This window comes from Cesiribacter sp. SM1 (assembly GCF_020178975.1).
Lineage (GTDB): Bacteria > Bacteroidota > Bacteroidia > Cytophagales > Cyclobacteriaceae > Cesiribacter.
The window spans coordinates 1-115,343 of record NZ_JAHXBU010000089.1; the positions used below are offsets into that span (position 1 = coordinate 1).

Sequence of the window (115,343 nt, forward strand, 5' to 3'; positions counted from 1 at the left end):
GAAACTTGCCGCTCGACTTGCATGTATTAGGCCCGCCGCTAGCGTTCATCCTGAGCCAGGATCAAACTCTCCATTGTATATGTGCTTTACATCAGTTAAACTGATGTGCATTCTGTACCCGATATCAACAAGACCAATTAAAGCCTAAACTTTAACTGTTATCTCTACACCAGGTTATAGAACACAATGTGTCATTTGCATCCCGAAACTCTCAAAGTGTCTTAACGAAGTTTGTTCCTACTGCTGATTCTCATCAGTAAATAAGACCAAAGTCTTCACTAAGCGGTTTGCTGTCAAAACATCTATTCAAAGAACTTTTTAGATTCCCTCTCTTGAGTCTTCTCAACTCAATAGGCTTCCTCTCCTGTAGTTACTATCTATTATAGTAGCTATGTTTCTATCTCTTTCTATCGCCTCGGCTCGTTTGCCTGGGCTGCTCTTTTTCCAAAAGCGAGTGCAAAGTTAAGTAAGTTTCACCTCCTATGTCAAGCTTTTTCCAGAGAAAATTTTCAGAAATTTTTAACCTCTTCCCTCTCCTTTCGTTTAGCTTAACTGCTCGTGATCTTCATCCTTATGCTAAGGTAAACATCCCTTGCTCCTTGTTCGCTTTCAGTCTTTCAATACCTGGTCCTGCGACCGCTTTCTTTTTATTTCCCCCAGCCTGCTGCCGTAAGGGGAGTGCAAAGGTAGGAGCTTTTTTGCTCTTTGCAAGTGGCGAAGCTGAAAATATTTGAAGTTTTTTCTACTCCTTTTTTCAAGCTCTTCTGCTTGCGCTTTCAGCACTTTTACATAAGGCGCCTGGCTAAGGCGGCAAGAGTGTTAACCTCTGCTCCCTATGCTAAAGTTCCGGCTTTGGCTAAACTTTTTCGGATCTTCCTTAAATTTATCAAAGACTAATATCTCTGCTGCTTCTAAGCTGAATCTGCCAAAGCGCTCCTGCCGGTGCGGCTCTTTGCTTCACTCTTTCAATGCTTCAATCTTTTGCCCTTAGCTCTTTTGCCCGGGGCGCTTATCCATAACTGATCCAAGGCTTCTGATAGTTCCTTAGAATTAGACATTTTCTTGTCTTTTCCTAAGGCCTTACACTGCTTCAGACTTCTTTTAGCCTGGTGTAGTATAACTTTCTGAAGATGCTGTGAGTTCCCGGAGGTGAGAATTTATTCTTGCTCTCCCGGCTCCCTACCCTCTCCTTTTAAGAGGAACGCAAGAGTCTTAACCGTGGCCGATAACTCTTTAGTTCCCCTCCTGCCTAAGCTTTTTTAGTGCAGCGGGAAGACAAAGGTAACGGAGGCGCCAGATCATTTTCAAGCAGGTTGAAAGAAAAATCTTTACCGCTACCCGAATAATTTTAGCTATTCAACCATTCTTTCACCCAGACCTGCCGTCTTAGTGGGGTGCAAATATAAAGGGGTTGATCTGGATAAATCAACCCCTTTTGGAAATATGTTTTTAAAATAAATTCTGCTGCCGTGGCTTCTTGTAAAGGGGAACCGTACTGCATGGCTCTCCATACATAATGCTGGACACAAAAGGGCGTAGCTTTCGGGTAAGTTCCACATAGGCAGATATCGGCACCGGCTTATTACTACAGCCTTTTACCACTACTTTTGCATCACGAAAATCTTCAGGATTTATATGCCCGAGCGCCTGCTGATAGAGAATGTCTTCCAGCTCCTGCGCATTTCCAAATATAAAGAATTTTGCATAAGGCTCCAGAACTGTTGCAATCAGCATATAGGCCCACACGGGTACAACAGCATCTGCAGAACAGGTAACTGCCACATACTTCCCCTCGTACTGCTGCCAGTCCTGTTCTTTTACCCACTGCCTGAAATCCTTCTCACGCAAAATTAGGCCCTGAAACAATACATCCCTGATATCGAGCAACACACGCTCACCTTCGGGATAATACTGCTCCAGGTCTATGGATACCAGGGAGCTTTGAGCAACCCTGTTTATGATCGGTTCTTGTGTCTGATTCATCACACCAATGTTTTAGGTTTAGTACCCTGAAACTCTTTTAAGTAAACCGGCTCAAAATATGCCAGGTCTTCAAATTGCTGCTGTTCCCACCGCTGGTGTGCAAGCGCACCAACAGGTACCGCAGACGGAACTACACCCGACACAAAATGCGCATTGGGCTGGTACCCCAGCACCTCCTTACATTTCGCTGCGCCATCTCCGAAAAAATAAATTATCTGCTGCTGTAGCTCTTCTTCGAATGAGTGCGCATCGATTACTTTGGGTGTTTGTGGTTCTATAATCTCACCCTGCTTATTCTGCAACATACAATAGACTTCCATACGGCGGGCATCAATCATAGGGCAAAGTAATGCATTTGCCGGTGCATATGTTGCTACCTCATGTGCCATCGCCTCCAGCGTATTTACAGCAATGAGTGGTACTTCCAGAGCATAGCATAAGCCTTTAGCCGTAGAGGTACCAATGCGCAGTCCGGTATAAGAACCTGGTCCTGCCGATACTGCAACTGCAGCAATATCTGACATGGCAATGCCCGCATACTGCAGACTGTTATGTATCAACACTGTTAATAAACCACTGTGGGATTTGTCTATGTGCAAATGCTGGCTAACCACCAATACACCATCCTGGTGGAGGGCCACAGAACATACCTTAGTGGCTGTTTCGATGCTTAGAATATATGCCATGATGTGGTTACTGCCAGAGGAACAAAAATCAGCCCTCTTTACAATACTATTAAGATCCAAAAATACACCTGACTACACAGCTAAGTACAAGAACACGTACAATCAATACCGGTCTGAAAAGAGAACAATCCTTTCGCCCCTAATGCCATTGTATTCCGGTAGCGCAACTGCCAGTACAGAAAAGCTATTGTCTCCGCCCGTTAGCTGCCATTGAGCCTACAAAATACTTTGCTGGTTTTATGGCTGATACGAACAGAGACAACAACATTAATTTCTACCCAGGAGCTTGCCGTACTGCTGTGGTGTTTGTAACACCTCCTGGGCCTTCAGCATATCCTGGTCGGTATTGAAGGATGCCTGAAGTGCACCATTGAACAGGTAGTAGCGGCTTACAATTTCACGCTTCAGCAGTTCCTTGATCTCGTCTTTAAACTCCTGGAGATCTTTGGTTTTGTCATGTGCAAACTGCTGCCGCAGTGCATCAAGCTTTGGCTTGATAGAATTGTAAGACTTTTCGTCTTTGGCTACTGCCTCCAGTTCCTCAATTGTTTCCTCTACCTTGGTTGTGTAATCGTACTTTTTCGTTGACAGCCACTTTACAAATTTTTCGTAATCACCATCTGTTATGGTGAACTGTGCTGCAGACGGAATCTTTTCAGTGCGGCCATGGTATTCGGTGGCGTAATCAAATATTAAGCCGTTAGACAACAAGGCTACAGATATTGGCGCCAGGGATTCCGGGCTAACCTTCAGGTCTGGCTCAATGCCATTGCCGTCATACACAGGGCGGCCATTTTTAGTCAGGAATTTAATTCTTAATGAATCCGGTACTTTATCTGCAGAGCCATCGAGGTTGCGGTGACTATAATCGATAGCCTGAATGCAGCGGCCACTTGGAATGTAATATTTGGCTGTAGTAACTTTTAACTGGCTGTTGTAGGATAACGGACGGGTAGTTTGTACCAAGCCCTTGCCAAAGGTTTTATTACCTACTACAACGGCTCTGTCGTAATCCTGCAGTACACCGGCTACAATTTCTGCAGCAGAGGCGCTGCGGCTACTTACCAGCACGGCCATTGGTGTAGTTAGGTCAAGGGGCTGATCAAGCGCATGGTAAGTCTGGTTAGACTCACGCATTTTGCCTTTGGTACTTACTACTTCCGCGCCTTTAGGTATAAAAAGGTTAGCAATATTCACTGCCTCAATCAACAAGCCCCCTGGATTATCACGTAAATCAAGCACAAGTTTGGTAGCACCTTCTTTTTTAAGGCTCTCTACGGCCTGGCGCACCTCACGTGCAGCTCCTGTGGTAAAATCAGAAAGCTTGATATAGCCAACATCTTTACCCACCATACCAAAGTAGGGTACGTTATTAACAGTAATATGCTCCCGCACCAGGGTTACCTGCATAGGTTCTTTGGCACCGAAACGTTTTATGGTAAGATCAACTTTTGTATTTGCCTGCCCCTTTAATAAACGACTGATTTCGTCTGTGTCTTTACCTGTTACATCAATGTTGTCTATTTTCAGAATCACATCACCAATGCGCAGGCCCTGCTTGTGGGCAGGATAGCCCTCGTAGGGCATCAACACTGTATTAAGACCGTTCCGCACCCCAACTGAAGCACCAATACCCCCATATTCGCCGGTTGTCATGGTACGAAAATCTTCAATCTGATCTTCTGGTATATAATTGGTATAAGGATCTAATGATGCAAGCATGGCATCGATGCCTACCTTCATTAACTCATTAGGATTTACCTCATCTACATAGTAAGTATTGACCTCTTTGAAGAGGGTAGCAAAAATGTCGAGGTTTTTAACGATGGCGAAATAACGCTCACCTGGATCTGAATAGGAAAAAAGACCAAAAGCTGTACCAAGCAGAAAAACAATGATGGCAGCGCGGGAAACTATTTTTTTCATAAAGCCGGCTATTAGAAAAGGGGTTGTTGTACCTCTTGTAAACGCTGAAGACAAAAAATTAGTTTGGCTTCAAGTTGCCGGAAAGGCACTTCTTCTCGTCCAATGTACACAAAGCCGATCAAAAAATAAACCTGGCTATCGTTGAGCAGGCTTTTATTCAGGCGGTAAACTTCCCGCAGGCAACGTTTTATCCTGTTTCTGTCTACTGCTCTTTTAAAATTTCGCTTGGGAACAGTAAAAAGCACCTGGGCCCGTGGCGGGTGCTGCAGCCCTGTTGCTTCAGAAGGTTTTACAGCCTGCATGGCTTCTGCTTCAGAAAGCGGCAGGTATATCATTTTTAAAGGGTAGGCCTTATGGGACATGCCTTTTTCAAAGAGCATGCGTATGGCTATGCGGCGGCAAAGGCGCTCATGTTTGGGTAAACTCTGGTTCACAACCCCCTAAAAAGAAAATAAGCGCCCGAGAGCGCTGTAATTCCAAAAACCCTAGAAAGGAAAATGCAACTGTTACGCTGCTATGCTTTTAGCGTTTATGTCTTTTCTCATCAGAAACTGTAAGTTTCTTCCGGCCTTTTGATCTTCTGCTAGCGAGCACTGCTCTACCCGATGCCGATGCCATTCTGGCGCGGAAACCATGCTTGTTTCTTCTTTTGCGCTGTGATGGTTGGAATGTTCTTTTCATGATGCGGTTCGGTTACTAATGGGCTGCAAAACTAATAATTTTTTTTAATACTTACAAAAACAATCCTTTTTTCTCTTAAGCATTCTTAACCTTACTTCTATGCTTTGTGCAAAAGTGAAAGGGCCTATATTTGTACAAAAGCAACTTTTATTGCATTCTAAGGTTCAGACTAGGGAATTCCTGCCATATGAAATATTATATCTCTTATCAATATCCGCAGCATCACTTTATTCATATCACGCTTTACCTTCGGGATATAAACAAAGATATTACCTACCTGCAGCTACCCAGCTGGCGCCCCGGCCGCTACGAGCTTGGCAATTTTGCCAAAAATATTCAAAGATTTAACATACAGGATATGCAGGGAGGCATGGTGCCACACAAAAAAGTATCTAAAGACCGCTGGGAAGTAGTAACCAAAGGAATAGGCGAGCTACAGGTAAAATATACTTACTACGGCAACCAGATGGACGCCGGGGGTACCTACCTGGACGAAGAACAGCTTTACATCAATTTTATTAATTGCATGTTGTATGCCGAAGGGCGCCTGAACCAGCCTTGTGAGGTGCATCTGCAACTGCCCCATGATTACAGAATAGCCTGCAGCCTGAAGCAGGTAGCGCAGCACACGCTGGAGGCCAGTGACTACTACGAGCTGGTAGACAGCCCCATGATTGCCAGCAACCGGCTGCAGCAGCACTCTTACCTGGCAGGAGATACTATCTTTCACCTCTGGGCCATGGGCGATAGTGGCTCCCTTAACTGGCCCCTTACCCAGGAGGCGTTTCGCCGTTTTAGCGAAGTACAAATAAAAACCATGCAGGGCTTCCCTGCTCCTGAATATCACTTCCTGTTCCAGTTTCTGCCCTACAAAGCTTATCATGGTGTAGAGCATGGCGCCAGTACTGTTGTTACCCTGGGCCCCTCTAACGAGCTTCACCTCCCCGACCTGTACAAAAACCTGCTGGGCATCAGCTCGCATGAACTTTACCACGTCTGGAATATTATTCGCATACGCCCGGCCGAGATGATGCCTTATGACTTTACCAAGGAAAATTACTTTACGACCGGCTTTGTGGCCGAGGGTGTTACTACCTACTATGGCGACCTGTTTTTAGCAAGAGGCGGAGTATTTGACCTGGATGAATACCTGGTAGAACTGAACCGCAGCCTGCAGCGGCATGTGAGCAACGGCGGCCGTTTTAATCATTCGCTTATCGATAGCGGGTTTGATTTATGGCTGGACGGCTACAGCCCCGGCATACCCAACCGCAAGGTATCTATTTATGTAAAAGGCTCCCTGGTAGCCCTGCTGCTGGACCTGCAGCTGCGCAAGCTCACCAACAACGAGCGCTCGCTCGATAATGTAATGCAGCTGCTGATGCAGGAATTTGCCCTGAAGCAAAAAGGATATACCTACGAAGATTATAAGAAGATTGTGGAACGGGTAGCCGGCCAGCCTATGGATGAGTATTTCCGCTTATATGTGGAGGGCCTGGAGCCGCTGGAAAATCACTTACCCGAGTTGCTGGAGTGGGTAGGACTAAGCCTGCGCCAGCAGCCAGCCCGCAGCAGTACACAAAGGCTCTATGGATTTAAAGTAGGCGAAAAAGAAGGAAACGTGATCTCCATACAGGATGTAGCCCCAGGCAGCCCGGCCGAAAAACACCTCAGCCGCGGCGACGAGCTGGTGGCCATTAACGGCAGGCGCATTCAGCTTAATAACCTGGAAGAACTGCTGGCCGGGCAGGATAAGGTGGTCATAAGCTTTTTTCGCAACCACACCCTGCGCACGGTAGAGCTGGCCGCTGGTGAAAGTTCTTATAAAACAGAATTGAAGATACTGCCCCTGCCTAACCCCAGCCCCGAACAACTGCAAAGCAGACAGGCCTGGCTATGGCAGTAAAGTGGCTTTAGCAATAAAAAAGAAGCAGCTGTTCCGCTAAGCGGGCAGGTGCTTCTTTCAATATTAGACTACAAAATTTCGTTCCCTGCTCTATTGCGCAAAGGCAGTATCCTTCAGGCCGGGGTTCAGCTCTATGCTTACTACCTCTCCCTCCAGGGTTCCCTGCGGCGTGATCAGAGAAATTTGCTTCGGAAATTTGATTCCGTCTTTTTCTTCGTACGATTTGTAGATGATGGTACCTGTAGGGCTTTCCGTTTTAAGCTTCAGGCCGCTGTCTTTTGCAAAATATTCTGTAGTAGCTGGTCCGCTGCCATTGCTCACTACCACTTTATATGCTTCTTTGCCTTCTACAGTCTCCAGCCCTTTCACCTCTGCACTAATGCCTTCCTGCGTGTACATAAGCTCCGGGAAAGGATGTGCCGATGCCTTCAGGGCAGCTGCCTGCTGCTCGGGCAGGTCCTGGCGCTGTCCTCCCATCACCATAAAAGCTTTGCCGCCATCGTAAACTATTTTAGATAGCACCTGTCCGTTCATGGTTGTTTCATTCAGGTAGCTGCCGGGTAGCTTCTTCAGCTGGGTGTTGGTAATTTCCATGCCGTTGATGCTTAGCTTCATCACCATGCGCATGTCGTTAACAGCATTTAAACGTTCTTCTCCACCAATGGCCTGAATGTACTTGCCAATGATCTCCCGGGCGTTTGCTTCTCCGGCGGCAAGTTCTTTGGCGGGCTCTCCCTCGGCAGTGTAGTGTTTTACTTCACCAAATTGTGCCAGTCCTTCTGCTACCTCATCGGCATTGCCTACTACCAAAATATAAGCATTATCGGGCTGCACGTAAGTTTGCGCAACACGCTGCAGGTCTGCCGGGGTTACGGCAGCTACTTTTTTGAGGTAATCACGATAGTAGTTCTTATCCAGGTTATATCGGGCGGTGTTGAGGGCAAAGCTGGCTATGGTCTGCGGGCTCTCCAGCGAGCGGGCAAAGCTGCCGGTTAAAAAGTTTTTAGCCTTTTCCAGCTCATCCTGCGGTACGGCTTCGGTACGAATGCGCTTAAGCTCATTCATGAATTCATATACGGCACTATCTGTTACAGCATTGCGAACATTGGCGTAAGCCACAAACTTACCGATGAGTTCATCAGAGTCCAGCGAAGAATAGGCACCGTAGGTATAACCTTTGGCCTCTCTTAAATTATTAAAGAGGCGGGCATCGCCACCACCCAGGATGTCGTTCATCAGGCGGGCTGGGATCACATCTGCATCGCCGGGTTTGAGCGCAACCGGGTGTGCAATTTGCACCACCGACTGTACCGAATTGGAACGGTCAACCACAGCTACCACAGGCTTCTGCAGCGGCTGCGGAGCTGGATAAGTATGCGTTGGCACCTGGCCCTTCTGCCAGTTGCTGAAGTATTTTTTTACAAGCTGCTGTGCTTCTTTTTTGGTAATATCACCAACGATGGCCAGGTAAGCAGTATTTGGCTTAAAGTAGGTGTTGTAGTACTGCTGTACGTCCTGGAGCTTTACATTATCCAGGGTTGCTTCTGACATCAGCTCTCCATAAGGATGATCGGCACCATACAGTAATTTAGCCTGTACGCTGCTGGCAATGTACTGCGGATCATCTTTTTGGGCAGCCAGGCCGGATTTATTTTGTTTTACCAGTTTATCGAACTCCTCCTGCGGAAAAGCCGGGTTCAGCACCACATCGGCCATCAGGGCCATCAGCTTGTCTTTGTGGCGGCTTAGCGCAGAACCATAAACCCCGGTAGAGCTGGTAGAAAGGCCAGCACCAATAAAGTCAACCTCCTCATCGAGCTGGTCTTTGGTACGGTTGGTAGTACCACTGCGCAGCAGGTCGCCGGCAATAGAAACGTAACCTGCCTTATCGCCTTCTACAATAGGGTCGCGGTCAATCAGCAGGCTGTAGCTTACCTGAGGCAATTTGGTATTCCGCACCACAAATACCTTCAGGCCGTTTTTAAGCTCAAAAGATTCGTAGGTTCCCAGTTTAATTTCGGGTGCAGGACCAGGCTTTGGCAGCTGGCTGCGATCTACCTGTGCTGTGGCCCCAAGTGCAAACAGCATACAGGCAAAAAGTGCTATATGTTTTATTGATCTCATCTGGATAATGGGCTTAGTTTGATGATTGGTTTTCTGCTGCAGGGGCTGCAGATTTTGGCAGGTAATGAAGCACTACCCTCTTGTTGGGGTCCAGGTACTTTTGTGCCACCCGGCGAATGTCTTCTTTGGTAACCCTGCGGAAGCGCTCAATTTCAGTATTGATGAGGTTTGCATCGCCAAAGTACATATGATAGTCTGCCAGACTTTCTGCAATACCGGCTACTTTAGAGTTGCTGGTCACAAAATTGCTTTCTATCTGGTTGAGCACCTTCTGGTACTCCTGGTCTGTAATCAGCTCCTGCTGAACTTTCTCAATTTCCCGGTTCATGGCTTTTTCCAGCTCCGACAGCTCTACGCCCATGTTCACCAGGCCCAGGGTAATGAACAGGCCGTGGTCTTCCAGTGCATAAGGAAAGGCCACCACCTGCAGTGCTTTTTGTTCTTTATCTACCAGCTGTTTTTGCATACGGGCGCTTGGTCCGCCACTTAACAAAGTGGTAAGCATGTTCAGGGCATAATAATCATCGGTACCCTGGCCAGGCATGCGGTATGCCTGAAAAACAGCAGGCAGCTGAATGTTATCATAGATGGTATCGCGCACCTCAGCCGTAAGCGCGGGCTCTTCTATATTTGGGCGGTAAGGCGTACCTCCCTTAGGTATTTCACTGAAGTACTTATTGATGAGCTCGCGGGTTTGCGCCACATCAATATCGCCGGCAATGGATAGCACTGCATTATTTGGCACATAGTGCTCTTTGTAAAACTGCATAAACTCTTCGAGCTTGGCAGCGTTCAGGTCTTCCATTGAGCCAATTGGAGTCCAGCGGTAAGGGTGCTTCTGAAAGGCACGCTTAAAGATGTTTTCCTGGAACGACATATAAGGTACGTTGTCGATGCGCTGGCGCTTCTCTTCCTTTACCACTTCGCGCTGTGTTTCTACCCCGGCAGAATCTATTTTGGCATGCAGCATGCGCTCCGACTCCAGGTAAAGCCCCAGCTCCAGCTGGTTAGAGGGCAGTATCTGGTAATAGAAGGTACGGTCCTGAGTTGTGTTGGCGTTAAGTGCGCCGCCGGCAGCCTTTACAATGCCCATAAATTCACCTCTGTCTACATTTTCTGTTCCCTCAAACAGGAGGTGTTCAAAAAAGTGGGCAAAGCCGCTACGTCCCTCCTCCTCATTCTTGGAGCCTACATGGTACATAACAGTTACAGCAACAATGGGAGTGGAATGATCCTCGTGCAGAATAACATGAAGGCCATTGGGCATATCATATTCTACAAACTCAATCTTTTTATTTTGCGCATGCACCATACTGGCTACCAGCAGGCACAACAGCAAAAAGGAGCTTTTCTTCATAAGATTAGTGTGATGTTCAAACGCGGATTACATAAAATTTTAACTATCAAATATACCTGAACCGCTCATCCGGCTCAAAAGGCACAAGCTGAGATTAAACAAAAACTACACAAGTGGCGATTTTGAGCCATGAACGGAGCAAGGCATTGGTTAGCTTCATAAATCAAAAAAGCTGCCCGGGGGCAGCTTTACTCATCAGGTACTCATACGTATGTACAAACCTTATGCGCTCATGCACAAGCAGTGTGCACCCATGTATAAGTATTATGCACATGTATAAGTATTATACACCTTATGCGTAAGAAATTTCGAACTGAACCAGGTCTACAAATTCCTGCACCCGCTCATCAATATCAGATTGCTTAAGGTTTACCAGACGCTCCACGCCAAACTTTTCTACACAGTAAGAAGCCATGGCAGAGCCGTAGATGATTGCCCGCTTCATGTTATCAAAGCTTACATCATTGGTAGAAGAAAGGTAGCCAATAAAGCCTCCGGCAAAGGTATCACCGGCACCGGTAGGGTCAAACACATCTTCCAGCGGCAGCGCAGGTGCAAAAAAGATCTGGTCCTGGTCAAACAGCAGGGCACCATGCTCGCCTTTTTTAATGATGAGCTTTTTGGGGCCCATGGCCAGTATTTTCTTGGCGGCTTTCACCAGCGAATACTCCTTGCTTAGCTGCCGGGCTTCTCCATCGTTGATAGAAAGCACATCCACCATACTGATGGTATCCATCAGGTCATCCCATGCCACATCCATCCAGAAGTTCATGGTGTCCATCATAATGAGCTTGGGGCGTTTTTTCATGCGCTCAATCACGGTGCGCTGTACCGCCGGTGCCAGATTGCCCAGCATCAGGTACTGGCAGTTCTGGTAGCTGTCGGGGATCAAAGGATCAAAGCTGCCCAACACATTAAGCTCTGTTACCAGGGTATCGCGGCTGTTCATATCGCTATGGTATCGCCCACTCCAGAAAAAGCTCTTTTCGTTTTCTTTTATCTGAAGACCTTCGGTATTGATCCCATGCTGCTGCATCATTTCAATATCGGTTTTACGGAAATCGCCGCCTACAACAGCCACCAGGTTGGTTTTTTTGGTGAAGTAAGACGCTGCCATGGATATATAGGTACCAGAGCCCCCAATGATTTTGTCGGTTTTACCGAATGGAGTCTCCAGGGCATCAAAAGCCACCGACCCAACAACTAATAAGCTCATATTGTAAATCTAGATTTAGTTTAATGTATAATCGGACAACGGTTGAATGGTTTACTACGGTCGAACAGGTAGCGGTAGGTGTGGTGCACCTTGTAAACTTTACCACCTACTTCTTCAGCAATACGCATCATTTTAGGGTTAAAATCACCAATCCAGTTCATTTCAAAATCAAGATAGGGCGATTTGCTGCTCCATACATAGCGGCTGGTTGCAATGGCCATAGCCGACTCAATTCCTTTTCCCTGGTGGGCCGGCACCACCCCAAACACAAGGCCCAGCATTTTTTTACAGGTTCCGCGCCATTTATGGTAAACAAAAAGAAGTTTGCCCCACCAGTTTAAATTGCCATTCACATGCTTAAAAATCTGGTTCAGCTCCGGCAGGTTCAGGAAGAATGCTATTGGCTCGCCCTCATAATACCCAAACATCATGATTTTTGGATCCATTACAGGCTTTAGCTTTTTAAATATACCATCAACCTGTGCTTTGCTCATTTCACCTACACCTTTGTGCTTTACCCAGGCTTTGTTGTAAATGGTTCTGAAATCCTCGGCATACTTGTCCATGTTTTTCATCTCTGCATGCCTGAATTCATATTTTGGTTCTGCAAGCAGCCGCTCTGCCCGGGCCTGTATTTTCTCGCTCACACCCCCCTCCTTTACCCTGCGGCCGTAGGTAAACTGCTTAAAGTAGAGCTGGAAACCATAATTCTCGAAAAGCGCTGTATAATAAGGAAAGTTATAGTGCATGCAGTAGTTAGGTTCCAGGTCGAAACCCTCGGCCAGTATGCCCCACCAGCGGTCGCGGTCGCCAAAATTAATAGAGCCATCCATGGCTTCCATACCCCGCTCCTGCAGCCAGCTTTTGCAGGCATCCAGTAGTAAGTTTGCAGCATTCTGATCGTTGGTACAATCAAAAAAACCCAGTCCACCCGTGGGTTGGTCTTCTTTCCGGGATGTTTTCTGATTGATGAAAGCGGCCACTCTGCCTATGGTAGTACCACTACTATCTTTTAAAATCCAGCGAACAGCCTCTCCATGGCGGAAAAGCTTATTCTTCTTCGGATCAAAAACACTTTCTATATCCTGATCCAGGGGTCTGATCCAATTTTTCTCGTTCTTATAAAGCCTTACAGGCAATTCTAAGAATTCTCTGCGGGTTTTCTCATCACCCACCTCCAGTAACTGCATATCCTGATATTAACTGCTGCTAAAATAAGGTTTTCTGTTAAGAATAGACAAACCAGAGCAAAGCATTACCTCTGTGACAAAAGTTTTAGTTTTCGTTTTGCTAATAAAATTATTAATACTAATTTTATCAGCAACATAAACTAAATATAATAGCAATGGCCACCGCATCTACCCTAACTTCTGCCAGTGCTGCTTTAAGCAGTGCCATAAAACTGAAGCTTACCAGCCACCGCTTAAGTGAGCGTCGTTGCCAGGTTAAATTTTTAGCTCAGCACAAAGACAGCAACAAGCCTACCCGCGGTCATATGCTGGTAGATCCGAGCCTTAGTTTACGGGAGGTGGCACAAATCATCAGGCAGCGCATGCTACTCATGCAGCAGCATGGCGCTATGCACCTTAGCAGCTTTTACTGCATCTCTGACCGGGAAAATGGCAGTGGCTTTATTTTCTTCGAAAGCTAACAGCATACTAATAAAATTAGTCACTAATAACCCATCACAATATTTTTAGCATTTTGCTAATTTTTCTTATCTTGCAGTCGTTATAGGGATCAGAGGGGTAGCATACTAAAAATACTAGTCCTCCATCATAAAACCCTGCAAGCATGAGCATAGTAAGCACAAACATACGTACCCTGCGCAAGCAAATGGGCTTTACACAAGAGCAATTTGCGGAGCGTATTGGCATTAAGCGCTCCCTGCTGGGCGCATACGAAGAGGGACGGGCAGATCCGCGCCTTAACAACCTTCAGAATATTGCTACCGAGTTTGGTGTAACGGTAGACATGCTCCTTACCCGCGACCTTACCCGCATGAGCCGCGAGGATATTCAGAAGCTCATGAAAAAAGAGACCGGCAATGGTAAGGAAAAACTAAAGATCCTATCGATAACGGTAGATCAGCAAAACCGGGAAAATATAGAACTGGTGCCACAAAAGGCGGCTGCCGGTTATCTCAATGGCTTTGCCGATCCTGAATACCTGGAGGAGTTGCCACGCTTTCAGCTACCTTTACTACCGCAAACCGGCACCTACCGCGCATTTGAGATCAGTGGCGACAGCATGCTGCCACTCCCTTCAGGCACTATCATCATTGGCCAGTATGTAGAGAGCGCCAGGGATATACGCGAGGGCAAAACTTACATCTTTGTAACTGCCAAAGAAGGGGTTGTTTATAAAAGAGCCTACAAAAATGGTAAGGACAACAGCCTGCTGATGGTATCAGACAACACAGCCTACGCTCCTTTTGAGGTAGAGCTGGCAGACATACTGGAGATCTGGGAAGCAAAAGCCTTCATTAGCATGCAATTCCCTGAGCCCGCCACAGCTGCAATACAAAGCACAGCACCGGGCACAGGCAACCTAAAATCATCTACTAAGCCGGATATGTCGCTGGAGAAGCTGGCAGGCCTGGTACTGGAGCTTCAAAACGAGGTGATTAAGCTCAAGGAGAAATAGAATTTTATTTGATTGTTTGATTACTATATTCAATAATACAGCCGCTCTGCATTTTGTGAGCGGCTGTTTATTTTTTATAGGAATGACGACAGAATCTGTGCCGACGTACTTATTTCTGGTCTGTAAAAATTTCTTTGAGCGCTGCTTCCAGCCTGTCCAGGCTGTTTGTGTTAGCACCAGGCTCCAACAAGCTTTCTCCAAAAGTAAACCATACCCCTTCTCCGGTACTGACATGCCTGCCAGGTTCCGTTGGCGGAAAGTCCGAGGCATTATCATAATCATAATCGGGCATGTACACAGTCTTGAGCAATTTTTTCAGGGCTGGCCAGCTCAACTCCCGGGTGCTCTCCGAGCCAGGTCCTTCCATCCCTACCTGACGTGCACTGGCTTTTCTTTCGGCAAAGCTTGCATTCAGCCAAATCTCAATGTTACTATCATCAATCTCCAGGTAGTGCAAAGCAAAAGGAGCTTCCTTTTGTGCCACCTCATAAATAGCCTGCATGATTTCCTGCAAAAAATACTCCCAGCTGGGTACATCGGCGGGTCTGCCGGCAAACAGCACTTCTCCGGGCTGGCTAAGCAACTGAATTTCCAGCACAGCCTCTCCCTCTCTGGCCTCCTTAGGCTTGTTGGGCCAAATACTCTTTGTCATTTGCTCCTGCAGGGCCTCCAGCCAAAGTTGGGGCAAGCTGCCACTCCAGCTCCAGTCATCCTGAAGGGTAAATCCTTCTTCCAGAATCTCCTCTTCAGTAAGCTCTTCGCGGTTCAGGTAACGCAGGTCAAAATTAGCATCCAAACCTGAGGGTTTAAGCGTTAACTCAAGATGGTAGGCATAATGATAGGGAGGCGGCACATTTTCGCCTGCATCGTAAAAAATATCCAGTTTATGGACTGATTCTAAAGCTACACTCATATAGGCTGCAAGTTACACATTTCTACTTTCAGAGAAACCCGAACGGCGCTTCTATAGTATCATTATATATGAACAGATTGTTTTATACACTTATTTTTTTAGTTCTGGTAGCTTTTACAACAGCGAGTTGCCAGGAAAAAGACATGCAGGAACAAATATTAAATAACCTGGAAATTAAATATAAAGAGCTGAACAGAAACGCAGATTTCGTTACTGCCAATGGCGTACCTGTTGCCCAGGAGCTACATTTTGTAGAGCCGAACAAGAACCTGCTGCCTGAAAATGCGCAGGTCAGGCAAATAGCACTGATCCGCCATGGAGAACCAGACCTTACCAAAACAGGGCAGTTCACCTACGAAGAAGCCAAAAGTTTTATCAGGAATTACGATAGCGTGGGCATTATTATTCCCGACAGGCCCTTCTTTAAGCTGAATGAAGCTGAAGAGGTTGCACTTTTTACAAGCACCATCCCCAGAGCACAGGCAACAGCCAAATACTTATTTGGTGCAGAAAGGGAAATTGTTATTACAGAAGATTTCAGGGAGTTTGAGCGTATTATTGGCAAACGCAGGGTAAAAATGCGCCTGCCACTCAAGTACTGGACCACCACCGCGCGCATTAAATGGATGCTGGGCCTGGACCGTGAGGGCATAGAAAGCTTTAGCGAAGCAAAAGAAAGGGCTCGTAAAGGAGCCATGCTACTTGACGAGAGCAGCGAGGAAATTCCTAAAGTTGTACTGGTAGCCCATGGCTTTCTGAACCGCTACATCAGAAAAAACCTGGAAGAGCTGGGCTGGCGCGTAGTGCGTGATGGCGGCGACAATTACTTTGCCACCACCATTCTTGCCAAAATAGATACAGAGGAGGATAGAAACGATACTAACTTAGTAACGGAGTCTGACAATTAATTCCTGCCTTGCTGACTTCAGATCGAATGCAGCCTCATCAAAATTTGGTGCCCTAAAGGTTGGCAGGTTGTTATTAGATGCCCCATAGCCTTCTTTTGGATAGCCAACAACGTTTGTATCCAGGTTTCCGTTTTCATTCTCATCGTGCAGCAGCGAAATGGCATAACGCCCGGCAGGCAGGCCTTCTACTACCATCTGAACAGCACCCTCACTGGCAGGAACCGTTATATTCCTGATTGCTTTTTTTCCATCGGTCGGGAAACCCTCCCCTTTATTGAACAAGGCCAGCCTGATCACTCCTTTATTGTTTCGGGCTCCTTCTACCTTTACAATGATGCTGTGTGTTGCCTCGTTTTTCTGCCATGCAGCAGCAGTGCTAAGCACTAAAATTCCTGCCAGCACAACCAGCCAGCCCCTAAAGCCTGGCCCAGGTTTCTTTTCTCTTGATTTTTCCATTGTCGCTTTCAACGAAGTTTGATACATATAAGATCTCTTTTGGCGCCCAGTATTTTGGCAGCGAGGCAGTGAGGCACTGCAGTAACACAGCAACAGACTCCGCCATCAGTGGCTCTCCTTCCAGCAGGAGTACTACCTTTTGCCCCAGCTTTTCGTCGGGAAGCCCACCTGCCAGCACCCGCCGGCCATGTCCCTGCTCCCTAAGACAGACCATTGCCACTGCCTCAAGCTGTTCTGCCTGCACTTTAACACCACCGGTGTTAACAATGTTATCAATGCGCCCCAACCAGCGAAAGCTGTTTTCATCAAGCAGCTCCACTATATCGTTGGTTACCACCTCCTCTTCAACAACCGGGCCATTAATAACCAGGCAGCCACGCCCATCGGTACTAATCTGTATACCAGGCAAAACAGTAAAATAATCTTTGCGGCCGGGGCCATTGATCTGGCGCAGGGCTATGTGCGACACTGTCTCAGTCATGCCATAGGTACTGTACAGAGGTGCATGCACCAGCTGCGTCTTTTCTTCCAGTGCCGGAGATACTGCAGCTCCGCCAATAATGGCTGACTTCATCTGGTTTAAAATCTTTAAGCTGGGCATATCCTGCAGAATTGCCTCCAGCTGCAGAGGCACCAGGGCGGTAAAAAGAGGCTGTTCAGCAACTGGCAGCTGCTTTAAAGGGTTAGCCTCCGGCGAAAGCAAACGAATAGGCAAACCACCCTCCATTGCACGCACCAGCATCATTTTACCTCCGATGTAAGCCGGATTAATACAAAGAAGTGCAGGCGTTCCGGCAGTAAGCTGGAGCGCCTGCAGCGTAAGCCGGGCACTTGCCTGCATTCTGCTGCGGGACACGGCTATAGGCTTGGGCTTGCCTGTAGAACCCGAAGTATGTACAGTAAATGCCTGCTGGTTGTTTAGCCATTGCTGCACAAAGGTTAATGCTGCATGCTGATAGGGCTGCCACATTTCTTGTTCTGCTACATGCTGTTGCTGCAGCTGTGCAGGAGTAAAGGATTCGTTGCCGATTATTAAGTTAAAAGCCATGGCATAAAAAAAGGTGTTGGTCCTCAAACCAACACCTAAAGAAGCAAAATCCAAAATGCTCAAAAAAATTAATGGAGCACAGCCGCTAGGCGGCCAAAAAATAAAAAAGTCAAGTTAAATCTTATCAGCTAACACTAACTGAGTTTACATTCATCGCTGATTCAACAACGTCGAACCGGCGCTTAATATCGCGGAAACTAATTGGCTGGCGCATGGGCGAAGACTTCTTCACACCTACCAGCGATTGGTAAAGCTGCTCCACTTCCTGCTCACTCATGGTGTCGATGTGGCGGAACATTGCTAATTTTTTTTCGGCCAATGTCATATAGGTCGATGTAATATTATACACAAATATAACACCTTATACGCTACCGATTGCAGGAAGGTTCTTGAAATTATCATTAATAAATTACTCTGCTTGCATAACATACCGTTTTCGTATCGGGAAAGGCCGTTTTTGCGATATAAACCCATGTAATTTTTTAGAGCAACATAAAAAAAAGCGACACAAAGGTCGCTTTAGGTAGATAAAATTTTTTTAAAGTTTTTTACGCATCTACCCTTTCACAGGGACTATTTGTGCTGATATTGACGTAAGGTTCTGCAACAAACGTAATATTTTTTACAACTGTTTTAGTACGCTAATAGCCTAAAAGTTCAAGGAATCAAGACTAAACCAGTCTAAACCTATTGCATGGCCTCACTCTATGTGTCAGAAACGGGGCATCAGAAAAATTGTTTACGGAATCCACTTAATGTCCTTGAAATCCGGCTTCCGTTTCTCCAGAAATGCATTTCTTCCTTCCTTGGCTTCATCAGTCATATACGTCAGGCGGGTAGCTTCGCCGGCAAATATCTGCTGGCCTACCATGCCATCGTCGGTGAGATTAAATGCAAACTTCAGCATCTTTATGGAAGTAGGCGATTTCTCCAGAATTTCCTGTGCCCATTCGTAGGCTGTATCTTCCAGTTCCTCATGCGGAATCACAGCATTCACCATGCCCATCTCATAAGCATCCTGCGCTGAATAGTTTCTGCCCAGGAAAAATATTTCACGTGCACGCTTTTGCCCCACCATTTTTGCTAGGTAAGCCGAGCCGTAGCCGCCATCGAAGCTGGTTACATCGGCATCGGTTTGCTTAAAAACAGCATGCTCCTTGCTGGCAAGGGTAAGGTCGCATACCACGTGCAGGCTATGCCCGCCACCTACTGCCCAGCCAGGCACCACGGCAATAACTACCTTTGGCATAAACCGTATCAGGCGCTGCACCTCCAGTATATTCAGGCGGGGCATGCCTGCCTCATCTACATAGCCCTGGTGACCGCGCGCATTCTGATCTCCGCCACTGCAGAACGAATAAACACCATCCTTAGTAGAAGGCCCTTCGGCAGAAAGCAGCACTACCCCAATGGATGTATCTTCACGGGCATCCAGAAATGCCTCAAACAGTTCTCCTACAGTTTTAGGACGAAATGCGTTACGTACGTTTGGCCGGTTAAAAGCAATACGGGCAACACCGTTTGATTTTTTATAGGTGATGTCCTCATATTCTTTTACAGTTACCCAATTTGCCTTGCTCATATTTCTTTATTTATATTATAATGATTGATAGCGTTAAAAACATCCTGCTGCAGCATACCTGTTTCTTTGGTGAAGCTACGGCAGCACAACTCTGCGCCCCACTGTACTGGCTGCTGTAGTGCTTTACAATAAAGCATTTGGAGCCCTGCCTGGCTACAGCCAAGCCTGGCAGCCTTATCTGGCGTTCCGCTCCTGCATGGCCTGCTTGTACCTGTTAAAAATATCTGTGTTGGCGGCACTATTGCTGAAAACCTCCAGCACCATTGCCCCACCCTCTTCAGATAAAAAGGCCGGCAGCGCCTCCTTAAACTCTTTGATACTCTGGCAGTTGCTGTAACGAAAGCCTGCCTCCTGTGCCGTTGGCTGGGCGTTAAAGGGTTGCTTTGTTACGAAATATTCTTCCAGCTCAGGCTGTCTGCGGGGCCCTTCAATCATCCGGAAAATACCACCACCAGCATTATTAAGCACTAAAATACGCAGATTTGAAGGCAGAAAGCTGTGCCAGAAAGCATTGCGATCGTACAGAAAAGCCATATCTCCTGTTATTAGTACAGTAAGCTTGCCCTCAGCAATGGCACCCCCTAAGGCAGTACTGTTGCAGCCATCAATACCACTGGTGCCCCTGTTTGCCCACACCTGTATATTTTTCTGCTCCTGCGCCAGCCCTATAAAATTAGCATAGCGAACTGACATGCTGTTGGCCAGATGCAGGTGAGTCTCTTGCGGTAACTGCTGCAGGCACTGCTTAACTGCCCAAAACTCTCCCCACACTTCCTCATTGAAGAAGCCGGCAGCTGCTTTTTCTGTTGTTTCCTCCTGCTCTTGCCAGCTTCTGTTGTAGGTTTTTTGAAGAGGCAGCTGCTCTTCGGCACGTATGCCCCGGTTGTTAAGCTCTGCAAAAAAATAAGCAGGCTCAACAGGTATTATTCTGGTAAGTGACTTAAAGGTATCTGCTACCGGACCATGTGCCTGTATATGCCAGTGCGCCTTTGGTTTATACTTGCGCAGAAACAACTTAAGATTTTTACTGATCACAGAAGCACCGAAAGTTATCAGCAGCTCTGGCTGAAGTGCTTCACCCTGTGCTTGCCCCTGTTGCTGGAGTGACAGACCAAGAAAGCTATCCTGCTTGCTGATCCGCCCCTTTAGGCCATGCAGGTTGCTGATGATATCGGCTACCACCGGAATTCGCTGCTGGCGGCTGGTTTGCTCCAGTGCCGTCTGCAGCTTTTCATTCCATAGGCCCTGCCCTGCTACTATAAGCTTTTGATTATACTGCTGCCACTCCCCTGCCAGCTGCTCCCATACCAATTGTGGCAAACGTGGCTCTGCCTCCAGCCGCTCAGTTATTTTGAGATCCTGCGTATACTGCCAGGGCTCTTCTGCCCTGGGATAAAAGGGCTCCCGCAGCGGCACATTTATGTGTACAGGACCTTTCGCTCCGGTTTGGCTAAGATTGATTGCTTCATTCACCTGGCGATGCAGATGCCATACCAGGTCGGGATGCGCATAAGTGTCGGGCAAGTGGTAGCTACCTTTTACGTGGGAGCCGTAAAGGTTTTGCTGATGAAGCGTTTGCCCGTCCTGCTGGTCGATCCACTCCGGGGGCCGGTCTGCCGTAAGTACCAACAGGGGCACATGCTGATAGAAAGCTTCTGCCACCGCCGGCGCATAATTATAAGCAGCAGTACCAGAGGTACAAATAAGGCCTACCGTTTCGCCCAGGGCCTGTGCCATACCAAGTGCAATATAGGCAGCGGCACGTTCATCGGGCACCACACGGGTCTGGATTTGCGGGTGCCGGGCTACAGCCAGGGTAAGCGGGGCACAACGCGATCCGGGAGAAAGTACAAAATGCCTGATGCCCAGGCGGGCACACTGTTCGGCTATATCGGCAATTGGCTGCAGCACTATGTATACTTAAGGTTGCGGTGATAAATTAACACTCTTAACACTGTTTCTAAACCTGGGCCTGCTGCAGTACCTCCAGAAGGGTAAAGCATTTATGTTCGGTTTCCTGCCACTCCCGTTCCGGTACCGAATCTGCGGTAATACCAGCACCGGCATACAGCAGGGCTTTTTCTTCCAGCAACTGCATGCAACGCAGGTTTACAAAAAGATGCGTTTCGCCCTGCAGGTTCACCGGCCCCAGGAAGCCTGCAAAAAAGCGCCTGTCGAGTCTCTCATGCTCCTCCAGAAAGGCAGCGGCTGGCTCTTTGGGCAGGCCGCATACAGCAGAGGTAGGATGCAGCAACTGCAGCATAACGGTTGGCAGGTTGGGGTAGTTTACCTCCCGCAGGTCTATGATGTAATCGGTGCGCAGGTGCAGCAGGTTGGCAGCAGCAATGGTCCTGGGACCAATTTCATCAAACTCACGCACTCTTATTTTTTTCAGGCAATTGATAATGTAGCGGCTTACCAGAGCCTGCTCTTCGATTTCCTTTTGCCGCCATACTGCATCAACCGGGCTCATGCCTGGCTGCTTAGGCTGCGTTCCTGCCAGTGCCACCGTTTTAAAACGCTGTTGCTTATCAACAGAAATAAGTATTTCGGGCGTAGCACCCACCCAGGTGCCAATTTGTGGTGCTGCCACAACAGAAACAAAAGCATTGGGATAGCCGGAGGATAGTGCCTTGAAGAATTTCTCCAGGCGAAACGCCTCCGGCAAATCAACAAGCTTTGTACGGGCACATACATTTTTCTGAAACTCGCCCCTTTTGATGGCTGCAACAGAATCCTGAACCAGACTCAGATACTGTTCCATACTGGTTTCGGTAAGCTGCACCTCTGCCGTTGGGTAAGCCGGCTGGCTGGCCTGCAACTGCTCCGGGGCTTTTTCCAGTATCAGTGTAGCATTTTGTTTCTGCTTTTCCGATAGGCTATCTGCCAGGCTAAAGCTTTCTTCTGCCCCGTTCCAGTACAGGTCGGCTTTTAGGAAATGGCACTGAGGATTTTCTTCCGCATCTGCAGCAGCTAAATCTGTTTTGTATGGAGCTGCCAGAAAACCTGCAGGCAGCTGCTCTAAATCAGGATTAACCAGCCTGGTGGTGCCGCTTAGGTCAATCAGCAGGCTGGGATACTGCTCGCCCGGCAGGCGCCAGGCAGCTACGGGGTAGCCTTCCGCCAGAGCGGTTTTAAGCAAAGCCTCAAACTGCTCCTGTATGCTTAGCTCCTGTAAGGGAGCAACCAGTTCTGTATGTAAGAGAGTTGCTTTCATGCACGATCCAACACAGCCATGGTAATGCGGCTAATGCACACCAGGGCTCCTTCTTCAGTGGTAATACGAATTTCCCACACATGCGTTTTTCCGCCAATGTGCAGGGGCTTTGTGGTACCATATACCCAGCCACTGCGCACGGCACGTATGTGATTGGCATTTATATCCAGTCCTACGGCATACTGCTTTTCCCCATCGAGGCATAAATAGGCTGCCACACTCCCAAGGGTTTCGGCCAGTACTACGGAGGCTCCACCATGCAACAAGCCAAAAGGCTGGTGGGTGCGGTGGTCTACCGGCATACGGGCAGTTATAAAATCTGCACCTGCTTCGGTATATTCTATACCCAGGTGCTCCATCATGGTATTACGGCTCATGCGGCTTAGCGCTTCCAGTGTTGGGGGTGTTTTGAAAACAGAAGTTGACATGCAGCAGGTATATAACGTACCTTGCAAAAGTATGCAGCAGTTTTTGAATTGCCTGCTTTGCAACTGTATCTTTACTAATATTCCTTCTATTTATGCTGACAGGCGTAGCTGCTCAGCCAAATCATTCAAATTTTGAAACAGAAAAAGATATACCTTATCCGCCACGGGCAAACCGATTACAATAAAAACGGCATGGTACAGGGAAGTGGTATTGACGCTCCCCTTAATGAAGAGGGCCACCGCCAGGCCGAGCTTTTCTGGCAGGCCTATAAAGATTATCCGTTTGATGTAGTATACACCTCTGCCCTGCAGCGAACCCATCAGAGTGTACAGAAATTTTTGGATGCCGGTTTTCCGCATGTGGTGTTTGAGGGCCTAAATGAAATTAACTGGGGGCATAAGGAGGGTAAACCTTTTACCCACGAAGAGCACGACCACTACCTGCAGGTAGTAAAAGCCTGGCAACAGGGCGAACTGCATGTGCTGATAGAAGGTGGCGAAAGCCCCATGGACGTACAGCGCCGGCAGCAGGTGGTACTGAAGTACTTACTGGAGGAAGAAGAGGGTGAAACTATCCTGATTTGCATGCACGGACGGGCCATGCGTATTCTGCTGTGCTACATGCTCAATTACCCTCTTCAGAACATGGATTATTTTGAACACGACAACCTGGGCCTTTACGAGCTTACCTGGACAGGCAGCATGTTTGTTGTAGACCGTTTTAACGACCGCAGACATCTGTTACAGGACTAAAACATTTAAGCCTGCAGGCAGGTTGAAAAGAAGGAACAGAGGTGATCAGCAGATCAGCTTCCATTCCACTAATTCCTGATGGAATTATCTATAAAACCTAAAAAACCTGTGTATGGAATTCAGTAAACGTCAGGTACTCATATTTTATAAACCTGAACATAAAAAAGATAAAAACACCTACGATCTGGCTATTCAGTTGTCGGAGCACATCAGGGGCGTAGACGTACTCAAAGATAAAGTAACCGAAACCCAGCTTATTGAAATTTTAAATAAGTTAAAGCGGAGCCCGGTTGATATTGTCGATAAAAGCTCTGACACCTACATGGAAAAGTATGAGGGTGTGGACCTCACAGATGATGACTGGCTTAAGGCGTTGATTGCTAATCCGGAGATGCTTTTAACACCCATTGTATTTTATGGAGACAGGGGAATGATTGTGGACACCCCCAGCCGTGTGCTGGACCTGGATCCTACCCATGGATTTAATGATCTGAAGACTTAAGCTGCACTACAGCTTGCTTTTCATGAATGACTCTTTTACCTGGCAGGTAAACGCGATAAACAAGAAAGCCCCGCCTGTTAAACAGACGGGGCTTTTAAATGACAAAGGCTGTGCCAATGATTAAGCCATAGTGCGGCGAACCCTGGTACGGTTCAGTTTTGCTTCTTCGGTTTCATCCTCCACATCGGCAAGGATACGGCCGCAGTGTTCGCACACAATAATTTTTTTACGCTCACGGATATCGGAGCGGCGCTGGGGTGGTACAATGTTAAAACAACCGCCACAGGCATCACGCTTAACAGTTACAACTGCCAGTCCGTTACGGGCGTTGTTGCGTACACGGTCATATCCACGCAGAAGACGCTCTTCAATCTGCTGAGCAGCGGCATCGCGCTCCTTCAGTAATTTCTTTTCATCTTCCTCGCTTTCGCCGGTAATTTGCTGAAGCTCTTTTTTCTTGCTCTCCAGGTCCTTACGGCGCTCTTCAACGCGTGCTTTCACGCCATCTATTTCTTCCTGCTTACGATCAATACGGGTATACGCTTCACGCACACGCTTTTCGCCCACCTGTATCTCAAGATTCTGCAGCTCAATTTCTTTGGTGATGGCATCGTACTCACGGTTGTTGCGTACGTTCATCTGCTGCTCTTCGTACTTCTTGATGAGCTTTTCCGCTTCTTTCATAGCAGCGCGGTTTTGCTCAATGCTCTCTTCAATTTCTTTCAGCTCGCCTTCGAATTTAGATATACGCGTTTCATACTGCGCAATCTCATCTTCCAGGTCGCTTACTTCTTCGGGCAGCGCTCCGCGAATTTTTTTGATATCGTCCAGAGCTGAATCGATGGCCTGCAGTTCCAGCAGGGCCGTTAGTTTTTGTGCCGTGGTATTTTCCATGTAGTCTCCTTACAGGTAGCTTATCGGATTTGTGCGGATAGCACTCTGATAAAGCGCAAAATTAGAAAATTTTTGCGTTAATCTTTCAAGAATTAATTCTTTTGTGAAGCTTTCGCTTTCATAGTGACCTATATCCGCTATTATAATACGTTCTTCGGCGTCAAAAAATTCATGGTACTTGAAATCTGCACTCACAAATACATCTGCGCCGGCGGCAATTGCCTTGTGTAAAAGAAAACTTCCGGCCCCGCCGCAGAGGGCAATCCGCTGCACTGGCTTATCCGGCAGTGCTGTATAACGTACACAACCTGCTTCCATTTTTTCCTTTACCAGCTTTATAAACTCCATGGGCGGCACCGGCTCCGGCAAATGGCCCAGCATGCCCGATCCATATTCCTGGTGCGTGTTTTCCAGGCGATGCATAAAGTAGGCTACCTCTTCGTAAGGGTGGGCCTGCCGCATGGCCTGCAGCACCTTTTGCGCCAGGTATGCCGGGAAGATCACCTCTACCCGGTTCTCCCCCACCTCTTCATCTTCGCCCTGCTTGCCAATGGTTGGGTTGGCCTCTTCGTTTGGACGAAAAGTGCCTGTGCCCTCGGAGCGAAAACTGCAGTGATCGTAGTTACCCACCTGCCCGGCCCCGGCATTGTACAGGGCATTCAGCACCTCCTGTGTATTTTCCTTTGGCACAAAAAAGGTTAACGACTGCAGCACCTCCCGCCTGGGATCCAGGATGCTTAAATCCTGCAGCCCGAGCCGGTCGGCTATCTTTTTATTTACCCCTGTAATTACGTTATCGAGATTGGTGTGAATGGCATAAATAGCAACCCCCAGGCGAATGGCCTTGATGATAGTTCGCTCTACATAGTTGCGCCCGGTGAGGCGCTTAAGGCCCTTGAAAACAATAGGATGGTGCGCCACCACCAGGTTACAGCCACGCTCAATAGCCTCGTCAATAACGGCTTCAGTACAGTCTAGGGTAATTAGCACACCACTGCAGGCAGTCTGCCCGCTACCGGTGAGCAATCCGGAGTTATCATAGCTTTCCTGCAGGGAGGGGTGTGCCCACTTTTCCAATTCCTGGGTGATATCGTTGATGGTAATCATGCCTGAAACTTAATAATCCTGTTTTACTTAACCTATTACAAAAGCATTAAAGCAATTAAGCCTGTTGCTGTTTTCGGTACTATAAAAAAGCAGCACCAATTCCCTGAAAGAGTTTCTGTATATTTGCGCAGTTTTATGATTGCACCGCTCTATCCCTTTTCAATTCTGTACGATGGCATTACACGCAGCCGTAACCAGCTCTACGACAGGGGCTGGTTAAGCGCTGTTGGTTCTGACCGCATGCTTATCAGTGTAGGAAATTTATCGGTAGGGGGCACAGGTAAAACGCCTATGGTAGAGTACCTGCTGCGGCTACTGTTGCCACATTACTCCCTTGCTACCCTAAGCCGCGGCTATGGCCGCTCCACTAAAGGGTTCAGGCTTGCCGGCCCAAATGACAGCGCCCTTAGCCTGGGCGACGAGCCCTATCAGTATTACCGCAAGTGGGAAGGAACCCTGCCTGTTGCTGTTGGCGAAAACAGGGTGCTGGCCATAGAATACCTGTTAAAGGAGCGGCCAAAACTTGAAGTAATTGTGCTTGATGATGCTTTTCAGCACCGCAGGCTACGCCCGGATTTTAACATACTGCTTACTACATACCAGCAGCCTTTCTGGCGCGATTACCTGCTGCCGGCCGGCCGGCTGCGGGAAAGCAGAAAGGGTGCAAAACGTGCACAGGCGCTGGTAATAACCAAGTGCCCGGAAATTTTACCAGGTGCAGAACAGCAACTGCTGGCACAGGAGGCAAGAAAATACCTGGATAAAGATGTGCCCGTGTTCTTTAGTACCATTGCCTACGAACCTGCCCTGCCCCTCTCGCTGCTGGCTACCAAAGAACCGCCAAAAGCGGGGGCTCCTGCCCTGCTGCTTACAGGCTTGGCCAAACCCAAACCCCTTGAGGACTGGGTGAGCAGCCACTACAAACTTGTGGGGCATCAGCAGTATGGCGATCATCACCAGTTTACCAAAGCCAACCTGGAAAAGCTGCAGCAGGTGTACTACAGCCATGCCGGCACGGGCGCCATCATCATCACCAGCGAAAAAGATGCTGCCAGGCTGGTACAGCCACATTTAAACCCGCTGCTCCAGGAGCTGCCCCTGTACTATATTCCTATACGCCAGCGTTTCCTGGAGAAGGATTCAGAAGTTTTTGATCTGATGATTTTAAAAAGCGTGGCTGAAAAATTACGCCGTGACAGTTGATTTGCTAATTTTGAACGTGCAATACCGCAACCTACTCTTTCTTAGCCTGCTGCTGATGGGCATACCCCTTGGCCTGCAGGCCCAGATACTGGACGATTCCACCAAATTAGTCTATGGCCCGGAAACCACCTCTTTCATCAGGGAGGCAAATCTGTACTATCAGACTAAACAGGAGTACCACCCCGACACTTTAATAAAGAATTTTTACCGCATACTGCCCGCAGAGCAGAGCGGCTACCGGATTCAGACCCTGGAAAACCTGGGTACTGCGCAAAGCTCTATCTTTTATACCTTCCCGGATCAGATAGGGGAACGCTCCGGCTTTTATGTGTATGACTACTGGTTCAACGAACCTGCTGAAATCCGCTACTACAATACCAGATCTCCGTTTACCAGCCTGTTTTTCTCACAGGGGGGTAACGGGCGCTCATGGGTAGATGTAACCCACTCCCGCAACATAAACCCACGCTGGAATGCAGGTGTAGATTTTCGGCGCATTACGGCAGAGCAACAAATTGCTCCATCCTCACAAAGCAACCAGAGAAATCAGATTGTTTCAACTGCCTATGATGCATTTACCAGGTACCAGGGCAAAAACGAGCGCTACCAGCTGCTGGCCAGCTTCAGCAGGTTAAGGCACAGTGTACGCGAATCGGGTGGTATCAGCATAGCAGAGCTACCTGAAGAACTCCCGGAGATGATCAGGTACGAAACTTCCCTGAAACGGCTGGCCAATGCCAGAACTACAGAACTTCGGGTAAACACACACCTTTACCAGCAGTATAAGCTGGTGAACGCCCTGCAGCTTTACCATATCCTGGATCGCGAAACACGCACCCACACCTTTGAAGATCTGGCTCCCAGTGAAGAATACTATGGCAAAGTATTTGACGAAAGCCTTACTTCTATTACGGAAGAGTTTGAGTCCAGGGAATTCTCGAACCAGCTGGGTGTAAAAGGGGAGTATAAAGCCGGCCAGTGGAATGCCTATGCCAAGCACCGCTCAGTACGTTTTTTACCAAACCCCGACCTGGTGTATGAGGAAAACGAAGTTGCCGTGGGCGGTTACCTGGCCCTTCAGCCAGATACCATCCGCACCCTTAGGGTGGAAGCCGAGCTAAGATCAGAAGGCCAGTACCGCTTCGAGGCCCTTGCCCAAAACAGCTGGCTACAGCTGCGCTATCTGCGTAGCCAGTACAAACCTGCTTTTATTTATAGGTACCGCAACACATTGCTGGATACCTGGGAGAATGATTTTCGTGATCCGGTTGCCGACAGGCTGGAGGGATCACTGCTGCTTAAGTTAGGCCCCTTAAGCATACAACCAGGCCTGCAGCTCTCTGTGGTACAACACCCGCTCTACTTCAGGGCCGACAGCCTTACAGGCACCACCCGCCCCCAAGGGATAAGCCCTGAACAGGGAGCTGCATTTCAAAGCATCTCCCCAAGGCTGCGCACCTCCTTAGTGTTTGCGCAATATGTTCACTGGGATATAGACGCAATGTATAACAAGGTATCGGGCAACTCGGCAGAGGCGCTGCAGGTGCCTGACTGGATGGTTAATTCTTCTATCTATTTTGAAGGCCCCCTCTTTGGCGATAAAATGCTCGCTCAGCTGGGCGTAGATGTGCACGTAAAGGCCCCTTACTATGCCAATGCCTACGATCCTGTAACACGGCAGTTTGTAGTGCAGCAGAATTTCCTGGTGCCCACCTACCCTATTGCCAACCTTTTCTTTGGCTTTAAAATTAAAAATACCAGGGTATTTGCCCGCTTAAGCCATCTTACCCAGGGGCTTACCGACCGGGGGTATTTTCTTACTCCTTATTACAATGGGATTCAACGCACGTTTGATATTGGTATAGACTGGTTATTCTTTGACTGATGGAAGATTATACAAAGCATGTACTGGGCCTGCAGTTACCTACCGACCCCCGCTGGGTAAACATTGCCGAGAAAAACCTGGAAGATATTCTGGTAGATCATGCCTACTGTGAGCAAAAAGCTGCCTCCTCCTGCATATCACTCATTGTGCGCTACCCCGAAAAAGAAGCGCTCGTAGACATGCTTACGCCCGTGGTGGCCGAAGAATGGAGCCATTTTGAGCGGGTGGTGGAGCAGTTGCGCAAACGGGGCCTTGGCCTGGGACCACAGCGAAAAGATGAGTATGTAATAGCCCTCAGCAAAACTGCCCGCAGCGGTGGCAGCCGTGAGCGCCAGCTCATGGACCAGCTACTCATTAATGCGCTGATAGAAGCCCGCAGCTGTGAGCGCTTTAAGCTGCTCTGGAAAAACCTCGATGATCCCGAACTGCAGAAGTTCTACTATGAGCTGATGGTATCAGAAGCAGGCCACTATAAGAACTTTATCCGCCTGGCAAAGGAATACATGCCTGCCGAAGAGGTAGACGCCCGCTGGAAAGAACTACTGCTGCAGGAGGCCGATATTATCCGCACACTGGAGGTAAGACCCGACCGGATTCACTGATGGGTGCACTGACCTTAACCCAGGGTAGAGCAAAGCAATGAAAATTTATTTTATAGAGCGGGCATAGGTTAGTAACCATGCCCACTTCTGTTTATAACGTTTGCACAACAGTACCTGAGCAAAATTTTCGCAAGACAAAGGCTCAAGTTTCGGGGCAAATACGAAATTTTATGCCGCCGTTTTGCTCTTTTAACGATTTATCCTTTACTTTGTAGCTACCAATTACTGCAAGGTAGTTGATTTATACAGAAGAGGTGAGAGGACAGGCTCGAAGACCCTCTGGCAACCTACAGCTCTGCAAGGTGCCAATTCCTGCCCAAAAGAAGGGACATATAAATTAACAGGAGCAATGAGCACAATTTACAACCTATATCTACCGGCACCAGCCACCCTTACCACCAGCAGCCTTTCTTATAAGGCTACAGCACCCTGCTGTTGCTGTTGTTGGTGTTGTTAATGCCCATTCTCCACCCAAGCCCGTGCCGGGCAGCCAGTCTTCATATTTTTACAGATTAACGAAGCAGCTAGAGGCACATCATCCCTTCGGGAACCCCAATCAAATTTTCATTATCAAACCAAGCGAATAGTCCATACAATGGCACTATATATTACCGACGAATGCATTAACTGTGGAGCCTGCGAGCCAGAATGCCCAAACACCGCCATTTACGAAGGTGGCCGCGAGTGGGCCTGGGGCGAAGGCACCTCCCTTCAGTCTGTTGAACTGGAAGATGGTTCAGCAGTTGGCGCCACCGATCCGCAGGCGCCTCTTTCAGATGAATTTTACTATATCGTATCAGGCAAATGCACCGAATGTATTGGCTTTCATGAAGAGCCGCAGTGTGCAGCTGTTTGCCCGGTAGACTGCTGCGTGCCAGACCCCGATTATGCCGAGGCAGAAGAAGAACTGCTGGCTAAAAAAGAATGGTTGCACGAGGCTTAATTATTAGACGTACCCCATGAGTAGCTATAAACATTTCGAAACACAGGCCATCCGCACCCGGGCAGAAAAGAGCCAGAACAGGGAACATACCACGCCCGTTTACATGACCTCCAGCTTTACGTTTGAGGATGCAGAACAGGCGCGTGCTCTTTTTGGCGACGAAATAGCCGGCAACATTTACACCCGCTTTTCAAACCCCAACAACAATGAACTTATTGATAAGCTCTGCCTGCTGGAGGGTACCGAAGATGGCGTAGCTACTGCCTCCGGCATGGCTGCCATGTTTACGAGCATGGCGGGGCTGCTCAAAAGCGGCGATCATATACTGGCTTCGCGCTCACTTTTTGGCTCTACCCACCAGATCCTCACCGGCATATTTCCTAAGTGGGGCATTGAGCATACCTATGCCGATATTGAGAAACCCGAAACCTGGGAAGGCCTAATCCGCAAAAACACCAAAATGATTTTTGTGGAGACACCCTCTAACCCAGGCCTCGACCTGGTAGACCTTGAATGGCTGGGCAAGCTGGCCGCTGCCCATAACCTGATCCTGAACGTAGACAACTGCTTTGCCACGCCTTACCTGCAGCAACCTGCAAAATGGGGAGCACACCTGGTAACGCACTCTGCCACCAAGTTTATCGATGGCCAGGGCCGTGCCATTGGCGGCGTGGTGCTGGGGCCAAAAGACCTGATCAAGGATGTACGCTACTTTAGCCGCCACAGCGGGCCAGCCCTCTCTCCTTTTAACGGCTGGCTGCTTTCCAAAAGCCTGGAAACCCTGCATGTGCGCATGGACCGCCACTGCGAAAATGCCATGAAAATAGCAGAGTACCTGGAGGATCATAAAGACCTTGAATTTGTAAAGTATCCGTTCCTGAAATCGCACCCGCAGTACGAGCTTGCCAGAAAGCAAATGAAGCTCGGCGGCGGCCTCATTACCTTTAATGTAAAAGGTGGGCTGGAGCGCGGCCGCAGGTTCCTGGACGGACTGAAGATGATCTCTTTCACCGCTAACCTGGGTGATACCCGCACCAGCGCTACACACCCGGCCTCTACCACCCACTCCAAGCTATCTGATGAAGAAAGAGCTGCTGTTGGGATTTATCCGGGCCTTGTACGTGTTAGTGTAGGGCTAGAAAATGTAAACGATATACTGGAAGACATAGAAAACGCACTTAGAATATCGAGAGGTATCACCCAGGTTGCGTACAACATATAGGACAGTAGAAATAATATGTTACTTTTTGATCAATATAGCCCTCTTTTCAGCACACTAAGCCAGTGCTGTAATGCCTGTTGTAACGAGCACTGCTGTTGCATGTGTTGTAGACAGACATTATCCCTGGGGGCTATCCGGAAAAAAGAGTAATCTGTATTCCAGAAAATAGAAAAGCCTCTGCGGATAAGCCGCCGAGGCTTTTTACTACCTAAAACAAAGCAAATCAACTCCCATGTCACAAGATAAATTACACCTTTCCGACAAGATATCAGCGCCTGCCAAGGCCGATATCCTAGACCTGCAGCAAAAAATCAATGCCTTCAAAAGCGGGCAGATCCTCGAGGAGCGTTTTAAATCTTTTCGACTTACCCGCGGTGTGTATGGTCAGCGCCAGCTTGGGGTGCAGATGTTCCGCATCAAAATACCTTATGGCAAGCTAACCACACCACAACTGGTACGCATTGCCGAAATATCAGAAGAATATACCAACGGCAACCTGCACACCACCACCCGCCAGAATATTCAGCTGCACTATGTGCACCTGGAAGATACGCCTGCCATGTGGGCAAAGCTGGAAGAGGTAGGTGTAACTACCAAAGAAGCCTGCGGTAATACCGTACGTAACGTTACTGCATCAGACATTGCCGGTATAGATCCCGACGAGCTTTTTGATGTAGCTCCATATGCTGAGGCAACCTTCCGTTACTTCCTGCGCAACCCAATTTGCCAGGATATGGGACGTAAGATCAAAATAGCTTTCTCCTCCAGCGACAAAGACTCAGCCTACACCTACTTCCACGATTTTGGTTTTATTCCGCGTGTAAAGATTGAGAATGGCGAAGAGGTAAGAGGCTTCAAAGTAGTAGTTGGCGGTGGCCTGGGTGCACAGCCTTTCATTGCCGAAACTGCTTTTGAGTTCCTGCACGAAGACAAGATCATTCCTTTTATGAATGCTGCCCTGCGTATTTTTGACCGCCTGGGCGAGCGCGAAAAACGGATGAAGGCCCGCCTGAAGTTCCTGCTGGATCCTAAGCGCGGCATCACACTGGATCAGTACAAAGAACTGATTGAGCAGGAGTACACCGCCATTCCGGATAAAACATTTAAAGTAGACCGCTCTCTGGTAGAGCAGCCCGAAATTCCTGCAGCTGTTGATTTTCCGCAGGTAGAAATTAAGGATGTGGCCAGGTTTGAGCAGTGGAAGCGCCTGAACCTTTTTGAGCAAAAGCAAAAGGGCTTCTATGCCGTAAACATCAAGCTGCAGCTGGGTAACATCTCTTCTGCCACAGCCAAAGCACTGGCTGCCCTGGTAGAAGAAGGCGTGGCTGCCAACGACATCAGGGTTACCATTAACCAGGGCCTGATGCTGAAATATGTACGTCCCGAAGCACTGCCGTACCTGTATACCCGTCTTGACGAGCTGGGACTGGCCGAGCCAGGCTTTGGCACCATTGCCGACGTAACTGCCTGCCCCGGCACCGATACCTGTAACCTGGGTGTAACCAACAGCACCGGCGTTGCACAGGTACTGGAGGAGCTCATCAAAGAAGAGTATCCTGAACTGATCGGCAACAGCCGCATCGACATCAAGATCAGCGGCTGTATGAACTCCTGCGGCCAGCACATGGCAGCCAGCATTGGCCTGCATGGCAGCTCCATTAAGCATGGCGAGCTGGTAGTGCCTGCCATGCAAATAGTGCTGGGTGGTGGCGTAGACCCATCTGGCAAAGGTTATGTGGCTGAAAAGATCATTAAGCTACCTACCAAAAAGATCAAGGAAGCATTTCGCCTGATCCTGGATGATTATGATGCCAATGCCACCGAAGGCGAATACTTTAACGATTACGTTGCACGCAAAGGCAAAATGCACTTCTACGGCATCCTAAAGCCGCTGGCCGACCTAAGCAAACTGGCACCAGCCGACTATGTTGACTGGGGACACGACGAAAACTTCATTCCTGAAATTGGCATGGGTGAGTGCGCCGGCGTAAGCTACGATGTGGTAGGCACCATTATTACAGATGCCCAGGAGCGATTCCTGTTCTCCAGGAGAGCATTTGAAGCACAGAAATATGCCGATGCCATCTACCACGCTTACAGCACCTTTATTATTGGTGCCAAGGCGCTGCTCCTAAGCAAAGATGTGCATTGCAACACACACCAGGGCATCATGAACGACTTCAACACACATTATTACCAAAGCGGAGATTTTGCCCTGCTGAAGCCTTTTGATGAGCTGGTGCTGCAAATCAACAAAAATGAGCCGAGTGCCGAATTTGCGCAGGCTTATATGCAGCAGGCCGATGAGTTTCTGGCTAATGTAATTGCAAAGCGCCAGGAGCAGGTAGCACTTGCCAACGAGGCCAAAGATAAAGTAGTAATTGATACCTACTACAAAGCATAGAAAAGCGCGTTTAGCACAATTTGTAAGGCCGTAGCGGGCTAATGCCTGCTACGGCACTTACCAAAACTAAAAAAGCTTATGAGCACTCAAACTGGTTCACGGGAAGGAAATCTGCTGTTCCCTATCTTTTTAAAGATAGACCAGCTGCAGCTGCTGATTGTAGGGGGAGGAAATGTAGGACTGGAAAAACTGGAAGCCCTGCTCAAGAACAACCCCGATGCTAAAGTTACCCTGGTGGGCACCACCATTAAACCAGAGATAGTGGCTGTAGCAGAAAAGCATTCTGGCATAAAGCTTGTGAACAGAAGCTTTGAGCCTCAGGACCTGGAGGGAGTAGATGTGCTACTGCTGGCTACTGATAGTCGCGAAACGCACATTCAGATACGTGCGCTGGCCAAGGAAAGGGGTATCCTTACCAATGTAGCCGATACGCCCGATCTCTGTGACTTTTACCTGGGCTCAACAGTAAAGAAAGGCGACCTTAAAATTGGTATATCCACCAATGGAAAATCGCCCACCTTTGCCAAGCGTTTCCGGGAGTTGCTTGAAGAAGCCGTACCTGAAGATGTAGACCAGCTGCTGCACAACCTCCAGCAGCTAAGAAATACGCTAAAGGGCGATTTTCAGGAAAAAGTAAGGGTGCTAAACGAACATACTGCCAGCCTGGTGGAAAAAACGAACAGTTAATTAAGACATAAGATGATAGCTGAAATAGATCTGTTGAACGAACGCTTCGATAAGCTTACTCCGGAGGAGCGACTTAAAGATTTGTTCAACGTGCAGGATGAGAAGAAAATACTGTTTACTTCTTCTTTTGGCAGCACGGCTGTTGTACTCCTGCACATGCTTAGCCGGGTAAAACCAGGCATGCCTGTGTATTTTTTAGATACTGGTTATCATTTCAAGCAAACCCTGGACTATAAAAACCAGGTAGCAGCACAACTAAACCTTAATATTATTGACGTTAAGGCCGAGGAACGTAAATTTAAATTTACCTCCGAGAACGAGACCTGGCGCTACAACCAGGACCTGTGCTGCTACATCAACAAAGTGCGTCCGGTAGAAGAACTGCAAAAGAACTACGACGTGTGGGTTTCCGGGCTGCTCCGCTTCCAGAATGCCAACCGGGTAAACATGAAGGTGTGGGAGCGCAAGCAGGACATCCTGAAGTTCCACCCCATCATAGATATGACCCAGGAAGAGGTAATGCTTTACATGCAGATATGGGACCTGCCCATGCACCCGCTGGTAGAAGAAGGCTACGATTCTATCGGCTGCCTCCATTGCACCGCCAAGGGCAGTGGCCGCAGTGGCCGCTGGAAAGACTCTGCCAAAACAGAATGCGGATTGCATATTTGATACGTTTACAACATCAATTTATAGCTGTGTGTGCAAAATGAATGTTACAGATGCTATAGCTGATAGGGCTAACATGCTCACTGCATTATGTTCGCACTCTTTCAGAACAACCTAAAACATAGAGACCAAATTCTATTATAAATAGCAAAGCCCGCTGGTAATACCGGAGGGCTTTCTTATTTAGCAGAAACACTTTATAGAATTAAAGCGTAAAACCCAAGCCCAGGTAACCTGAATAGAATAAACCCTTCTCTATTTTCAGGCCACCTCCAGCAGATGGATTAAACTGTAGCACTGGCTTGATTCCAACTGAAAGGAACAGACCTTGCCGGGGCACCTGATAACGATAACCTGCTCCAACTCCAGCCAGCACAATTTTATCCATGTTTTGCCGTTCGCCGAAGATGTTAAAAGGATTTTTTACAAGCGGCGCTACGCCTACAGAAAATTCAGCATGGTGCCTGCTGTTAGGAGCGGTTATCAGGCTAAGTCCTAAAGGAACAGAAACAAGGGTGGGCAGCACAGAAAAGCCAAGACGGTAGCTGTACATTACCTTTTTTCTCTTGTTGAACTTGCCATATATTTTTCTCCTGTTGATCAGATGATCCAGATTAAGAGAGTAATAAGGTCCTAAGCCACCCAGCTCTACAAACAAAGTATTCTTATGCTGCCATCTTTGTAACACTTTTCTTTGGGCGCATGCTGACAAAGGCAGGATCAGCTGCAAAATGAGCACCATTGGCAGAATTAGTACGCGCATGTTCATACTGAGCAAGAGATATTTGTATCATGAAACCCAAGCGTAAAAACATTACAATACTTCCTCTTACCAAAGAGTGCCTGCCAATCAGGTTTTTTGCTTTTTCTTTTTGGCTGCCGGGAACAGAATATTATTCAGGATCAGGCGATAGCCTGGTGAGTTTGGATGCAGGTTAAGGTCGGTAGGCTCCTCTCCTACTATGTGCTGGTAATCTTCGGGGTCGTGCCCACCGTAAAAAGTCCAGAAGCCTTTACCAAACACCCCATGGATGTACTTTGCTTCATTGGCAGCCTTGCTCTCGCCCATAACCAATACATCGGGCTTTACCAGGCCATTGCGGAACGAGGTAGTCTGGCCCAGAAAGCCTTTAATGGTATTCTGATGATTTTGCGTAAGCATGGTAGGCACGGGGTCCCACTTTGCCGAAAACTCGAACAGCTGGAAAAAATCGTTTTGCTCACTTAGCCCCCGCTCCCTGGGCTGCATATCAATATTGCTGTATTCATAAGTAAGCGGGTTGCGCTCCAGCAGGAAGTTCTGAAATGCAAAGGTGTTGGTAAAATCAAGCTTCTGCTGTGCTGCAGGGTCGGCAGGGTCGCCATCGTACATTTCAGCCACAATATCTACGCCATCGGCAGCCAGGGCAATGTCGTAGGTATCGGTAGCGGAGCACATGGCAAACAGAAAGCCTCCGCCAGATACAAACTCCTGTATCCTTTTCACCACGCCCAGCTTCATGAGCGATACTTTGCTGTAACCATGGCGGCGGGCTACATCTTCGTACTCCTGCTGCTGCTGCCTGTACCAGGGTTCGTTGCGGTAAATAGCAAAAAACTTACCATACTGCCCGGTAAAGTCTTCGTGGTGCAGGTGCAGCCAGTCGTACTTGGGCAGGTCGCCATTGAGCAGCTCATCATCAAATATAATATCATAGGGTATCTCTGCATAGGTAAGCACCAGGGTTACGGCATCGTCCCAGGGCTGCTTGCTCTTGGGGGAGTAAACAGCAATCTTTGGCGCCTTTTCCAGCTTCATCACATCCTGGTTGGTGGCAGGGCTGGCAATCTCTGCCTGTATCTGGCTGCCATTGGCATTGGAGATCACCTCATAGCTCACTCCTCGTATCACCAGCTCGTTTTCTGTTTTCTGGTTCCAGCTGCACATAAAACTACCCCCCCGGTAATTCAGCAGCCATTCAACCTCCTGTCCGTTTTCCAGGGCCCAGTAGGCAATGCCGTAGGCTTTGAGGTGGTTGGTCTGTTTGCCATCCATGGGAATAAGAATATAATTGGCATAGCTTACCAGGGAGATCAGCAGCAACGTAAGCGTAAGGAGAAGTTTATGCATATTGAAGACCGGTTATACCCTTATTAACGGCGTTTATGTAAAAGTTATACAAAGTTAAGCCTCAAGTTGTTAATTTAAAGTTCGGAAAATAAGTTGAATAAAAGAACCCTGCCTGCCCGGGCAGCGGTGCTGTGTACAAGCAAACAGTTAGGATTTGAATTTAAAAGAAAATATCCTGGAAGGGCTGCGCTCTGTGAAAGGCAATATGCTCAGGAGCATACTTACAGCCTCTATCGTAGCCATTGGCATTACCGCCCTGGTTGGTATCCTCACCGCCATTGACGGGCTGCAGGCCTCCATCAGCAATAACTTTGCCGACCTGGGTGCCAATGCTTTTACCATAGAAAGAACCGAAATGGGCCGGCAGCGCAGGTCCGAAGGCCGCCAGGAAAAGAGTTATCCCGAGATCAGCTTTTTTGAAGCCAACAGGTTTAAGGATTACTATACGGTGCCTGCCAAAATGTCCATCAATACCTTTGTTACCTCTGGTGCAGAGGTTAAATATGGTTCTAAAAAAACCAACCCAAACATGGTGGTGCTAGGCGTTGATGAAAATTACCTTGACCTCTCGGGCTATGCCCTAAGCGATGGCAGAAATTTCACCATGAATGAAATTCAGAATGCTACCAATGCTGTGATCATAGGCCCTACCATCAAGGATGCTCTCTTTGAGCGTAACCAGAATCCTATCGGTGCAGAGATCTCGCTGCTTAACACCCGCTTTCGTGTTATTGGGGTAATGGAAGATAAAGGATCTATGGGCGGCGACAGCGGCTCCGGCAGGGCCCTGCTTATTCCGGTAACAGGCGCAGGCCGCTTTGCTACCGACCAGGTGCTTTCTTATACTGTAGAGGTTGAGATTGATAATCCTGCACAGATCGAAGATGCCATGGGCGAAGCTACTGGCCTGATGCGCGCAATCCGGCAGGACCCTTTGAACCAGCCGGATTCATTTCAGCTAAAACGGAATATTTCTGCTGCCGAAGAGCTGGCAGAGACCACTAACATCATGCGGATTGGCGGCTTTATCATTGGTATTATAACACTCCTGGGCGCCTCCATAGGCCTGATGAATATTATGATGGTATCGGTAACTGAGCGCACCCGCGAGATAGGGGTACGTAAGGCACTGGGCGCCACACCGCAAAAAATACGGCAGCAGTTTCTTATAGAGGCAATCGTAATTTGCCTACTGGGCGGCTTTACCGGCATCACGCTCGGTATTCTGATAGGCAATTTTGTTTCTACACTGGTAGGCGAAGGTGTATTTCTGATTCCCTGGCTCTGGATCATCACGGGTGTAACTATCTGCATTATAGTAGGTTTAAGCTCTGGCTATTACCCTGCACGTAAAGCTGCTAATTTAGATCCGGTAGAATCCTTGCGTTTTGAATAAATCTGTAGCAAATTAGATGTGGTCTTTTCATTACATCTTTTATAATTTCAGCAGATTCTGGATCTTGCAGCATGATTCGCCGGCTCTACATACTGGTTTGCCTGTTAATGGCTAGTGGCCTCGGGGTTGCTGCACAGCAAAACGAGCTTGTGCTCACGGGCGTATACAATGGGAAAAACCTGTATGTACAGAACCCTATATCTACAAACCTGAAAGATTACTGCACCCAGGAAGTATATGTAAACGGCGAATTGGTATTTCAAAACCCCCGTTCCAGCGCCTTTACAATAAATCTTACCCATCTATCCACGAAAGCACCTGTAGAAATCCGTATCCTCTACACCGAGGGCTGTATGCCCAAAATCATCAATCCACAGGTAGTACGAGCCATGGCAGGCTTTAAATACCTAGCTGTGCATGTAGATAGTGCTGCCGTTAGCTGGACCACCAACAACCAGCAAAAGGGTGGTAAGTTCTTTATTGAACAGTGGTACGACGAGCGCTGGATGCCTGTAGCTACCGTTACGGCAGAACCGGATCAGGCGCGGTATATGGCAGCCGTGAGCCATACCTCCGGCAGCAACCGCTACCGCATTAAGTTTCTGCAGGACGATGGCGAAATGTATTACAGCAATGTAGAGGAGTATTCGTCTGCTAAAGCGCCTATTACCTTTACACCAACCCGGGTTTCCGATAAGATCTTTCTTAGCCGCGATACCGACTATGAAGTAACCGACAAAGGCGGCAAACAGCTGCTCAAAGGCAAAGGCAACGAAATTTATGTTGGCAATTTAAGTACCGGGGTTTACTACCTGAAGATCGATAACCGCGTAGAGAAGTTCTTCAAAAAATAGTGAGGCTGGCCCTCCGCAAAAATCCCGCTCCCTTTCATAATAATTCAGCTACCCTCTTTTAAGCTGCCTCCACCACTGTTTTTTAGTGGGTTGTTTTCTCTTCTCCTTTGCTTAAGCCACTGCTGCTTTGTGAGTACAAAGCGGATTTCTCCATTGGCTTCTGCGCCCGCTGCCTGCCATCCTGCTCTTCTGTAAAAGGCCTCTGCACGGGTACCGGGGTCGGTGCTAAGCCGGAGACCTGGTAGCCTGGCTTTTTCAAAGCACCACTCAAGCATGGTATGGTGCAGCAACTTACCAACGCCCCTGCCTTCGGAGTCCGGCAGCACAAAAAGTGCCCAGATACTGGCCGTCTGCAGATCTGCTATGGCAAAGCCAGCTATCCTACCATCATCCTCACATACCCAACCTTTCCCCTGCCCCTCCAGCATGCTGGCATAATCCTTAAAAGTTACTTTAGAGGGGTCGGATAACTTGTTTTCACGCACGGCCATACGCACCCCGTGTAAGGCATCATAATCTGCTATTGTGGCCTGGTGTATCATCAACCCCATACTGTATCGTGCTTTTTATGCTTTTCCAAAGTCTTGTAGCGGCCTGTTAGTGATGCTGCTTGTATCAGACCTGCATGTAGCGCTTAGCATTGTAAACTTGTGTGCAATATATTTATATCTTTATTTAATATGCCTCCACGATATGAGTGTATTTGAACAGCTTGGTTCTCTTGCCCTGGCAACACGTTTAAAACTCCTTAGCGAAACCCTGGCCAAAGATGTTGCCAGTGTGTATAAGCAACTGGATATTGAATTTGAGCCAAGGTGGTTCACCCTTTTCTGGACCCTCAAAGACAAACAGACACTCACCATTACAGAGCTGGCAAATGAGCTACGCCAAACACATACGGCCGTAGTGCAGGTAACAAACCTGCTGGAGAAAAAAGGCCTGATACTAAGCAGCAAGGATAAGAATGATGAAAGAAGGCGACAGGTAAGCCTAAGTCCCAAAGGTCTGCGCCTGTTTGAACAGGTAGAACCTGTGCTCAATGCCATTGAGCAGGCTAATGATGAGCTGTTGAACCAGCATGCACCGGACCTGCTGTACAACCTCAATGCCATTGAAGAGTACCTGGATCAAAAATCCATGCACGACCGCATCCTGGACCACCTGGCCCTGATCCACCAGGGTGTTGTGATCAAAAACTATACACCGGCTTACAAAGAATACTTTTTTAACCTGAACCGGGAGTGGATTGAGGAGCACTTTGGTGCCCTGGACAATGAAGATCTACAGGCCCTGCAGCACCCGGAGGAGGAAATACTGGATCCCGGGGGCATGATCTTTTTTGCGCAGTACAACAAGCAGATTGTTGGTACTGCTGCCATACAGGCAGAGGGTAAAAATAGCTTCCGGCTTAGCATGTTTGCGGTATCAAAAGAATTACGCAGCAAGGGTATTGGTAAAGCGCTTTACGAGCACGCCATCCAGTTTGCCCGGGCTAAAGGAGCTGCTACCCTTGCAATATTCACAAGCCCTTTGCTTACCGACAGCCTTAACTTTTACATCAGGAATGGATTTTATGCTGTTAATATGAGTAAAGCCGAACAGGAAAATTTCAGGCGCCCTACCATAAAAATGCAGTTAAAGCTAAACTAAGCGGGGCTTTAACTACAATCATGCAAACTGGAAGGCACTATATTAACTGGCTTAGCACAGTTGTACAAGCAGGCCTGGCAAAGGGTGCTGATTTCAGATAATGTCCGCCCAGGCTCTCCTTTCTGTCTATGCAGGCCTGTATCACCAGTTTTGCCAGGGTTAACAGGTTCTTTAGCTCAAGTACTTCCGGAAGGCACGTACTAAAATTCTCAGCCTGCCGGTAAAGATCTTCCACCTGTTGCTGGCAATGTATTAACCCCTCGCCGCTACGTACTATCCCTACCCATTGCCACATGAGCTTTTGAAGTTGCTGTTTTACTGCAAGGGCCGTAGCCGCTACTTCTCCCTCTTGCAGTGCCAGTGCTACCTCTGCTGATGCAGGAAATAAGTTATTCACTAACGGTTGCCTCCACATAGCGGCATGTTCTGCCGCTCTACGGCCCATTACCCAACCTTCCGGCAAGGAACTACTGGCAAGCCTGTTTGCGCCATGCAGCCCGGTGCAGGCACATTCGCCACAGGCATATAATCCGGCAAGTGTGCTTTGTCCCCACAGATCGGTTTTAACACCACCACACATATAATGGGCTGCGGGTACTACAGGTACAAGGTCGCTGCGTACATCAATTCCGCGCTCCTGCAGTTTTTGAGCAATGGTCGGGAATTTTTCTGCAAACTGCGCCTGGGGCAGATGCCGAAGATCCAGGAACAGACAGGGCAGCTGCAGGTGCTGCATTTCGTGGTGCATGGCCTGTGCCACTACATCACGGGGAGCCAGCGAGCCCCTCCTGTGGTACTGGTGCATAAAAGGAGTACCACCTGGCAATACCAGTTCGGCACCAAAGCCTCTTACCGCCTCGCTGATCAAAAAGGCAGCTTTGCCGGGATCGTATAAAGTAGTAGGATGAAACTGTATAAACTCAAGATCAGCCAATTCGGCACCTGCATGATATGCAAGCGCTATGCCATCGCCGGTAGCCACTGCAGGATTGGTTGTGTGCTGATAAAGCTGCCCGGCACCGCCACTTGCCAGGATTACCGCGCCTGACCCCATGGTTTTGAGCCTGTTGTTTACAAGATCCAGCACCTTTGCACCCACACACCTTGACTTTTCTTCTCTCCTTTCCAGCAAAAGCTCAACAGCCATGTGGTACTCCAGCAGTTCTATATTGGGCGATTGCTTTACTGCCTCCAGTAACTTTTGCTGGATATGGAAACCAGTCTGGTCCCGGGCATGCACAATACGGCTGTGGCTGTGCCCACCCTCCAGGCCAAGTGCCAGTCTGCCCTGCTCATCTGTATCGAAAGGAACCCCCAGCCGAAGCAGGGCCTGAATGCAATGCGGAGCCTCCTGCGCCAGCAGTTTTACCACCGCCTGATTGTTATGCCAGCTACCGGCAGCCAGGGTATCGGCTGCATGCCTGGCCGGGCTGTCTTCAGGCGAAAGAACTGCCGCCAGCCCACCCTGTGCCAGGTTGGTATTGGTACAGGCAGCTTCGGCTTTGCACAATACGGCAACTTTACCCCAACTGGCAGCCTGCAGGGCAGCACTTAGGCCTGCTACCCCACTGCCTATTATCAGACAATCATATCTGGCCATGGCTCTGTTCAGGCAAATTCCAGCATCCGCTTAATGGGCAGGTAAGCCCCCTGTATTACTGTTTCGTTCAGGTCTATGCGGAAAAGATCTTCACGTTCAGTTCCCAAGGCACGCAGAGCATCACGGGTTCTATATATATCTATCTGCTTCATGTGCGGACAGCGAATGCAGGGCACAATAAACTCTTTATGCGGGTACATGCCACGCAGGGTAGCTCCCAGGTCACATTCAGATCCCAGGATAAACTGCTCTGCCTTGCTTTCTGCCACATAGTTGATAATGTCGGTGGTGCTGCCCAAAATGCCCCCGCTGCGGCTTAGGGTACGGGCAACAGTATCATCAGGCACCTCCCAGTGTACCAGCAGCTCTGCTTCGGGGTACATCATCTGCAGGCCCAGGATCTGGTTTGGCGAGAACTGCTCGTGCACTTCGCAGCTGCCTTCCCACAGGATCATTTCTTTACCCGTTTCGGCTTTTACCCGCTGCTGCAGGTTTTTTCCCATAAACTGGTCAGGCACAAAAATAAGCTTATCTCCGGGCAGTGCTTTAGCAATAGCAAGTGCATTGCGGGAGGTACAGCAAATATCGGCTTCGGCCTTGGTTTCGGCATAAGTATTAATGTAAGCCACCACCGGTATGCCTGGATGTTTTTTCTTCAGAAAGCGCACATCTTCTGCCGTAATACTTTCTGCCAGGGAGCAGCCTGCCAGGCTACTGGGGAGCAGCACCTTACGGGAGGGGTTGAGTACTTTGGCCGTTTCGGCCATGAATTTAACGCCACAGAAAACAACAGCATCGGCTTCTACTTTTGTAGCAGCAACGCTTAGCCCCAGGGAATCCCCTACAAAGTCGGCCACGCCCCCATTGGCATGGGTTACCTGCAGCTCTGCAGACATATAATAATGCGATAGAATAACAGCACGCTTTTGCTGTTTCAGCTCCCTGATTTCTTCTACAGCTTTTAACAAATCTGTATTTTCTGCAACAGAACGACTAATGCCCATTTCCTGCAGCTTTTGGGCATAGGCTGAGTAAGTAATGACTGACATAAGTGGGTGAGAATTGATTGTACCAGCTTAAATAAGCAGGAGCAGCGCTAGGAAACTTCCACCAGGTTTTTGATGAAAGCATGGCCCGTTCCTACTTCCTGCACCAGGTCATGGATGGTCTTTTGATTAAACACACGGGCTAAGCCATCCCTAAAAACCTTAAAGTCTTCGTGTAGCGGGCAAGGGTGCGTATCGGAACATTTATTCATGCCCAGGCCGCAACGTTTAAAAGCTTCCCCTCCGTCTACCACCTTTATCACATCCATGATGGTGATAGTGCTGGCAGGATGGTTCAGGAAAAAGCCGCCATTAGGGCCCTTTAGCGAAGCCACCAGCCCTTTACGCACCAGGTCCTGCAGAATTTTACCGGTAAAGTGCATGGGCAGGTCCAGCTCCTGCGAGATTTCCTTTATACCCACCTTATGCTCCTTTGTAGCCTGCAGGGCAAGATACATCAGGGACCTTAAGGCATATTCCGAAGTTTTAGATAACATCATTGAGAGTACTTTTTTATAATGAACATGCTCCTACTTAAACTTTTACTCCGTAGTGCAAACTACGTTGCTCCTGATAATTTCAGGATGAGTAAAATCAGTATAAAACATGACTTTTACACATAAAGCATATAAATATCCTTTAATCCATATACAGAACCAGGCTTTCTCCTCTGCATTTGTTGTTTTTTTCAGACAAGAGCCGATCTAAAAGCCTGCTCCGGCCATAGCAGCACCTTACTCCCGGTTTGCTCCGTGTATGTTGTGTCTCTTATTAATTCTTTAGCAAGCTTAATAACAAGCCACAGGCTGTACCTCCACTGTGGAAGGTACAGCCTGTGGCAAAAATCAGGTACTTAGCCCAGCAACTGCGCTTCCAGCTCCTTGGCTTTGGGGAAAAGAATGTTGTTTTCCAGGTGAATGTGCTGATGCAGGTCTGCCTCAAACTCCTGCAGGGCCTGGAAGGCCAGGCGGTAAGTAGTGCAGGCATCGGCAGGCAGGCTGTAGTTGCCGGTAATGGCGCGGATATTTTCCAGCCCCTCTCCTGCAGACTCATGCTCCATCTCCATCATGCGGATGGGGTTTTCAACACTGCCGAAGGGAGATTCCTGCAGAGCTTCTTTTCCCTGCTTTACCTTGCATAGGGTGCGAATGTAGGGAAAGAGTATTTTTTCTTCCTTGCGCATATGATCTTCCAGCTCCGCAGCAATGCCTGCAAAGGTAGTGGCTACCTCCAGCAACTCCGGATGGCGGCCGCCATGCACACGAGCTATTTTAGTGGTGTACTCGTAAATGGCCGGCAGCGACTGGCGCACAAAGCTGTGGTGGGTATTCTCAATAAAGTCTGCCAGAAAATCAGGCCCCCAGCTGTTATAGTTCAGTGCTCTGCCTGCTGCTGTATCGGGAAGTGCATTAAGCTCCTGCTCCAGTTTGTGCTGGTCTATGCCTTTTTTAGTGCATACTTCTGCAAGGGTTTTCTTGCCACCGCAGCAAAAGTCAATACCCCACTTTTTAAAAACCTGTGCCCTGCGATAATCTTTGGCTACCAGCTCACCTACTGTTGGCGAAGCTTCACCACCTTTTTTAGTGATCCGCACTTCCCACACCTCCGGGCCCTCCTCCAGGTACACCCAGTCAAAAACAGGCCCGCGCTCTCCCAGTAGCTGGTAGTACAGTGGCTTTGGGTCGTGGTCGTTATGAATTACGAAAGCCTGTCCACCCTGCAGGCTGTCAAACTTTTTGAAAATGGTAGGATGCTTTAAACGAGGTTCGATTTTGGTTACATCCAGGAAATCGAGGGTATCTGCAGTTGCCATAAGGTTATACTGTTAAAGGTTTGATCTTTTTGTTTAGAAATTTTGCCACTGCCCCAGGGAAATAATACGCCGTCTGGCTGATGGCAGAACAAATGTAAAATATAAAAAGATATTTAACTCTTTTAATCCTGATTAATTTTATACTTATCTACATTTGCAGCAAACCTGACTTAAGTCATGGTTCAGGAGCTCTTACTACCCGATCTTCCGGCCTTGCCATTATTACTTTCAACCATTTTTAGCATGAAAAAACCTACAGAACCTATCAAAAAAGGCCTGTCCATTGGGCGCCATTTCACCAGAAACAAGCATAATCCCTACGAGCATTTCAGCTATACCAGGCGTAGTTCTACCATCAGAAACCCAAACGGCGATGCTGTTTTTGAGATGCAGGAGGTAGAGGTGCCCGAAGCCTGGTCGCAGATAGCTACCGATATACTGGCACAGAAATATTTCAGAAAAGCAGGCGTTCCACAGGCCGATGGTACAACCGGAGGCGAAAATTCTGTAAAGCAGGTGGTACACCGCCTGGCAGCCTGCTGGCATCACTGGGGGGAGCAGGGCGGCTATTTTGCCAGCCCGCAAGATGCACAGGCATTTTATGACGAACTGGTTTACATGTTACTGGGGCAGTATGCTGCACCTAATTCCCCGCAATGGTTCAACACCGGCTTGTATCACAGCTACGGTATAGATAGTGCTGCCGAGGGACATTACTATGTAGATCCGGAAACCGAAGAACTACAGGAGAGCAAATCTGCCTACCAGCGCCCCCAGCCCCATGCCTGCTTTATCCTATCAGTAAAAGACAAACTCGTAGGCGATGGCGGCATTATGGACCTGCTGATGCGGGAAGCCAGGGTGTTCAAATATGGCTCCGGGGCCGGCACCAACTATTCCGATATCCGCAGTGTAAACGAAAAGCTAAGCGGAGGCGGGTACTCTTCGGGGCTTATGTCGTTCCTGAAGGTGGGCGATCGTGCTGCCGGTGCCATTAAAAGCGGGGGTACCACGCGCAGGGCTGCCAAAATGGTAGTGGTAGACCTGGATCATCCAGAAATTGAAGCATTCATCAGCTGGAAAGTTGAAGAAGAGAAAAAGGTTGCAGCGCTGATAGCAGCAGGCTATTCTGCCGATTATGAAGGTGAGGCCTACCGCACTGTATCTGGCCAGAATGCCAATAACTCGGTGCGCATTCCCAATGAATTTTTCAGGGCCCTGGAGCAGGGCACTAACTGGAAGCTTACCTCCCGGACCGATGGCAGTACTGTAAGGGAAGTGCCCGCACAAAAGCTTTGGGATCAGCTCAATGGGGCTGCCTGGCAATGTGCCGATCCCGGCGTGCAGTTCAGCAGCACCATCAATGAGTGGCACACCTGCCCCGCCGGAGGCTCCATCCGTGCCTCAAACCCTTGTTCGGAATACCTCTTCCTGGATAATACCGCCTGCAACCTTGCATCGCTCAACCTCAGGAAATTCTATGATGAAGAAACAGGCCTGTTTGATGTAGAAGCCTTTCGCCATGCCAGTCGGCTGTGGACCATTGTGTTGGAGATTTCAGTACTGATGGCTCAGTTTCCTTCTCCCGAAGTAGCCCGGCGCTCTTACGACTACCGCACAATTGGCCTTGGTTATGCAAACCTTGGGGCTTTACTGATGGTTGCAGGCCTGCCCTACGACAGCCCCAAGGCCAGGGGCATGGCTGGTGCCATTACCGCTGTTTTAACCGGCACTGCCTACAGCACCTCTGCCGAGCTGGCTGCAGCCCTGGGCACCTTCAGCAAGTACAGTGAGAACAAAAGCAGCATGCTGCAGGTAATCCGCCACCACCGGGCAGCAGCCTGGGGCAATGCTGCAGCGCTGGAAAGCCTGCAGGTAAAGCCACAGCTGCTGGAGGCTTCTCACTGCCCGGATTACCTCTTAACTGCAGCCCGCCAGGCCTGGGATACCGCACTGGAGAAGGGCGAAAAATGGGGTTACCGAAATGCACAGGCCACTGCCCTGGCTCCTACCGGTACCATTGGCTTGCTGATGGATTGTGATACTACTGGTGTTGAACCTGATTTTGCCCTGGTAAAATTCAAGAAGCTCTCAGGTGGTGGCTATTTTAAAATTATCAATGGAGCCATTCCTGCTGCCCTCAAAAAGCTCGGTTACACCCCTAAAGAAAGTGAAGCTATTATCCGCTACGTACTGGGCAGCGGCAGCCTGGTTGGAGCCCCGCAGCTGAACAAGGCTTTTTTGATTGGCAAGGGGCTAAATGATGCCGAGATCGACAAGCTGGAAACTGCCCTGGCAGGTGCTTTCGATATTCGCTATGTGCTTACCGCTTACCAGCTTGGGGAGGGCTGCCTGCAGCGGTTAGGCATACCAAAAACACAATATGAGGCCCCTGGCTTCGATCTGCTCAAACACTGGGGCTTAACAGATCAGCAGATCAGGGAAGCCAATACTTATATAGCTGGTACCGGCACTGTAGAAGGCGCTCCCTGCCTGAAACCACAGCACCTACCCGTGTTTGACTGCGCTAACCCCTGCGGCAACGGCAAACGCTACATCAAAGCCTCTGGTCACCTGCACATGATGGCGGCGGTGCAGCCCTTTATTTCCGGTGCTATCTCCAAAACCATAAACCTGCCCCACCAAACAGCAGTAGCCGAGGTAGCAGCATGTTTTCAGCAGGCCTGGCAGCTGGGTTTAAAAGCCTGTACCATTTATCGCGATGGCAGCAAGCTCTCTCAGCCCTTAAGCCAGAAAAAAGAGGAACAGGATAAAGAAGAAGAGGATAAAACCCTGCCGCTGGAGGCAGCGGCACCCGATTCGCCACGCATGCTCACCGAAGAGGAAGTGCTGGAAGCAGCACAGGCCATCATCAGCCAATCGGTTGACACCCGCTTTAAGCGCGCTCTCTCCGATATTGTGCAGCGCAAACGCCTGCCCGACAAACGCAACGGCTTTACCCAAAAGGCTAAAATTGACGGCCACACCCTTTACCTGCGCACCGGCGAATACACCGATGGCACCCTGGGAGAGATCTTTATCGATATGTATAAGGAGGGTGCCTCTTTCCGCTCCCTGCTCAATTGCTTTGCCATATCGGTATCGCTTGGCCTGCAGTATGGTGTGCCGCTGGAGGAGTACGTGAACCGCTTTACCTTTACCCGCTTTGAACCGGCCGGCATGGTAGACCATCCCAACATTAAAAATGCAACCTCTATCTTCGATTTTATCTTCAGGCTGCTTGCTTTTGAGTACCTGCAGCGCACCGACCTGGTGCATGTACAAACAAAGCCCCTGCCAGAAGAACAGCCACAGCCAACGGCAGACAAACCCAGGCTGTTTACACCCCTGCCAGCAGGCAAAGCAGGAACCGGTGTAAGCACACAGGCAACACAGGCCAAGAGCGATAGTATGCTATACGAGCAAACCCAGCAGGTGCTGGCCTCCTTTATGGGCGATGCACCAGCCTGCCCCGGCTGCGGCCACCTCACCATCCGCTCTGGCACCTGCTACAAATGCCTGAACTGCGGCAACAGTTTGGGTTGTAGTTAATCAACACAGCAGGGGAGCTTATTGCCTCGCCAGGGATTGTAGCCCCGGGTCTTCACCAGACCCGGGGCTATTTTGTTGACACATATCATCTTTTGAATTGACCCCTATCATTCCCTAACTATAGACAAAAGCCTTGTTTTGTATAAGCTGAAGTGATTCAGGGAATCCTTGTCTGATTCGGCTTAAAACACTAAACATCAACGCTATGCAAGTCTTTACCTATAACCCCACAAGGCCGGACTTCCAGGATCTGGCAGGCGCTTTTGCTCATAAAACCGATCGTGAACTAAGGCAGGCTTACCTGCTCTACAGGCTTATACAGAACCCGCTTCTGATGAAAACCCTGACTACTGCCGGTCAGCTGGCCGTACACCTGCACCTGCCGGTAAAAAACCTCATCAAACATACCGTATACAAACAATTCTGTGGTGGGGAGTCGCTTACAGAAGTTATGGAGGTAGTAGACAAGCTGGATGATGAGCATGTATACACCGTGCTGGATTATGCAGCCGAAGCCGAAGAAACAGAAGAAGGTTTTGAACAGGCCCTCAACCATATCCTCAACAATATTGCCATAGCAAGGCATAGCCATGGCATTGGTGCTATCAGCATAAAAATGAGTGCCCTGGGCCATCGCAGCATTATGGAAAAACTGGTTATTGACCGTAATGCGCTTAGCCAGGAGGAAGAGATTTCTTATGACCTGACATGCAGAAGGCTGGACACCATTTGTGAGTATGCTGCTGACGCAAACGTATCCATATACATAGACGCAGAAGAGAGCTGGATTCAGGAACCTATCGATGCCCTTACCGAGCAAATGATGGAACGCTACAACCGCAGGCAGTGCATTGTTTTTAACACCCTGCAGATGTACCGTGCCGACCGGCTTAACTACCTGGAAGAACTGCTGGAACGGGCAAGGGAGAAAGGATTTATCTCCGGTATTAAGCTGGTGCGGGGTGCCTATTGGGAAAAGGAAAGAGACCGGGCCCATGCTATGCGCTATGCTTCGCCTGTATATCCTACCAAAGAGAAAACCGACGAAAGCTTTAATAAAGCAGTGGTGATGTGCCTGGAAAGGCTACCCCATCTGCACCTTTGCCTGGCAACCCATAACCAGGAGAGTATTCAGCTGGTGGTTCGTGAAGTTAGCAGGCGCAAGCTGGAGAAACTAAGAACGCATCTGCATTTCTCCCAACTCTATGGCATGAGCGACAACCTTACTTTTGCCCTGGCCAAAGCTGGTTTCAACACCTCTAAATACCTGCCTTACGGCGAAGTAGACAAAGCGCTGCCCTACCTGATACGCAGGGCAGAAGAGAACACCGCCATTGCCGGCCAAATGAGCCGTGAGCTGCAGCTTTTACAGGAAGAACTAAAGAGACGGAAGCTTGTATCGTAGCAGAATGCTCTTACTAAAGTAAGAGAAGACTTACCAGGGCAAGAGAGCACTTACTAAGCTTTTTAAAAATGCCTGAGAGATGAGTAGTGAATCATGGTATGAACCGGAAGTGTTTTTCAGCAATTTTCACTGGCTCATCTCTGAAATCTAACTTCTAAACCTTAATAAAAATGAATACTATAAGAATAAGCAGGGTTTTCAGGTTTGATGCATCGCATGCCCTGCAAACGAGCAACGGTAGCTGCAAACCTATCCACGGCCACTCTTACGTACTAACCGTAACACTGCTGGGAGAGCCAAAAGAGCTGGCCGACGATCATAGCAAGGGCATGGTCATTAACTTCAGCGACCTTAGCAGCCTGGTAGAGGCCTTTGTGATCAAACCCTGGGAACATGCCCTGCTGCTACACCAGAATGCCCCGGCAGGGCTTATAGAAAGCTGGAAAAAGATAGATAAAAAACTCGTACTCCTGCCCTACCAGCCTACCTGCGAAAACCTGCTGCTGGACATACGCGATATTCTGCAGGAACACCTGCCCCAGGGAAACACTTTACACAGCCTGAAGCTGGCAGAATCGGAAAATGCTTTTGTGGAGTGGCATGTAAACGACAACAACCCTATAAGCTACCAGGATCCGGAAAGTAAACATGAAATAAACGGCTTTGTCCGGGACTGCTTACAGAAGGCTAATGCTGCCGATTGGTAAAGACTCTAAAATTCTCTTCATATATGGTAACATCATTAAGCCCCGGGTAGTAATCCGGGGTTTTTTATTGTCTGCTAACAGCTAAAACTGCCCAGGGCAAAATATAAAGCCCGGAATCCTTACTCCTAAGGGCAAAATAACATGCTTGTGAACAGGGGTATCAGTTTTGCCCCATCTCTGAAACGGCCACTCTTAACTATCCACAGGCACTCCTAATAATGATTTTCTTTAAGCGATGGATCCCTTAACAGGTAACGTAAAGAGAAGTTACCAATGTAGCTATCGCGACCTGAAGAACTCCTTCTATTGATACCATGAAAATATCCATTATCATTTGTTAACATAAATCGCAGGCGCTCTGTCTGTAACCCAACATGAATACCTGCATTATTCACTCCCCATATAAACTGTTTGTACCTAAAGTTCAAATTATATGCTTCCACGTATCTGCTAAACAGAGATTCCTCAGAATATCTGAAACGATCAGTAAGCAGGATGACTACCTGTGGTGTAATAGAAAAATCAGATTCGCTACTCCTCTGAAAAGTATAGCCTGCCTGAAGGCGGGAAGTAAAATAATAGGGAAGATTAGCGTTGGTTACAAGTATTGTGTCTCCATGAGACAATATTTCGCCTTTAGAATTGGTGTAACCAAAACCATTGAACGAATAGCCAATATAGTATTTAGGAGTATTCCATAAAAGGCCAAATTGGCTGGCAACACCTTTGACACGAAGAGTGGCTGCCGCGGTTTGAGGCTCCTCACTTACTAAATTTCGCTCAAAGTATTGTACACTGATAGAAGGAGAAAGAGTATATTTCCCCTTTATGGATATTTTGGGTGCCACCGCAAGAGTAACATGATATGATTGTACCACTTCCTCTTGATTGCTAGGCTGCTGAAAAGTCCTGAAAAATTTATGCCCCCCCACAGTAAGGCCAACTCCACTTCGTATGCCCGGTATAAACTGATCATATGACAAATCCGATGTATAGAGGCTCGATTCTCTATATGATATAACTCTTTCCCAAAAGTAAGAACTGTTTAAGCTTAGCCGTGGTACACCAGCCTCACCGGCAAAAGAGCCATTAAACTGCATGGGCAATGCTCCCAATGGAGGATGAACCTGTGCATTGCAGACTAGAGACAATAGAATTCCACACCAGATAAATCCGGCCTTGATGACGTTTCGCATATCGTGAATTGATTTTAAAAATTCTGCGTATCAAGGGGCACCACATAAGGGCGGTTCCCCTTAATAAATTCATTCGCTTTCTTTTGTTGCAGCGCCTTTTCTTTCATTCTTCTGATCTGACGCTCCTTTTTCCGGCTGTACTCTTTTGTAGGATGTAGCCGGGCGGGACTTTCCCTGCTTTCCATCACAGCTGGTACAGCCGTTTTAAGGAAAGAATCCTTTGTTTCTGGCATACCACCTAATGTGTGTGGCAGCGCTGCCAGTCTATCTGAAACAGCTACCGGTGGTGCAACCACAACTATTTGCTGCTCTGCTGGCCGCTGAAGAGCCAGATTAGACGGAATGGCAGGCGCGCCAGCGTTTACCTCTGCCTCCAATGCTTTTTCGTCAGCAGGTGCTGCCTCTGTTAACGGGGATTCCGGTAATGGCCTCTTAATGAAATAGGTAACATGCTCATCCTCCCCTGCAGGAATAAAGCTTAACAAAGAAGCTACGAGGAGGAGTAGAAAACCGGCTGCCGGACCTGTAACGGGAAATGGCTTTTTCACTTTTCGAAGCAGCTTATCTTCCAGAACATCTGTGGCATAGAATTCCTGCACCACGAAGCTATCCTTCCATAGTTCAAGCTCGGCCTGCAGTTGATGATCAGTAGAAAGAGCTTTTTTGAGCATGGCGGCCCTTTCTTCTGTAAGATTACCCTCCAGGTAATCAAACAGGAGAAGATCTCTACTTTCTTCGTTCATTTCGTAAGTAGTTGGCTCTTTCATACCTTTTCCAGTTTCAGGAATGTTTCTTTTACACGCTGCCTGGCCCTGAACAGGTATACCTTAACTTGCGATTCGTTCAATTCCAGTATCTCTCCAATTTCTTTATACTCATAGCCCTCCAGGTCCCGTAGCAGTAAAACCGACTTCTGAACGGGGGGCAGCTCATTGAGGATCTTTTCCAGCATCTCCCGGGTATCAAAAGCATGCTGCTGATATACAGCAGGCACCTTCTGCCCTTCCCGGAGTTCTACCTTTCTGGAAGTTAGCTTCAGGTAGTTGATCATGGCATGATGAGCCACAGAAAATAACCAGGCTTTTATTTTTAATGGATTTACCGAATCCCGGTTTTGCCAAAGCTTCAAATAACAATCCTGCACCAGGTCATTCACGGCCTCTTCGTCTCTTAAAGATTTATAGAGGAAGCGAAATATATTTTTGGTATACTCCTTTACTGCCTGGTTGTATTGCTGTACTGAAATCATTCCCTGATTAGGCCCCTGCTGCTGATCTGGCCGTATGACAATCCTGAAGCCTGAAAGTTACAGGTAAATAAAAATATATTTTTGTTAAACATCTTCTGTTCATCTACAGCATGCTACAGCTCATCCCCTTGTGTTTAGCCGCCTGCAGGTAGCTGAAAAAAACTAAACCCGCCGGCTACCACACCGGCGGGTTCTCCCTTAAACTACCACTTGCTTATAGCTTCTAAGCCAAACTATAAGTCTTTCCGGATAAAGATCCGTTTAGCTAACATCAGGGGCAGTACAGCCCAGGCCAGCATGAGCAGGCAGGCATACAGCACACCGGTGAAGTTGCTAAAAAGGTTTTTATACAAAGCGCCGGTATACCCCATAAGCGCAGATACATCTATTTGCAGCAGTACCAGCACCCGCCCCAGGTCTATGGGATTGAGCGAAAGCATGGCCAGTGAGAATTTATCGAGCGGATAGTCGCTGAAGTAAAACAGCACCATCATCACCAGCCCATCGTACAGCAGGCTGAAGTAGAACCAGAGCAGCAGTGCCAGGCCTATGCCCTTGGCTTTATCGCTGGTGAGTACCGAAGCCAGAAATGCCAGGGCCACAAAGATAAAAGTGAGGAAAAGGCCGGCGGTGATCAGGTAAATTCCTGCAGCACCACTCCTGATGGCACCGCCACCGAACAACAGCAGGGGCACTCCTACGCCTGTCAAAAAGGCTGTAGCCAGTGAAATTGCCACGCCAAGGTACTCGCTGTAAAAGATCTTTTGCCGGTTAATTGGCTGCGCTACCAGCAGCTCAATAAACTCCTGTGAATTGTAAAAGTGTATGGTGGCAAATATAATACTGATAAGCGGCACCACCAGCAGCACTACGTTCAGCAGGCTAAGCACTGCTTTGGCAGGGTCGTTCTCCAGCTGAAACATCCCAAGCGACATAATCAGCAGAAATATGGTATAGCCCAGAACAATACGATTGCGCAGAATGTCGTAAAGCACGTATTTGATAACCTTATCCATATCAGTAGGTGATTAATTTGGCAATGGCTTTGCCCAGGCGGGCTTCGCCGGTTTCTTCTTTGATTGCGGCAATGCTGCGGTAAAAGCAGAGCCTGCCATCCATCATGCAGAGGATATCGTCAGCTACCTCTTCTATTTCACTCATGATGTGAGAGCTGATGAGGATGAGTTTGTCCCGCTTCTTCTCCTTCAGGATCTTGGCTTTGAGAATCTCGGAGGAAAGCGGGTCGAGGCCTGCTGTTGGTTCATCGAGAATGAGCAGATCGGGCTGGAACAAAAAGGCCAGTGAAGCGCTTACTTTCTGCTTCATGCCACCTGAAAGAGATCCAAGGCGCTTATCGTACATCTTTTGAATGTTGTAGAGGCCAATAAGCTCTTCATCCAGCTCTGATACATCCTTGCGAATGTCTTTCATCATATCGAAAAGCTGGCGCACCTTCATGTTTTCGGGAAAGTGGCTGATCTGGGGCATGTACCCAATCTTGCGGCGGTACTCCCACTGTTTCAGCACCAGTTCATCATCTACATATACTTCGCCGCTGTCGGGCTGCACAATGCCCAGCAGGCATTTAATGGTAGTGGTTTTACCAGAGCCATTTGGCCCTATGATGGATACTACCTGCCCCCGCTCAAACTCTACCGAAAGGTTGTTGAGCACCTGCAGTTTACCGTATCTTTTATTTAAATTCTTTATAGAGATCATGTTAGTCAGTGTTAGAGGTTTTCTGTAGGACACCTATCCTATTTGTGCGAATGGAAACCATAGATGCAGATATAGTACTTTTGCCCTAGAGCGCAGCTGTTTTATAGCCTCACCATCGATGGCTGTTCATCCAGCAACTTTTCAGGTGTAAAGGCCGGAAAAACTTTTTCCACTGCATCCATCAGGTCCACGATAAAACTTCTCATGAACATAATGGAAGATGGTACTTTTTCCACCACCATGGAGTAGAGGCTAACGGGGCGGTAAGGCACGTCGCCTACCTTGTTCTTATCCAGGTCATAGCCCGCATACTTATCCCAGTAGTTACCAGAAAAGTGGTTATGCTGGCTATTGCCATTAGTGGCAATATCAAAGGTATTTCCTATGAAATTGTTAAGCCTGAAAGTATCTTCCTCGCAGCTGGAGAGCAGGCGTACTGCCCAGCCATTCCCGTTAAATTCGTTATCACTGATGCTTAGTTTGGAGGAACCTTCCATATAGATACCGGTGGTATTCCGGGTAAATTCATTATGGGCAATGGTGCTTCTGCTAATCTCCTTTAGCAACAGGCCGTAGGCAGCACTTCCCCAGTTTTGCTCAAAGCGGTTATGCTCCATAATAATGTTCTTGGTGTACATTACCGCAACGCCCGCCCCGTTTTTCCGGAAGGTGTTGTGCCGGTAGGTATTTCCATCGGAGAACATAAAGTGCAGGCCGTAGCGCAGGTTATGCTCACTAAGGTTATTGGTGGCGCGGCTTTGCTTTACAAACTCCAGGTAAATGCCATCCCGATGTCCGGAAACCTTATTTCCCTCTATGCTGGCATAGTCGCAGTACCAGAGGTGTATAGCATTGCCCGAAGAGGTTTCGGTTTTGCCCTGCCCCCTGATTACATTATTACGAATGGTACAGCTATCGGACCTTTGCAGGTAAATACCGAAGTATGCATTTTCTATGGTATTATCTTCAAGCGTTACCCACCTGCTTTCCACTACCTTAATGGCAGCATGGTCTTTCAGATGGCTCACTTGTACATTTTTAAAGGTGATACCCTTTACTACTACCCTGCTGCTGGTAATAGTCAGGATCTGCCCTTTTAGTGCGCCATCCACTACCGGGTTATTGATACCCACCAGGCTAATGGGTTTATCGATTGTGATATCAGTTTCCTGGTAAAGTCCCTGCTGCACCAGCACCCTATCGCCTGGTTGTGCAGCGGCAACCGCGGCAGCAATGGTTTTGTAGCGGCTGTTTGGTCCTACCTTCAGGTCTGCGGCCAGGGCTGATGATACAAAGACCAGCCACAGCAGCATCCAGCCAACAAACAGGAAGATAAATTTAGAATTGCTTTTCATGGCTCTTTACAGCTTGCAGTACTTCAGACCAGTTGAGTAACCTGCCTTCGTAGGTTTGCTGAAAGTCCCTGGCTACTTCTGGTGTTGCTACCGCTGTTAGAAACATACCCATTGGGCTGGGCAGCTTTTCGCTTTGCAGGTAAAGCGACTGCTCTGCCGGCAGCAGGGTTTCGGGCTGATTAAAGTCTGTTACCAGCAGCATGGCTACTTTTTCCTGCATACCCTCCTGTTGCTGCAGGTAATCTGCCATACATTCTATAGAATCAAAGAAAAAAGCCTTGCCGGTTTTGGTAACAATCTCTGCTCCATAGCGAGGGTCGCTGATGGTCATTTTACAATGCTCACAGCCAACCTGGCCGTAGGCAATAGGCTGCGGCTCGGGGCTGCAGCCGGTAAGGCTAATCAAACCAAACAGAAAGCCCAGGCCAATGCCGAAGGAAAAGCGTCTGGCAGTACTGGAAGGATTGAGATTAAGTTTCTTTCCGGAAAAGAATTCTATATAAACGGCAAAGCCGGCTAAAATCATAGGGATGGCCAGGCCCAGGCTACCCATGGCAGGTAAAGAAAGGGCATGGAAGTTAAGCAGTTGCCTGGGTCCTATCAGGGGCGGGATGTAAGTCATGCCTGGTATTTTGATAGGCGCATTCGGATCGAGGTTGGTGCCAAAATCTACCAGCCAGAGGTAGAAGTCTACAAGCCCGGCAGTACCGGCAATGGCCAGCAGCCCAAGCCAGCCAGCAACAAGGTATTTGTTTCTGAACAGGGCTGCCAGCAGTCCAAATACCATTAATACATAAACTACAATGGGCATAATTTCCAGCTCTTTGAAAGAGGAAGCCTCTATGGGCTTCATGCCGATGTAGTGGTTCAGAATGTTAAAGTTTTGCAGGGTAAATTCTGTATTACCTGCAATTTTGTTTACCCAGATATGCATTTCCAGGCCTTCAGGATACTGAGGGGCCTGCAGATAGATCTTCCACATGGGGAAGAAGAAGAGCAGACTCATAGACAGCGCCCCCAGCAGTACTAAGATTCTTGAATATTGACTCATGGCGCTTAAGTTTAAGTGGTAAATAGAAAGGGAGAGTAAATTGGCAGGAGCGGCGGTTAAACCGCCCCTGCCATTTTTGTGCTTAAGTTGCCGTTACAGTGCCGGCTTTTGCTTGCCAGTCCAGAACTTCACCGGTGTGTTTACACCTTTGGGTGATACCCGTACGTAGCCTTGCATTTCCTGGTGTAGCGCAGAGCAGAAGTCTGTACAGTACATTGGGAAGATACCGGGGCGGGTAGGTACCCACTTAAGGGTTTGTGTAGCACCTGGCATGATGAGCAGCTCTGCGTTGGTTGCGCCCATGATGGCGAATCCGTGCGGCACATCCCAGTCTTGCTCCAGGTTGGTTACGTGGAAGTAAACAGTGTCGCCTACGTTAATGCCTTCGATGTTATCTGGCGTCATGTGGCTGCGGATGGCGGTTTGGTACACATGTACTACGTTGCCTTTTTTCTCAACCCTGGCTTCTGCTTCCTTCTTGGTAGCATGTGGGTGGGTGTTGTCTTCCAGCTTGTAGAACTTCACGCTGTTAGGCGCCACTTTTTCGGCTGGGATCACCTGTGCGTAGTGAGGTTCAGCTACGGTTGGGAAGTCAAGCAGCAGCTTCATTTTTTCGCCGCTGATATCGATGAGCTGTGCAGAGTGAGCCAGCTCGGGACCTGTTGGCAGGTAGCGGTCTTTGGTAATCTTGTTCATGGCGATCAGGTATTTGCCATAAGGCTCTTTGGTATCGCCGCCAGGAATTACCAGGTGACCAACTGAATAGTAAACCGGAATTCTGTCTTTTACGGTGAAGTCTTTCAGGCTCCACTTGGTAATTTCAGAAGATACGAACATAGAAGAGTAAGCATTGCCTTTGCCATCGAACTCGGTGTGCAATGGTCCAAGACCTGGCTCCTGTACTTCAGCAGCCAGTACAGATTCGTACTTCAGCACCGGAATACCTTTGATGTCGCCATCGAAATCTTTGTTCTCAATCGCTTTCTGCATCTTAGAGAAGGAGTGAACTGGAATTACAGCAGCCAGTTTACCGCTCACAACCATATACTCACCTGTTGGGTCTACGTCTACACCGTGGGGCGATTTAGGCACAGGAATCAGGTAAATCATGCCCGGACATTCAGCCGGATCCAGGAATCTTACTGTTTTCTTGATTTCTGACTTAGCAATGTGGCTGCTCTTGTCCAGCTTGTTGTGGTAGTAATGAGCAGGCATTTCCTTGGCTTTGCCTTCTTTCACATATTTCTCGGCCAGCTTCCAGTTAACAGCCGCCAGAAAGTCCTTATCGTACTGTGAGGCACCAATTTCCTTCATGGTACCGGCTCTCTCTGTATTGTAGGTAGTAAAGAAGATCCAGTCGCCGGAAGGGCCCTTGCCACCATTAGCAATGTCGTAGTCAAAGCCTGGCATCATAATCTGGAAGTCCAGGTTCATATCGCCGGTTTCTTTATCCACCTTTATAAAGGAGATGGAAGCACGGAACTTTTCCTGGTACTCCTCCAGTGAAGCTTCGTTTGGTGAGCCATCTTCATTGATAGGAACACTAAAGCGGGTACCAGCCACCACATATTCGTTGTTGTTGGTTGGGTATGGAGAGCAGTGGTTACCGGCGCTGTTCGGGATCTCGATGATCTCGGCTGTTTCAAATGTTTTCAGGTCGATGCGTGCTACCCGAGGGGTGTTGTTGGCGTTAACGAACAGCCAGCGGCCGTCGGTCATGCCATCGGTGCGGGAAAGCTTAGGGTGGTGCAGGTCATCCCAGGGTACATTGCCAAAGGAAGTGTTCAGCATGGCTTTGGATTCTTCTGAATAGCCATAGCCGTTTTCTGCATGCTGGGTAAATACCGGTATGATTTTCAGTAAGCGGCCGGAAGGCACACCATAAACCGAAACCTGACCATTATAGCCGCCTGATAAGAAAGCGTAGAGCTCATCGTGCTTACCTGGTTCTACATACACCTTGGAGGCTGCATCGCTGTTCATCAGCGAGGCCTGCGCTGTGTTTGCATCGCCGGGATTACAGCTTTGCATAAAGGGCACCGCCGCCATTGCCATCAGCAAAGCAGCTTTAGGTGCATGTTGTTTAAGGGATTGTATTGCTTTCATAGCAATGAACGTTAGTTTAAGGCTTTTTAATTAGAGGCATCGTTCTGACGGAAGAATTCCAGCAGCGCACGGGCATCCTGCTCGTTCACGTTTTGGTTAGTCATTTGCGTAAGGTGCTCTGCCAGCAGCTTTTTAGCGGTAGGATCTTTCTTGGTCATTTCTTCAGGATTGATGATCATGTTCATGATCCACTCCGGCTTGCGCCGTTCGGTTACACCGGCAATACCCGGCCCTACTACCTTTGTGTTATCGGTGCGGTGGCAGGCAGAACATTTGCTCTCAAATAACTGCTGGCCGTTTTCCGCCAGCTGAGGGTCAATTTCTCCAAGGCTTACCTCTTTCACCGGGCCAATTCCTTTGCCATCGTCTACAGGTGTTGCCTCCTCGGTAGGTGCGCTGCCTGTATTCGCTTCTGCTTTTTTGTCGCTTCCGGAAGAGCAGCCAATAAAGAAAAAGCACCCGAGCGCCAGCAGCATTATACTGCCCAGGCTGTAGCTACTCTTTCTGTTATTTACTGAATCCGGTTTCTGTCTTGCCGTTTTCATAAAGTTTATTGTTTAGCGTTTTAGGCTTTTTTGCCCTTATGTCTGATACAAAACTACCGGCTGCGCTTAGGAGAAAAAAAGACATTAATCTCTTTTATTCATGATTAATATCATGTTTTATACTATAAGTATGGAAGAACTTTGAGGCATTGATGGGCAAAAAGAGCCCCTGCTGCCATGAAACGAGCTGTTTATCTTTATTTAGCAATCCTGATCCTGCTCATCCAGCTGAGTGGCAACAGCCTGCTTGTAATGCATTACAGCCTGAACAAGGCATCCATCACCGAGCAGTTTTGTGAAAACAAGGAGCGGCCGGAACTGGCCTGTGAGGGCAGCTGCCACCTGCAGAAACAGCTAAAGCAACTGGATGAGAATACAGCCGACGGAAATGAAAAACAGTTAAGGGTTGCTGCAGATATGGTGTGGATCTGCCAGCAGTTCTGCACAGTGGTATTGTTTAGCCAGCCTTTGGTACTAAAGCAGTTCTCCACACCTTACAATTCTTTTTACAACAGTCCCTGGAACAGGGGTTTCTTTCACCCGCCCAGGCAGGCTGCAGGTGTTTGACAACTTCTCAGGAGCCTAAGCGCTCCTCCCCTCATGCCTGTGCTCACCAAAACCACATGGCACTTTCCAAAAAATCCGGACTTAAAAAGAATCTATCATGAAAAAGATATTGATGGCCGCAACGCTGATGCTGGGCCTGCTGATCACTAGTTTTAGTACACTAGCCTGTGATAAAGGCTGCACCATGGGCGGAAGCTACCTAGGTATTCTGCCCCAGTTTAACAAGCACTTTGTAGGCCTGCGCTATAACACACGCAGCTACACCCTTACCGGCACCCATACGCATATGATGGATGGCATGCCACATACACACCAGGTAATTACCGAAGAGCAATACAGTAGCATGGAAGCCTGGGGCCGCTTTTACCCCACCCGCCGCATACAGCTTTTTGCCTTTGTTCCCTATGTAATGAACAGCCAGAGCACAAATGGCAGCAGCATTCATCAGCAAGGGCTGGGTGATATTAGCCTGATGGCAAATTACAGCCTGATCAATACGGGAGACAGCGCCAGCCACACCCTGAAACACACTTTACAACTGGGAGGTGGTGCAAAGCTGCCTACAGGTAATTATAGTGCCACGTACAACAACGAAGTGCTTCCGGCAAACATGCAGGCTGGTAGCGGCAGTGTGGACCTTATCCTGAATGCCCTGTACACCATCCGCTACAAGCAAACCGGCCTTAGCTCTGATTTTACCTACCGTTTTAATGGAGAGGGCAAAAACGACTACCAGTTCGGCAACCGCTATAATGGCTCTACTAACCTCTTTTACTGGCATAAAGCAGGAGCCATATCGCTGCTGCCCAGCGCCGGTCTCTACTTTGAAAAAGCACAAGCCGACTCCTACCACAATCAGCACAAGATGCAGGGTGGCGGTGGTGCTCTTTTCAGCAACCTTGGCCTGAATGCTTATTATAAAGGATTTGCTGTGGGTGCTACCTGCCAGTTGCCACTGGCGCAGCAAAACCTCCACCACATTACCAAAGCTAACAGCCGCACTCAATTAAGTGTGAGCTGGATGTTCTGATCACTAAACTATAGTATCTAAACCAAACCAACAGTTTTGTAGCAAGCTCCGCTACATTATAAAAATAGCCCCCCCTGAATACAGTTCAGGGCGGGGCTTTTGATGATAGCGCCTGCAAAGCTTATATCTACTGACTACTAAAACTTTTCTTTGGCCTGTTGCTATAGCAGCTCCCGCCTTACAGATACCACCAGTTTTTTGTCAGTTGCTTCAATACCTATCGCTGGTGGTGCCTGTACTTGTTCCAGCAATTTTACTTTTGTTATCAGGCTGAATAACCCCGTCAAAATCTCATAGTCAGTAAACTCACAATGCCCGTACCTTTGAACTGGAAAAGCAGCAAAGTAACCCAGCTTCCCGGCAGCCGCCACTTTCAGCCCATACAAGGGCATATTCCAGAAAAGCTGAATTGGATCTTTTGTAGTATGCATCATAACCAGCGGATCAGCAATGTTACCTGTGGTCTCATAATCACTCAAGGGGTAAGTACCATCTGCGACAATGGTGGTGCGGGCAATGTTTCTGTTTAGTGCAATATCCAGCCCTGGATTTCCTGCGCCTATGTACCAGCGGTTGGTGTTGTCAAAGATTTTACCCTTGATTTTCCTTTTGGCATCTTCAATAGTAAAAATATTGTACCATAAGTTACTGATAACCGTGGTTTGTATGCTGGCGGGGTTATTTGGATCATATGGCGCTTTGCTTACTTCCAGTAACATACGGGTTCTATCGGGGTGGCTGGCAATGGCTTCCAGTATTTTAGGTACCCAGTAAGAATCCCAGTTGGTGATTAACTCTTCAGAAATGTTATCTATACTGCCGGGTAAGCTTATTATGTTTCTGAAGAAATAATCAAACAGCAGCCGGAAGTCGCCGAAGTGATTCATCTGCTTCTCAAAATCCCCGCAAGGCCCACAGAGCGAAAATCCACCATCAAACAGATTGGGGTGCTTTTCCAGGGCCAGTGTTGTAATAACGCCTCCCTGTGAGCCTCCTGTCAGGTAGGTATAGGAAGGTATTCTGTAATTAGCTTCAAAATATTCCTTTAGTTTAACCATTTCATCAACGCCCTGCTGAATGTGCAGTCCGTTGGCACTATAGGTAGTGCTTGCGAAGGCATATCCCAGGCTGGTAACCAGGGGCGCTAAGCCTACGGCCTCATCGAAGGTTAGCTCATCCAGGTAGGGTGAAACATAGCCATGCGCATAGAGGATAAGCTCTCCGTTCCAGTTATCTGGAATACAAATGAGATAAAGCTCCTGTGAGCTGAGCCGTGGCCATACTGTTTCGCAAACAGCGCTGGTAAGTGCACCATTAATGGTTTGGGTAGTCATCTTTTCCCTGGTCAGCACCTGTTGGGGCTGCAGTTCTTCACTACAGGACAACTCCTGTTCCATTGGATCCTGGCAGGATGTAGCTAACATAATGATGATGCCCATGCTAAGCAGACTAAAAGTAGGATGTAACTTCATGCTTGGGGAATGTTTTGGTGGGTTATAGATTAAAAAAAGCTTCTGGCAGGTGCAGTTGTAGCCGCATCAGGAACAACACAGAGGTGCAGCCAAATTGAATATGAAGGGGCAAAACGACTGTAGTATTGATGGTTTGCAGCGATACAGCAAGAATCACAGTCATTAAGGAGCCGAAACCGCAAACCTCCTGGCATTCCTATTGCACCCTTCTTCTTTCTTCTTCGGAGCCGGATTTAATAGAAACATCCTTCAATTTATTGTTTCCAAAGCTCCTGGTATAGGTTAACCTTATGCTCTGGAAGTGAGCATCATAAACACTGATACTATTTGAATTTGCTTCCGGGATCTGGGATTGAAGTTTCCAGATATTTGTATAAAATATATCATCCACAGCCAGGCTTAGCGTTCCGTGATTGTTATTGAGCTTTTTCTGAATGCCAATGTTCAGGGAACCCAAAGGTTTAAAATGCCACATTCCCCAAAGCATTTTAGATTCATAGAACCCCGACACCTCTATAGAAAACTGCTTAGGAAGCTTGAGGCTGTTAACTAGATTTAAACTGTAGTTATACAAACTAAGCGTTACGTTATTTTCAAGATGGGTGGTTTTCAGATCACGATAGTAAGCATTTGCATTTGCCTGTATTTCCCACCATTTTAAAACTGTCCAGGGAACAGATAAAGCCAACCCCCATAATTTCTGGTATTCCAGGTTCTGTGATCGGAATGTTTGCTTTTTTGTGACAGGATCGATCTCTGGCTGAAAATGAGCTATTTCATTTTTTGAATCGGTATAAGACAATGCAATGGCCGACTGCCTGAGCCTGAAGTTTATGTTATACCCATCTGTTATAGCAGGCCTAAGGGCAGGGTTTCCTGAAAAAAACGTATTCAGGTCTAACAGGTAAACGAAAGGAGCCATATCGTTAAAGGTAGGCCTGGTTATTCTTCTTGAATAGCTAAGGAACAGTTCTGTTTGATCACTTAAAGATTTTTTGAAGAACACGCTTGGGAAAAAATTACCAAAATTCCTGTCAACAACGCCCTGCTCAAGCTGGGTGCTAATGTAGGTGCTGGTGTGCTCATACCGCAGGCCTGCATTTAGCTGCGTGGTTTTAGTAATGCTCCAGTCTGCAGATACATATCCGGCAGTGATTTTTTCATCAAGCTTGGCCACCACTGTCAGTTCCGGATCTACACTTCTTAATCCGCCTTCTGTATAACTTACTTCCACATCATTTTTAAAAGTAGAAAGTGTTCCCTTAACACCTGCTTCTATTTTAACAGTAGCCAGGGGCTGGTAGGTGTATTCAACATTCGCCACTTTAAAGAAAATTGGTGTTTCTTTTTTGATGTCTATTATTTGAAGTGTACTAAGTTTTCTTTCCGGATAATAGGATTCGTTATGATAATCAGATGGATTAAGGTTATGGTAATTCAAAAAATCGAAATCAAACCTAAGTCTGTTTTTTTCATTGAATGAATGGCTAAGGTTGATGTTAGCGGTAAAGCTTTGCCACCTGTTCAGTTCCCGGATATTGATAGCTGCCGTACGAGAGGAATCCGGCGCTATCCGATCATTCAATTGGGTAAGGGCTTCTTGCTTATAATGTCTTTGGTAAAGCGTTACCAAAGCGCCCATACTCGTGCTTTTGCTTAAATTGATTTCGGCCCCGGTTCTGAAATTTTGTACAGTTGTGTACGGTTCCCGCTTCGTAATGGAATTAAAATCAGATGTAAATGCAGGATCTGCGATCCGGAGCCTGTTATCCCAGGACTCCCTATTATGGTCGTAAAGAATAGAATATTCTGTAAAGAAGGAAAAGTTTCTTCTTCTGTGATTTAGATTGAAATTTGCCCCCAATGTTTCGGCTCCGTTTACACCTGCCGTTGCTCCATAGTTACCGTTTGTGCCAAAATCGGCATTCTCCACCATCACAATGTTTATCATGCCTGCAGTACCCTCGGCATCATATTTTGCAGGAGGGTTGGTGATAAACTCGATCTTCTCCACATTAGCAGCGCTCATGCCATCCAGCATTTGTAACACAGCATCTATGGGGAGTCTGGATACTCTGTTATTGATCATAACAGTAACACCACTTTTCCCATACATGCTAATGGAGCCATTTTGTTTGTTTACGCTGATGCCCGGAGATTTTTGAAGCACCCCCAGCACGGAGTTTCCTGCAGCGGTTATACTGCTTTGCACATTTACCACAAGCCTGTCAACCTTTTGCTCATATAAAGGCTTTTTGGCCTCCACCAGGGCTTCACCCAACACCTCGGTGTTTTCTTCAAGGCTGATGGTCCCAACCTCATACAGAGGCGCACCCGTTATGTTTATGGCAGAATGACAGGAATGGTAACCAATCATCGAAACTGCAATAATATACCGGCCAGGCCTTATCTTTTCTATCACAAAGCCTCCTGTTTCATTTGCAACCTGCCCCTGTACCAGGGCAGAATCGCCGGTATTGAGTAAAAGCACGTTTGCGTAGGCTACAGGCTTTTGCAAACCATCCAGCACCTTACCTGAGATGCTGGACTGGCCGTACAACTGAATGGAGAAGGCAATGCTGAATAAAACAGGCAAGGTGTGGTAAAAACAGATTTTCATAACAGCATCTTTCGAGTGTTCAATAACTTTAAAGAGTACCTGCATGCTAAACAAGGCTAATGCTAATAGCCGCAGGTAGCTGGTTTTATGCGATAATCAGTTTGCATTTCTCCTCCTTTACAGCCAGATAAACTGCCGCACTAACATGGCGCTGCACGTGGGCGAAGCAGCAGTGTAGCGCCCAAAGAAATTGCTAGGAAAAGGGATGTTTATAGGATTCGCGGTATGCTCTTTTTAATAAGGCTTGGGCACTGCCATTATTTACAATGTCCATTGTATTTTTATTGATGGCTATTTTTGAGTCGGTACGAAAAGCGATATCGGCATAAATAACGGCCGCAGTGGTGGTATAGGCATCTTCCAGTGGTACAGGAATTCCGTCTGTGGAACGGCTCCGGATTGCGCCGGCAAACTGCGTGAACAAACCTTCTATTGCCTTAAATGCTTTTGCCATAAAGCTTGGATCAGCATTAAAGCGAATATTGCCATTCACAATTGTAGCTGATCCGTCGGCAGGATATACTTCCCAGCCAATGTCACCAGCAAAAATCGTTGCCTTTTCGCCATAATAGTAAACCCCAATGTTGGTTTCCGGCCTGTCCGATGTGTACCCCCAGGTCTTGTGAGACCAGTAAACAGGCTTACCATTGAAATCAAACTTAACATCCAGGTAGTCGGGATTATCGTGGGAGAAATTTTTAACAGTACCCCCAATGGCATTAATACTGGCAGGAAGATCGAGATCTAACACTTTTCTGATGTTATGAATGTAATGGATTCCCCAGTCTGCCAGAATTCCCCTGCTAAATGCATGCTGGCCTCTCCAATCCCAGGCCTCTCCATCCGGACTGGTCATATAGCTGACTTTAGGTGCCGGCCCACAGAATGCTTCATAGTCTAAAGTGTTGGGAATGGCTTTTTCTACCCTGAGGCCTTCATGGTGATTGATGTTTGCCTTCGCCTGTACGATCTCCCCTGCGGCTCCGCTGTTGATGTATGCTTTTACCTGCTCGTTGGTATCGAACATTACCCTTGGGAAATCTACTGTTACAATGTTGAGGGCTTTTTTATGAGCCTCCAGCATTTTTTGCCCTTCCCGGATATCATAACTGATTGGCTTCTCCAGAAATACATCCAGTCCTTTTTCGCAGGCAGCTATAAACTGCAGGGCATGCCAGTGGGTTGGGGTGGCAATCACCACTGCTTCCAGCTCTGGCATATCATACATTTGCCGGTAATCTTTAAATAGTTTGGGCTTAGGATTTCCTGCTTTTACAACAACCTCTGATGCTTTTTGAAGCGCAGTCTGGTTAACATCACAGAGGCCCACAACATTAAACCTATCCGTAGCTAAAGCACGCTGCAACAAAATTTCTCTTCCCCACCATCCTGTACCCACGATAGCAAGGTTTATTTTGTCATCTTTTGCCCATAAGCTAAAGGGCATCATCAAAGCGCCTGTTGCCAGAGCGCTAGTTTTTAGAAAATCTCTTCTTTGCATAGAGGTATGTTTTGATTGGCTGCGGCACCGCTTAGGCTTAGTTTTTTTCAAGGTAGGCCAGGGCCACTTTTCTTTGGTCCAGTAGAATTTCTGCATCAGCCGAGAGGTTCATCAAGGAAGTATAGTATTGATTCGCCTTCTGCTTATCGCCGGAAAGCTCAGCCGCATGCGCTGCTCCATAGATACTGTTTAATCTGCCGGGGCTTCTCTGCAGGGCGACTTCGTACTGGAGGAGGGCTTCTGCGGGTTGGTTAAGCGCCAACAGCATATCTCCCAGCAATTCTACTGCGGGAAGTAACTCACCAGGCGTAACGGCATGTTTTTCTGTAGAAGACTCAAGGGCTGCTGCAGATTTCATGGTGGCAAGGGCTTCTTTTTTATTTCCCCTGGCGTATGCCAGCCATGCTTTTACTGTATTTTTCTGAATGTCTATTTGCTTGGCCCAGTATGGATTTGAAGTAGCCTGCTGAAGTTTTTCCAGCTTTTGTATGGCCGCAACGGCTACTTCCGGCTGTCCGCTTCGTGCAGCACCTATCACTTTGGTAAAATAGACAAGGGCTTCACTTTCGGGAAATTGCTCCCATGGGAAATACTGATGCCGCCATACTTCTAACTTTGCTGCTTCCTCCCAGGCTTGCCGCTCCATATAATACCTGCTTTCCATGGCTGCAAGTGCATAGGCTGTTATAAAGTGCTGCTGAATGGGCTGGTTCAGCTTTTTATACTCATCTACGATCCTCCTGGCTTTTTTATCTTCTCCTCTTTGCAAGTGGGAGTACACCATATAATCCAGTGCATGAAAGTAATGCATGGAAACATTACCCTGGAAAGGATTGGCTAATGCCGCTTTTGCCGATCGCCTGTTCCAGTCAATAGATTCTTTCCACATGCCCTGGCGGGTAAAAATATGGGTGGGCATATGCAGTGCATGTGGTATTTCAGGGGCAATTTTGCCATAGTTATTTGCTACATCAATGGCTTTTTTACCCAAAACCGGGTTATCATAGGCATGAATGGCATAATGAAACCCGCCGGGATGATCAGGAATTACCTGTAGTACCTCTTCGGCAAGCTTACCTGCTTTTACCTGGTTTTTGTAAGTTTTATCTCCAGGATCTGCTGTAGCAATTAAGCTTAAGGCATAAAAGGTTTTTATTTCAGTATCATCCGGATAGTTTTCAAAAGCCGTTGCCCAGGATTGTTCATAGCTTTTGAGCCTTTCCAGCTTTGTTCTTGCAGGTTCACCCTCATAAAATGCTGTCAGGGCCTTGCCATACGCTTTTTCCTTTTCCTTTGTAGCAAGGCTCAATGCAGTTTGAGTAAGCTCCCATCCCATTTTAAGTTGTTCTTCACTTGGCGTATCGGGCCAAACAGGATGAATAAAGGTGAGCGCTTTACCCCAATGCCCCCAAAAGCATTCCGGGTTTTCTGCAATTACCTGGTCAAAGATCGATTCAGCTTCCGTGTAGGTCATGTGGTGAACCAGGGCAAGTCCATAAGAGATGAGGGTATCTGTTCTCTCTCCACAACCATCAGAAAACTGTACGGTACCACATTGTGGCATATCGCCCAAAACAGGCACCTCACCAAGCAGCAAAACCTGCTCTTTTTCAGGTTTTTGAGTACAGGCACAGAGCATTACTCCTGTTATAGTCAATATAAAAATATATGTTACAGGGCTAATTGCATTTTGCAGCTCCTGAAGGGGTGATGGATGATTTTTCATATAGGTAGGTGTTATGAGTACCAGAATGCCATTCCCCTCTCCGGCAATCAACCATTTTTATATTTGCACCAACAGGCATTGCCACCCTTAAAGCGCAGCATGCACAGGTGTTTTATATAAGATTTAATGTCACCCTTAGACGCCTGACTCAACACAAAAAGTGTCTCATAGATGGCATTGCAGTCAAAAGCAGCTCGGTCAGAAAAAAGGCTAACGGTAGTGTTTTTTACTGTATATGGAGATTAAAAAACTAAATGCTTTCAACCCTGTAAGAGGTAGATAAATAAACTGCAGGAGGAATTCCTGGTGATACCTGCATTTGGCATCCTTTTTAATTCAACCTAAACATCGAAAGAGTAAAACCCCATATTCCTTGTGTAGTGGGGGCTTATATGAGTAGTTGGGGATTCCGGGGTGAGCAATTACAAAAATCACCCAGGGTTCTACAGAGGATGGCGATTTAAAAAGCTGGGCCAACTACTTTTAGAAGGGCTTCCTTACGGCTACTCGAATCATTGCCGGTGAGTCGTCACTCATGATCAGTAGCCGCTCTCGTCACGTACATAGCGTACAACTTCATTCAGGTTAAACCATGCATGAAAGAAGTACCAGCAGAAACATACCCATTTTCATAAGATGCAGGCACAGAATACCTGCCAACACTGCCATAAGCTGGTGGGCTAGGGCAAACCAGCTAAATATTATCCGGCACCAGAGCCATTGGATCAATAAACTGACAACCAGATGAATATACTTATTTTTAATTATTTTTTAATAATATCAATATAATATTTTTCGTAACCAGCTATCGCAGCATGCTCCTGCCCTTATAAAATAGGTTAAAAGAGGTCTTGTTGTCCAGTTGAAGCAAACGTTCGTTGTCCTATCGGCAACAATCCAACAGTCCCTTAACCTTGGCAAATCCTGTAAAAAAGATGAAGCATCAGTAAGTACAGCACATGCATTACCCCATGAAGAGACTGGCGTAAGCATTAGCATGGTAGTATAATAAAAGACTTAAATATCTTTTATTCCTGATTTTTATCATGTTCTGTGAAAAGTTTAGGTGAGAACTTTGAGGCATGAAAGCACAAGCAGCAGATCAGCAACGATAACAGTCTGTTTCTCATGCCTGAGTGATTATAAAATTAAGCCGAACACTATCACAAAAACTAAACCCTTCTATACCATGAGTACTAAAAAATTATGGTGGGGATTTGCGGCAGTCATAGTTTTCTCTTTTGCTGTATTAGGCTACTACGGCTGGGAGATTTACCGCGAAGCACCTCCAATTCCTAAACAAGTTGTAACAGAATCGGGCCGGGTGCTCTTTATCGAAGCCGAGATCCTGGATGGCCAGAGTGTGTGGCAATCTATTGGCGGGCAGGAAGTTGGCACCGTATGGGGCCATGGCTCCTATGTAGCCCCTGACTGGTCGGCCGACTGGCTGCACCGAGAAGCTGTATTTATGCTGCATGCCTGGGCGCAGAGAGACAAGGGCAAAGCCTATGACCAGCTTAACGAAGAAGAGCAGGCAGCACTGCAGGCCCGCCTGCAGAAAGAACTCCGCAAAAACACCTATGATCCTGCCACCGGCACACTCACCGTGTCTGATCTTAGAGCCGAGGCAATTGCCAACAACAGCAGGCACTATACCGGCCTGTTCATGAACGACCCCGAGCTGGCCGAGCTGCGCGAGCAATACGCACTGAAAGATAATACCATCAAAGATCCGGAGCGTGGCCGCCTTATCAACGGCTTCTTCTTCTGGGCCTCCTGGGCCTGCGTTACAGAAAGGCCTGGTGATGAGATCAGCTATACCAACAACTGGCCCCATGAGCCGCTGGTGGGCAACCTACCCCCTGGCACCCTCCACATCTGGACAGGCTTCAGCGTTATTATTCTGATTGCAGGCGTATCGCTGCTGGCTTACTACTATGCCTCTCACCAGGAGGAAGAGCTGAATCCCGACCGGCCAAAGAATGACCCGCTCCTGAACCTCACCCCTACCCCTTCCATGAAGGCTACGCTGAAATATTTCTGGGTGGTAGCCCTGCTCTTTGTAGTGCAGGTAGCGCTGGGTGCCACCACGGCACACTATGGCGTAGAAGGCCAGGCCCTTTTTGGTCTGCCGCTGGCCGAAATCCTTCCTTACTCCCTCACCCGCACCTACCATGTACAGCTGGGCATTTTATGGATCGCCACCTCCTGGCTGGCCATGGGCCTGTACATAGCACCAGCCGTATCGGGTTACGAACCACCTTTCCAGAAACTGGGCGTTAACGTTCTTTTCTGTGCGCTGCTGGTAATTGTAGTAGGTTCTATGGCAGGCCAGTGGTTTGGTGTAATGCAGGAAATGGGCCTTGAAGCCAACTTCTGGTTTGGCCACCAGGGGCTGGAATATGTAGACCTGGGCCGCTTCTGGCAGATCTTCCTGTTTGCCGGCCTTTTCATCTGGTTATTTCTGATGGTGCGGGCTATTTTACCAGCGTTCAAAAACCAGGCAGAAAACAAGCACCTGCTTACCATGTTCGTTATCTCCTCTGCAGCCATTGCGTTATTCTACGGCGCTGGCTTAATGTGGGGTCGCCACAGCAACCTGGCTATTACCGAATACTGGCGCTGGTGGGTGGTACATCTTTGGGTGGAAGGTTTCTTTGAAGTTTTTGCCACGGTAGTTATTGCCTTCCTGTTTGTAAAACTGGGCCTGTTAAGAGCCAAGCTGGCGAACGAGAGTGTGATCTTTGCTACCATTATCTTCCTGTTTGGAGGTATTATCGGCACCTTCCACCACCTCTACTTCAGCGGTACGCCTACAGCAGTGCTGGCCCTTGGAGCCACCTTTAGTGCGCTGGAAGTAGTACCACTGGTACTCATCGGTTTTGAAGCTTACCATAACCTGCAGCTTAGCAAAGCTACGCCCTGGGTGCAGACTTATAAATGGCCCATCTACTGCTTTGTGGCTGTTGCCTTCTGGAACCTGGTAGGTGCAGGTATCCTGGGTTTCCTGATCAATCCGCCTATTGCCCTTTATTACATGCAGGGGCTTAATACAACGCCTGTACACGGCCACACTGCGCTCTTTGGTGTGTATGGCATGCTGGGCATAGGGCTGATGCTGTTTGCCCTGCGTGGCATGAACCGCAAGATCAGCTGGCCTGAAAAACCGCTTAAGATCGCTTTCTGGAGTATTAACATTGGCCTGGCCCTAATGGTAGCCATTAGTGTACTGCCCATTGGCCTTATTCAAACCTGGGCATCGGTTAAATTTGGTTTATGGTATGCACGCTCTGCCGAGTTTATGTCTAGCGATACCCTGGAGGTTTGGCGCTGGATGCGCGTAATCGGTGATACCATTTTTGCCGTTGGTGTGCTGGTGCTCGCCTGGTTTGTGCTTCGTATTGGCATACCTAAAGCAGATAACGGTCCTGTGGCTAAACCAGACAAACCATCTGAGCCGCTTAAGCCGCAGATTGAACCAGAAAAAGAGCTTGTCGCTTAACATAGTGTTCTATACCAGATAGCTTCCCGGCAATGCCGGGAGGCTATTTCTCCTACTGATGTTCCCCTACCACCACACTACCATGAATAAGAAAGTATTTCCCCTGCTGCCCCTGGTGCTGCTGGCCCTGTTGCTGGCACTCTGGACAGGCTGGATACGGCTGGGCTGGCAGTTTCCTGTAACAAAGGGCGTGGCCGACCATGGTGCGCTGATGGTGGGCTCTTTCCTGGGCTCTCTGGTTATACTGGAGCGTGCCGTGGTGCTGAAAAAGCTATGGTCTTACACCATACCAGCAGTTAACCTGCTCAGCCTGCCGTTATTTCTAAGCGGCTATCCCGTTGCTGCCTATACCTGCCTGGTGGCAGGTAGCATGGGCCTTATGCTCATCTTCTGGCTGCTTTTGCAGCGCCAGTCCGATGCCTCTATGTGGGTTATGCTATGCGGTGCTGCCTGCTGGCTGGTGGGCAATTCTCTGCTGCTGATACACAATCTCTACCCAATGGCTGTTTTCTGGTGGCTGCTTTTTTTGTTGCTCACCATCAGTGGCGAAAGGCTGGAGCTTACCCGCTTTCTGCCCGTAAGCATCAAACAAAAAAGTTTACTCTATGCCGCCCTTCTTATATGCGTGGTGGGGGTGCTCATGCCCTACCACAGCAGCGGACGCTGGATACTCGGTGCCGGTATTATCGGTACCGCTCTCTGGCTGCTACAGTTCGATATTGCCCGTAAGACAGCAAAAAAAGAGGGTCTAACGGCTTTTGGCGGCCGCGCTTTGCTACTGGGCTATGGCTGGCTGCTGGTCTGTGGTGCTTTGCTCTTTTCTTACGACTGGCTTCCGCTCATGTACGATGCCGTACTGCATGCCTTTTTCCTGGGCTTTGTGTTCTCCATGATCTTTGCCCATGGTCCTGTTATACTGCCCGCAGTGGCCGGTATTACCATCAAACCCTACCACTCCCTGCTGTACCTCCCGCTGCTTCTGCTACAGGCATCTTTGGCCCTGCGTGTTGGAGCAGATGTGTTTGTTTGGATCGAGTGGCGAAAATGGAGCGGAATCTTAAGCGGTGTGGCCATTCTTTTATATTTTACAGGCATTGTGTTGATCCTGATCCATGAGCAGAGTAAAAGAAATGCAAAAATGGTGGCTTAAGCCGGCAACAGCCTTTGGACTTGCTTTCTTCTTCCTGATTATAACGGCAGCCTTAGGTACTTTTCTGCGCTACTTCTTTGTTGGCGCTGTAAGCTGGGCCAACTATAAATATTTTCTGCATGCACACTCCCACCTTGCCTTTCTGGGCTGGGTGTACAATGCGCTCTATGCCCTTATTCTGTCCTATTTTATTCCCGCAGATAAACAAAAAGGGCTGATGAGGCTTTTCTGGCTCACCCAGATTGCCACAGTGGGCATGCTGGTTTTCTTTCCCCTGCAGGGCTATGCCAGGGAGAGTATTATATTTTCCACGCTGCACATCTTTTTCTCCTGGGCTTTTACCTGGATGGCCCGGAAGCACATGCACAGCAGCAGCCCTATTGCCGGTCGCTACCTTAAGCTTGGCCTTTTTTTCATGGTCATCAGCAGCCTGGGGCCATTTGCAATGGGGCCCATTATGGTAAATGGATTAGGCGGCAGCAACTGGTACTACATGGCCATTTACTACTACCTGCATTTTCAGTACAACGGCTGGTTTATCTTTGCCCTGCTGGCAGTGCTTTATCAATACCTGGAAGCAAGGGGATTTTCCATCAGCAATGCCTCAGCCGCCCGGGCCTTTATGCTGTTTGCTCTTGGCTGTGTTTTTTCCCTGAGCCTATCCATTCTGTGGGCCGAGCAGCAGGGGTGGCTCTATGGGCTGGCTGCACTGGCAGGTGTATTACAGCTGGGTGGGCTATACTATTTATACAGGTCTGTACTGCCGGTCTCCCCCCATTGCTGGGGTGGGCTACAGCCTCTAGTAAAACAGCTGCTTATTTTTGCAGCGCTTGCATTTGGGGTTAAAAATGTACTGCAGCTTGTTGCGGCACTACCTGCCCTGGCAGATATAGCCTTCAGCAACCGTAACTTTATCATTGCATTTCTTCACCTGATTTTCCTGGGGGTAGTAACGCCGGTATTGCTTGCCGAAGGATTTCACAGGCACTGGCTCCCCTCCTCCTCTGCCGGCCGTGTTTTAATTTACCTGTTTCTTCTGGCGTTTGTTGGCAGCCAGCTGCTGCTTACCACCCTGTATCTACCGCCACTCACTGCATGGATAGCTCCCTGGTATGCAAAAGGTCTTTTCTATGTATCAGGAGCGATGTTCTTAGCGCTAATGGGCGTTGGCACTCTAAAGCTGTACAACAAGGGCTGAAAGCGCAGCATAAATAGCTGGAGAGTACCTGATACATCCACCTTTTTACAGTACTATCATCAAAACGCCAGAGGATTGACAGCCAGTTTCAAGACTGCTGACAGCAGCCTTAAGCATTTTTTTGTAAAGTATTGCCCAACTAACTGTCCCTAAATCATATTAAGTTAATAACAATGCTGTTCAAGCAGTATCAAGTATCATCTGAACACCAATAGAAAGTGAGTAGCTATATTCAGGACCTTCCACTACTATGGAATATCGTTATTTTTATTTTATCAGGTGCATTGGTATGGGGCGCTGGCGTAAGGCTTTCTAAGTATGCCGACAAGATCATCGACAAAACAGGTATTTCTGAAGTATTTATAGGCACCCTCGGACTCGCCCTCATTACATCACTGCCGGAGGTTGCCACCACCCTCTCGGCTACCCTGGCTAATAATGTGAGCATGGCTATCAACAATTTGTTTGGCAGCATTGCCCTGCAAATTACCGTTCTGGCTGTTGGTGACTTTATCATTAAAAACTCCTCTCTAAGTGGCTCACTCGAAAATCCGGTATCGAGGCTTCAGGCAATCTGTCTTTCCTTTTTACTGGCACTTGCTGCAGTTGCCATTCTTTACAGAGATGTCGCTATTTTTCATGTGGGCCTCTGGTCTGTAGTACTCTTCGCTTTTTACGTAATACTGTTCTACATCATCAATTACTTCAAAAAAATGAAGTGGTGGCTTACTGAGCCCCAGGAGCGGGAAAGTATTGGCAAAGTAAAGGCTATCGTATCTGAAAGAATGGCCGAAAAAGAACAAAATGAAGCGGATGTAGCAGATGGTTCCGGTGAAGATGAGGAGGTAAAGCCATCTAAGATTTTATTATCCAGGCTCGGACTGTATTTCCTGCTATCGGCTCTTGGTATTCTGATTGGCGGTTACTTTGTAGCCACCAGTGCAGATGTTATAGCCGAAGAAAGCGGGATTGGTTCTGGCTTTATGGGGTATTTCTTTGTAGGTCTTACCACTTCGCTTCCAGAGCTAAGCACTACCATAAGTGCGGCAAAGCTTAAAAGGTATCGCATGGCCTTCAGTAATATTTTTGGTACTAACCTTCTGAATGTTGGCCTTGTTTTGTTTGCTGACCTGCTCCACACCGAAGGGCCTGCCCTGGATGAGGTAGGTGATTTTGCCGCTGCCGGCGCTGTTTTTGGCATATTGCTCACCAGTATTTACCAGATAGGCCTCACCATAAAATTCAAGAAAACCTTCTTCAGGCTGGGCTTTGATTCAATTCTGGTGGTGCTCTTTTATATCATTGGCGCAATTATTCTCTTCAATATGAGAAATGGGTAGTTAGCTATTTATAAACAACCTACTGACATTGGTGCTTTGCCGGTTTACTTAATATACTTATCGAAACCGCCCCTCTGATCCTCTATTTTACCTTTCGGGAAACTGAGGGCAATTAAGATTATGCCTGCCGCAACACCGCTCCACATGGCCACATTGTGATCTGTTCCCATGATCCAGGGAGCAGCAATGAGCCACAGGCCAAAAAGTATATGGATGAACCGCAGGGATCGGGCTACTTCTGACATGGCAATAACGGCAAAGGTAATAATCAAAGCACCGGCCACATTATTGCTGTTTTCAATTGAACCACTGTATCCTAAAACAGCTGGCGCAACCATTACCCATAAGCCTACTGCCATAATAGCAAAGAGGTTCCAGGGCCTATGCAAAAAGTCCCTGAAGCTTTCCTTCACAGTATGCCCTATTAGTGTTTCCGGATTCTTTTTTTCTTCGATTTCGCCGCCTTCCATGGTACCACCAAACCATAAGCTCGTCCAGTAAGATGTTCCCCTTACTTTCTTTTCATGGCGCATCATCTGTGCTGTAGCCAATACCTCATCAATGGTAAAAGGAATCATAATAAGGGAAATGGTTGCACTGGTAAGGCACAGGGTACACCAGTAGCCAACGGAAACCGGCTGCAGGATTACCAGTGTTATACTCACCACACCCAGCGGAATAATCATAATACCGAAAAGTATCACTACCCATGGCATGGTACGCCAGCGGTGGGTACCGCCGGCATACCCAAACAATACATCCAGAATATAGGAAAATGCGCCCAGGGTAGCATCAGATACCGGAAAGGAATGAGAAACATCTGAAGTGAGTACCCTCCTGGTACCATCACCAAAAAAAGGATCCCAAACGGTATCGATATAGCCCAGCTGAAAAGCACCCATATAACGTGCAACAAAAAAGCCAACCCAGGCAAAAAAGATTACCGGCACCCGCTGGTTCCACGATGATGGATTATAGCTCCAGCCAGGCGGAACGTTTGGGCCGGGCTGTGCAAACAACTTTATTCCAGGCTGCCCTGGAATGATTATGCCAAAGGCTACCACAAGTGTTCCTATAATGTAATCATTCAGAAAGCCTGCCCCCTCCTTTGCCCAAAAGATCATTGGTGCAATAAAAAGCCAGACACCTAAAAAAACCACGCACCATTGTGCCCATAGTCTGTAAGGCTTCAGTGCCAGATAGCTAAGTACGATCAGGAGAAACCCGGCTACCAGATCGTTCCAGACCATAGCCGGCACCTCATAGTCAAAGGTAGGGGGGGCTGCTATTAGCCAAAACCCTAAAACAATAGTAGAGTAATAAACCCAGCTTACTTTTTTATGATGCTCCTCGTGCGTGTGTTGCTTCTCTTCCGGAAACATCCCCTTTTTTACAAAAAAGAGATTACTAAAAGTAAGTCCCATAAGCTGAAAGAATTTAACCTGATGTGTTGTGGATTTCTACAAACTATTCCGGGTACTGATCCCTTGCGGCTGCATCCCAAACAGGAATCCAACCCTCCTGAACTGTACTAAACTAAACATTAGAGTAACCGTATCATGTACTTTATGTTTGCCCGGAAGCCTGCAAACGGGCATTGCAGCCAGCAGACCAGCTATCGGTGAGTGATGCGGACTGATCTTTTACTGAATAGGAGCAAAAACTAAAATTATTAGCACCGGCTTCGTATCTTTGGTCCACTTAAAGCGGATTGATTGCCTCTGAAGTATTGCGTAAGTCTCTGAAATGCCGCCTAAACCGAAACGCCTCCCACCGCCTACCCTGCACCACCTGAAGCACTCCCGGCAGCTGCTGGAAGATTTCATGTATCAGTACCTGCCGCAGTTAAGCAGCCTGGGTGCAATAAGCCGCATTAATGTGTTTTGCTGGTTTAGTGGTAAATGGGGCCTTACACCCGATGCAAAGGGCGGCCTGCCTTTTATGGTACTGGAAGCTTTACGGCAGCAGCGGCAGCATTTGCTCTCCAACAAGTCTACCATCAAACCCTTAGGCTTAAGCCTTTTTGGCTCTGCCGATGATTCTTTACTGCCTAAGGCACTGCCGCTGCTGCAGGAGCTAAACAATCAGAGCCACACTGCCAGGATCAGCCACCAGCTCGCAGGCTGGAAGGAGATCCTGAAGGAGTTACAGCTACAATTGCAGCGGCAACCCGCTACAGAAAGAAACCTGCTCCTGCTGGATCCGCTGGACCTGCCCATCTCCAGCCTGCGGGAGTTGCTTCAGCTACTCCCCAAACGCCTGGATGTGCTGCTGCTCATGCCTGCTCCAGCCGTAGCGCTCTCCGGAGGATATGTACCCAAAAAAGAACCTGCAGAAGCAATGGCTGCCTTATCAGCCACACTATCGCCACTGCTTACAGCCCCAGCAGAAGAACAGACAGAGGAAAAAACACTGCCCCTCCTATTCCAGGAGCTGAAGCAGGGACTGGCAGGCAGCACCGGCAGGTTTGTAATGCATTATTCCGCTGCTGCTCCGGAGCATACTGTTTGCCTGTATGGGCTAAGCCATGATGCACTTATGATGGAGAAAATGCTGCAGGCCCGCCAAAAGCTGAAGAAAATTTCAGAAAAGAATGTACAGCCAGGTAACCAGCTTGGCTTGTTTGGTGGCGGCAGTACCGCAGATGCAGAAACAGATCCGGCAGCGGCAGAAATAAATATATGTGTTGAACGCATACTCTCCGCCGAAGAAGAGTTAGACAACCAGGCACTTTACACCTTGCTTTTACAGCACGAACTATTACCACAGGAGGGCATCCAGGGGCTGCAGTACTTAATTGAAGCAGGAAAGCTGGATGTACTGAATGAGAAAAAGAAAAAACAAAAATCAGCAGGCACCCTGCCCATTTCCCACACTGCCTATAAGCTGCCTGCACCTTCCTGCTATTTCAGGCTTAAGGCAAACAGCTAACGATTGTATTTTTATTCTGCCTAAGTATTGAAAGCGGCTACAGGCAGAAAACTAGTTGGTGCGGAAAGAGAAGTACTTCTGCAGCAGGTAGCTGGTAACCACCACAACGCCCGTTGCAATAACCTTTGAAGGCGTAGGATAGATGTTGAGTTGCTCTACCAGGATTTTCAGGAGTACATAGTTGAGCAAAAGGTTAATCATGACCACAAAGAAATAACGCAGCAGTTGTGTGCGCCCCCTCAGGGTAGAGGTAGGAAAAGCTACGTTTCGCATCATCCAGAAACCCTGAGGAAAGCCAATACAAAAGGAAATGATCAGGGCACCTATATAAGGACTGATGGCAAGGCCAAACGGCAGATGTATTACCTGTTTTTGCAGAATAAAATGGTACCCAACAAAAAAAGACAGGATTTCCACAGCCACATTTACCCCGCCACAAGCCAGAAAACGGTAGGTCTGGTGATCCAGCACAGGCCTGAAAATTGGGTAAAACAGATCTATCAGGTATTGAACAGTAGCTTTCAGATTCATAGGTAAAATGGCAAAAGAGAGGTAGTACCCCAGTTTTGTTCAAACACAAAACTACCAGATACAGTCGAAAAAATTTAAAATAAACTTTATTTAATAATATTAAAAGCTTTGGTCAAGACTATTGTTGCCGCATTACTATCTCCTGAACCAGTACAGAATTAAGTTGACTGCTTCAACAAGTTCCGCCGCCAGCCTAATATATTGGTTAGCAGATGCTTAAAATAAATCTATTACGCTGCGCCTCTACTGCACGGCTACAAAGGCTTTTTCAAAAAGTTTGTAGGCACCCAGGGTCCCTTTTAATGCCTCCTCCTGCTGTTCAGGCGTCTGCACTTCCTGCAACAACAGCTGTTTAAACTGGCTCCAGCGGCGGCCGGTATCGCCTCCATAGCAGCCATAGTAATGGAATGGCTGATAGGGCTGAAGCTGCGGGTGCTGGTTTAATGATTTAAGGATCACCACCCCGCCAAGAGTTGCCCCCTCCATTACATACTGCGCACCCAGCGCCTGGTACTTATTTTCAAGCGCCAGGTCGGGCAGTTCATTCCGCAGCTGCTGCCACACCCGTTCGGGGTCTTCACCTGCCTGCTCCAGGTCTTTTTCAAGCAGCCGTGTCTTTTGCCGCTCCTCCAGCAAAGCTTCCATCTCTCCTGATTTACCAACTAAACCTTCAAGCTGCCTGTGTGCAGCATAATTGGCGCGTAAAAGCTTAAGGTATTCTTCAGGGCTTAAGGTGCCCTCTGCCAGTTTATCGGAGGCTGCTACTTCTTCCAGCCGGTCGTGCTGTGTGCGGGTTTCGGAACGTAAGCGTTCTACTATGGTTGGATTATCTGTTGTCATAATTTTATTTGGATAGGACCAGGCAGCCGGTACTGTCGTAGGTAAGGCTGCCTTCATCCAGCATAAGCCGCACCGTGTGCAGCATAATGTTTTTATTGGCGGCAGAAACCTCTAGTGCTTTTTCCAGCTCAGTAGGGCTTAATGCCTTTATGGTAATTGCATTGCGGATCTGCTGACGATAACGAAAAATCTTACCATCATGTGCATCATCTCCCTTTTGCTGCAGGCATACATCGCAAATGCCGCACTTCTCATAGTCCCATTCACCAAAGTAATCGAGCAAAAAGCGGGTGCGGCACAGATGCTCCTGCTTTACGTAGTCGATCACGGCTTCTGCCTTTTCCAAACATACCTCTTTACGCTCCCGGAGTTGTTTAAGTTGCAGCGGAAGTTTGGCGGCATCGTGGCGGGGCGTCAGAAAGGTAAGCTGTGGCTTATCACGTTGTGGCTCATAGGCAAGTACCTCCATTTTCTGCATCATTTCCAGCTTTTGCCTGATGCCGTTCACAGAATCTTTAGCCTGCCGGGCAAGCTCATTTTCCGAGATACGGGTGTAGCCCGCAAAGATTTCGCCACCGTAAATACGCAAGAGCGCTTTCAGCAGGGGCTCCAGGGAGGCATTTGCAATCTGGAAAGCGTAAAGCTCCTGGTGCTGTAGCAGTATGTGCAGGCGTGAGGGCGCATAGAAGCCTTCGCTTAGTTGCAGAAAGCCCTGCTCTTCCAGCTTTTTCAGGGCATGCCAGGTCTGGTTGGCATCCAGCGAATAGGTACGGCAGAAATCATCCAGCTCAAAATCGTAGGAAGAGAGCTGGCTGCTGCCAATTGCCAGTTTGTAATAATTAGCCAATGCCTGGTATACATGCCGCATTACCTCCGGCTCGGGAAACTCACGTAAGATGCGCTCCCGCAGTCCGCTTACATCCTGCTCGTCTACCAGTACCACGGCATAGGCTTTTTTTCCATCGCGGCCGGCACGTCCCCCCTCCTGGTAATAAGCCTCCAGGGTATCGGGCAGCCCCAGGTGCACCACCAGCCGCACATCCGGCTTATCGATGCCCATGCCAAAGGCATTGGTGGCTACCACCACCCGCAGCCGGCCCTGCATCCAGGCATCCTGCCGGCGAACACGCTCCTCGTGCAGCAGCCCGGCGTGGTAATGGTCGGCACTGATGCCATATTGCCGCAGGGTTTTGGCCACCAGCTGGGTCTGCTTGCGGCTGCGCAGGTAAATAACTGCCGTACCAGGCACCTTCTTCAGGATCTCCAGCAGCTTGGCAGGTTTATTTTCTTCCCAGCGTACACTATAAGAAAGGTTTTCGCGGGCAAAGCTCTTCTGAAATTCCTTACTGCCGGGCCTGAAGGCAAGCTTCTCCTGAATATCCTTGGCCACTGTTTTTGTAGCTGTAGCAGTTAAGGCAATGCAGGGCACCTCCGGGATCAGCTTCCGGAATTCAGCAATCTGCATATAGGCAGGCCTGAAGTCGTAGCCCCACTGGGAGATACAGTGAGCCTCGTCTACAGCCAGCAGGTTTACCTTCATCTTCTTTACCCGCTCCTGCAGCAGCTCGGTGAGCAGCCTTTCGGGAGAGAGGTAGAGGAATTTTGGGGAGCCGTACACGCAGTTATCCAGCGCTACATCTATCTCGCGCTTGCTCATGCCGGAATACACGGCCTCGGCAGGTATGCCCCGGGCTTTCAGGTGTTCCACCTGATCTTTCATCAGCGCAATCAGGGGCGTAATAACCAGACAAATGCCCTCCTGCATCAGGGCCGGAACCTGGAAGCATAGCGATTTACCACCACCGGTGGGCATGAGTGCCAGAACATCCTTTTTCTGCAGCACAGCTCCAATAATATCCTCCTGCAAGGGACGAAAGCCCTTGTAGCCCCAGTATTGTTGAAGTACAGATTGTGCAGATTGCATCATCAAAAGCAGAAAATTCTGCTAAAGATATCTTAAAATTGTGTGCTACTCAATATTTTAAACATGACAGACGCCCAACTTGCGTATCTGGTCCTGCGCCTTGGCACCGGCATAAACTTTTTTCTGCATGGGCTGGTGCGCCTCCCAAAGCTTTCTGCCTTTGCTACAGGGCTTGCCAAAGGTTTTCAGGATACCTGGCTGCCCGAATCTGTAGCAAAAGCTTTTGCCTATTGCCTGCCTTTTGCCGAGGCATCGGTAGGCTTACTGTTACTGATAGGTTTGTTTACCCGCTGGGCAGCCTTTGGGGCAGGTCTTATTATAGTAGCGCTTTTATTTGGCACCTGCCTCAAAGAAGAATGGTCAACAGCTGGCTTGCAAATGACTTACCTGCTGGTCATCTACTTTTTGATTGCCCACCGCAGCAATAATGCAGTTGCCCTGGATAAGCGGCATTCTTAAGCACTTACTTAAGCACTTAAAGAGCTTTACCCAATACGTACAGCTTACTTCTTATGCCTGGCCTCCAGCACGCCAACCACCTCATCGAGCTCAATGCCTTTGGCTTCCAGCAGAATCAGGTAATGAAAGAGCAGGTCAGCTGCTTCGCCCAGGAAAAGATCTTTATTATCGTCTTTAGCCTCAATCACCAGCTCTACGGCTTCTTCGCCCACTTTCTGGGCTACTTTGTTGATGCCTTTGGCAAAAAGGCTGGTGGTATATGATTTTTCAGCAGGGTTTTGCCTGCGGTCTTTGATGATAGCACGAAGCTGGTCGATAAAGCCGGTGCGGCTGCTGTTTTGTTCATTGAAGCAGGTATCGGCACCGGTGTGGCATACCGGACCAATGGGCCGGGCTTTGATGAGCAGGGTATCTTTATCGCAGTCGATGCTGATGCTCTCCACTTCCAGAAAATTGCCGGATGTTTCTCCTTTAGTCCAGAGCCTTTCCTTGCTGCGGCTCCAGAAAGTTACCCGCCCCTCCTGCTGCGTTTTCTGCAGGGCCTCCTGGTTCATGAAGCCTAACATCAGTACTTTCTGGCTTACAGCATCCTGTACAATAGCAGGAATCAGGCCATTGGTTTTATCAAAATCTGGTTGAATGGAATCCGGGCTCATGGGTAAAACGTGGTGATTATAAAAATTTAAGGTACCAGGCGCTGCTTGTAGTACATACGACCTAAAACAAAAGATTTGTAGCTTTAAAGCCTATAAGGTGCTATTTAGCACATATGTACTATACCCTATAAACTTCGAGCTACGGCTGATCCTAGGCTAATCGCATCGGCAGCCCCTGCTCACGAAGGTAGTGCTTCAGGTCTGGTATGGCAATTTCTTTAAAGTGAAAGATAGAAGCAGCCAGGGCCGCATCGGCTTTACCGCTACTAAATACATCTTTGAAATGCTGCATATTACCGGCCCCGCCAGAAGCAATGATAGGGACAGGCAGGTTGCCGGAGAGTTTTGCAGTAAGCTCATTGGCGAACCCGGCTTTTGTACCATCATGGTCCATAGAGGTAAGCAGAATTTCGCCGGCTCCACGCTCTACCACCTCCCGTGCCCAGGCTTCGGTTTCCAGTGCTGTTGGGGTGCGGCCGCCGTGGGTGTGTACCAGGTTTTGAGCGCCTACACTCCTGGTGTCAATAGCCACCACCACACACTGGCTGCCAAACTCCTGCGCCAGCGCATCGATGAGCTTTGGATTTTTTACGGCAGATGAGTTGATGGATATTTTATCTGCCCCGGCATGGAGCAGCACCGATACATCTTCCAATGAAGAAATACCACCCCCTACGGTAAAAGGAATGTTGATTACCGAGGCTACATTCTTCACAAGTTCGGCCAGGGTTTTTCGCTTTTCTACAGTGGCGGTAATATCAAGGAACACCAGTTCATCGGCTCCCTGCTCGGCATAAAGTGCCGCCAGCTCTACCGGATCGCCGGCATCGCGTAGCTCCACAAAGTTTACACCTTTTACGGTTTTGCCATCCTTAATGTCCAGGCAGGGGACTATCCGTTTGGTAAGCATAGTTGGGGTATGGGGTATGAGATTTGTGGTATGAGCTTCTGCAGTGCTGTGGGCTAAAAACAGACTTTTATTGACAGATACTATGACTTTATTTCCAGGGTAAAATTTATTATCTCTATCAACTTTTTTGCTCAAACTCCGCCAGCTCTGCAACAGTTACACGACCTTCGTAGATGGCTTTGCCTACAATACAGCCCCAGCAGCCCAGGTCACGAAGCTGGCGCAGGTCGTCCATAGTGGCAACACCGCCGCTGGCAATAAGGTGCAATTGAGGGAATTCAGCTAAGATCTCTTTGTAAAGCTGAAAGGAAGGACCCTGCAGCAGGCCATCTTTGCTCACATCGGTACATACTACGTAACGCACCCCCAGATCAGTGTATTTTCTTAGAAAAGGCATAAGCTCTACGCCGCCCCCCTCCTGCCAGCCACCAATGGCAATTTCGCGTCCCCGTACATCGGCCCCCAGGATTATTCGTTCCGGCCCGTGCTCCTCCAGCCAGCGTTCAAAGGTCTGAGGTTGCCGCACTGCTATGCTACCCCCGGTTACCTGCTTCGCCCCGGCCTCGAAGGCTGCCTGCAGATCCTCATCCGATTGTACACCACCTCCAAAATCCACATGCAGGCCTGTTTGCCCTGCAATACGCTCCAGCACGGGCAGGTTTACAATCTTTCTTTGTTTGGCGCCATCAAGGTCTACCAGGTGCAGGCGCTTAAGTCCGGCTTCCTCATATTGCCTGGCTACTGCCAGTGGGTCGCTGTTATATTCTTTTACCTGATCGTAATCGCCCTGGGTAAGGCGAACACATTTTCCGCCGATCAGGTCTATTGCTGGTATGATATGCATTAGGTATTATTTGATTCAGGAGTCAAGAATCAGGAATCAAGACTCATTGATCTGTTAAAAGCTTTCCGCAATTGATCACACTGATGTGTTTTCTAAAGCAGAAAGCAATGTTTCTCTGCAAAGAATCCTGGTTCCTGCCCCCTGATTCTTGATTTACTACTTAAACCAACTCTAAAAAATTCTCTAAGATCTTCCCTCCTGTTTTGCCACTCTTTTCGGGGTGGGCCTGCAGCGCATAAAAGTTGTTTTTGTGTAAGGCAGCACTGTAGGGTATGCCGTAGTCGGTGGTACCAATCGTAGACTCATTTACTTCGGCAAAGTAGCTGTGTACATAGTAAAGGTAGCTTTCCTCGGGCAGGTCCTTAAACAAGGGGTGGTTGTGGGGCTGCAGCTGGTTCCAGCCTATGTGGGGCACTTTCAGGCCATGATTGAACCGGCGCACCTCCACATCAAATATACCCAGGCAGGGGGTATCTCCCTCTTCGGAATGCCGGCACATGAGCTGCAGACCCAGGCACACCCCCAACACAGGTTGGGTAAGGGTGGGCAGCAGCGTATGCAGGTTGCGCTCCTTCAGGTAGCGCATGGCTGTGCTGGCCTCTCCCACGCCGGGAAAAATCACCTTATCTGCCGACCGCAGGGTTTCTGCATCGTCGCTGATGCAGGGCTCAATCCCTAAACGCTGCAGGGCATAGGTTACCGAGCGTATGTTACCTGCATTATATTTTACAATTGCTACATTCATAGTGGTGGGTGCACAAACAGCTTACGACAAAGATATAACAGTTCCTTTCTTTATTCGCTTTGCCAGCTCTTCTTCTATCTCCGGAATAGAGGCGTAAAGTGCCTCATAGGAATCTACAATATAGTAAATCTCCTGGAAGGTATCTTTGCGGTATGGCGTATCCAGAATTGTGGCTACATCATAAGGGCGGTGCTCTGGCTTATTGCTTAGGGAGTAGAGGGTTTCTCCGGCAGAAGAGAGGATGCCTGCGCCATAAATACGCAGCCCGCCCTCTTCCTGTATCAGGCCAAATTCAATGGTAAACCAGTAAATTCTGCTTAGCAGCTCAATAGCCCATGCATCGTCGATGTGGCGCAGGGCTATTTTGCTCAGGGCCTGCAAAAAGTCTACAAAAGGCTTGTTGGTGAGCAGGGGCACGTGTGCAAACACATCATGGAACATATCGGGCTCTTCCAGGTAATCGAGCTGAGCCATTTTACGCAGCCAGGTAGTGGCCGGAAATTTTTTCTCTGATAGCAGCTTAAAGAACAGGTCATCGGCTACAATGCCAGGCACAACGGTTAGCTCCCAGCCGGTACAGCTGCTTAGCAGCGGGTCCGTTTCCTCAAAATTAGGAATACTGTCTGCCGTAAACTGGATCCGCTTCAGGCCCTCCATAAACGCTGCGGTAGCACGGCCTGGCAGGTTCTGCACCTGACGCTCAAAAAGAATCTTCCAGACTGCGAAATCTTCGGAGGTGTAGTTGCTGTATTGCTGCATTGACATACTAATTCTGGTTTGGTTTGAAAATAAAAAACCCGCTCCGGGGCTCCGGAACGGGTTGTTGTATGGTTATTTTTTGATTGCTTATCTTAAAGCGCATACACAACTATTACCGAAGCCAGGGTTTCCGGGCAGATGATAATAGCTATGGTAATATGCTGCGATTTGTAACATGGTGCTCAAATATACGGGCTCTTCCTAAAAAAGCTACAACTGCTGCTGATTTTTTTACCTCCATACCATATTTTACCCCCTGTAACCTGCACAGCAGCGTACTAAAAAAGCGGCCTGCCGGGGGAAGCAGACCGCGATGGATGGGGGAAAACGAGATAGAAAATGAAAAATATTTTATAATAAGCTAATGCCAGATGCTGCGCAGCTGCTCAATGTTTCATCAGACCACAGGCTGGCCTGCACTTCTCCAATGTGCTTTCTGCCCAGCAGGAACATGCACATCCTGGACTGGCCAATGCCGCCACCAAGGGTTTGGGGCAGTTTACCAGCCAGCAGGGCAGAATGGAAGGCCAGGGTGCTTCTTTCCGGACAGCCGGCAATATCCAGCTGGCGTTTAAGGGTTAATGGGTCTACACGTATGCCCATAGAAGAAAGCTCAAATGCCCTGCCCAATACAGCGTTCCACACCAGGATATCTCCGTTCAGTCCCTTGTAGCCCTCTACACTTGGGCTGCTCCAGTCATCATAATCCGGGGCGCGGCCATCGTGGGGTTCACCCCCCTCCAGTGCCCCACCAATGCCTATTACAAAAACAGCACCCAGGGCTTCAGTAATTTTATCTTCGCGCTGCTTGGGTGTGAGGTCAGGGTATTTTGCTTTAAGTTCTTCTGAATGAATAAAGGTGATCTCTTCCGGCAACTGGGGTACAGCAACAGCCAGCTCGGCACGCAGGGTTTCTGCTGTTGCTTTGATCGCTGAATAGATGGAGCGTACGGTTGTTTTGAGTGTTTCCAGCTTACGATCGGCTGGTGCTATTACTTTTTCCCAATCCCACTGGTCTACATAGAGCGAATGCAGGGGACTAAGTTCTTCATCGGCGCGGATGGCGCGCATATCTGTTAGTATACCCTCTCCCGGCTGTAAGCCCAGCTGCCCCAGCTTCATTCTTTTCCATTTTGCTAATGAATGTACTACTTCTACCGTACAGCCACCCAGGGCAGGCGCCGAAAAGCTAACGGCTCTTTCGGTACCGTTCAGGTCGTCGTTAATGCCTGTGCCTTTTTTCACAAACATAGGCGCCGTTACCTTATAGAGGTTCAGGTGTTTGGCCAGCTGCTGTGCAAATTCTGTTTTTACCAGCTCAATGCCTCTTTCAAGTGCAAGTGGGCTAAGGCTTGTAGTTTGGTCCTGGGTAGTTGCTGAATAGGTTTTCATGCGTATTTATTTATTTTAGATTAATGAGCTTGTTGAAGGTGTAAAAATAAAAAGCCCTCTACCGGCAAGGTGAGAGGGCTCTGTATGGATATAGCAGGTCCGGCTCACCCTTGCGGAGGAGGATTATTATTCCAATTATTATTGATGCCGGACTGATACATGTTTATACTGGTTATTTAAAGTTTTGATCAATTAACTAATGAACGGCTAACAAAAAAGCCTTCCCTGTCTAAGGAAGGCTTTGCTGATATGTTTATCTTATGGATCTGGATTCTATGGTATCAACAATAACCTTCCGGGGCCTGATTATTATTCAGGCAATTATTAAGAAGGATATTATTGATTTGGTAAAGCATTTGCTTGTTCTTTCAATTATTAATACCAAGTTATGCTAACTATTACGAATTAGCAAAATAAAGTTTAGATAATTTCTTTAATTTTTTTCCTGATGATGGTTTGGGTGCGGTCAGGGCCGGTGCTAATGATGTTAATAGGAACATTAAGCTGCTGCTCCAGGTAAGCCACATAATCCAGCAGAGCCTGCGGCAGCTCATCATATTTTGTAATGCCTTTCAGGCTCTGGCTCCATCCCGGCAGGGTTTTGTACACAGGCGTAACTTCTACAGCATCCATATCGAAGGGAAGTTCTTCTGATGTGGTACCATCGGGCAGCTTGTAATGCGTGCAAACCTTTATCTCATCAAAAATATTGAGCACGTCAGCCTTCATCATGAAAAGCTGTGTTACACCATTCAGCATAATGGCATAACGCAGGGCGGGCAGGTCCATCCATCCGCAGCGGCGGGGGCGTCCGGTGGTAGAGCCAAACTCATTCCCCTCTTTACGCATGCGTTCGCCGGTTTCGTCGTGCAGCTCTGTTGGGAATGGTCCGCTACCTACACGGGTGCAATAGGCCTTGAATATACCATACACCTCGCCAACTGAGGCCGGTGCTATACCCAGGCCTGTGCAGGCACCTGCCGCCATGGTGTTGGAGGAGGTTACATAAGGATAGCTGCCAAAGTCAATATCCAGCAAAGAACCCTGGGCACCTTCGGCCAGAATGCCTTTACCTTCTTTAATATAATTATTGATGAGATACTCGGTATCTGCAAATCTGCACTGCTTGATGTATTCGATAGCCTCAAAAAAGGCAGCTTCGGCCTCGGCCAGCTCTACGGGCTCATTGTAGAAAGCCAGCACGTTCATGTGCTTGTCGCGGAGCGTTTCGTAGCGCTTCTGAAAATCGGGCAGCAGCAGGTCTCCTACCCTGAGGCCCTGGCGGGCAATTTTATCAGCATAGGTAGGCCCGATGCCTTTAAGAGTAGATCCAATCTTGCTCACGCCTTTTGCTTTTTCAGAGGCAGCGTCCATGAGGCGGTGCGTGGGCAAAATCAGCTGTGCTTTTTTAGAGATGATGAGGTTTTTACTGGCATCAATGCCGTATTTTTTCAATCCCTCAATTTCCCTGCGCAGCACTACAGCATCCAGCACCACACCATTACCAATAATGTTTATGATATCGGGGCGGAAAATACCGGATGGTATCTGATGCAATACGTGCTTGATTCCGTCAAACTCAAGGGTGTGGCCAGCATTAGGACCACCCTGAAAACGGGCAACCACTTTATATTCGGGCGCCAGAAAATCCACTACTTTACCTTTGCCTTCGTCGCCCCATTGAAGGCCAAGCAATACATCTATCTTCATGATTATAAAAGGACAAGCGTTCTTTGCCCAGAACTAATGTTTCTTATCTCGGGCAAACTTCTTTGCCGCGGGCAAAGGTAATTGTTTAAAGGAGTAAGGCAAACAGCCTCTCCTGATTAATTAACCGGTTCTGCGGCTGGTTCTTTACGATATTCGCAATTTTCCTTGATACAATTCCCGTACAGGATCAGCGAATGGTGTAAAATTTTGAAACCGAGCATTTCGCCGGCCATCTTCTGTATGTTGTAAATACGGGGGTCGCAAAACTCCAGCACGCGGCTGCAGTCGGTGCAAATAAGGTGGTCGTGCTGCTTAAAGCCGTAGCTCTTTTCGTACTGCGACTGGCTTTGCCCAAACTGATGCTTGGTCACCAGGTCGCACTCCACCAGCAGGTCTAATGTATTATACACCGTTGCGCGGCTTACGCGGTAATTCTTATTTTTCATGCTGATGTACAGCGACTCAACATCAAAATGTCCTTCACGCGAATAGATCTCCTCCAGGATAGCAAAGCGCTCAGGTGTTTTCCTCAGCGTTTTGCTCTCCAGGTAAGCGGTAAAGATCTTTTGTACCTTATCGAATATTTCCGGGTTTAGTGCCATATTAACTTGGACCATAGACGACAGACAATGGACGACTCGTAGTTTTCCATGGTCTATTGTCCATTGTCATTTATCATTTTAAAATCAGTTAAATCTAAATGCTCTGTTGATACCCTCTACCTTTTCCAGCTTTTTGATGAGCAGGTCAAGGTGCCGGGTATCATTTACATATAAACGAATTGTTCCCTCAAATATACCATCTTCTGTTTCAATAGACACAGACTGCATGTTTACATGCAGCTCATCGGAGATAATTTTGGTAATATCGTTGATAAGCCCCACCCTGTCGGTGCCATCGATCTTGAGCCCGGCCAGAAAAGCAATCTTTTGCCGGCTGGTCCACTTGGCTTTTACAACCCTGTAGCCATAGTTAGAGAGCAGCTCTACTGCATTGGGGCAGGTTACGCGGTGTATTTTAATGCCCTCATTAACCGTTACAAAGCCAAACACATCATCACCGGGTATGGGACTGCAGCAACGCGAGAGCTTGTAGTCTACCACATTCATATCCTCACCAATGAGCAGGTAATCCTGCTCGGGGCTTTTCACCTTTTTGATTTCCTGCTCAAAAGACCGGGCATCCTGAATTTCGGGCTTTTTGAGCTGCTTGCGTTCATCCCTGAACTCGCGGAAACGCTTTACATCTTTTGGGTCTATCTGGCCGGTGCCTACTTTATAATAAAACTCGAGCGGAGTTTTACAATCGAAGAAAGCCCGCAGCTGGTTAATGATTTCGTGGTTTGGCTGCAGCTTCATCTGCTTCAGCTTGCGCTCCACAATCTCACGCCCATCAATGGCCGCCGATTTCTTGTCTTCCTTCAGGCATTCCTTTATTCTGGCAATGGCCTTGGAGCTTACCACAAAGCGAAGCCAGTCTTCGTTGGGCTTCTGCTTATCCGAGGTTAAGATCTCTACCTGGTCGCCGTTTTTCAGGGGATGGTTGAGCGGCACCAGCCGCTGGTTTACTTTGGCTCCAATGCAGTGGGCCCCAATTTCAGTGTGGATATCGAAGGCAAAATCAAGGGCAGTAGCCCCTATGGGCAGGGTTTTAAGCTCACCCTTTGGTGTAAACACAAATACCTCTTCCTGGAATAGATTGGAGCGAAAGTCATCCACAAATTCAATGGCCGAGGTATCGGAAGCTTCGAGCATTTCGCGTACCCTGGAAATCCACATCTCCAGCCCCATTTCTTTGCTCTGCACGCTTTTGTGTTCTTTGTACTTCCAGTGTGCAGCATAGCCTTTTTCGGCAATTTCGTCCATGCGGCTGGTACGGATCTGCACCTCCACCCAGGAGCCGGTGCTGCTCATTACGGTGGTGTGCAGGCTTTCGTAGCCGTTGGCCTTAGGCGTGCTGATCCAGTCGCGCAAACGATCGGGGTTAGGCTTGTAAAAGTCGGTAACCACAGAATATACCTGCCAGCAGGCAGCCTTTTCCTGCTCATCATCGGCATCTACAATTACCCTGATCGCGAAGAGGTCATAAACTTCTTCGAAAGGAATATTTTGCTTCCGCATCTTGTTCCAGATGGAGTAGATGCTTTTAGGCCTGCCTTTTATCACAAAATGCAGCCCAAACCTGCGCAGTTCATCCTCTATGGGTTTGGTAAACTGGCGTATAAATTTGGTGCGGGCTGCCCTGGTAGCGCTGATCTTACGGGCTATTTCTCGGTAGGTGGTTGGCTCGGTGTACTTCAGGTACAGGTCTTCCAGCTCGCTTTTAATCGCATACAGGCCGAGGCGGTGCGCCAGCGGCGCATAGAGGTACATGGTTTCCGAGGCAATCTTGAGCTGCTTGTGCCGTGGCATGCTGTCGAGCGTACGCATGTTATGCAGGCGGTCGGCCAGCTTAATCAGGATAACGCGCACATCTTCCGAAAGTGTAAGCAGCATTTTACGGAAGTTTTCGGCCTGCTGCGAGCTGCCATGCTCAAACACGCCGCTGATTTTGGTGAGGCCATCAATAATGCGTGCTACCTTGGGTCCAAAATCCCGCTGAATATCTTCCAGCTCCAGCTCGGTATCTTCCACCACATCGTGCAGAAGGGCCGCCACAATAGAGGTAGTACCAAGACCTATTTCATCCACACAAATCTGAGCAACAGCCAGGGGGTGGTAAATGTAGGGCTCCCCCGACTTACGCCGCATTTCGCGGTGTGCATCACTGGAAGTATGAAAAGCTTTTTTAATGATTTTAGCATCGCCATCCTTTAAAAAGGGTTTGGCATGCCTCAAAAGCTTCCGGTACCTACGTATGATTTCTTGTTTTTCAGCTTCTAGATCTATGGTTACCATTTATCGTACACACTATCTGCTCTTCAATAACAACCCTGAAAGAACGGAAAAAAATCCTGAAAATTTGTTGCAGTAATTTGTGGCTGTTTTAAAATTATTCTTTTACCTTTGCCTACCAATTCAATAACGCGGATGTGGCGAAATTGGTAGACGCACTAGACTTAGGATCTAGCGCCGCAAGGCATGGGGGTTCGAGTCCCTCCATCCGCACTAATTCGAACCCCCGATTATGACTACCACATCATAGTTGGGGGTTTTGTATTTTGTTCCACCCTATTAAGGTTTAGAGCTTTGGACATTCAGTTAGAAAAGAAAAACCCTACCGAGGCTTCCATTAAAATTACTTTAAGCGAAGCGGATTACCAACCTAAGGTAGAAGAAAAAATCCGGGATTACAGAAAGAAAGCACAGATAAAAGGTTTTCGTCCTGGTAAAGTGCCGGATAGTCTTATTCGTAAAATGTATGGCAAGGCTATTCTGGTTGATGAAGTTAACCACACCCTAAGCCACGCCCTGCAGGATTACCTGCGTGATAATAAGATTAACGTACTGGGTGAGCCCCTGCCCCAGCGCGAAGATGCCGATGCCATTGACTGGGATAAGCAGAAAGAGTTCACGTTTACTTACAACATTGGCATGGCCGGCGATTTCAGCGTGAAGCTGGATGAGGTAAAGGTTGCCCGTTACTCTGTTGATGTGAATGATGCCCTGATGGATGAAACCATCGAGAACATCCGCACCCAGCCTCAGCTAGGCAACTCTGTTGAGGTAGATGAGTACCAGGAAGGCGACCTGGTGAGCGGCGAGCTAAAAGCTGAAGAGGGTGATTTTTCACACAACGGCCTGCTGGCGCCAAACGACCTCAGCGATGATACCAAGAAACTTTTCAAAGGCCTCAAAAAAGGTGATTCTGTTTCTTTCGATATCAAAGAAGCCTTCAACAACCCAACTGCCCTGGCAACGGCCACAGGCTTAAGCCCCGAAGAAGCAGAAAAGCTGGAAGGTGATTTTACTTTTACGGTAGAAAAAATTAACCGCCAGGAACCTGCAGAGCTCAACCAGGAGCTGTTCGACAAAGTGTTTGGCCCTGGCGTGGTTTCTTCTGAAGAGGAATTCCGCACCAAAGTTCGCGAGACCATTGCCGAAAACTATGAGCGTGAATCAGAGCGCCTTACTAACGCAAAGATCCGTGAAGAGCTGCTGGCCAACACCGATATTGAGCTGCCCGATGATTTCCTGAAAACCTGGCTGAAAGCCACCAATGAAAAGGTGAGCGACGAAGACCTGGAGAAAGAATATCCTATGTTTGCCCGTGACCTGCGCTGGACGCTTATTCAAAACAAGCTGGCCGAAGAAAACGAGGTAAAGGTAGACCCGAAAGATGTGGTGGAAAATGTAAAAGAAGGCATCCGCCAGCAGTTCAGGTCTTACGGCATGGGCGATGAAATGGAGGATATGCTGGATAATTACGCCACCAATTACCTGCAGGATAAAGAAGGACAAAATTATATGCAGGTGTACAACAAGCTCCGCCACGATAAAGTGATGGAAGTTGTACGCCAGAAAGTACAACTGGAAGAAAACACGGTTACGGCCGAGGAATTCAGAAACCAGTTACAGCAACAATAAACTAAACGCTCAAAAGAGCGGTTATTAGAAAAGTCCTTTTAACAAAGGACTTTTTCTTTATTTTTGTACACTACCATTTAACTCGCACCTGACATGTTAAATAAAGACGAATTCAGAAAATATGCCGTACACGGCAGGGGTATCAGCGGATCAGCCATCGACAGCTACTTTAAGCATGTTGAACTAATGCAGCCGCAGGGTATGACCCGTTCCGTAATTGAGGAACGCCCTACGAACTTCCGTGAAATTGACGTTTTTTCACGCCTGATGATGGACCGCATCATCTTTTTAGGAACCCAGGTAGATGACCTGATTGCCAACGTAATCACGGCACAGCTCCTGTTCCTGGAATCTGCAGATCCTAAAAAAGACGTATTACTCTACATCAACAGCCCTGGTGGTTCTGTATATGCCGGTTTAGGTATTTACGACACCATGCAGTACATTACGCCTGATGTATCAACAATCTGTACCGGCCTGGCGGCCTCTATGGGTGCTGTGCTGCTGGCAGGTGGTGCTGCACGCAAGCGTTCTTCGCTGCCACACGCCCGTATTATGATTCACCAGCCACTGGGCGGTGCACAGGGACAGGCATCTGACATTGAAATTACAGCACGCCAGATCCTGCAGCTTAAGAAAGAACTTTACGAAATCTTAGCCCAGCACTCTGGTAAATCGTATGAACAAATAGAGAAAGACTCTGATCGCGACTACTGGATGCGTGCAGAAGAGGCAAAAGAGTACGGCCTTATCGACGAAGTACTGGTACGTGAAAAAAAGAAAGATTAACTTAGTAGAATAGGTTAAATTTTTAAAGGGAGAAAAGAAGGGACTTTATGGCGCAGGTAACCTGTTCATTTTGCGGTAGGAGCAAAAAAGATGTGGATCTGATGATTTCCGGCATCCATGCTCATATATGCGACAAATGTATCACCCAGGCAAATCAGATCCTGACCGAGGAGCTGAAAACCAAAAATAAAGAGAGTCTGCCGGAGTTTAAGCTGATTAAACCCACAGACATGAAAAAGCACCTCGACCAGTATGTGGTTGGGCAGGACGAAGCCAAAAAGATTCTGTCTGTAGCGGTGTACAATCACTTTAAGCGTGTACTGCAGAAAAAGCGGTCTAAAAATGATGATATCATTATCGAGAAATCGAACATCATCATGGTAGGCGAAACCGGTACCGGTAAAACCTATCTTGCCCGCTCACTGGCAAAAATTCTGGAAGTGCCATTCTGCATTGCAGATGCTACCGTACTTACCGAAGCCGGTTATGTAGGCGAAGATGTGGAAAGCATTCTTACCCGCCTGCTGCAGTCGGCCGATTATAAAGTGGAAGCAGCCGAGCGTGGCATCGTTTATATCGACGAGATCGATAAGATTGCCCGCAAGTCTGACAACCCCTCTATAACCCGTGATGTAAGCGGCGAGGGTGTTCAGCAGGGCCTGCTGAAGCTGCTGGAAGGTTCTGTGGTAAACGTACCACCCCAGGGTGGCCGTAAGCACCCCGACCAGAAGATGATCTCCATTAATACTGAGAACATTCTCTTTATTTGTGGCGGCGCTTTTGATGGTGTGCACCGCATTATTGGCAACCGCCTCAATACCCGCCAGCTTGGCTTTGCCAATGTAGACCAGATGCTGGACCGCACCAGCATTGACGAGAATAACCTGCTGCAGTATGTTACTTCTCAGGACCTGAAATCATTCGGTCTTATTCCGGAGTTACTGGGTCGTTTACCCATTGTTACGTACCTGAATCCGCTGGATACCGAAACGCTTAAGCGAATTCTTACCGAGCCTAAAAACGCGCTGGTGCGTCAGTACCAGAAGCTGTTCGACATGGAAGAAATCAAGCTCTCTTTTACCGACGATGCGCTTGACTACATTGTTGAAAAGGCAATGGAAAACAAACTTGGCGCCCGTGGCCTGCGCTCTATATGTGAGAGCATCATCACCGATGCCATGTATGAGCTGCCTTCGGAAAAAGATGTAAACGAGTTTGTGGTAACGCGTGAGTACGCCGAAGAGAAGATCGAAAAATCGAAATTCAAAAAACTGAAAGTTGCTTAATAAGCAGCTAGCACATCATATAAAAATACCCCGGCCTGCTGGTCGGGGTATTTTTTTTGTCTGTTCCTAGTATTTCTGGCTGACACCAAATAGCCCGTTCATACTCCATAGCAGAATAGGCCATCTATCACTACCCTCCGCCCAGCCACTCCGGTGAAAGCGAATTACCCGCGAATTAACCTGTTTTGCACATAGCAAATCCCGAAGGGATGAAAGGATTATAGATATTGAATTAACCAGGTCCGAACCCCGTAGGGGTGATATAAACATCATTCCAGCCAATCAAATAAAAATCGATCTTCATGTTCAATTTCAAACCTCTTCAGGAGCTCACAATATTCTTCTCTGAAAGATCTCTTTTTATGATGCTGCTCCTGATTGAGGATGTACTGATACACCTGATCAATTTGGGAATGCGCATAAGAAAACGCGCCGTAGCCTTCCTGCCAGTAAAACTTTCCTTTTACCAGCTTTTGGCTGTTGATGAAGTTTGATGAATTGTTCTTGATTTCCCTCACCAGATCAGAAATTGCCATTGAAGGGCGCAGGCCAAGGAATACATGAACATGATCCTGCATACCATTCACTATTATCGGCTTCTGACCTTTCTGTTTGATGATGCCGGCTATGTACCTGTGCAGATCTTCTTTCCACTCTTTTCTGATAAGGCTTTCCCGACCTTTAACAGCAAAAACAACCTGAATATAAATTTGTGAATAGGTTCCTGCCATAGTTCTATGCATGTCACCCCTTCGGGGTTCTTACAAATTAACCTTTATGGCTATAGTTCTACCATCCCTTCGGGATTTAAAACATGTCAATTCTGTATTTTTTGAGACACCTCTGGTAATGTTTTAACTGCTTCAGATTGAAGAGGTTTAGAGTCATCTTCAGCCTTAATCCTACACCATCACTCATCTCATCAGGAAGAACCGAAAATGAATATACCTAAAGTGAATACCGTACAGGATTATATTTATCATAATCTCCGGTATTTTGTATAATCCAGAATGGTAATTTTACAGATTACACTATTGTATAAGTTCCGGATCACTTCTTCAGATAGGCCACCATCAGGCGGGCGGTACGCTCTGAGGCGGCTTCTTCTCCCATGGATTCTTTTAGCTTTTCGTAGCCCTGTAGCTGTCGGGAGCGGTCCTCTCCTCCAGGCATTACTTTCTTTAGCTCCTGCTGCAGGCTGTCTTCAGAAAAGTCATCCTGGATCAGCTCGCGTACCAGTCCCTCGCCTGCTACCAGGTTCACCAAGCTGATGTAGGGCACACTCACAATTCTTTTGGCGATCTGGTAGGTAAGCCAGCTGGTTTTATAGCAAACTACCTGCGGTACCTCAAAAAGGGCTGTTTCCAGGGTGGCAGTACCCGAGGCTACTACTGCTGCCGTTGCATGGCTAAGCAGCTCATAGGTCTGGTCGTAGACAACACGCACCTGCGGAAAATTTTCTGCTGCTGCATACATTACCCCCGGTAGGGAGCTAAGCCCTGCCACCACAAAGGTATAATCCGGAAAATCTTTACTAACCGGCAGCATTACCTGCAGCAGGCTTAGCACCTCCTGCTTGCGGCTGCCAGGCAGCAGCGCAATTATGGGTTTATCAGGTAACTGGTTTTGCTGGTAAAATTGTGGGTTGGGCGTAAAAGTCCTGACAGCGTCCAGGAGCGGGTTTCCTACAAAGTCTACTTCCATGCCCCAGCGGGAATAAAACTCCTGCTCAAAGGGCATGATCACGAACATACGGTCTACATACTTTTTTATCTTGAGGGCACGCTTCTGGTTCCAGGCCCAGACTTTGGGAGAGATGTAGTAAAACACCTTAAAACCCTGCTGCTTGGCCCATTTGGCCATTCTAAGGTTAAAGCCTGCGTAGTCGATCATGATGATGACATCAGGCCTGAATTTAAGGATTTCCTCTTTGCATTTGCGGAACAGCCCCATAATAGCAGGCAGGTTGCCTACTACTTCGGCAAAGCCCATAAAAGCCATTTGTTCGTAATTTACCAGCACCTGCATGCCGGCATCAGCCATATAATTCCCTCCAAAACCACGACAATTGGCAGCAGGATCCTCCTTCCGGAGCTCCTTCACCAGGTTTCCTCCGTGCAAATCTCCGGAGCGCTCTCCGGCAATCAGGAAATACTTCATATCAGACTCAATGTACAATCAACAATGTACAGAATGATGGGCTAATGTGCTAATAATAATCAAATGGATCGATGCGGCGGTGCACTGCTGCAACGCATGTGCAAATAAGGTAGAAGTACAGATTATATACTGCTACATTGATGTACAACCGTAATACAGCGTTGTATAGCGTAAAAAAGCGGTGCTACTGCAGGAATAGCTAAGCTTCCAGAGTACCATCCATACACCTGGTACGCTATACTTCAGGTATTACCTGTGTTGGGAAGGCCTATTCTTCTTCGCCAAAGTACTCTACATAGTTGCGGGGCGTTTCGTAGAGGCGCAGGCTGTATAATCTGCCATAAGGCGTCAGGTCCGTAACGGGCTTGTCAAGTATTTTCCAGATCTCTATGATGAGGTTTTCGCAGCTGGCCATTTTGCCTTTCATGAAGTCCACATCTTCGTTCAGGTTCTTATGGTCGAGCTTATCGATTACGCGCTCCCGGATGAGGGTACTTAGCTTTTTAAGATCTACGACAAAGCCGGTTTCAGGGTCGGGTTTGCCTTTTACAGTGACAATCAGCTCAAAATTATGGCCGTGCCAGTTGGCATTCGCGCAGGGGCCGAATACTTCTGTATTCTTTTCTGCACTCCAGGCAGGATTGTATAGCTTATGGGCTGCGTTAAAATGCTCTTTCCGGCTAATGTGTACCATGCTTACTACACTAATTCTAAATAAAGGTGCAAATATACGCCAACTGTAATTCCTGTAAAAGACCTGCTTTTTTAATCCATACCCATCAACAAGGTGCCAGCGGCGCCTGCAGCAGCAGCGTTAATGAGTATGGCTTAGAGCTTATAACCTATTTTTAACATAAGCCCTGAGTTAATATCACCATTGCTGTAGGGCTGTGTAAAAAGCTTTAGCCCCAGCAGAAATCTGTTCTTTATGGTGTAAGTGTTTTCCAGAATAATATTGTAACCAAATGAAGTTCTTGTTTCTACTAAAAAATCCTGTAACACCACATTGCCCCTGTTATCTCGGTAGATTCCCTGGTTAATCCCATCGGTTATCTTATAATATGTAAACCCTGCTCCTATTCTAAAATCATTCCTCCTGGTATTCCTGAAAGGGGAAAGGTAAAGGTTAAGATTGCCCTGGGTGAAAACAGCCAGGTCAAATTCTTCACGGCTGCTTTTACCATAATTTAATGAAAAAGCAGTAGCGAAGTACGGATTCAGCCTGTAATTCAGCTCATTTTCAAAAGTAGTTGTAATAATATCCCCTGAGCCTAACAGAGACTTCCCCACCCCAAACCTGATATCAAACTTATGCTGATCTTGCTGGGCTAACACCTGCGTACTAAAGAGCAGGAGTACAAAAGGTATAAATATTTTCATGAACCTGTTTATTGATGGAAAGCCCTGTAACAATAGGGTAAATACATACGGCCGCTAATGGTTCAGGAAAAGCAGGCACTTTGGGATTATTTATGTAATTTTAGGGCGACCTGATCAAGCCAGGCTGATTAAAAAACGCTAAGCAATCTACCCTATGATAGTAATAACCGGTGCCGCTGGTTTTATTGGCAGCCGCTTAATCTATAAACTGAACAGCGAAGGCTACAACTACCTTGTGGCTGTGGATAGGTTCGATAACCCGCAAAAGAACCGGCACCTGGATGGTGCCCGCCTGTTGGAACGGGTAGACCGCAGTGATCTTTTCAGCTGGCTGGACACACACGAGCAGGAGGTTGAGTTTATTTTTCACCTGGGTGCCCGCACCGATACTACAGAATTCAACTATGAGCTGCTTTGGGAGCTGAATACCAATTACAGCAAAAAGCTGTGGGAGAAGTGTGTACAGTACCAGATTCCGCTGGTCTATGCCTCTTCTGCAGCAACCTATGGTGCCGGCGAGCTGGGCTATAAAGATGATGAATCGATCATCCCGCAGCTAAAACCCCTGAACCCCTACGGTGAATCAAAAAATGAATTTGACCAGTGGGTGCTGGAGCAGCAGGAGCATCCGTTTTTCTGGGCCGGCCTTAAGTTCTTCAATGTATATGGCTGGGGCGAACACCACAAAGGCCGCATGGCCTCTGTTATCTGGCATGCCTACCACCAGATAAAAGAAACCGGCAAAATGCGTCTCTTCCGCTCCCACAATCCGGATTTCAAAGATGGAGAGCAGATGCGTGATTTTGTATTTGTAGAGGACGTTGCAGAGGTGTGCCTGTGGCTCATGCACCACCGCAAGAATAGTGGCATCTATAACCTGGGCAGCGGCAAAGCCCGCACGTTTAAAGACCTGGTAACAGCTGTTTTCAACAATATGGATTTAGCTGCTGATATAGAATTCATTGACACACCTGCCGATATCCGCGATAAATACCAGTATTTTACCGAAGCTGATATGAGCAAGCTAAGAAGTATTGGCTACGAAAAAACTTTCACCGAGCTGGAAGATGGGGTAGCCCAATATGTAAAGCGGCTTCTTAAATAGCTTAAAAGGCCTAAAGCCCAGCATAGATTTTATAATGCTTAGCTGTGCCTGTTGCCAGTAGCACACATGCGGATTTAGCACCCTTCACTGGTTTAGTGCCGGATCTTTTCTCTGAAGAGCATAGCAACAGGCAGGTAATCGCTGCTCCTGTTATTGCACAACAATTCTTTTAAGCAGGCGCTTGCCGGCAGATGATAGCTCCAGCAGGTACATGCCCGGGCGGTCGGGCATTTGCAGTTCTGCCATTTGAGTACCTGCAGCATATGCCAGTGAATTTATCTGCCTGCCGCTTGCATCCATAACCCTGATCTGTAAAGGCCTGTAGTGCTGCTCCGCAAATGAAATGGTGAGTGCCCCCCGGGTAGGGTTCGGGTACAGTCTTAAGCCGTAAAAGCCGGCATCTGCGGTGCCTGCCACTATGCGGGAGGCTAATATGGTTTCTTCGTAACGCTTTTTAGCGGTTCTGGCAGCCTGCAGCACTTCACTAACAGCACTACCGCCATGCAGGGCAAAAGCTATAATGGCAGAATCACCTGCTGCTATGGTGTATGGGCCTGATGCTACAGAATGGCTTACATCAGTACCTACATCCAGCCCTGCCCTGGCGCGGCCAATGCCGCTGGAGATTGTCCTGAACTTTTCTTCATCTGTAAAGCCATCGTACACACCCAGCGGGTTATCGGCAATGGAAGCATCATTATCTACTGCCCAGTAATTAGGCTCTCCGCTCAACACCTGTATGGCGCCTACCCTTCCATTTTCCAGATCAGCGGAATATACATAGCCGGTGTTGGTGAGCGAATCCCAATCGGCTTTATCCTTGAAACTATCTGTGTTTATGTCCCAGTCGGCATAAAGGCCCAGGTAGTAATCTTCAAGATCAGCCTGCCCCTTATTCCTGACAATATATTCTACAATAACTGATTTTTCGTCTGGCGAATCCCGCCATACAAAAGCACTGAATTCAACTTCCAGATCCAGGTCTGAAAGCGTATCTCCCGAACCGTTAAAGCTGCCAAGCACCTCAACATCTGCCAAAGCACCAGGAGCCTGCTTTTTTATTTTGGATGTTTGCCTGAAGTCTTCGTCTATAAAACTGTTAACGGAACGAACATTGCTTAAAACATTGGCATTACTGGTGGCCATTATAATGCCCATTTCATAGAGCATGTTTACTCCATCATACATAAAGCCCTGACCAAACTCCCTGCTTGCATCTACATACCCCACCCTACCGTCTGAGGCAAGTGTGGTAGCCAGCAGATTTTCATGAACATCAATAAAGGTAGGGTTAATCAGTACTGTAAAATACTGATGGTCTTTATAACCGTCGGCTGTATAATCCAGCCTGAAGTGAGCCTTTGTGTTTGAGGGTAGTTCTTCGCTGATGTTTATGATGAAAGGGCTGTTTTCTGTAGAAATCTCTTCCAGCATTTCAACATCACCCAGAGCCTGGGCTGGTTCTTCTACCGTTATTAAATTATTCAGTGAAACAAGCTTTACCTGCAGGCCTTTTGCAGGCCATAAAAGGTTCTGGAAATTTCCGGAAAGGCTTGCCTGTCTGGCGGTTTCATCCCAATTTTCATCTGGATCAGCCAGTGTAAACCCCCACCCCATTACAGAAGGGCTGTTGGCAGTAAGAGCAGTGGCAATATTCAGGCGGCCTCTCCCCATTTTATCCCGATGCTTATCTGATAAAGTTGTATTGAAACTGGTATCGGCAGATATACGCAGGAGGGCCCCCAGCTGTACGCCTGTAAAATCGGGATATTTTGCTTTTAGCAAGGCGGCTGCACCGGCTACCAGGGGAGCTGCAAAAGAAGTACCGGAGGTAGCCTCGTAGCCGCCTCCAATCTTGGTAGTAAACACACCATCACCGGGTGCTGTAAGATCAAGCTGTTGCCCGTAGTTGGAAAAAGATGCTTTTGTGTCTTTTCCGGTAGAAGCCCCTACGGAAAGCACATGCTCATAACTGGCCGGATACATGGGTATTTCGCTGTTGTTATTACCAGAGGCAGCAACAACCAAAACACCATACTCCAGCGCAGCCAGCTTGTACAGGTCCTGCTCTATCTGGCTGTAAGAAGTGCTGCCGTATGAGGCATTGATGATGTCTGCACCATGGGTAGCAGCATAAAACACCCCCTGCAGCAGGTTTAGCAGGTAACCTGTACCATTGTACCGCTTATCATTATCGGCTGTGTGCTTGAGTACCATGAGCCTGGCATTAAAGGCTACCCCTGCCACACCTACACCGTTATTGGTTACTGCAGAGGCACAACCTGCAACTTTGGTGCCATGTGAGGCATTGGAGAGGTTTGTAGAGGGGTTGTTGTCGCCAATGAGCGTCAGGTAATCAGCACCTGCAAAATCCCAGCCCTGGTAGTTATCAATAAAACCGTCGTTATCATTATCAATACCATCCAGCGGGTCGTTCTCATTCAGGTAGATATTTTCTGCAAGGTCGGGGTGCTCCAGGTCTACACCGGAATCAAGGATAGCAATCACGAGCTTTTCACTGCCGGTACTCAATGCCCAGGCTTCCGGCGCTTTAATCATATCCAGGTAGTACTGCCTGCTCATGAGCGGATCGTTGGCCGTTTGGAAAGGGGTTGCAGCATACACAGGTTCTGCCAGTTCCACAACACCAGATTTATAGAGCTGCTCAATGGCATAGGCTACTGGCAGTTGCTGATCGAAGCTTAGCTGGTGATAAAGCCTAAGGTCGACACCCGATTGACCTGCCCTGCGTACACCACTTTTAGTTGTTTGCCCGGTAAAGGTACTAAAAGCAAAGGTGTTGCTAACAGCCAAGCCAGGGGCCATACGGCTCCACTCATTTGCCCTCATGCCCTTTCCGTGGGCATTCAGATAGACAAAAGAAGGTTTGAGCTTGATGAGGAGTTGTCCCGGCACAATGGGTGATTCTTCCGGAGTGGTGGAAGCAAAGGCTGAGGTGGAGCATGAAAAAATAAAAAGCAGAAGGGGTAAAAGTTTTTTCATATCTGTCCCGAAGGTAACCTGGCAAAAAACACAGCTGGTCACTCACCTTGCCAGCAGCAGATAAGCTACTGCTTTAGAACCCTTTAGCACAAGCGACATGTATAAAGGGTTGGAAGTATGGGCGATGGCTCCTGCACCTAATATACAATATTTTTGTATTTATCTGTATTTTATTGATAACACTATGCCTGCTAATATTCATGGGAGGCACAAAAACAAAGAGCTCCGCTGTTTGGCAGAGCTCTTTGTTAATATGAATAAGGTAAGCGGTAAACTTACTGCTGAACAACTACTCTTCTGATGGTACGCTTGTTGCCCTGCACTACTTCCAGGAAGTACACGCCATCCTGTCCGGGCATACTAAACTGCACTGTAGTTTTACCTGCGGTATAGCTTTTGCTCGCTATGTGCCTGCCGGTCACATCCATCAGCCTTACCAGGATTGGCTCCTTTCCTATTTGTGGCAGTGCAATGTTAAGAATGTCCCGGGCTGGGTTAGGATAAACGGCAAGCGCAGGCAGGTCGTTCTGGATAATGCCCGTAACCGGAGCAACAGGCACTGGCCTTTCGCCGTCTTTTATGGTTTCGTATAACAGTCTGGCCGCTTCAGCAGAGCTAAGAATGTCTTCTATTGAGGAACCGCCATGCAGCGCAAAAGCTATTCTTACAGTACCCCCAGCAGGAATATTGTAGGGCCCCGAAGAAACGGTATGGCTCACGTCATTACCTTCTTCTATGATGCCGGCTTCTTCACGACCAATAGCATTCGACATAGATCTGAATTTCTCCTGGTCTGTATATCCATCATACACGCCAAAGGGGTTATTTTCAATATTTTCGTCGTTGTCTATGGCCCAGTAGTTTGGAGTACCGGAAAGCACCTGAATGGCACCAACCCATCTTTCTGTAGGATCAGGAGTATAGATATAGCCTGTTTGTGTAGCGGCATCCCAGCCTGCCATATCCCTGTAGTTGTCCTGGTTAATATCCCAATCGGCAAACAAACCCAGGTAGTAGTTTTCGAGGGCATCGTTCCCGGTGTTGGTTACGTCATATTCAACAACAACCATTTTTTCAAAAGGTCTCTCACGCCATACAAAACTTCTGTAGTCAACCTCTACATTTAACCTGGAAAGCGGGCTTGACTTTGAATCATCGAAGGTACCATAAACATCAGAGTCTGATACCATACCGGGATTATCCCTGGCAATTTTATTCACTACCTTAAAATCGTCATCAACATCACCGGGGGTACTGCCCCGAACTGTGCTCAGCACCCGGGTTTCGCTGGTACCCATCATCACTCCCATCTCGAAAAGCATATTCACATCATTGTACACAAAGCCAAGGCCCTGCGCCTGTTCTGTATCCTGGTAGCCTATGCGACCGTTACCAGCCAGCGTTGTAGTAACAAGATTTTCATTGATGTTAAAGTAAGAAGGGTTTACCAGTACTCTTATATACTGATAATCTGTGTAGCCGTTGGCTGCCGTATAATCCAGCCTGAATACAATTTGTGCATTTGACGGGGCGCTGGTATTAACCCTTATTCTGAAAGGAAGCGTTTGGTTAGATACAGAATCCATCATGGCCATATCTCCCAACTCCACTGATTCCTGTAACATGGTGATGTGGCTGCTTAGCGGCGTTAGGGTAACACTGGCACCTGCAGCAGGCCACAGGAAGTTGGTAAACGTGCCATAGATGATGGCTTCCTGACCAGCTTTTGCCACATCGCCGTTGGGTCCCTGAATGTAGGGGTTATCCATGCGGATAGATGGGCTTTGCACTGTTAACGCCCTTTCCACATCCAGACGGCCTCTGCCCATTTTATCTTTATAAGTGCTCCCCAGCCTGCTATTGAAGGCAGGATCGGCAGTGGTACGAAGCACCTCCCCTATCTGGGCACCATTAAAATCAGGGTATACTGTTTTAACCAGGGCAGCAGCGCCTGATACAATAGGAGCAGCAAAGGAAGTTCCATTGGTGAAGGTATAGCCACCCCCCACCGCAGTAGTAAGAATATCAGAGCCGGGTGCCGCAATATCCACCCTATAGCCATAGTTCGAAAAAGAGGCTCTGCCATCTGCAGCCGTAGTTGCCGAAACAGAAAGCACGTAATCATAATCTGAAGGATAGTGAGGCTCTACGCTGCTTTCATTGCCGGCTGCAGCCACTACCAGCACATCGTACTCAAGCGCTACATACCTGTAAATATCATGAGATATCTGGCTGTAATAGGTGCTTCCATAAGAGGCATTTATGATATCTGCACCATGCTCAGCAGCGTACAGAACGCCCTGCAGCAAATTACTCAGTAGTGCATTCCCTTCATCCCGGGTATCATTATCTGCAGAATGTTTCAATATCATTAAACGCGCATTGAAACCCACTCCGGCTATACCTTCATTATTATTGGTAACTGCAGAGGCAGCTCCGGCTACCATGGTACCATGCGTTAAGTTCGAAAGGTTTGTAGACGGGTCGTTATCACCCTGCAGGCTTATGTAATCATCGCCGGCAAAGTCCCATCCATAGTAGTTGTCAACATAGCCATCCTCATCATTGTCAACACCATCAATAGGATCTGCTTCGTTGGTATAAATATTAGCTGCCAGATCCGGGTGCTGCAGATCTACACCAGAATCCAGAATAGCAATAATGATGTCGTTTCTGCCGGTTACAAGATCCCAGGCATCCAGAGCATTCACCAACGGCAGATAGTACTGATCAGACACCCTTGGGTCGTTGGGCCTGAGGTAAGATTTTGCAGCATACACAGGCTCTGCTATTTCCACGGCACCTGATTTATAGAGCAAGGCGATTGCTTCCTCTACAGGCATTTCAGGATCAATGCTGATTTGATGGTACAAGCGTAAATCTATTTTTGATTTACCACTGGCACGTGCTGTGCCGGAGCTGCTTTTTGCTGTGCCTGCACTAAAAGAATGTACCCCCTGAACAGATAATGCGGGCACCAGGCTTTCCCAGCTTTTAATACGCATGCCCGAACCATCGCTGTTCATATATACAAAGCCGGGCTTGAGTTTGATAAGAAGTTGCCCTGGTGTAATAGTTGGTGAATCAAAAATTGGCATGTTAGCCCAGCCTACGGAGGCATGAGTAGAAAAAGTTAGTAAAAAACATATTAAGGATTTCACACAAATTATTCTGGTATTCACTTGATCAGCCTCCTTTTTCAAAATATATTCTATGGATTAAGTCCGCATCAGGTCACAACCAGGCGATATAATTCTTTAAAATAATCACTACCGCACAACCCTGATATTATGACCCTAAGCCCGCTCACTCTAACATTATCTAGTCTAAATAAGACTTTTTACTGTTTTTAAGCACGGAAACATTTGGCACAATATACGTCTTTTTTCTGATTTACTTAGAGGCTATGAACTCGCGACAATCATCTAAAGGCTTATACATCAGCAGGATTCAAACAAAACAGCCCACTTAATTAAGTTGGGCTGTTAAAATGCATCTTATAAGTAGAAAGGAGTCTTACTACTTCAGTTTATGAAGCATAAAATTTTCATAGAAGGCTACGCCTGTTTACTTTATGATAAGCTTTTTTGTAGTTCTTTTTTTATCCTGGGTTATTGAAACAACATAAACACCGGGGACCGGAGGCAATTGGATCCGGACGTTTTCCTGATAAGCCGGAAAAGTAGAATATTTCATACGTTTACCACGAAGATCTATGATTTCTACAGAAAATGGACTTGATCCGACAGCCGGCACATGAATGTCCAGCCACCTTTCAGCCGGATTCGGAAAAATCCTAACATTACTAATTTCTTCGTCATAAAGACCTGTAGGCTCTTCAACTTCATCCTCAACCAATATAACTGGTTCAGACCTTTCTTCATCTTCAATCGAATCATAGATGAATTTCATTGCCCGGGCAGAAGCAACTATCTCGGCTAAAGAGCCACCTCCATGTAAAGCAAATGCTATTCTGATAGAATCCCCGGGCGGTATAGTATATGGGCCAGAAGAAACTGTATGGCTTACATCATTTCCCTCCGCATTGATACCACCTTCCGCACGCCCAATACCACTGGAGATAGACTGATACTTTTCTTCATCTGTGTAACCATCATAAACGCCAAATGGGTTATTATCTAAATCAGGATCATTATCAATAGCCCAGTAGTTGGGATCTCCTGTTAATACTTGTATAGCTCCAAACAAAGGTTTTTCTGCCCCATAGGAATAAACATAACCTGTATTTGTTTCCGAATTCCAGCCAGCTTTATCAAGGCCTACCAATCCTTCCTCCTGATTAATATCCCAGTCAGCGAACAAACCAAAGTAAAAATCATTCAATGCTTCCTCTCCTTTGTTGATTACTTCATACTCCAGTACAACTGACTTTTCATACTGTTGATTGTGCCATGCAAATCCCTGATAATCTACTCTTACATTCAACTGAGAGGCTACCGGTGCATTTGAATCATCAAAAGCACCATATACATCTACATCAGAGATTTGCCCGGGTATGGTTCTATTGATTGCACTAATAATTCTGAAATCCTGATCAACACTATTCACCCCTGATCTAACACTATTTACCAGCTTATCATTACCAGTTGCCATAATGATGCCCATTTCAAAGAGCATATTAACTCCATTGTAAGTGAATCCAATCCCCTGAGTTTGATCCATATCCTGATAGCCTATTCTACCATTAGCCGCAATTGTAGTTGCAACAAGGTTATTTTGAATACTGGTAAAACTGGGGTTAACTAACACTTTTATGTATTGATAATCGGTGTAGTTATTGCCAGAATACTGTACTCTTATAAAAACCTCTGTATTGAAAGGAGCATCTTCACTTACCTGGATCAAAAATGGGTTATCGCGTAACGAGAATGCTTCCATCATATCTAAGTTACCTATAGATACAGATTCGCTTAATACTGTTAAATATCTGCTCAAAGAAGTTATAGTAACTTCAACCCCTTCTGCAGCCCACAAAAAATTTATGAAATCTCCGTACAGTTTAGCCTGCTGTCCTGCCTTTGCGACATCACCCTGGTCAGACTCCAGGTAAGAATTATCAAAACGAATAGAGGGACTTTGTGTAGTAAGTGCTTTTTGAACATCTAGCCTGCCTCGCCCCATCTTATCTTTATAAGTAGGAATCAACTTTTCGTTGAAGGCGGGGTCTGATGTAACCCTCAAAACCTCTCCTATTTGTGCTCCATTGAAATCTGGATATAAAGTTTTGACAAGCGCTGCAGCTCCAGCCACTATAGGTGAGGAAAAAGATGTACCGTTAATATATCCATAATCACCATTAATTTGTGTGGTATAAATGTTAGCACCAGGTGCTGCAATATCAACTTTATACCCATAATTAGAGAAGGTTGCTTTTGTATCAGCACTAGTAGATGCAGATACTGAAAGTACATAATCATAATCTGCAGGATAATGGGGCTGAGCACTGCCTTCGTTACCCGCAGCTGCCACAATCAGGACATCATAATCTAGAGCTGCAATTTTGTAGATATCCTGAGCGATTTGACTGAAGACTGTACCTCCATAAGAGGCATTTATGATGTTTGCTCCATGTTGAGCTGCATAGGTAACTCCTTGAAGAAGATTAACAAGATATGCGTTCCCGTTATCATCTGTATCATTATCAGCAGAATGCTTTAGTACCAGCAATTTGGCATTGAAACCAATTCCTGCAATGCCTAAAGCATTATCTGTTACAGCTGAGGCACAGCCGGCAACCATTGTACCATGTGAAATATTTTCAAGTTCGGCGTTCGGATCATTATCTTCTTGATAATTATCTTTATCGCTACCTGCAAAATCCCAACCATAGTAATTATCTATATAGCCGTCGCGATCATTATCAACTCCATCAACAGGATCATTCTCATTAACATATATATTATTTGCAAGGTCAGGATGATCAAGATCAACACCAGAATCCAGAATGGCTATAACCAATTCATTACTTCCTTTTGTGATATCCCAGCCTTCAAAAGCATTTATTAGATCAATATAGTACTGATTTGGTATTTCTGGATCGTTTGGAACATAATTGGTAGAAACCATATAATCTGGCTCAGCTATTTCTACCACACCTGATTTATAAAGCTTATCTATTGCTTCATCGACAGGAATGGAAGGGTCGATGCTTAACTGATGGTATTGACGCAGATCTAAACCAGAGCCCCTATTTGCCTTTTGGTTAAGCCCATTCTTTTTAGAATCCTTAGAACTAAATGAGACTGATTTATAGATAGAAAGATCTGGCACTAGATTGTTCCAAAAGCTTGTACGCATGCCCGCTCCATCAGAGTTTAGATAAATAAAAGAAGGCTTCAGTTTTACCAATATCTGACCTTTTACAACTTTATCTTTTTCATTCTCTAGCGGACTCGCAATCACACGCACAGATAACAATAGAATGCATAGAGAGATAGGTATAATTTTTCGCATAGCAGTTGATAGTAAATGCTTTAAATAGCAAGTTCTATATAAATTTTAAAATAAAAATTTATAATGATAATGCTTACCCTAAAATATTAATAAGTTAAAAAATATTTATATTAAAGCCTATTGAAGCAATTCACCATTTAAATCTTACTATGAAAAAATATTACTTCCAGCTTCTGATAGCTGTTTATTTTGTATGTACAGGTAGCCTATATGCACAAAATGCAGTATATGTTGACGGAAAAGGGGTTGACATGAATACTAACATATGGGGTACAATTCAGCAATTAGACAGGAGAGAATACAGCGTAGAAAATGAACAACAGTATCTAGACAAGAACTGGTTAGAGGGTGAAATTTTCATGAAGACCGGAGTCAACATAGAAGGATTTCCATTACGCTATGACTTGGTAAATCAGGAAATTGAAATAAAGGCCGGCAGTGAAATAAAAGTATTGCCTTTATCAAAGGTTGATAGTTTTTCATTGATAGCCTTGAATGGAAAGAATAAAAATTACGTATCGTCAATTACCAGTCACAACTATGGTAATGCTCCAAATCCGGGGTGTTACGAAAAGGTTGCCTCTGCTGATTCCTGGAGTTTATACAAGAATTACACAGTAGTATTAGAGCAGCCAAACTACAATATTGCACTAAATACTGGTTCTAAAGATGCTAAAACTAAAGTTATTACAACCTATTATTTCTCACATGAAGATCAAACAATTGAAGTTGTGAACTCAGTGAAAAAATTCAATGAAAAACTACCCAGAGATATTCACGATGCAACAAAAGCGTATATCAAGGAAAACAGAATAAAAATGAAAAATGAAGAGGATTTAGTCAAAATGCTAAGTTTTCTGAACTCACTTACATCTTCAAATTGAAGACTATATTACACACTACCTATTTAGGTATACATACAGCGTTTTACCAGCTTGGGTTTTTCAGCAGCATTACAAGAAAACACTTAATGTAAGGCACCAGTAAAGCTTATTAGGCTATTTAATATTGGAGCTGAAGCCGGATCTTGGGTATTGCTGTTTTCTTTCAATAGAAGTATTAGTTTTTCTAAACTCCCGTAATCAACTTCTCTAAACAAAGGAGATTTTTTATTAAGTTAGTTACTTAGCAGGATCGCTTAACCCAAGTCTGCTTGTTGGCCTTCCTTTAGCAGATCAGCTATATGCTTATGTTTTTTTCCATGGTCTGGCAGACAAAACTGACTTTCTGCAAGTCGATTGCCTTCAGGCTGAAGGCCAATACCATCCCGCCGTCCAGTATGTATGTTATTGTTGCCGGTCTGCTGCTAGACATGCTGCCAGATCAATTGGGGCAGTGCTCCATCTTCACTGTTTTAGCAGCTCTCTGCTGAGAGCTGCTACAGCTAACAATCGGGAATTAGTCAACAGCTGCCATATAATCATCTTGTGGTATTTGTACATGCTCATAGTGTCCGTCATTCAACCTGAAATGACAACAAAGGCAACAAGCCTATTGACCAATCAAAATGAGTAAATAACAGCCTGTAAACAAAAAAAGGTCGGAAGATTAAATCTTCCGACCTTGCCTGGCACAAACCGGCTCTGTTGTTGAAGAATGCTTAAAACACTATTGTTTTGTGAAGGTTAAACTACATTCAAACCCACCAAAACAACCAGCATTACTGTAATTAACATTCACTGTAAACTGACTATCATCACTTGCAGAGAAAGTTCCGGGAACTGCGGCAGTAACAACGTCAACATTATTGCCTGCCCCGCATCCAAGACCTATACTTTGCTCTGTAACATAAATCTGCTCACAAACCAAGTCAAACTCAAAACCGATACCATTAAATGTATCCCAAGAAGCTTGAAAAGATCTAAGATTACCAGATGTCTTTGTTAAAGTAGCAGTACCAAAAAACAACTCACAATCATCTGTTACTGTATAAGTACCTTCAAAAGGTGCCTGTACCACACAAGTGGTACTGGCAGTAAAAGATGTATTGGTAAAGTATTCGCTACCAGCTGCAGAATACACTTTAAAGGTGTATACGAAATCATCTCCGGCGGTTAACTGATCCACTGTAAGGCCTGCCAAATTCATTGCTTCGGTCAATGAGATACTAAGATCTGCAGGGAATGTACTGATGGTTTCCACCACTTTAAAATCTGATCCCTCATACGACTGAAGTACTTCAATCCTATCTACTGACTCTTTCCCTGCTAATGCTATGGAAAAATCAATTTCTGTGTTTTCAGGATCCGATAAATCATAAAATGACTGACCTACAGCACTAATTTCAGGAGCTGTTACAAATGTAAGGTTATCAGATTGAACGCCGATTGGCTCATCTACCTCACAGGCTGTCCAGGCTGTTGCCATACCTAGCAGCAATGAATATATTTTTATTTTATTCATGTCTCTACGAATAATTTAGTAAGAAATATTATTGAACGTCCCACCACAGACTTTGGGTAACCAGTGTTTCATTAGGCACAGGTATACCTGGACCATTTTGCAGATTTACACCATTAAGGTCAATTTCCAGCTGTGGGTAGGGCAAACGTAGAGGGATACGGTTTTGCGTCCTATTGTTGAGAGGATTAACTAAATCCGGATAATTAGCATCTCCAACTCGCCTATAATCAACCCAGGCTTCATATGGCATAGTATACAGCGCTATGTACTTCTGTTCCATAATTCGCTCAAGTTTATTAGCAGCAGCGCTGTATGAAACTGTTTGCTGTGCCAAATATGTGGCGATATCATCCTCAGATATTTCCGGAATTTCAACTCCGGTACCAGGATAAGTTGCTCCTCCAGCAACTGCGCTATGATAATTTAAGCTGGCAGTTACAGCATTTTCATATGCTTCCTGTGCGGCTGCAGCGTTACCCGCCCTTTGCATTACCTCTGCAATTATGAATTGTGTTTCGGCATACGAAGCAAGTACTGCAGGTGCGTCTGGTCCTGCTAAACTTAAACCAACACGGGAAAAACGTTCACGACCGCTGTCATCCTGCGTATCACCGGGGTAATTACCAGCAACTGTACCCTCAAGATCACCATTCCTGATTGGCTCAAAGTAGTACAGAAAGCGAGGGTCATTAAGTGCTGTAAGCATGTTCACAAAAGTTTCACTAACAGCTGCATCCTCTCTACCACTTACATTATCAAACTGGTAACGTGGATTATACTGATTTACATCATCGAAGAAAGGAACCAATGCATTATCTGCATTGCTTTCCATCAGCAAAGGATTCGTACTTAAAAACTCTTGTGCCGCATTTGGCTGGCGAAGGCTTAAGTGATTCAGCGCTCTAAGTTTTAGAGTGTTTGCATACCTCACCCATTTATCCATATCGCCTTCATAGATAAGATCTTCATCACCAACATAACTTGCATCATCTGCCTGTACATTTTCAATACCATTATTCAACATCTCAATAATGCCATTGTATACAGCTTCCTGTGCATCATATTCAGTAGTGATGAATTCATCTATGTTATTTGCCTGGCTAAAAGG

General features: G+C 47.4%; 94 protein-coding genes, 1 tRNA gene, 1 rRNA gene and 1 riboswitch (1 of these 97 running past the window's edge). Of the genes, 34 read left to right on the forward strand and 62 right to left on the reverse strand.

Annotated elements, in window-relative coordinates; all coding sequences use genetic code 11:
* The 6 genes from KWJ01_RS15165 to rpmH form a co-directional block, all read right to left on the reverse strand.
* Positions 1–77: ribosomal RNA gene (locus KWJ01_RS15165) — 16S ribosomal RNA — on the reverse strand; the annotation flags it as partial.
* Positions 78–1,449: 1,372 nt separating this feature from the next.
* Positions 1,450–1,983 (reverse strand): DUF2480 family protein, encoded by a 534-nt coding sequence (locus KWJ01_RS15170; protein ID WP_224997482.1) that lies wholly within the window; start codon positions 1,981–1,983, stop codon positions 1,450–1,452.
* Entirely contained in the window at positions 1,983–2,669 is a 687-nt protein-coding gene (gene tsaB, locus KWJ01_RS15175; protein WP_224997484.1) for a tRNA (adenosine(37)-N6)-threonylcarbamoyltransferase complex dimerization subunit type 1 TsaB, read from the reverse strand. Before tsaB ends, KWJ01_RS15170 begins: the two co-directional genes overlap by 1 nt.
* A 267-nt stretch (positions 2,670–2,936) precedes the next feature.
* On the reverse strand, positions 2,937–4,595 hold the full coding sequence (locus KWJ01_RS15180; protein WP_224997486.1) for a S41 family peptidase: 1,659 nt from the start codon (positions 4,593–4,595) through the stop codon (positions 2,937–2,939).
* Positions 4,596–4,606: 11 nt separating this feature from the next.
* The gene (locus tag KWJ01_RS15185) at positions 4,607–5,029 is read right to left on the reverse strand and encodes a ribonuclease P protein component (RefSeq protein ID WP_224997487.1); all 423 of its coding nucleotides are present in this window, start codon (positions 5,027–5,029) and stop codon (positions 4,607–4,609) included.
* Between the two features lie 88 nt (positions 5,030–5,117).
* Positions 5,118–5,276: a 50S ribosomal protein L34 gene (rpmH, locus tag KWJ01_RS15190; RefSeq protein ID WP_224997489.1), complete on the reverse strand. Its 159-nt coding sequence runs from the start codon at positions 5,274–5,276 to the stop codon at positions 5,118–5,120.
* A 187-nt stretch (positions 5,277–5,463) separates the two neighbouring features.
* Here rpmH and KWJ01_RS15195 point away from each other — a divergent pair, with 187 nt between their 5' ends.
* Positions 5,464–7,182 carry a M61 family metallopeptidase gene (locus KWJ01_RS15195; protein ID WP_224997491.1) on the forward strand — a complete coding sequence of 573 codons (1,719 nt, stop codon included), beginning with the start codon at positions 5,464–5,466 and terminating at the stop codon, positions 7,180–7,182.
* Between the two features lie 90 nt (positions 7,183–7,272).
* Here the strand turns inward: KWJ01_RS15195 and KWJ01_RS15200 are convergent, their stop codons facing one another.
* The 4 genes from KWJ01_RS15200 to KWJ01_RS15215 form a co-directional block, all read right to left on the reverse strand.
* Positions 7,273–9,306 (reverse strand): pitrilysin family protein, encoded by a 2,034-nt coding sequence (locus KWJ01_RS15200; protein WP_224997493.1) that lies wholly within the window; start codon positions 9,304–9,306, stop codon positions 7,273–7,275.
* Between the two features lie 13 nt (positions 9,307–9,319).
* A complete protein-coding gene (locus KWJ01_RS15205; RefSeq protein ID WP_224997495.1) occupies positions 9,320–10,663 on the reverse strand; it encodes a pitrilysin family protein in 1,344 nt (447 codons plus the stop codon).
* A 292-nt stretch (positions 10,664–10,955) separates the two neighbouring features.
* A complete protein-coding gene (locus KWJ01_RS15210; protein WP_224997497.1) occupies positions 10,956–11,879 on the reverse strand; it encodes a PfkB family carbohydrate kinase in 924 nt (307 codons plus the stop codon).
* A gap of 20 nt (positions 11,880–11,899) precedes the next feature.
* Entirely contained in the window at positions 11,900–13,069 is a 1,170-nt protein-coding gene (locus KWJ01_RS15215) for a hypothetical protein (RefSeq protein ID WP_224997499.1), read from the reverse strand.
* A 155-nt stretch (positions 13,070–13,224) separates the two neighbouring features.
* Between KWJ01_RS15215 and KWJ01_RS15220 the strand changes: the two genes are divergently transcribed.
* Both KWJ01_RS15220 and KWJ01_RS15225 read left to right on the forward strand, forming a co-directional pair.
* Complete coding sequence (locus KWJ01_RS15220) at positions 13,225–13,530, forward strand: hypothetical protein (protein WP_224997501.1); 306 nt, start codon at positions 13,225–13,227, stop codon at positions 13,528–13,530.
* 143 nt (positions 13,531–13,673) lie between these two features.
* Positions 13,674–14,525, forward strand: a complete 852-nt coding sequence (locus KWJ01_RS15225; protein WP_224997502.1) for a LexA family transcriptional regulator — start codon at positions 13,674–13,676, stop codon at positions 14,523–14,525.
* 109 nt (positions 14,526–14,634) lie between these two features.
* On the opposite strand, the gene KWJ01_RS15230 is transcribed toward KWJ01_RS15225, so the two are convergent.
* Complete coding sequence (locus KWJ01_RS15230) at positions 14,635–15,438, reverse strand: hypothetical protein (RefSeq protein WP_224997505.1); 804 nt, start codon at positions 15,436–15,438, stop codon at positions 14,635–14,637.
* A gap of 143 nt (positions 15,439–15,581) precedes the next feature.
* On the opposite strand from KWJ01_RS15230, the gene KWJ01_RS15235 reads away from it, so the two are divergent.
* On the forward strand, positions 15,582–16,346 hold the full coding sequence (locus KWJ01_RS15235; RefSeq protein WP_224997507.1) for a histidine phosphatase family protein: 765 nt from the start codon (positions 15,582–15,584) through the stop codon (positions 16,344–16,346).
* Here KWJ01_RS15235 and KWJ01_RS15240 read toward each other — a convergent pair.
* The 7 genes from KWJ01_RS15240 to KWJ01_RS15270 form a co-directional block, all read right to left on the reverse strand.
* Positions 16,323–16,802, reverse strand: a complete 480-nt coding sequence (locus KWJ01_RS15240; protein ID WP_224997508.1) for a DUF2141 domain-containing protein — start codon at positions 16,800–16,802, stop codon at positions 16,323–16,325. The two genes, KWJ01_RS15235 and KWJ01_RS15240, sit on opposite strands and share 24 nt — an antisense overlap.
* Complete coding sequence (locus KWJ01_RS15245) at positions 16,762–17,850, reverse strand: AMP-binding protein (RefSeq protein WP_224997510.1); 1,089 nt, start codon at positions 17,848–17,850, stop codon at positions 16,762–16,764. The genes KWJ01_RS15240 and KWJ01_RS15245 overlap by 41 nt, the downstream gene beginning before the upstream one ends.
* Positions 17,851–17,974: 124 nt before the next feature.
* Positions 17,975–18,148 carry a hypothetical protein gene (locus KWJ01_RS15250; RefSeq protein WP_224997512.1) on the reverse strand — a complete coding sequence of 58 codons (174 nt, stop codon included), beginning with the start codon at positions 18,146–18,148 and terminating at the stop codon, positions 17,975–17,977.
* Between the two features lie 441 nt (positions 18,149–18,589).
* A complete protein-coding gene (locus KWJ01_RS15255; RefSeq protein WP_224997514.1) occupies positions 18,590–19,432 on the reverse strand; it encodes a 1,4-dihydroxy-2-naphthoyl-CoA synthase in 843 nt (280 codons plus the stop codon).
* A gap of 174 nt (positions 19,433–19,606) precedes the next feature.
* Complete coding sequence (menD, locus tag KWJ01_RS15260) at positions 19,607–21,343, reverse strand: 2-succinyl-5-enolpyruvyl-6-hydroxy-3-cyclohexene-1-carboxylic-acid synthase (protein WP_224997516.1); 1,737 nt, start codon at positions 21,341–21,343, stop codon at positions 19,607–19,609.
* 49 nt (positions 21,344–21,392) lie between these two features.
* On the reverse strand, positions 21,393–22,649 hold the full coding sequence (locus KWJ01_RS15265; RefSeq protein WP_224997518.1) for a chorismate-binding protein: 1,257 nt from the start codon (positions 22,647–22,649) through the stop codon (positions 21,393–21,395).
* Positions 22,646–23,077: a hotdog fold thioesterase gene (locus tag KWJ01_RS15270; protein WP_224997520.1), complete on the reverse strand. Its 432-nt coding sequence runs from the start codon at positions 23,075–23,077 to the stop codon at positions 22,646–22,648. Before KWJ01_RS15270 ends, KWJ01_RS15265 begins: the two co-directional genes overlap by 4 nt.
* 132 nt (positions 23,078–23,209) lie before the next feature.
* Here KWJ01_RS15270 and KWJ01_RS15275 point away from each other — a divergent pair, with 132 nt between their 5' ends.
* Both KWJ01_RS15275 and KWJ01_RS15280 read left to right on the forward strand, forming a co-directional pair.
* Positions 23,210–23,830, forward strand: a complete 621-nt coding sequence (locus tag KWJ01_RS15275) for a histidine phosphatase family protein (protein WP_224997522.1) — start codon at positions 23,210–23,212, stop codon at positions 23,828–23,830.
* A gap of 112 nt (positions 23,831–23,942) precedes the next feature.
* On the forward strand, positions 23,943–24,332 hold the full coding sequence (locus KWJ01_RS15280; protein WP_224997524.1) for an arsenate reductase family protein: 390 nt from the start codon (positions 23,943–23,945) through the stop codon (positions 24,330–24,332).
* A gap of 120 nt (positions 24,333–24,452) precedes the next feature.
* Here the strand turns inward: KWJ01_RS15280 and KWJ01_RS15285 are convergent, their stop codons facing one another.
* Positions 24,453–25,226 carry a zinc ribbon domain-containing protein gene (locus KWJ01_RS15285; RefSeq protein ID WP_224997525.1) on the reverse strand — a complete coding sequence of 258 codons (774 nt, stop codon included), beginning with the start codon at positions 25,224–25,226 and terminating at the stop codon, positions 24,453–24,455.
* A gap of 9 nt (positions 25,227–25,235) precedes the next feature.
* Complete coding sequence (locus tag KWJ01_RS15290) at positions 25,236–26,333, reverse strand: Nif3-like dinuclear metal center hexameric protein (protein WP_224997526.1); 1,098 nt, start codon at positions 26,331–26,333, stop codon at positions 25,236–25,238.
* Between the two features lie 135 nt (positions 26,334–26,468).
* Here KWJ01_RS15290 and lpxK point away from each other — a divergent pair, with 135 nt between their 5' ends.
* The 8 genes from lpxK (at position 26,469) to KWJ01_RS15330 (ending at position 35,951) form a co-directional block, all read left to right on the forward strand.
* Positions 26,469–27,536 carry a tetraacyldisaccharide 4'-kinase gene (gene lpxK, locus KWJ01_RS15295; RefSeq protein ID WP_224997527.1) on the forward strand — a complete coding sequence of 356 codons (1,068 nt, stop codon included), beginning with the start codon at positions 26,469–26,471 and terminating at the stop codon, positions 27,534–27,536.
* Between the two features lie 16 nt (positions 27,537–27,552).
* Positions 27,553–29,421: a putative porin gene (locus KWJ01_RS15300; RefSeq protein WP_224997528.1), complete on the forward strand. Its 1,869-nt coding sequence runs from the start codon at positions 27,553–27,555 to the stop codon at positions 29,419–29,421.
* Complete coding sequence (locus KWJ01_RS15305) at positions 29,421–30,023, forward strand: tRNA-(ms[2]io[6]A)-hydroxylase (protein ID WP_224997529.1); 603 nt, start codon at positions 29,421–29,423, stop codon at positions 30,021–30,023. Before KWJ01_RS15300 ends, KWJ01_RS15305 begins: the two co-directional genes overlap by 1 nt.
* A gap of 238 nt (positions 30,024–30,261) precedes the next feature.
* Positions 30,262–30,362: riboswitch (SAM riboswitch) on the forward strand.
* Positions 30,363–30,618: 256 nt separating this feature from the next.
* Complete coding sequence (locus KWJ01_RS15310) at positions 30,619–30,966, forward strand: 4Fe-4S dicluster domain-containing protein (protein ID WP_224997530.1); 348 nt, start codon at positions 30,619–30,621, stop codon at positions 30,964–30,966.
* Positions 30,967–30,982: 16 nt separating this feature from the next.
* Positions 30,983–32,188 (forward strand): PLP-dependent aspartate aminotransferase family protein, encoded by a 1,206-nt coding sequence (locus KWJ01_RS15315; RefSeq protein ID WP_224997532.1) that lies wholly within the window; start codon positions 30,983–30,985, stop codon positions 32,186–32,188.
* Positions 32,189–32,420: 232 nt separating this feature from the next.
* Positions 32,421–34,592 (forward strand): nitrite reductase, encoded by a 2,172-nt coding sequence (locus tag KWJ01_RS15320; protein ID WP_224997534.1) that lies wholly within the window; start codon positions 32,421–32,423, stop codon positions 34,590–34,592.
* 78 nt (positions 34,593–34,670) lie between these two features.
* A complete protein-coding gene (locus KWJ01_RS15325; protein WP_224997536.1) occupies positions 34,671–35,279 on the forward strand; it encodes a bifunctional precorrin-2 dehydrogenase/sirohydrochlorin ferrochelatase in 609 nt (202 codons plus the stop codon).
* 12 nt (positions 35,280–35,291) lie between these two features.
* Positions 35,292–35,951, forward strand: coding sequence for a phosphoadenylyl-sulfate reductase (locus tag KWJ01_RS15330; RefSeq protein WP_224997537.1), 660 nt, complete (start codon positions 35,292–35,294; stop codon positions 35,949–35,951).
* 202 nt (positions 35,952–36,153) lie between these two features.
* Here KWJ01_RS15330 and KWJ01_RS15335 read toward each other — a convergent pair whose 3' ends face one another.
* Both KWJ01_RS15335 and KWJ01_RS15340 read right to left on the reverse strand, forming a co-directional pair.
* Positions 36,154–36,711 (reverse strand): hypothetical protein, encoded by a 558-nt coding sequence (locus tag KWJ01_RS15335; RefSeq protein ID WP_224997538.1) that lies wholly within the window; start codon positions 36,709–36,711, stop codon positions 36,154–36,156.
* Between the two features lie 87 nt (positions 36,712–36,798).
* Positions 36,799–38,058 (reverse strand): asparagine synthetase B, encoded by a 1,260-nt coding sequence (locus tag KWJ01_RS15340; protein WP_224997539.1) that lies wholly within the window; start codon positions 38,056–38,058, stop codon positions 36,799–36,801.
* 154 nt (positions 38,059–38,212) lie between these two features.
* Here KWJ01_RS15340 and KWJ01_RS15345 point away from each other — a divergent pair, with 154 nt between their 5' ends.
* On the forward strand, positions 38,213–39,454 hold the full coding sequence (locus KWJ01_RS15345; RefSeq protein ID WP_224997540.1) for an ABC transporter permease: 1,242 nt from the start codon (positions 38,213–38,215) through the stop codon (positions 39,452–39,454).
* A gap of 71 nt (positions 39,455–39,525) precedes the next feature.
* The gene (locus tag KWJ01_RS15350) at positions 39,526–40,308 is read left to right on the forward strand and encodes a T9SS C-terminal target domain-containing protein (protein ID WP_224997541.1); all 783 of its coding nucleotides are present in this window, start codon (positions 39,526–39,528) and stop codon (positions 40,306–40,308) included.
* Positions 40,309–40,352: 44 nt separating this feature from the next.
* Here the strand turns inward: KWJ01_RS15350 and KWJ01_RS15355 are convergent, their stop codons facing one another.
* Positions 40,353–40,859, reverse strand: coding sequence for a GNAT family N-acetyltransferase (locus KWJ01_RS15355; RefSeq protein WP_224997542.1), 507 nt, complete (start codon positions 40,857–40,859; stop codon positions 40,353–40,355).
* A 142-nt stretch (positions 40,860–41,001) separates the two neighbouring features.
* Here KWJ01_RS15355 and KWJ01_RS15360 point away from each other — a divergent pair, with 142 nt between their 5' ends.
* Positions 41,002–41,958, forward strand: coding sequence for a bifunctional helix-turn-helix transcriptional regulator/GNAT family N-acetyltransferase (locus tag KWJ01_RS15360; protein ID WP_224997543.1), 957 nt, complete (start codon positions 41,002–41,004; stop codon positions 41,956–41,958).
* 37 nt (positions 41,959–41,995) lie between these two features.
* On the opposite strand, the gene nadB is transcribed toward KWJ01_RS15360, so the two are convergent.
* From nadB to ric, 4 genes are all read right to left on the reverse strand, one after another.
* A complete protein-coding gene (nadB, locus tag KWJ01_RS15365; RefSeq protein WP_224997545.1) occupies positions 41,996–43,558 on the reverse strand; it encodes an L-aspartate oxidase in 1,563 nt (520 codons plus the stop codon).
* Between the two features lie 8 nt (positions 43,559–43,566).
* A complete protein-coding gene (gene nadA, locus KWJ01_RS15370; RefSeq protein WP_224997547.1) occupies positions 43,567–44,607 on the reverse strand; it encodes a quinolinate synthase NadA in 1,041 nt (346 codons plus the stop codon).
* Positions 44,608–44,654: 47 nt separating this feature from the next.
* Entirely contained in the window at positions 44,655–45,104 is a 450-nt protein-coding gene (locus KWJ01_RS15375; protein ID WP_224997549.1) for an Rrf2 family transcriptional regulator, read from the reverse strand.
* 353 nt (positions 45,105–45,457) lie between these two features.
* Positions 45,458–46,417, reverse strand: coding sequence for an iron-sulfur cluster repair di-iron protein (ric, locus tag KWJ01_RS15380; RefSeq protein ID WP_224997551.1), 960 nt, complete (start codon positions 46,415–46,417; stop codon positions 45,458–45,460).
* 243 nt (positions 46,418–46,660) lie between these two features.
* Here ric and KWJ01_RS15385 point away from each other — a divergent pair, with 243 nt between their 5' ends.
* The 3 genes from KWJ01_RS15385 to KWJ01_RS15395 all read left to right on the forward strand — a co-directional run bounded on the left by KWJ01_RS15385 (position 46,661) and on the right by KWJ01_RS15395 (position 52,081).
* The gene (locus KWJ01_RS15385) at positions 46,661–49,969 is read left to right on the forward strand and encodes a vitamin B12-dependent ribonucleotide reductase (RefSeq protein WP_224997553.1); all 3,309 of its coding nucleotides are present in this window, start codon (positions 46,661–46,663) and stop codon (positions 49,967–49,969) included.
* A 205-nt stretch (positions 49,970–50,174) separates the two neighbouring features.
* Entirely contained in the window at positions 50,175–51,374 is a 1,200-nt protein-coding gene (locus KWJ01_RS15390) for a proline dehydrogenase family protein (RefSeq protein ID WP_224997555.1), read from the forward strand.
* A gap of 170 nt (positions 51,375–51,544) precedes the next feature.
* A complete protein-coding gene (locus KWJ01_RS15395) occupies positions 51,545–52,081 on the forward strand; it encodes a 6-carboxytetrahydropterin synthase (protein ID WP_224997557.1) in 537 nt (178 codons plus the stop codon).
* Positions 52,082–52,293: 212 nt separating this feature from the next.
* Here the strand turns inward: KWJ01_RS15395 and KWJ01_RS15400 are convergent, their stop codons facing one another.
* The 9 genes from KWJ01_RS15400 to KWJ01_RS15440 all read right to left on the reverse strand — a co-directional run bounded on the left by KWJ01_RS15400 (position 52,294) and on the right by KWJ01_RS15440 (position 61,302).
* Positions 52,294–53,277: a type IX secretion system membrane protein PorP/SprF gene (locus tag KWJ01_RS15400; protein WP_224997559.1), complete on the reverse strand. Its 984-nt coding sequence runs from the start codon at positions 53,275–53,277 to the stop codon at positions 52,294–52,296.
* A 14-nt stretch (positions 53,278–53,291) separates the two neighbouring features.
* Positions 53,292–54,044 (reverse strand): hypothetical protein, encoded by a 753-nt coding sequence (locus KWJ01_RS15405; RefSeq protein ID WP_224997561.1) that lies wholly within the window; start codon positions 54,042–54,044, stop codon positions 53,292–53,294.
* Positions 54,041–54,526, reverse strand: a complete 486-nt coding sequence (locus tag KWJ01_RS15410; RefSeq protein ID WP_224997563.1) for an RNA polymerase sigma factor — start codon at positions 54,524–54,526, stop codon at positions 54,041–54,043. Before KWJ01_RS15410 ends, KWJ01_RS15405 begins: the two co-directional genes overlap by 4 nt.
* A 233-nt stretch (positions 54,527–54,759) precedes the next feature.
* The gene (locus KWJ01_RS15415; RefSeq protein ID WP_224997564.1) at positions 54,760–55,542 is read right to left on the reverse strand and encodes an ABC transporter permease subunit; all 783 of its coding nucleotides are present in this window, start codon (positions 55,540–55,542) and stop codon (positions 54,760–54,762) included.
* A gap of 1 nt (position 55,543) precedes the next feature.
* Positions 55,544–56,245 (reverse strand): ABC transporter ATP-binding protein, encoded by a 702-nt coding sequence (locus tag KWJ01_RS15420; protein ID WP_224997566.1) that lies wholly within the window; start codon positions 56,243–56,245, stop codon positions 55,544–55,546.
* Between the two features lie 101 nt (positions 56,246–56,346).
* Positions 56,347–57,600 (reverse strand): nitrous oxide reductase family maturation protein NosD, encoded by a 1,254-nt coding sequence (locus tag KWJ01_RS15425; protein WP_224997567.1) that lies wholly within the window; start codon positions 57,598–57,600, stop codon positions 56,347–56,349.
* Positions 57,584–58,651 carry a nitrous oxide reductase accessory protein NosL gene (locus KWJ01_RS15430; protein ID WP_224997569.1) on the reverse strand — a complete coding sequence of 356 codons (1,068 nt, stop codon included), beginning with the start codon at positions 58,649–58,651 and terminating at the stop codon, positions 57,584–57,586. Before KWJ01_RS15430 ends, KWJ01_RS15425 begins: the two co-directional genes overlap by 17 nt.
* A 93-nt stretch (positions 58,652–58,744) precedes the next feature.
* A complete protein-coding gene (gene nosZ, locus KWJ01_RS15435; protein WP_224997570.1) occupies positions 58,745–60,757 on the reverse strand; it encodes a Sec-dependent nitrous-oxide reductase in 2,013 nt (670 codons plus the stop codon).
* Positions 60,758–60,783: 26 nt separating this feature from the next.
* A complete protein-coding gene (locus KWJ01_RS15440; protein WP_224997571.1) occupies positions 60,784–61,302 on the reverse strand; it encodes a cytochrome c in 519 nt (172 codons plus the stop codon).
* Between the two features lie 177 nt (positions 61,303–61,479).
* On the opposite strand from KWJ01_RS15440, the gene KWJ01_RS15445 reads away from it, so the two are divergent.
* Positions 61,480–61,869 (forward strand): hypothetical protein, encoded by a 390-nt coding sequence (locus KWJ01_RS15445; RefSeq protein WP_224997572.1) that lies wholly within the window; start codon positions 61,480–61,482, stop codon positions 61,867–61,869.
* Positions 61,870–61,966: 97 nt separating this feature from the next.
* Positions 61,967–62,899, forward strand: coding sequence for a transporter (locus KWJ01_RS15450; RefSeq protein ID WP_224997573.1), 933 nt, complete (start codon positions 61,967–61,969; stop codon positions 62,897–62,899).
* A gap of 161 nt (positions 62,900–63,060) precedes the next feature.
* Here the strand turns inward: KWJ01_RS15450 and KWJ01_RS15455 are convergent, their stop codons facing one another.
* The 4 genes from KWJ01_RS15455 to KWJ01_RS15470 all read right to left on the reverse strand — a co-directional run bounded on the left by KWJ01_RS15455 (position 63,061) and on the right by KWJ01_RS15470 (position 70,218).
* Positions 63,061–64,371 (reverse strand): DUF6351 family protein, encoded by a 1,311-nt coding sequence (locus KWJ01_RS15455; protein WP_224997574.1) that lies wholly within the window; start codon positions 64,369–64,371, stop codon positions 63,061–63,063.
* A 196-nt stretch (positions 64,372–64,567) separates the two neighbouring features.
* Positions 64,568–67,036: an outer membrane beta-barrel family protein gene (locus KWJ01_RS15460; RefSeq protein WP_224997575.1), complete on the reverse strand. Its 2,469-nt coding sequence runs from the start codon at positions 67,034–67,036 to the stop codon at positions 64,568–64,570.
* A gap of 148 nt (positions 67,037–67,184) precedes the next feature.
* Positions 67,185–68,492, reverse strand: a complete 1,308-nt coding sequence (locus KWJ01_RS15465) for a Gfo/Idh/MocA family protein (protein WP_224997576.1) — start codon at positions 68,490–68,492, stop codon at positions 67,185–67,187.
* A 37-nt stretch (positions 68,493–68,529) separates the two neighbouring features.
* On the reverse strand, positions 68,530–70,218 hold the full coding sequence (locus KWJ01_RS15470; protein ID WP_224997578.1) for a hypothetical protein: 1,689 nt from the start codon (positions 70,216–70,218) through the stop codon (positions 68,530–68,532).
* 1,189 nt (positions 70,219–71,407) lie between these two features.
* Between KWJ01_RS15470 and KWJ01_RS15475 the strand changes: the two genes are divergently transcribed.
* From KWJ01_RS15475 to KWJ01_RS28350, 4 genes are all read left to right on the forward strand, one after another.
* On the forward strand, positions 71,408–73,720 hold the full coding sequence (locus KWJ01_RS15475) for a nitric-oxide reductase large subunit (RefSeq protein ID WP_224997579.1): 2,313 nt from the start codon (positions 71,408–71,410) through the stop codon (positions 73,718–73,720).
* A gap of 82 nt (positions 73,721–73,802) precedes the next feature.
* Positions 73,803–74,870: a hypothetical protein gene (locus KWJ01_RS15480; protein WP_224997580.1), complete on the forward strand. Its 1,068-nt coding sequence runs from the start codon at positions 73,803–73,805 to the stop codon at positions 74,868–74,870.
* Positions 74,833–76,068 carry a hypothetical protein gene (locus KWJ01_RS15485; protein ID WP_224997581.1) on the forward strand — a complete coding sequence of 412 codons (1,236 nt, stop codon included), beginning with the start codon at positions 74,833–74,835 and terminating at the stop codon, positions 76,066–76,068. The genes KWJ01_RS15480 and KWJ01_RS15485 overlap by 38 nt, the downstream gene beginning before the upstream one ends.
* A 218-nt stretch (positions 76,069–76,286) precedes the next feature.
* A complete protein-coding gene (locus tag KWJ01_RS28350; protein ID WP_224997582.1) occupies positions 76,287–77,408 on the forward strand; it encodes a hypothetical protein in 1,122 nt (373 codons plus the stop codon).
* 44 nt (positions 77,409–77,452) lie between these two features.
* Here KWJ01_RS28350 and KWJ01_RS15495 read toward each other — a convergent pair whose 3' ends face one another.
* Entirely contained in the window at positions 77,453–78,832 is a 1,380-nt protein-coding gene (locus KWJ01_RS15495; RefSeq protein WP_224997583.1) for a vitamin K epoxide reductase family protein, read from the reverse strand.
* A gap of 322 nt (positions 78,833–79,154) precedes the next feature.
* Here KWJ01_RS15495 and KWJ01_RS15500 point away from each other — a divergent pair, with 322 nt between their 5' ends.
* Complete coding sequence (locus KWJ01_RS15500; protein WP_224997584.1) at positions 79,155–80,339, forward strand: hypothetical protein; 1,185 nt, start codon at positions 79,155–79,157, stop codon at positions 80,337–80,339.
* Positions 80,340–80,390: 51 nt separating this feature from the next.
* On the opposite strand, the gene KWJ01_RS15505 is transcribed toward KWJ01_RS15500, so the two are convergent.
* From KWJ01_RS15505 to KWJ01_RS15515, 3 genes are all read right to left on the reverse strand, one after another.
* Positions 80,391–80,870: a GtrA family protein gene (locus KWJ01_RS15505; RefSeq protein WP_224997585.1), complete on the reverse strand. Its 480-nt coding sequence runs from the start codon at positions 80,868–80,870 to the stop codon at positions 80,391–80,393.
* Between the two features lie 243 nt (positions 80,871–81,113).
* The gene (locus tag KWJ01_RS15510) at positions 81,114–81,710 is read right to left on the reverse strand and encodes a biliverdin-producing heme oxygenase (protein ID WP_224997586.1); all 597 of its coding nucleotides are present in this window, start codon (positions 81,708–81,710) and stop codon (positions 81,114–81,116) included.
* A 4-nt stretch (positions 81,711–81,714) separates the two neighbouring features.
* Positions 81,715–83,637, reverse strand: coding sequence for an ATP-dependent DNA helicase RecQ (locus KWJ01_RS15515; RefSeq protein WP_370634728.1), 1,923 nt, complete (start codon positions 83,635–83,637; stop codon positions 81,715–81,717).
* Between the two features lie 60 nt (positions 83,638–83,697).
* On the opposite strand from KWJ01_RS15515, the gene KWJ01_RS15520 reads away from it, so the two are divergent.
* Positions 83,698–84,093, forward strand: coding sequence for a DoxX family protein (locus KWJ01_RS15520; protein WP_224997588.1), 396 nt, complete (start codon positions 83,698–83,700; stop codon positions 84,091–84,093).
* Between the two features lie 44 nt (positions 84,094–84,137).
* Here KWJ01_RS15520 and hisIE read toward each other — a convergent pair whose 3' ends face one another.
* From hisIE to KWJ01_RS15565, 9 genes are all read right to left on the reverse strand, one after another.
* Positions 84,138–84,749 (reverse strand): bifunctional phosphoribosyl-AMP cyclohydrolase/phosphoribosyl-ATP diphosphatase HisIE, encoded by a 612-nt coding sequence (hisIE, locus tag KWJ01_RS15525; protein WP_224997589.1) that lies wholly within the window; start codon positions 84,747–84,749, stop codon positions 84,138–84,140.
* Positions 84,750–84,900: 151 nt separating this feature from the next.
* On the reverse strand, positions 84,901–85,659 hold the full coding sequence (hisF, locus tag KWJ01_RS15530; protein ID WP_224997590.1) for an imidazole glycerol phosphate synthase subunit HisF: 759 nt from the start codon (positions 85,657–85,659) through the stop codon (positions 84,901–84,903).
* A gap of 118 nt (positions 85,660–85,777) precedes the next feature.
* Positions 85,778–86,503 (reverse strand): 1-(5-phosphoribosyl)-5-[(5-phosphoribosylamino)methylideneamino]imidazole-4-carboxamide isomerase, encoded by a 726-nt coding sequence (gene hisA, locus KWJ01_RS15535; RefSeq protein WP_224997591.1) that lies wholly within the window; start codon positions 86,501–86,503, stop codon positions 85,778–85,780.
* Between the two features lie 160 nt (positions 86,504–86,663).
* Complete coding sequence (gene hisH, locus KWJ01_RS15540) at positions 86,664–87,248, reverse strand: imidazole glycerol phosphate synthase subunit HisH (protein ID WP_224997592.1); 585 nt, start codon at positions 87,246–87,248, stop codon at positions 86,664–86,666.
* Positions 87,249–87,269: 21 nt separating this feature from the next.
* A complete protein-coding gene (locus KWJ01_RS15545) occupies positions 87,270–88,013 on the reverse strand; it encodes a phenylalanine 4-monooxygenase (protein WP_224997593.1) in 744 nt (247 codons plus the stop codon).
* Positions 88,014–88,358: 345 nt separating this feature from the next.
* Positions 88,359–89,399, reverse strand: coding sequence for an aspartate--ammonia ligase (gene asnA / locus KWJ01_RS15550; protein WP_224997594.1), 1,041 nt, complete (start codon positions 89,397–89,399; stop codon positions 88,359–88,361).
* Positions 89,400–89,819: 420 nt separating this feature from the next.
* Positions 89,820–91,109 (reverse strand): adenylosuccinate synthase, encoded by a 1,290-nt coding sequence (locus KWJ01_RS15555; protein ID WP_224997595.1) that lies wholly within the window; start codon positions 91,107–91,109, stop codon positions 89,820–89,822.
* Between the two features lie 116 nt (positions 91,110–91,225).
* Positions 91,226–91,711 carry a Fur family transcriptional regulator gene (locus KWJ01_RS15560; protein WP_224997908.1) on the reverse strand — a complete coding sequence of 162 codons (486 nt, stop codon included), beginning with the start codon at positions 91,709–91,711 and terminating at the stop codon, positions 91,226–91,228.
* 84 nt (positions 91,712–91,795) lie between these two features.
* Positions 91,796–94,006: a bifunctional (p)ppGpp synthetase/guanosine-3',5'-bis(diphosphate) 3'-pyrophosphohydrolase gene (locus KWJ01_RS15565; RefSeq protein ID WP_224997596.1), complete on the reverse strand. Its 2,211-nt coding sequence runs from the start codon at positions 94,004–94,006 to the stop codon at positions 91,796–91,798.
* Between the two features lie 128 nt (positions 94,007–94,134).
* Between KWJ01_RS15565 and KWJ01_RS15570 the strand changes: the two genes are divergently transcribed.
* The 4 genes from KWJ01_RS15570 (at position 94,135) to clpX (ending at position 97,710) form a co-directional block, all read left to right on the forward strand.
* Positions 94,135–94,216 (forward strand) — tRNA-Leu (locus tag KWJ01_RS15570).
* 81 nt (positions 94,217–94,297) lie between these two features.
* Positions 94,298–95,635, forward strand: coding sequence for a trigger factor (tig, locus tag KWJ01_RS15575; RefSeq protein WP_224997598.1), 1,338 nt, complete (start codon positions 94,298–94,300; stop codon positions 95,633–95,635).
* A 93-nt stretch (positions 95,636–95,728) separates the two neighbouring features.
* Positions 95,729–96,424 carry a ClpP family protease gene (locus KWJ01_RS15580; RefSeq protein WP_255651107.1) on the forward strand — a complete coding sequence of 232 codons (696 nt, stop codon included), beginning with the start codon at positions 95,729–95,731 and terminating at the stop codon, positions 96,422–96,424.
* A 47-nt stretch (positions 96,425–96,471) separates the two neighbouring features.
* Positions 96,472–97,710 (forward strand): ATP-dependent Clp protease ATP-binding subunit ClpX, encoded by a 1,239-nt coding sequence (gene clpX / locus KWJ01_RS15585; RefSeq protein ID WP_224997600.1) that lies wholly within the window; start codon positions 96,472–96,474, stop codon positions 97,708–97,710.
* 269 nt (positions 97,711–97,979) lie between these two features.
* On the opposite strand, the gene tnpA is transcribed toward clpX, so the two are convergent.
* The 4 genes from tnpA to KWJ01_RS15605 form a co-directional block, all read right to left on the reverse strand.
* On the reverse strand, positions 97,980–98,441 hold the full coding sequence (gene tnpA, locus KWJ01_RS15590) for an IS200/IS605 family transposase (protein ID WP_224997602.1): 462 nt from the start codon (positions 98,439–98,441) through the stop codon (positions 97,980–97,982).
* A 319-nt stretch (positions 98,442–98,760) separates the two neighbouring features.
* Entirely contained in the window at positions 98,761–99,870 is a 1,110-nt protein-coding gene (lpxB, locus tag KWJ01_RS15595) for a lipid-A-disaccharide synthase (RefSeq protein WP_224997604.1), read from the reverse strand.
* A 268-nt stretch (positions 99,871–100,138) separates the two neighbouring features.
* Positions 100,139–100,564 carry a 6-carboxytetrahydropterin synthase gene (locus tag KWJ01_RS15600; RefSeq protein ID WP_224997606.1) on the reverse strand — a complete coding sequence of 142 codons (426 nt, stop codon included), beginning with the start codon at positions 100,562–100,564 and terminating at the stop codon, positions 100,139–100,141.
* Between the two features lie 134 nt (positions 100,565–100,698).
* Positions 100,699–101,250, reverse strand: coding sequence for an outer membrane beta-barrel protein (locus tag KWJ01_RS15605; RefSeq protein ID WP_224997608.1), 552 nt, complete (start codon positions 101,248–101,250; stop codon positions 100,699–100,701).
* Positions 101,251–101,404: 154 nt separating this feature from the next.
* Between KWJ01_RS15605 and rfaD the strand changes: the two genes are divergently transcribed.
* Positions 101,405–102,355: an ADP-glyceromanno-heptose 6-epimerase gene (rfaD, locus tag KWJ01_RS15610; protein WP_224997609.1), complete on the forward strand. Its 951-nt coding sequence runs from the start codon at positions 101,405–101,407 to the stop codon at positions 102,353–102,355.
* 150 nt (positions 102,356–102,505) lie between these two features.
* Here the strand turns inward: rfaD and KWJ01_RS15615 are convergent, their stop codons facing one another.
* The 3 genes from KWJ01_RS15615 to KWJ01_RS15625 all read right to left on the reverse strand — a co-directional run bounded on the left by KWJ01_RS15615 (position 102,506) and on the right by KWJ01_RS15625 (position 111,832).
* Positions 102,506–105,358 (reverse strand): S8/S53 family peptidase, encoded by a 2,853-nt coding sequence (locus tag KWJ01_RS15615; protein WP_224997612.1) that lies wholly within the window; start codon positions 105,356–105,358, stop codon positions 102,506–102,508.
* 275 nt (positions 105,359–105,633) lie between these two features.
* Positions 105,634–108,384, reverse strand: a complete 2,751-nt coding sequence (locus KWJ01_RS15620; RefSeq protein ID WP_224997613.1) for a S8 family serine peptidase — start codon at positions 108,382–108,384, stop codon at positions 105,634–105,636.
* A 541-nt stretch (positions 108,385–108,925) separates the two neighbouring features.
* Positions 108,926–111,832: a S8 family serine peptidase gene (locus KWJ01_RS15625; protein WP_224997615.1), complete on the reverse strand. Its 2,907-nt coding sequence runs from the start codon at positions 111,830–111,832 to the stop codon at positions 108,926–108,928.
* Between the two features lie 149 nt (positions 111,833–111,981).
* Here KWJ01_RS15625 and KWJ01_RS15630 point away from each other — a divergent pair, with 149 nt between their 5' ends.
* Positions 111,982–112,716 carry a hypothetical protein gene (locus KWJ01_RS15630; protein WP_224997617.1) on the forward strand — a complete coding sequence of 245 codons (735 nt, stop codon included), beginning with the start codon at positions 111,982–111,984 and terminating at the stop codon, positions 112,714–112,716.
* 724 nt (positions 112,717–113,440) lie between these two features.
* Here KWJ01_RS15630 and KWJ01_RS15635 read toward each other — a convergent pair.
* Together KWJ01_RS15635 and KWJ01_RS15640 are read right to left on the reverse strand one after the other, a co-directional pair.
* Positions 113,441–114,235, reverse strand: coding sequence for a hypothetical protein (locus KWJ01_RS15635; RefSeq protein ID WP_224997619.1), 795 nt, complete (start codon positions 114,233–114,235; stop codon positions 113,441–113,443).
* Between the two features lie 28 nt (positions 114,236–114,263).
* Positions 114,264–115,343: the 3' portion of a SusD/RagB family nutrient-binding outer membrane lipoprotein gene (locus KWJ01_RS15640; RefSeq protein ID WP_224997621.1), read on the reverse strand. Its footprint extends 429 nt past the window's final position; only the last 1,080 of its 1,509 coding nucleotides appear in the window; its start codon lies off the right edge, out of view — the gene reads right to left on this strand; it ends in the stop codon at positions 114,264–114,266.

Excerpts from the sequence above, each read along its gene's own strand:
- KWJ01_RS15170 (WP_224997482.1), bottom strand. The coding sequence starts at position 1,983 with ATGAATCAGACACAAGAACCGATCATAAACAGGGTTGCTCAAAGCTCC.
- tsaB (WP_224997484.1), bottom strand. The coding sequence starts at position 2,669 with ATGGCATATATTCTAAGCATCGAAACAGCCACTAAGGTATGTTCTGTG.
- KWJ01_RS15180 (WP_224997486.1), bottom strand. The coding sequence starts at position 4,595 with ATGAAAAAAATAGTTTCCCGCGCTGCCATCATTGTTTTTCTGCTTGGT.
- rpmH (WP_224997489.1), bottom strand. The coding sequence starts at position 5,276 with ATGAAAAGAACATTCCAACCATCACAGCGCAAAAGAAGAAACAAGCAT.
- KWJ01_RS15195 (WP_224997491.1), top strand. The coding sequence starts at position 5,464 with ATGAAATATTATATCTCTTATCAATATCCGCAGCATCACTTTATTCAT.
- KWJ01_RS15200 (WP_224997493.1), bottom strand. The coding sequence starts at position 9,306 with ATGAGATCAATAAAACATATAGCACTTTTTGCCTGTATGCTGTTTGCA.
- KWJ01_RS15205 (WP_224997495.1), bottom strand. The coding sequence starts at position 10,663 with ATGAAGAAAAGCTCCTTTTTGCTGTTGTGCCTGCTGGTAGCCAGTATG.
- KWJ01_RS15210 (WP_224997497.1), bottom strand. The coding sequence starts at position 11,879 with ATGAGCTTATTAGTTGTTGGGTCGGTGGCTTTTGATGCCCTGGAGACT.
- KWJ01_RS15215 (WP_224997499.1), bottom strand. The coding sequence starts at position 13,069 with ATGCAGTTACTGGAGGTGGGTGATGAGAAAACCCGCAGAGAATTCTTA.
- KWJ01_RS15220 (WP_224997501.1), top strand. The coding sequence starts at position 13,225 with ATGGCCACCGCATCTACCCTAACTTCTGCCAGTGCTGCTTTAAGCAGT.
- KWJ01_RS15225 (WP_224997502.1), top strand. The coding sequence starts at position 13,674 with ATGAGCATAGTAAGCACAAACATACGTACCCTGCGCAAGCAAATGGGC.
- KWJ01_RS15230 (WP_224997505.1), bottom strand. The coding sequence starts at position 15,438 with ATGAGTGTAGCTTTAGAATCAGTCCATAAACTGGATATTTTTTACGAT.
- KWJ01_RS15235 (WP_224997507.1), top strand. The coding sequence starts at position 15,582 with ATGCAGGAACAAATATTAAATAACCTGGAAATTAAATATAAAGAGCTG.
- KWJ01_RS15240 (WP_224997508.1), bottom strand. The coding sequence starts at position 16,802 with ATGGAAAAATCAAGAGAAAAGAAACCTGGGCCAGGCTTTAGGGGCTGG.
- KWJ01_RS15245 (WP_224997510.1), bottom strand. The coding sequence starts at position 17,850 with ATGGCTTTTAACTTAATAATCGGCAACGAATCCTTTACTCCTGCACAG.
- KWJ01_RS15250 (WP_224997512.1), bottom strand. The coding sequence starts at position 18,148 with ATGTTCCGCCACATCGACACCATGAGTGAGCAGGAAGTGGAGCAGCTT.
- KWJ01_RS15255 (WP_224997514.1), bottom strand. The coding sequence starts at position 19,432 with ATGAGCAAGGCAAATTGGGTAACTGTAAAAGAATATGAGGACATCACC.
- KWJ01_RS15265 (WP_224997518.1), bottom strand. The coding sequence starts at position 22,649 with ATGAAAGCAACTCTCTTACATACAGAACTGGTTGCTCCCTTACAGGAG.
- KWJ01_RS15270 (WP_224997520.1), bottom strand. The coding sequence starts at position 23,077 with ATGTCAACTTCTGTTTTCAAAACACCCCCAACACTGGAAGCGCTAAGC.
- KWJ01_RS15280 (WP_224997524.1), top strand. The coding sequence starts at position 23,943 with ATGGAATTCAGTAAACGTCAGGTACTCATATTTTATAAACCTGAACAT.
- KWJ01_RS15285 (WP_224997525.1), bottom strand. The coding sequence starts at position 25,226 with ATGGAAAATACCACGGCACAAAAACTAACGGCCCTGCTGGAACTGCAG.
- KWJ01_RS15290 (WP_224997526.1), bottom strand. The coding sequence starts at position 26,333 with ATGATTACCATCAACGATATCACCCAGGAATTGGAAAAGTGGGCACAC.
- lpxK (WP_224997527.1), top strand. The coding sequence starts at position 26,469 with ATGATTGCACCGCTCTATCCCTTTTCAATTCTGTACGATGGCATTACA.
- KWJ01_RS15305 (WP_224997529.1), top strand. The coding sequence starts at position 29,421 with ATGGAAGATTATACAAAGCATGTACTGGGCCTGCAGTTACCTACCGAC.
- KWJ01_RS15310 (WP_224997530.1), top strand. The coding sequence starts at position 30,619 with ATGGCACTATATATTACCGACGAATGCATTAACTGTGGAGCCTGCGAG.
- KWJ01_RS15315 (WP_224997532.1), top strand. The coding sequence starts at position 30,983 with ATGAGTAGCTATAAACATTTCGAAACACAGGCCATCCGCACCCGGGCA.
- KWJ01_RS15320 (WP_224997534.1), top strand. The coding sequence starts at position 32,421 with ATGTCACAAGATAAATTACACCTTTCCGACAAGATATCAGCGCCTGCC.
- KWJ01_RS15325 (WP_224997536.1), top strand. The coding sequence starts at position 34,671 with ATGAGCACTCAAACTGGTTCACGGGAAGGAAATCTGCTGTTCCCTATC.
- KWJ01_RS15330 (WP_224997537.1), top strand. The coding sequence starts at position 35,292 with ATGATAGCTGAAATAGATCTGTTGAACGAACGCTTCGATAAGCTTACT.
- KWJ01_RS15335 (WP_224997538.1), bottom strand. The coding sequence starts at position 36,711 with ATGCGCGTACTAATTCTGCCAATGGTGCTCATTTTGCAGCTGATCCTG.
- KWJ01_RS15340 (WP_224997539.1), bottom strand. The coding sequence starts at position 38,058 with ATGCATAAACTTCTCCTTACGCTTACGTTGCTGCTGATCTCCCTGGTA.
- KWJ01_RS15350 (WP_224997541.1), top strand. The coding sequence starts at position 39,526 with ATGATTCGCCGGCTCTACATACTGGTTTGCCTGTTAATGGCTAGTGGC.
- KWJ01_RS15355 (WP_224997542.1), bottom strand. The coding sequence starts at position 40,859 with ATGGGGTTGATGATACACCAGGCCACAATAGCAGATTATGATGCCTTA.
- KWJ01_RS15360 (WP_224997543.1), top strand. The coding sequence starts at position 41,002 with ATGAGTGTATTTGAACAGCTTGGTTCTCTTGCCCTGGCAACACGTTTA.
- nadB (WP_224997545.1), bottom strand. The coding sequence starts at position 43,558 with ATGGCCAGATATGATTGTCTGATAATAGGCAGTGGGGTAGCAGGCCTA.
- nadA (WP_224997547.1), bottom strand. The coding sequence starts at position 44,607 with ATGTCAGTCATTACTTACTCAGCCTATGCCCAAAAGCTGCAGGAAATG.
- KWJ01_RS15375 (WP_224997549.1), bottom strand. The coding sequence starts at position 45,104 with ATGATGTTATCTAAAACTTCGGAATATGCCTTAAGGTCCCTGATGTAT.
- ric (WP_224997551.1), bottom strand. The coding sequence starts at position 46,417 with ATGGCAACTGCAGATACCCTCGATTTCCTGGATGTAACCAAAATCGAA.
- KWJ01_RS15385 (WP_224997553.1), top strand. The coding sequence starts at position 46,661 with ATGAAAAAACCTACAGAACCTATCAAAAAAGGCCTGTCCATTGGGCGC.
- KWJ01_RS15390 (WP_224997555.1), top strand. The coding sequence starts at position 50,175 with ATGCAAGTCTTTACCTATAACCCCACAAGGCCGGACTTCCAGGATCTG.
- KWJ01_RS15395 (WP_224997557.1), top strand. The coding sequence starts at position 51,545 with ATGAATACTATAAGAATAAGCAGGGTTTTCAGGTTTGATGCATCGCAT.
- KWJ01_RS15400 (WP_224997559.1), bottom strand. The coding sequence starts at position 53,277 with ATGCGAAACGTCATCAAGGCCGGATTTATCTGGTGTGGAATTCTATTG.
- KWJ01_RS15405 (WP_224997561.1), bottom strand. The coding sequence starts at position 54,044 with ATGAAAGAGCCAACTACTTACGAAATGAACGAAGAAAGTAGAGATCTT.
- KWJ01_RS15410 (WP_224997563.1), bottom strand. The coding sequence starts at position 54,526 with ATGATTTCAGTACAGCAATACAACCAGGCAGTAAAGGAGTATACCAAA.
- KWJ01_RS15415 (WP_224997564.1), bottom strand. The coding sequence starts at position 55,542 with ATGGATAAGGTTATCAAATACGTGCTTTACGACATTCTGCGCAATCGT.
- KWJ01_RS15420 (WP_224997566.1), bottom strand. The coding sequence starts at position 56,245 with ATGATCTCTATAAAGAATTTAAATAAAAGATACGGTAAACTGCAGGTG.
- KWJ01_RS15425 (WP_224997567.1), bottom strand. The coding sequence starts at position 57,600 with ATGAAAAGCAATTCTAAATTTATCTTCCTGTTTGTTGGCTGGATGCTG.
- KWJ01_RS15430 (WP_224997569.1), bottom strand. The coding sequence starts at position 58,651 with ATGAGTCAATATTCAAGAATCTTAGTACTGCTGGGGGCGCTGTCTATG.
- nosZ (WP_224997570.1), bottom strand. The coding sequence starts at position 60,757 with ATGAAAGCAATACAATCCCTTAAACAACATGCACCTAAAGCTGCTTTG.
- KWJ01_RS15440 (WP_224997571.1), bottom strand. The coding sequence starts at position 61,302 with ATGAAAACGGCAAGACAGAAACCGGATTCAGTAAATAACAGAAAGAGT.
- KWJ01_RS15445 (WP_224997572.1), top strand. The coding sequence starts at position 61,480 with ATGAAACGAGCTGTTTATCTTTATTTAGCAATCCTGATCCTGCTCATC.
- KWJ01_RS15450 (WP_224997573.1), top strand. The coding sequence starts at position 61,967 with ATGAAAAAGATATTGATGGCCGCAACGCTGATGCTGGGCCTGCTGATC.
- KWJ01_RS15455 (WP_224997574.1), bottom strand. The coding sequence starts at position 64,371 with ATGAAGTTACATCCTACTTTTAGTCTGCTTAGCATGGGCATCATCATT.
- KWJ01_RS15460 (WP_224997575.1), bottom strand. The coding sequence starts at position 67,036 with ATGCAGGTACTCTTTAAAGTTATTGAACACTCGAAAGATGCTGTTATG.
- KWJ01_RS15465 (WP_224997576.1), bottom strand. The coding sequence starts at position 68,492 with ATGCAAAGAAGAGATTTTCTAAAAACTAGCGCTCTGGCAACAGGCGCT.
- KWJ01_RS15470 (WP_224997578.1), bottom strand. The coding sequence starts at position 70,218 with ATGAAAAATCATCCATCACCCCTTCAGGAGCTGCAAAATGCAATTAGC.
- KWJ01_RS15475 (WP_224997579.1), top strand. The coding sequence starts at position 71,408 with ATGAGTACTAAAAAATTATGGTGGGGATTTGCGGCAGTCATAGTTTTC.
- KWJ01_RS15480 (WP_224997580.1), top strand. The coding sequence starts at position 73,803 with ATGAATAAGAAAGTATTTCCCCTGCTGCCCCTGGTGCTGCTGGCCCTG.
- KWJ01_RS15485 (WP_224997581.1), top strand. The coding sequence starts at position 74,833 with ATGAGCAGAGTAAAAGAAATGCAAAAATGGTGGCTTAAGCCGGCAACA.
- KWJ01_RS15495 (WP_224997583.1), bottom strand. The coding sequence starts at position 78,832 with ATGGGACTTACTTTTAGTAATCTCTTTTTTGTAAAAAAGGGGATGTTT.
- KWJ01_RS15500 (WP_224997584.1), top strand. The coding sequence starts at position 79,155 with ATGCCGCCTAAACCGAAACGCCTCCCACCGCCTACCCTGCACCACCTG.
- KWJ01_RS15505 (WP_224997585.1), bottom strand. The coding sequence starts at position 80,870 with ATGAATCTGAAAGCTACTGTTCAATACCTGATAGATCTGTTTTACCCA.
- KWJ01_RS15510 (WP_224997586.1), bottom strand. The coding sequence starts at position 81,710 with ATGACAACAGATAATCCAACCATAGTAGAACGCTTACGTTCCGAAACC.
- KWJ01_RS15515 (WP_370634728.1), bottom strand. The coding sequence starts at position 83,637 with ATGATGCAATCTGCACAATCTGTACTTCAACAATACTGGGGCTACAAG.
- KWJ01_RS15520 (WP_224997588.1), top strand. The coding sequence starts at position 83,698 with ATGACAGACGCCCAACTTGCGTATCTGGTCCTGCGCCTTGGCACCGGC.
- hisIE (WP_224997589.1), bottom strand. The coding sequence starts at position 84,749 with ATGAGCCCGGATTCCATTCAACCAGATTTTGATAAAACCAATGGCCTG.
- hisF (WP_224997590.1), bottom strand. The coding sequence starts at position 85,659 with ATGCTTACCAAACGGATAGTCCCCTGCCTGGACATTAAGGATGGCAAA.
- hisA (WP_224997591.1), bottom strand. The coding sequence starts at position 86,503 with ATGCATATCATACCAGCAATAGACCTGATCGGCGGAAAATGTGTTCGC.
- hisH (WP_224997592.1), bottom strand. The coding sequence starts at position 87,248 with ATGAATGTAGCAATTGTAAAATATAATGCAGGTAACATACGCTCGGTA.
- KWJ01_RS15545 (WP_224997593.1), bottom strand. The coding sequence starts at position 88,013 with ATGTCAATGCAGCAATACAGCAACTACACCTCCGAAGATTTCGCAGTC.
- asnA (WP_224997594.1), bottom strand. The coding sequence starts at position 89,399 with ATGAAAACCTATTCAGCAACTACCCAGGACCAAACTACAAGCCTTAGC.
- KWJ01_RS15555 (WP_224997595.1), bottom strand. The coding sequence starts at position 91,109 with ATGAAGATAGATGTATTGCTTGGCCTTCAATGGGGCGACGAAGGCAAA.
- KWJ01_RS15560 (WP_224997908.1), bottom strand. The coding sequence starts at position 91,711 with ATGGCACTAAACCCGGAAATATTCGATAAGGTACAAAAGATCTTTACC.
- KWJ01_RS15565 (WP_224997596.1), bottom strand. The coding sequence starts at position 94,006 with ATGGTAACCATAGATCTAGAAGCTGAAAAACAAGAAATCATACGTAGG.
- KWJ01_RS15580 (WP_255651107.1), top strand. The coding sequence starts at position 95,729 with ATGTTAAATAAAGACGAATTCAGAAAATATGCCGTACACGGCAGGGGT.
- clpX (WP_224997600.1), top strand. The coding sequence starts at position 96,472 with ATGGCGCAGGTAACCTGTTCATTTTGCGGTAGGAGCAAAAAAGATGTG.
- tnpA (WP_224997602.1), bottom strand. The coding sequence starts at position 98,441 with ATGGCAGGAACCTATTCACAAATTTATATTCAGGTTGTTTTTGCTGTT.
- lpxB (WP_224997604.1), bottom strand. The coding sequence starts at position 99,870 with ATGAAGTATTTCCTGATTGCCGGAGAGCGCTCCGGAGATTTGCACGGA.
- KWJ01_RS15600 (WP_224997606.1), bottom strand. The coding sequence starts at position 100,564 with ATGGTACACATTAGCCGGAAAGAGCATTTTAACGCAGCCCATAAGCTA.
- KWJ01_RS15605 (WP_224997608.1), bottom strand. The coding sequence starts at position 101,250 with ATGAAAATATTTATACCTTTTGTACTCCTGCTCTTTAGTACGCAGGTG.
- rfaD (WP_224997609.1), top strand. The coding sequence starts at position 101,405 with ATGATAGTAATAACCGGTGCCGCTGGTTTTATTGGCAGCCGCTTAATC.
- KWJ01_RS15615 (WP_224997612.1), bottom strand. The coding sequence starts at position 105,358 with ATGAAAAAACTTTTACCCCTTCTGCTTTTTATTTTTTCATGCTCCACC.
- KWJ01_RS15620 (WP_224997613.1), bottom strand. The coding sequence starts at position 108,384 with ATGAACAGCGATGGTTCGGGCATGCGTATTAAAAGCTGGGAAAGCCTG.
- KWJ01_RS15625 (WP_224997615.1), bottom strand. The coding sequence starts at position 111,832 with ATGCGAAAAATTATACCTATCTCTCTATGCATTCTATTGTTATCTGTG.
- KWJ01_RS15630 (WP_224997617.1), top strand. The coding sequence starts at position 111,982 with ATGAAAAAATATTACTTCCAGCTTCTGATAGCTGTTTATTTTGTATGT.
- KWJ01_RS15635 (WP_224997619.1), bottom strand. The coding sequence starts at position 114,235 with ATGAATAAAATAAAAATATATTCATTGCTGCTAGGTATGGCAACAGCC.